This window comes from Streptomyces sp. NPDC006687 (assembly GCF_040636215.1).
Classification (GTDB): domain Bacteria; phylum Actinomycetota; class Actinomycetes; order Streptomycetales; family Streptomycetaceae; genus Streptomyces.
Genome location: NZ_JBEYJJ010000003.1, coordinates 337,090 through 449,820, shown reverse-complemented (window position 1 = coordinate 449,820; position 112,731 = coordinate 337,090). Strand labels below are relative to the sequence as shown.

Below are 112,731 nucleotides of genomic sequence, written 5' to 3'. Positions count from 1 at the left end.
AGGCGTAGGGCCGCAGGACCGTGTGGGCGGGGCCGGCGGTGCGCAGGTGCTCCTCGACGGCGTGGTGCCCGCGGGAGACGGCGACGGGCGAGTCGGCTTCGGCGGCGGGGGCGGAGATCTTGACGATGTGGCCGACGCCGGCGGCTGCGGCGATGTCGACGGCCCGGATTTCGAGTTCGACCTGTGCCGGGCCGTTGGCCATCGCGAGGAAGAGCTGGGTGGCCCCCTCGAAGGCGGCGTGCAGCGACCCGGGGTCGGTGGCGTCGGCGTACCGGACCTCGACGAGCGGGTCGTCGGCGCCGTCGCGTATCCGCTGCGGGGTGCGGGTCAGCGCGCGGGCGGGCACGCCGAGCGTGCGCAGGCTCTGGAGCAGCGCCCTGCCGGTGGCTCCGGTGGCTCCCATGACGGTGATCATCGTGCGTCCTTTCCTCAGGTGTCGGGGGGTGACGGTGCGGGTCAGGCGCGCCAACGGCCGATGGCGGCCCGCCAGCGCAGGGTGACGATGGTGGTGGCGAGGGCGGCGGAGACCGGCAGGTCCAGGCGGAGCCGGTCCAGCCACTTCCCCGCCGGAACGGCGGTGTGGGCGGGCAGCCAGCCCGCGGCGAACCAGCCCAGCAGGGCGGCTGCGGCGGTCGTGGCGGCCGCCAGCAGCCCCGTCAGCACCGGGCGCGGCAGGGTGGTGGTCCAGCGCCGCGGGCGTCCGCCGTGCCGCAGCCAGGCGCCGAGCAGGTACGCCACCACGGCGGAGGTGCCGGCTATGGAGGTGAACGCCGCCAGGACCAGTCCGCTCTGGCCGGTGGCGAATCCGGCCGCGCCGGCCATCAGGGCCGGGGCGGCGTAGGCGGTCAGGACTTCGCGCCACAGCGTGAACGGACGGGCGTCCGCGTCACGGCCGGGGGCGACAGCGTGCCTTGTTGACGTCATGCGGCCTCTCTCTCGACCCGGGGTGGGGATACGAACCCTCCCCTGGGCCAATCTAATTAGGAAGCTAACTACTGGGCGAGAAAACAGGCCCCGCAGAGATGCGGAGCCAGGACGGACGCGGGCCGGGCTACTCGTCGGTGAGGGCGGAACTGCCCCGCACCACACGGGCGAGCAGATCCAGGAAGACCGCGCGCTCCTCGACACTGAGGCCGCCCACCATCTCCTCCAGCCGCCCGAAGTGCTCGGACGCCATCTCGCGCAGGCGCTGCGCACCACGGGCGGTGAGCACGACCACCGCACCGCGCCCGTCCTCGACGGACGCGCGACGAGCGACCAGGCCGTCCCGCTCCAGGCCGTCCACCAGGCCGGTGACCGTGGCCCGGGAGACATCGAGGTCGGCCGCCAGCCGGGACGGCGACTTCTCCCCGCCGCAGTCCTCCAGATCGGCGAGCAGCCGGTAACGCCCGGTCGACAGGCCGAACCGGGAGAAGTGCACCTCGGCCGCCCGGCCGACCCGCGCACCGGCGGAGATCAGCCGCACCGCGACCAGCACCGCCTGCGGGTCGACGTCGAGACCGTAACGCCTGACCTGCTGCCTGGCCTGCTCCAGCGTGGGCGCCTCGCGATCCGTCCGGCCGTTCGTCATGCCCTTAATATGGCACCTAACTATCTCGCCCGTCAAGACGCCGCGGTCGGCAACCGCCGGCCACCCCGACGCGCCGGTCGCGGCGTGCTCTCGGCGCCGCCGCACCCGCCTACCTCACCGAGCCGGGGAAGGTGGCGCCGGGCTGTCGACGGGCAGCGTCAGGCGGAACTCGGTGCGCCCGGGGCGGCTGGTGACCGTGGCGGTGCCGCCGTGCGCCGCGGCGACCGCGTGGACGATCGCGAGGCCGAGACCGGTGCTGCCGGTCGCGCGGGAGCGGGAGTGGTCGGCCCGCACGAAGCGGCCGAAGACCTCGGGCTGAAGGTCGTCGGGGATTCCGGTGCCGTCATCCGTCACGGTCACGATCACGCCCTCCGGTCCGGTGGCGAGGGTGACGGTGACCTCGGTGCCGGGCGGCGTGTGCGTGCGCGCGTTGGCAAGGAGGTTCCCGACCGCCTGCTGCAGGCCGCGCGGGTCACCGGTGACGACGACCGGCTCCTCGGGGAGGTCGAGACGCCAGTGGTGGCCCGGGCCGGCAGCCCGGGCGTCGGCCGTCGCGTCGAGGACCAGCAGGGTGAGGTCGACCGCCACGCGTTCGAGCGGCCGCCCGGCGTCCAGGCGGGCGAGCAGGAGGAGGTCGTCGACGAGTGAGGTCATGCGCTGCGACTCCGCCTCGATGCGTTCCAGGGCGTGCCGGACGTCGCCGGGTACGGGACCTCGGTGGCGCAGGGCGAGTTCGGCGTGGCCGCGGATGTTCGCGACAGGGGTGCGCAGTTCGTGGCTGGCGTCGGCGGCGAAGTGGCGAAGCCGCTCCTCACTGGCGTGGCGGCGGCCCAGGGCGTTTTCCACGTGGCCGAGCATGCGGTTGAGAGCGCTGCCCACCTGGCCTACCTCGGTGCGGGGGTCGGTGTCGGACAGCGGGCTCGGCATGGCCACCTCACCGCTCGCGAGCGGCAGCTCCGCCACCTCCGCGGCCCGGGCGGTGACCCGTCGCAGAGGGCTCAGGGAGATCCGTACCCAGGCGGCGGCCGCGACGCCGGTGAGTGCCAGGGCCGTGCCGAACAGGACGGCCTCGACCGCCTGGACACGGTGGACGGTCTCTTCCAGCGGGTGCAGGGGGAGTCCGGTCACGAGGACGTCGCCGTCGTCGCCCCGCACGGCCGTGACCCGGTATCGGCCGGGGCCGGAGAGGCGGAGGGAGTGTCCGCGGCCGTCAGTGGGGATACGGGCGAGGGTGCGGCGGTCGTCGGGGGTGAGGGCCAGAGGACGGTCGGCCGCGTTGTCGACGACGGCGGCCTGGGTGACGGTGCCGTTCAGCAGGCGCGCCCCGAAGGTCCCGTCGGCCTGGCCGCGGGTGTCGGGCCGGTTGTCGGCGTCGGGTTCGGTCTCGTGCTCCAGGCTGGCGGCGAACCGGCCCTGGGACGCGGTGAGCTGTTCGTCCAGCCGCCCGGTCAGGAAGCTCCGCAGGGCCATGGCGGTGGTGACGCCGACGGCCAGGCAGGCCAGGGCCAGGAGGGCGACCAGCCCGGCGGTGAGCTGACCGCGCAGCGTGCGGGGCGCGAAGCGTTTCACGGGGTGCCGTTCGGCTTCAGCACGTACCCGATGCCGCGGACCGTGTGGATCATCGGGGCTCGGCCCGCGTCGATCTTCTTGCGCAGGTAGCTGATGTACAGCTCGACGACGTGGGCGCGTCCGCCGAAGTCGTAGGCCCACACCCGGTCAAGGATCTGTGCCTTGGACAGCACTCGGCGCGGGTTGCGCATCAGGAAGCGCAGCAGCTCGAACTCGGTCCGCGACAGGCCGATCACCAGCCCGCCCCGGGTGACCTCCCGGGCTTCCTCGTCCATGCTGAGGTCGCCGACGGTCAGCCGGTGTGCCCCGTCCGCGTCGGCGAGTGTCCCGGCCCGCCGCAGCAGGCCGCGCAGCCGGGCCAGGACCTCCTCCAGGCTGTACGGCTTGGTGACGTAGTCGTCGCCGCCCGCGGTGATCCCGGCGATCCGGTCCTCGACGGCGTCCCGGGCGGTCAGGAAGAGCACGCCCACCCGGGGCGCGTCCCGGCGCAGGGCCCGCAGCACCTCCACGCCGTCGAGGTCGGGCAGCATCCGGTCGAGGACCACGGCGTCGGGCCGGAAGTCGAGGCCGGCGGCGACTGCGGCCGCACCGTCCGCCGCGGTGCGGACCTCCCAGCCCTCGGCGGTCAGCGCGGAGGCGAGGACGTCGGTCACATCGGGCTCGTCGTCCACGACGAGGATCCTGACCGGGGCGCCGTCCGGGCGGCGCGGGGGCGATGTCGTACGGGGCTCTTCCATGGCCCCTCCAGCATCTCCCGGCGGGCGGCCCGGCTGCGCACCCCCCACCTTTGAGTTTCCTCTGAATCGCCGCTGGGGGCGTGTGCGGGCCCCGTTTCAGAAGGTACGCAGAGGTTCGGCTGTGAGGCTGACGTCCGGAATCCCCGTCCGCCCTGCCCCCATCCCCCCGAAGGAGCACCATGGGACTCGACCTGGTCAACGGTCTCCCCGCGCACATCCTGCTGGTGCACGTCGTCGTGGTCCTGGCCCCGCTGGCCGCCGTCGCCCTGATCGTGTGCACCTGCTTCCCCCGCGCCGCCCACCGGATCGGCCTCGCGCTGCCGGTCCTCGCCCTTGCGGTCCTCGTCAGCGTTCCGCTGACGACGGAAGCGGGCGAATGGCTGGAGCACCACGTCGAGCGCGATCCGCTGATCCGCCGCCACGCCGAACTCGGCGACGGGCTCCTGCCCTGGGTCCTGGCCCTCTTCGTCCTGGCCACTGCCGTCTGGTGGGTACAGCGCCGGGGCACGGCCACCACCCCGGCCTCGACGGCAGCCCGGTGGACCCCGTCCACACCCGTGCGTGCGGTGGCGATCGTGCTGGCCTTGCTGATCGGTGCGGGCACCACCGTGCAGGTCTACCGGATCGGCGACTCCGGCGCGCGGGCCGCCTGGCACGACGGGTACTCCGCCGCCGCCCACCCGGGCTCGCACCGCTAGGGACCGAGCTCAGCGGCCCGCGTCGCCGGCCACGGGTGCGTTGCACCTCCTCCTGGGATAATCCGAAAGAAAGCGCACAGATCGGACCGACCGAGGGGCGCGACCATGTCCGACGATCCGAATGCCTCCCGCGCTGCGCCGATCAAGGTGTTCCTCCTCGACGACCACGAAGTGGTCCGCCGCGGACTGCGGGACCTACTCGACGCCGAGCCGGACATCACCGTCGTAGGTGAGGCGGGCACGGCCGAACAGGCCCTGGCCCGCGGGCCGGCGCTGCGCCCGGACGTCGCCGTGCTCGACGTGCGGCTGCCCGACAGCGACGGCATCACCGTCTGCCGGGAGCTGCGGTCCCACATGCCGGGCCTGTTCTGCCTGATGCTGACGTCCTTCGACGACGAGGAGGCGCTGCTGGACGCCATCATGGCCGGCGCGTCCGGATACGTGCTGAAGCAGATCAAGGGCTCCGACCTGGTCTCCGCGGTGCGAACGGTCGCCACCGGACAGTCCATGCTGGACCCGGCCACGACCGCGCGTCTGATGCACTCGCTACGCGACCCGGAAGCGGCCAGGGAACCGCAGGACGCCCGCCTGGCCGCTCTGACGGAACGCGAGCGGGCCGTCCTGGAACTCATCGGAGACGGCCTCACCAACCGGCAGATCGCCAAGCAGCTCTACCTGTCCGAGAAGACCGTCAAGAACCACATCTCACGGCTCCTGGGCAAGCTCGGCGTGGAACGACGGGTCCAGGCGGCCGTCATCGCCGCTCAGGTCCACGACCACGGCCAAGGCCACACCGAGCGCTGAACGCCAGCGTCACACGCGGAACCTGGCGGGCGGTGCACGGCCGTGAGCCGTACGTCTACGCGGGGACGAGGGGCACCCTCCACTCCAGGCGGGTGCCGCGCTCCGCCGGCCCCCGCGACGCAACGGTCATCTGCCCGCCCAGTTTCTGCGCCCGTTCGGTGAGGTTGCGCAGTCCGCTGCGGCGACCGCCGTCGGGCAGGCCGGCGCCGTCGTCCGTCACCGCGACGGTGAGGATGCCGTCGGCCGCGGCGATCAGGACGTCCACGTGAGCGGCCCCCGCATGGCGGGCGACGTTGGTCAGTGCTTCGCCGAGGACGGCCAGGGCCTCGTCGGCGACGGCAGGCGGTACGTCGGTGTCGATCAGGCCCTCCATCCGCAGGGCGGGGGCGAAGCCGAGGCCGGCGGCGGCCTGGTCCAGGGTCTGGACGGCACGGGAGCGGAGCTTCGAGCCCCTGCGGGGGGCATCATGGTCGCGCAGTCCGAAAATGGTGGAGCGGATGATCTTGATCGTGGCGTCGAGGTCGTCGACGGCGCGGGCGAGTCGTTCGGACGCCTCGGGGTGGTCGACGAAGCGCTGGGCGCTCTGGAGGGTCATTCCGGTGGCGAAGAGGCGCTGGATGGCCAGGTCGTGCAGGTCGCGGCCGATGCGGTCGTGGTCCTCCAGCAGGCTCATCTGCTCGGCGTCCCGGCGGCGGTCGGCCAGTTCCAGGGCCAGGGCCGCCTGGCCGGCGAAGCCCGGCAGCGCGGCGACCTCCGCAGGGGCGAACACCGGACGGCCCTGCCGACGGGCCAGCATCAGGACGCCGCTGAGCTTCTCCTTGGTACCGACCGTGACGGCGACGGCGGGCCCGAAGCCCTGCCAGCGTTCGGGCTGGACGGTGACACTTGCGTCGGAGGCCACGTCAGTGACGGTGACCAGGCCGTCCCGGGCCAGGGCGGCTTCGGCCAGGGTTCCCGCGGTGCTGGGCAGGACGATGCCGCGGTGCCGCTCCGAACCCTCGCCGAGCGCGAGGGAGCCGCGTAGTTCCCCGCCGGGGCCGAGGAGGTAGAAGACGCCCATGTCGGCGCCCGTGATGTCCTTGGCACGCTCCAGCATGCCGCCGAGTACCTCCTGCTGCGGGGTGCCGGAGAGAAGGGCGCTGGTGATGTCGGAACTGGCGGCCAGCCAGCGCTCGCGCAGCCGTACCTCCTCGAAGAGCCGGGCGTTCTCGATGGCGATGCCGGCGGCCACGGCGAGGGTGGACAACACCGCCTCGTCCTCGGCGTCGAAGTCGACGCCGCCGCGCTTCTCGGTCAGGTAGAGGTTGCCGAACACCTCCTCGCGGACCCGGATGGGGACGCCCAGGAAGGAGCGCATCGGCGGGTGGTGGTCGGGGAAGCCGTACGAGGCGGGGTGCTCGGACAGCTCGGAGAGGCGCAGGGGCTCCGGGTGCCGGATGAGCTCGCCGAGGATGCCGTGGCCGGAGGGCAGGTCGCCGATCTGGGCGCGGATCTCGTCGCTGATGCCGACGGGGAGGAACTCGGCGAGCCGCTTGTCGTCGCCGATCACTCCCAGGGCTCCGTACTCGGCGTCCACGAGGACGACGGCGGCCTCGACGATGCCGCGCAGGACCTGCGGCAGATCCAGTTCCCTGCCGACGGACATGACTGCTTCCAGGAGGCCGTTCAGGCGGTCCCGCGTGCCACGGACCTCGTCGATCCGCACCTGGAGCTCGTCGAGCAGCTCGTCCAGCCGCAACCGTGGCACGCGCGCTCCGGATCCGGCAGATCCGGCGTCCGTGCTCATAGCCCACCTCCGGCCGGTGTCCTCGGTGAGAGGACCACGCCTTCACGGTAGTACCGGCCGGGGGCGGGTGTCCCGTTCAGTAAGGAGGGGTCCCGTCCGCGTGGTGCGGGGCGACGACGAGCTCGGCATGGGAGCCGGAGCGGTATCCGGATCCGCAGGTGTTCATGATCAGGTCTTGGTGTGGGCGGTGGGGCGCGGTGGCGCCACCTCGTTGCGCCCCTACCGGGCGGGTGGGGCCGGTAGGTCTGCCGCGCGGCTGGTCATCGCCGGCTCAGCCGGTGGGGACGGTGACCACCGGGCAGTGGGCCCGGTGCAGGAGGCCATGGGCGACGGAACCCAGGCGCATGCCGGTGTAGCCGCCCCGGCCACGGCGCCCCACCACCAGGGCGAGGGCGTGCTCGGCGGCTCGGGCGAGTTCCTCGACGGGGTGGCCGGTGAGGACCTCGTGGGTGACGTGTACGTCGGGGTACTTGTCCGCCAGACCGGCCGTGGCCTCGCTCAGCAGGAACCTCTGGGCTTTCAGAGCGACCTCCTCGTCGTTGAGCAGGAACAGCGGCGGCTGCCACACGCAGATGACCCGCAGGGCGGCACCGCGCCGGTCGGCCTCGTCGAAAGCGAGGGTCAGGGCGTCGGTGGTGGCCGCGCTGCCGTCGACTCCGACGACGAGGTAGGCGGGCTGCTGGGTGACGTGCTCGGCTTCGCCCACGGCGACGACCGGGCAGGCGGCCTGCGCGGCCACCGGGACCACGGTCGAGCCGGCGCTGAAGAACTCGGCCGCCCGGCCCAGGTGCCGGGAGCCCAGGACGACCAGACGGGCGGACCGGGCCTGTGCCACGAGGACGTGGGCGGGGAAGCCACCGAGCAGGTCCGTGCCGACGGTGACTTCCGGGTGCCGGTCGCGGACCCAGCTCGCGACCTGGTCCAGCCTGTCCGCGCCACCGTGGCGCAGGGCCGCCTGCTGCGGCGTGTCGTCGATGTGCTGCACGTCGTGCTGCGGCGGGACCGCCAGGACCAGGCGCAGCGGCAGCCGGCGCCGATGGGCCTCGTCGGCGGCCCAGGCCACCGCGAGGTGCCAGTCCCGGACCGGGTCGACGCCGACGACGATGTCATGGGCCTGCTCCCATGCGGCGGTCATGTCGTGCTCCCGAAGTCGCTGCCGAGCCTGGGGATGAGCAGGACCGGGCAGTGGGCGTGGTGCAGCAGGCTGTGTGCGGCCATGCCCAGGTTGCGGCCGAGTCCGAGCGGGGTGGGGGGACGGCGACCGCCCATCACCAGCAGGTCGGCGTGGCGGGACGCCTCGACCAGGACTCCGGCCACGGACACGCCCTTCTCCGCGTCGCCGGCGACGGTCAGGTCCGGGAACTCCTCGCGGATCGTGTACGTGACGGTCCGCAAGGGCTCCTCGTGCCGGGCGGCGATCTCGTCCACGCCGTCGAGCATGGGCGCCACCGTGCCGACGGACCGCAGCAGGTTCCACACGTGCAGCAACCGCAGCGAAGCCTTGCGCAGCTCGGCTTCCCGGGCCGCGTAGCGGGCGCACGCCAGGTCGTGCTCGTCGCGGACGGCGACGAGGACGGTGCCGCGCTCTTCTCCCTCTTCAGTGCCACGGACCACGATGACCGGGGTCTTGGCGGTCGCCGCCGTGTCGAGGCCGACGGAGCCGAGCATGAGGGTGTTGAATCCGCCCAGGCCGCGGTTGCCCACGACGACCGTGCCGTGAAGGCCACCGGCCCGGTGGAGGCTGGTGACGGCGTCCGCGCGGCTGAACTCGGTGGTCACATGCAGACCGGGGTACTCGGCGACCACGGCCTTCTCGGTGTCGTCGAGGAGTTCCCGGCCCGCGGCACGAGCCCTCTCGACGGTCTCCGCCGACAAGTACAGCGCCCTGCCGTCCGTGTCGGCACCGTGGACGATGTGCAGGGGGCGGCCTCGGCGCGCGGCCTCTCCCGCGGCCCACAGGGCGGCCTCGCGCGCCTGCGCCGAGCCGTCGACGCCGACGATGACGGAGCTGGTGTCCGGGGTACGGATGGTGCTTTCCACGGTTCCTCCCAACCGAGAAGCCGACGGGTCTCACCACTGACGCTGGCCCCTGCGGAGTGCCCGCGAGAGGGCCGTCAGGGGCCGCCTGGGGGGCCAAAGGTCCCCATCGGGCGGCTCGGTCCCGCCCAGCCGACAGCTGGGTGGCCCTACCGGTCCCCGGACGGGGCCGTTCGGCCCTCGAAGCACCCTTCGCCACGGCGGATGGTGAAGAGCACAGCGGAAACCGGCCACGCCCACCGCCGGCACGGCGGAGCGGGAGGGCCCCATGAACCACATCGAGGTGGCGGACCTCATGACCGACGAGGTCGTCTCCGTTCCCCCCGGAACGGCTGTCAGGATCCCGCTAAGGAGCCCGAAGTCATGAACACGCACGTGATCGTCGGAGTCGACGGCTCCGCCGAGAGCCGGGCGGCCGCCCGGTGGGCCGCGCAGGAGGCCGTCCTGCGCCAGGTGCCGCTGCGTCTGGTCCATGCCGTCGACTGGCTCCTGGACCCGGTGCTCCCCGGCGTCGGACCTCAGGACGCCGAGCGCTGGGCGGACCGGACACTGGCCGAGACCTCCGGAGAACTCCGCAGACGACATCCGCGCCTGGACGTCACCACCAGGGCCCTGTCGGCCCGGCCCGCGGCCGCCCTGGCGGCGGAGGCGGCCGACGCCGACCTGCTGGTACTGGGCTCACGGGGCCTGGGCGGGCTGGTCGGGTTCGTCGTCGGCTCGGTGGCGATGTCCACCCTGGTCGCGACCGCCACACCGGTCGTCCTCGTCCGCACCGCCGACGACCCGGACGGCCCGGGCACCGGCACGACCCGGGAGATCGTCGTGGGTGTCGACATCCACGAAGCCTGCGACCGGGTCCTCGCCTTCGCCTTCGAGGAAGCGGACCGCCGCGACTGCCCGCTGCGGGCCGTCCACGGCTGGAAACTGCCGCCCGTCTACACCTACGCCCCTTTCGCCGATCCCGACGACGAGCGGGACATCGGCAGGAGCGTCACCCACATGCTGGACGACACGCTCCTTCCGTGGCGGCACAAGTTCCCCGACGTCGCCGTCGACCAGACGGTGTTCAGGGGGTCTGCCGCCGAGCGGCTCGTCCCGGCGGGCCAGGGGGCACAGCTGGTCGTCATCGGCCGGCACCTGCGCCGCTCCCCCCTCGGCGTGCACCTGGGCTCGGTCGCCCACGCGGTCCTGCACCACGCGGCCGCCCCCGTCGCCGTCATCGCCCACGAATGACGGCCCCCACCACGTCCACCTCACGGGCACGGGAGGAAGACCCAGCGACGTCGCCGCCGGGCAGTCGATGACGCGACCTCACCCGCCGGGGGTGATCCCCCGTCCCCGCGCCGTGCCTACGCTCGTGGCTGTGTGAGGGGCCCTGACCGTTCCAGGCTTGTGACAGGAGTGGACGACGTGACCACAGAAACCACCGACCCGGCCCGCGAACTGGGCCCCATCGACTACCTGGTGGTCGAGTTCCCCGGCAGCCATCTGACCGGTGAGGGGCTGCCCCTGCTGGTCGACCTGGTCGACCGCGGCATCATCCGGATCCTCGACCTGGCCTTCTTCATGAAGGACGAGGACGGCACGGTGCGCGGTCTGGAACTCGCCGATGTGACGGGCGACGGCCGGCCCGACCTCACCGTCTTCGAAGGGGCCTCCTCGGGGCTGCTCGGCGACGACGAGATCACCGAGGCCGGGTCCCTCCTCCATCCCGGGGATTCCGCCGCCGTGCTCCTCTACGAGAACCTGTGGGCCGCGCCCCTGGCCGCCGCTCTGCGCCGCGCCGACGCCAGGATGATCGCGAGCGGGCGCGTGCCGGTCCAGGACCTGCTCGACGCGCTCGACGCGCTGGAAAAGGCTGGCTGATCCCCTCCCCCGTTCCCCCATCCGCCCCGACCAAGGCAGGCAACCATGCCCGGACTACTCCGCGGCGTCGCACGCACCGCCGTCGTCGCCGGAACGGCCACGGCCGTCTCCAACCGTGTCAGCCGCCGCCAGGCGGGCCGCTGGCAGGCCCAGCAGGCCGAAGCCCAGGACCCCTACGCGCAGGCTCCCGCGGCGCAGCAGCAACCGCCGCCCCCCGCCCCCGCCGCCGTCGGCATAGACGACAAGATCGGCCAGCTCAAGCAGCTCGCGGAGCTCAAGGAGCAGGGCATCCTCACCGATGAGGAGTTCGCCGCGCAGAAGGCGCGCATCCTCAACGGCTGACCGTTCGCGCGGGTACGGTCTTCCGGCCCCTCGGCGCCGGGCTCCCGGCCTGCGGTTCCGGGCAGGAGCGCGGTCCGCCGCGGGCCGGGCCGTGTATCCGGCCTCCGCGGCCACCAGGCCCCCGCCCGTCCGCCGCGGGTGCGGAACACAGCCGATCCCGAGAGGTCCTGGAACGGTGAGGCCATGATCGTTTCGGTGGTGTCGATGCCCGAGGGCTCCGTACGGCGCACCCGGCCCGAGGAGGCCCGTGATCGCCTCGCCGCATCCAGTTTCCTGTTCGTGTACGCCGAGCTGCCCGAGGAGGCGGAACCCGGCGAGCGGCAGGTCGCGGATCTGCTGGGCCTGCAGGGCACGGACCTGCCCTGGCTGGGCCGGCAGGGGCAGACCGCCCGCGCTGAGTTCCTCGGCGACGCCGCCGCCTTCGTGGTGCCCGCCATGGAGGCGGACCGGGTGGTCCACCTGCATGTCGTCGCCACCGAGCGGTACGTGGTCGTGGTGCACCGGGGGCCGGCCGGCATGGTGGAGCGCTGCGTCGCCCGCTTCGCGCACGAGCGGCCCCCCGATGCCGTCTCCACGCTGTTCCTGCTGCTCGGCGAGGCGTTGGAAACCTACCGGCGCTCCGCCGTCCAAGCGCTCCTGGAGGTGGAAGACCTGGAGGACGCGATGTTCCGGCAGCGGGAGGCGGAGCAGCTCTACCGCCTGGCGCGGCTGCGCCGGGCCGCGGCGCTGCTGCACCACTCGCTGCTCCCCTACCACCAGGCGGCGGAGGAGTTCTTGACGCGCAGGATCCTGAACCGCAGCTTCCCGGAGGAGCGCCAGCGGCTCGCCCGCGAGTACCAGCGCACGTCGCGGCTGGTACTCGCAGAGATCGAGGCGCTCCAGGAAGCGGCCCGGCGCGGTTTCGGCACCTATTCCTCCCTGGTGTCGGGTGAGCAGAACGCCGTGATCAACCGGCTGGCTGTCGTTTCGACGATCTTCCTGCCGCTCAGCTTCGTCACCGGGTTCTTCGGCATGAACTTCGCCTACCTGTCCGACGAGTTGGAGAGCCAGGCCATCTTCTGGCTGCTCGCCGTGGGCCTCCAGGCGGTCTTCCTGCTCGGGGCACTCTACGTACTTCACCGCACCCGGATCTGGCGCCGGTTCCGCGACGACGAGGCCATCGACGACGACTAGGCCGTCACAGTCGGCCGACGGCTACCCCCATGGTGTCGTTGGCGCCGACGGTGATGGGGGTAGCCGCGCCGGTCGCGGTGTTGATGGCGAACACCGTCCCCTGGGGTGTCGCCTTGCCGTAGGAGCCGACCACATAGGCGCTCTTCCCGTCGGGGGTGAGGCCCACCTTCGACGGACGGAAGTACCTGCCCGACCCGGTGGACGGCGGGATGTCGCCGATCGGGATGGTCTTGATGACCTTGTTGGTCTTCAGGTTGACCACGGACACCTTGCCCTGAATGATCTTGTTGTTGACCCCGGCCACGTAGGCCCGCTTGCCGTTGGGGCTGATCGCCAGCCCGCCCGTGCCGGCGCCGGTGATGGTGCGGACGATCTTCTGCTTCGCAAGGTTGATGACCGAGACGTCACCGCTGTCGCCGGTCGCGTAGAGGCGCTTGCCGTCGGGGCTGATCGCCATGCCGTTGGCCGCTTCGTTGAGGCGGATGGTGGCGACGAGCTGGTTGTCGGCGGTGTCGATCACGTACAGGCTGCCCTTGCTGTCGGCCACGTAGAGGCGCTTGCCGCCGGGATCGATCGCCACCTGGTCGGGCCTGCTGACCTTGATGGTGGCGGAGGCTTGGTTGGTGGCGGTGTCGATCACCGACACCTTGTCCCCGTCGAAGGGGTTCTGGACGGCCACGTAGACGTGCTTGCCGTCCGGGGCCATCGCTTCCCCGTAGAGGCTGTCGGGGGAGAGCTCGTCCTTGTCGTACAGGATGTCCGTGACGCTCCGCTTGGCGATGTTGATCGCCGACACGTACCTGAAGGCGTTGGTCACGTAGAGACGGGTGTTGTCGGGGGTGATCGCCACCTGGTCGGGGCCGCCGCCGACGGCGGTGGCCCCGATCTCCCGGACCTCGTTGCTACTCGTGTCGATCGGGTACACGTGGCCGTCGAGGCTGCTGATGTAGGCGTATTCCCTCTGCTGCGGCGGCGGCTTCGGGGCAGCCGTGGCAGGCACGGGCACCAGGAGTGCCAGCCCTGACGCGATGGCCACCGCGATGGTTCGCCGTACGACGGATCGCTGAAAGTGCACGTGGGCCTCCGGATCGACGTGATGGTCTCCCGCGCCATCAGATGTACCGGGCCGCGTGTCCGGTTGGCGGCGAACCAGCAGGTCAATCCCCCGGAAGAGTGCCTGCCCGAGCAGCTCACGGCGAGGGTGTCCCCGGTCTTCGGCCAAAAGCCCCTGCCGGGGCCTGACCCTCTACCAGGCCCTGGGCCTTCAGCCCCACGACACCACCTGACGGAGCACTACGCGTGCCGGGCCAGGGCGCAGTAGTCGCGGAGGGTGATGTTCTCCGCGGCCTTGCGGGCGATCTTGGCGGCCATGTCCTTGCCGGGCAGGTACGGCATGACCTTGTAGTAGCGGTTGAGGAGCGTGGCTACGAGGCGGTTTCCGGGGACCATGAGCTTGGCGACGCCGTCGCCCATCTTCTGGCAGCCCGCGGCGTACTCGCGCATCTCCTGCTCGTACCGGCCGAAGGCGACGCGGTGGTCGCCGTGCGCGGCGGCCAATTCGCCCGCCAGGACGTAGGCACCGACCAGGGCGAGCCCCGATCCCATGCCCGACAGCGAGGACGGGCAGTGGGCGGCGTCGCCGATCAGGGCGACCCGGCCGCGGGACCAGGTGTCCATGTGGACCTGTCCGACGGAATCGAAGTAGAAGTCGGGGGCGTAGCGCATGTCGTGCAGGAGCCGGTCGCTCTCCCAGCCGTTGCCCGCGAAGGTCTCGGCCAGGACGGCCTGCTGCCGCGCCACGTCACGGCGGTCCAGGTCCAGTTGCGGGGAGGCGAAGTAGAAGACGGCCTTGGCCTGGGTGTTGTGACGGGCGCTGTACATGGCGACGAGCCGGCCCGCGGTGCGATAGGCGTGCCCGGTGTGGTCGAGTCCGAGATGGTTGGCGGTGGTGAAGATCGCGCAGTTCACGCCGAGGTGTCTGACGAACTGTTCCTCGGGCCCGAACGTCAGGCGGCGGGTGTTGGAGTGCAGCCCGTCGGCTCCGATCACCAGGTCGAACCGGCGCGGGGCGCCGCGTTCGAAGCTCACGTGCACGCCGTGGGCGTCTTCGGTGAGCGAGGTGACGGAGTCGCCGAAGACGTACTCGGTGTGCTCCTTGGTCGCGTCGTAGAGGATCCGGGCCAGGTCGCCGCGGAGCACCTCGATGTCCCCGGCGAACAGGTCAGCGGGCAGCTTGGCCTGCGGCTTGCCCGCGCTGTTGACGTACGACATCGAGCCCGTGCCGGTCCGGGCCCTTTCGAGGTCGGCCAGGATGCCCATGCGGCGCAGGACCGTCAGGTGGGCCTCGCCGCGGAAGTCGACGGCGTAGCCGCCGTCACGGAGGGCGGGGGCGCGCTCCACGATGGTGGCCTGGAAGCCGTGCCGGTGGAGCCAGTAGGCGAGCGCGGGGCCGGCGACGGAGGCGCCGGAGATCAGTACCTTGAGGTTCGTCATGTCCCGGAGCTTGCCGGGGAGCGCTCACCGCGGGCTCACCCCGCGCTCACCGCGGCCTGGCGGCTGCGCCCACCCCGGTGTGAAGACCGCCCTCACCGGCCCGATGCCGCACCCTTGAGGACGGACTCGACGACGTCCTGCGCCAGCCCCAGCATGCGCAGCACCTCCGGTACGGGCGCGCCCGCCGTGTCGGCGGCCTCGGCGGCCTGCCGGTAGCGCCTGCGCGCCTCGGCGTGGTGGTTCCGGGCCGCGGCGACGCGCCCGAGGCCCGAGAGCGCGCGCACCCGGGGCCCCAGGCTCTTGATCCAGTGCGGGTCGGTCTGCTCCAGCGCGTCGGTGTACCGCTGTTCCGCCAGGGCGAGGTCCCCCTGCGCCAGGGCGATGTCGCCGAGGCCGCGCAGGGCCGCCGCGAGGTAGGTGGAGCTGCCGGCGCGGCGGGCGAGCGCGGCGGCCTCGGCGTAGTCGGTACGGGCCGCCACCGGATCGTCCCCGGCGAGGTGGTCGCCCCGGTTGACCAGGAGGTCGGCGCTGTCCTCCAGGGCTCCGAGCCGTCCGGTGAGTACGAGGGCCTCGTCGGTCAGCGCGATCGCGCGCGTCCGGTCGCCGCGCGCGCCCGCCGTGTCGGCGAGCGAGCCCAGGGCCAGAGCGACACCCCAGCGTTCGCCGAGCGAACGGAATCCGTCCAGGGCGCGGCCGAAGGCGTCCTCGGCCGCCTCGGGGTCACCCTTGCCGAGGTGCCCGAATCCCGACACGTAGTGGGCGGCGGCCCGTGCCCAGGGGTCCGGGCAGTCCCGCTGGGAGGAGACGAGCTCGTACGCGCCCTGCGGATCGGGACCCACCGCGTTCCGCATCATCCACAGCAACAGCGTGACCGGGTGGCGGCCCCGCCGGTCGCCGGGCCACGCGGCCGCCAGCGCCTTCCCGGCCGCCGCGCGGTGCCGCTGCCACACCTGTCCCCCGGCGTCGCCCGACGCCGACGCGGCGAGCAGCACGCACGTCGCGTACTCCTCGCCGAGCCCGTCGGGAACCGCCTCGCCCACCGCCGTGAGCAGCTCGGTCGCCATCGGTGCGACGGACGCGGACGCGCCCCGGATCCACAGGTAGGTGAACGCCGTGGCGAGCAGCTCGAAGGCCGTCTTCACCTCCGGCTCGCGCACCGCCCAGCGCAGCGCTGCCAGCAGGTCACCGTGCTCGGCCGCGACGACGGGCAGCCACTCCAGTTGCTCGGCCCGCCGCAGATGCGGATCGGCCGTGCGCACCAGCTCCAGGAGGTGCCGGGCGTGGGCGCGCCGTAGGGAGTCGTGTTCGCCCGCCTCCTCGAGCCGTTCGGCGCCGTAGGCCCGGATCGTCTCCAGCATCCGGTAGCGGCCGCCCGCGGCGTCGAGCAGCGACTTGTCGGCCAGCGACTCCAGTGTCTCGCCGTCGATGCCGCACACCCGCGCCGCGGACTCGGCCGTCGCGCCGCCGACGAAGACCGTGAACCGCTGTGCGGCCCGTTGCTCGGACTCGGACAGCAGGTCCCAGCTCCACGCGACCACCGAGCGCAGTGTGCGGTGCCGCTCGTCGGCCGTCCGGTTGCCGCGGGCGACACCGAGCAGGTCGTCGAGCCGTTCCGCGAGGTCGTCGACGTCCAGGGTGCGCGACCGCGCCGCCGCGAGCTCGATGGCCAACGGCAGGTCGTCGAGCGCCGCGCAGATCCGCCGTACGGTCCCGGGGGCGGCGGTGAAGCCGCGCCGTACGGCCGCGGCGCGCTCGGTGAACAGCCGTACGGCCGCGTCGGCGTCGAGCGGCCGTACCGGGAAGAGGCTCTCGCCGATGATGCCGAGCGGCTCCCGGCTCGTCGCGAGCACGCGCAGCCGCGGGCAGGTCGCCAGCAGTCGCGCCGCGAGGCCGGCGACGTCGTCGACGAGGTGCTCGCAGTTGTCCAGGACGAGCAGCAGCACCTGATCGGACAGCGCCGCGATCAGGCGGTCGACGGGCGTGGTCGCGCCGCCGTCCATCTGGAGGCCGTTCTGGCGCAGGCCGAGGGCGGCCAGCAGGGCCTGCGGCAGCCCGGCACCGTCGCGCAACGGGGCCAGCTCCACGAAGCACACCTGGTCCGCGGCGCCGCCCGCGGCACCCCCGGCGCCCACGAGACCTGCGGCCTCGACCGACAGCCGGGTCTTGCCGACGCCTCCGGGCCCGGTCAGGGTGACCAGCCGGGCCACCCGCAGCATCTCCGCGACCTCGGCGACCTCGTCGGCGCGGCCCACGAAGCTCGTCAGCTGCGCGGGCGGCGCGGCGGGCGTCGGCTCCGGGTCGGCGCTCAGCAGCTCCCGGTGCAGCGCGGTCAACTCGGCCGAGGGGTCGGCGCCCAGCTCTTCGGCCAGGTGCCGCCGGGTCTCCTCGAACATCACCAGTGCCTCGGCCTGCCCGCCCTCCGCGGACAGCGCCCGCATCAGCAGCCCCGCCAGCCGTTCCCGGAGCGGATGGCGCGCGACCAGTTCGCGCAGCTCCGGTACGGCCGCCCGGTGCTCGCCGAGCCGGAGGCCGGCCTCGATGCGGTCTTCGAGCGCCCCGAGCCGGTGTTCCTCCAGCCGTACGGCGGCGGCCTGGGCCGTCTCGCTCTCGGGCAGGTCGGCCAACGCCGGTCCCCGCCACAGCTCCAGGGCCTCGCTCAGCAGCACGGCCGCCCGCCCGGCATCGCCGTCCGCCAGCGCCGAACGGCCCTCCCCGGCCAGCCGCTCGAACCGGGAGGCGTCCACGTCCTGCGGATCGACGAGGATCCGGTAGCCCGCTCCGGCCCGTTCGATCGCCGCCCCGTCCCCCAGTGCGGCCCGGAGCCTGGACACCTGGGACTGGAGCGAATGCGCCGACCGTGTCCCGGCGGGGTCGATCTCCTCGGCCAGCCGGTCCGCCGAGACGACCTCCCCGGGGCGCACGAGCAGCAGGGCGAGCAGCGCCCGCCGTGCCGGACCGCCCAGCGGGACCTCGCCGCCGCCGTGCCATGCCCGGGTCTCACCAAGTATGCCGAACCTCATGGCGGTTGATTATTCACGGCACGGCGCCAGGGCGGTGGTCAGGGGGCGCGGCGGACCGTCACGGGGCGCGGTCACCGGATGCGGCGGGCTCTCATGCGGGCGGAGGCGGCCACGGGGGGCGGAGGCGGTCACGGGGGGGAGGCGGAAGCGGTCACGGGGGCGGAGGCGGAGGCGGTCACGGGGTGATCGGGCCGAGGAACGTTCCGCCCGACACGTCGACGGTCTGGCCGGTCACCCAGCGGCCCTGCGGGCCGGCCAGGAACCCGACGACGTCCGCGACGTCCTCCGGCTCGCCCAGCCGCCCCAGCGCCGTGATCGACTCCAGCCCGGCGACGACCTCGGGGATGGAGGTGTAGCCCGCCGTCATGTCGGTGCGCACCGCACCGGGCGCGACCGTGTTCACCGTGATGCCGCGACGGCCGAGCTCGTTGGCCAGCGACGGTGCCATGGACTCCAGCGCCGCCTTCGTGATCGTGTAGCCGATCTGGGTCGATACCGCGAACCTGCTGGCCGTGGAGCCCATGTTGATGATGCGGCCGCCGTCGTTCAGCAGCGCCATCGCGCGCTGGATCACGAAGAACGGAGTGGTGACGTTGATCTCCAGCAGCCTGCCGAACTCCTCCGGGGTGACCTGCGAGATCGGGTTGCCGGAGCTGATGCCCGCGTTGTTCACGAGGACGTCCAGCCCGGCCCCGGCCGGCCCGGCGGCCGCCAGCCCCGCGGCCAGCTCCTCGAACAGCCGGTCCAGCGCGCCGTCCTCGCCGAACCTCGCCCGGATCGCGAACGCCCGCCCGCCCGCCTCCTCGATCCGGGCCACGGTCTCCTTGGCCGCCTCGTCATTGCCTCCGTAGTGGACGGCGACCAGCGCGCCCTCGGCCGCCAGCCGCAGCGCGACCGCGCGGCCGATGCCCCGCGAGCCGCCGGTCACCAGTGCCGTCTTGCCGGTCAGATCGTTCATCGTCGCTCCCTGTTCGATGGCCGGTCCGCGGCGGATCCGGCGATGACCCAACCGTCGCGGCGACCGCTCACCGCACGCTCACCACGGACTCACCGGGATACCTCGGCACACGTACTCGGAGCCCTCGACGCCGCCGTTCAGCCGGGCCGGCGCGGGACCTGAGAGGGGCTCCGTGGCGGGGGCCCTGGGTGCGGGCGTGACGCCGAGCGCTACCGTCGTGGTCCGAGGAGGGAGCCACATGCCCCGCACGTTCAGTGTTTGCGACACCATCGTCGTCGCGGCCGACCCGTCGACGGTCTACCAGCACGTTTCCGACCCCGCTCTCATGGGCCGCTGGAGCCCGGAGAACCTGGGCGCGACCCCCGCCGAGGGACCCGGCACCGCGACTCGGGTCGGCATGGTCTTCGACGGTCGCAACAAGCGCGGCGCGTTCCGCTGGACGACCCGCTGCACGGTGACCGCCGCCGAACCGGACGAGGTCTTCCGGTTCAAGGTCCACGCCATCGGGCTGCGCCGCCCGTGGCTGCGCGGCCCGATCGCCACCTGGGAGTACCGTTTCACCGCCGTACCCGGGGGCACCGAGGTGACGGAGACGTGGACCGACGACCGGACCGGCTGGCCCGACCCGGTGGCCAACACGTTCGACAGGATCGCGACGCGCGGGCACACCTTCGCCGAGTTCCAGCGCAAGAACATCCGAGCCACCCTGCGCAACCTGAAGTCGGTGCTGGAGGCACACCCCGCCGCCCCCTGGTGACCTGAGTCAGAGATCCGGTGGCAGTAGGCGGCGGCCTTGTCGAGGATCTCGTCGGCTGTCTTCGCCCAGTGGGCTTCGCTCCTGCGGGGCCCGGCCCTCTTGGGGCCGGGTCAGCGGAGGGCCGCCGTCTGCCGACGGCGCACGTACACCACCGCACCGCCGATCGCCGCCAGCGCCGCGGCCGCGGCGACGGAGATCGGCTGCCACGACCCCTCGGCCGCCGGTGTCCCGGACGCGGCGGCGACCGGTTCCGGCTGTGCCTCCACGAGGCCGGCGTACCCGCCGGCCAGGCCCTTGCGGTCGTACTCCGAGCCGGGCATCTTGTCGCCGTAGCGGCTGGTGACCAGCTTCTGGTAGGCGGCGAGGGTGACGCCGCGCTTTCCGCCGAGGCCGGTGGTCGCCTCCTCGTTGAGCGGCTCGACCATACCGTCGGCGGTGAGCCGGTACCAGGCGTGGATCTGCGGCTCGGTGAAGGTACGGGCCTGTGCGGTGCCGCGCTCGGCGAAGCCGACCTCGGCGTCCCCGTCCCGGATGCCGGCCAGCTGCCAGCCCTCGGCACCGACGTTCTGCGGGCCGCTTCCCGTCGTAGCGGCAGCCCCCTTGGGTGCGAGCAGTACGGCGGCGTTCCTGCCGTCGGAGGCGGTCACGCGGGAGGCCAGGTAGGAGAGCCGGATCGCGGTCTGCGGGGTCGCCTGGGTCTTGCCGGTCACGAACTCGGGGCTGATCTCGAACATCGGCACCGGGTCCTTCAGAGCGAACCCGGGCGGCGCGGCGACCGCGGCGGGTGCGTTGCCGGGGGTGCCGACGGTGCCGCCGTCCGCGCCGGTGCCGTGCTGCCGGGCCGAGACCAGGAAGCGGGAGACCGTGTCGCGGAGTTGGTCGCTGCGGACGGCCTGCTGGGCGGACGGGTAGCCCGCGATGCCGTCGCCCTCCGCAGCCTGTGCGGGAACGATTCCGCTCAGGGCCGCGGCGAGTGCGGCCGTGGCGAGGACAGCGGCCCGGACTGCCGTGTGCTTGATGTGTCGGGTGGTCTGCATGGTCGGTCCTCTCCTCAGCCCTGGATCCCGATGCGGGAGTGGGTCCACTGGAACGAGTTGTTGTTCACGTAAGTGGCGTGGTTCCACCAGGTGTAGGTCTGGGTGGTCTGCCACGGGTCCCCGACCGCGACCATGTTGGTGGCGCTGTCGTAGCCGTAGACGACGTTCATGTGACCACCGCCGGTGCGCCAGCCGATCCGGACGGCGAACGGCCGGCCTGCGGCTATCTCGGCTGCCGACTCGCTGAACGAGGCGTTGCGATACAGGCTGCGGCCGCTGTTGCCCAGCCCCAGTCGGGCCAGGCCGTTGGCCATGTCTTCCAGCGTCGCGGGCTGGTTGTTGCAGTCCACCCAGGAGCCCTGGGCGGCGAGTTGGCAGAACTGCTGCTGGCTGACGGAGCGGCCCCAGTACTTGGCGATGGTCACTCCGGAGGCGTCCCAGCACCACTGGGTCCTGACCTGCTTCTGCATGTCGATGCTGAGCGTCTTCGCGGTCGTGGGGGTGGGTTTCGGGTTCGGCGTCGAACCGCAGACCGGCAGGGCCGTGGTGTTCTCGTTGATGAAGGCGTCAGCGATGTAGTACGAGCCGGTGTAGATCCACCGCGGGTTGTTCTCCACGGTGTCGCCGGTGGTCCGGCAGGACATCTGGATCCTGTCGCCCACCTTCGAGGAACCGTTCACCTGGGCCGAGAGGGACGGCTTGGCCCGGTGGTTGACGGTCGTGTAGTTGCCCTGCCCGCCGATGACCGTGCCGCTCACCACATCGGCTTGGGCGAGCGCACCGAAGCCGAACAGCAGACCGCCGGAGAGTGCGGCGGTGACCGTGGCTGTCAGCGCCTTCTTGCGGCGGGACACGCGACGTTTGTGCATCATGCTCCTTGATCTGAAAATGCCACCGCGGTAGTGCGGTGGAGGCGTGGTGCTCGATCAGCCGTGCACCGCAGTGCGGGCGGTTGCCCACGTGGTCGGCGCGCAGTCCGCGGCCGTCACGCAGCGGATGTGCCGGATGCCGCCTGTCTCCTGCGCGCTCGCCGCATGGAGAATCGACCGGCCGGGCGTGCGTCGGCGTTCGCCTTTCTCTCGACGGTGGCCGTCATGCGCACCTCAAATCCTGGTACGGAGGAGTGGGTGCACGGAAGCCTGCCAGAGGGGCGCGGCGGAGAATTCGGACAAACGGGAATGGCGTTCGAGATATCTGACCGTTACCTTGCTGACTGAATCTGATGATCCATCAAGTAGCTTGAGAACAAAGCGAGTTGCATCTACAGACGCGTATAGGTCCAGGCCATTTCGGCGATGTCGTTATGGAATCGAGATAACCAGGTGAGGCTTGCTGACGGAAGTTCAGTCAGCGATTCACCTAATTACTACCGGACGAATTTCCCCTGTTACGAGCGGTAAGGAATCCCTCGCTCCGCCCGAGGGCGGCAACTCGGCGACGCGACGGGCTTCGATGCGCGACGGGGCCGGCCGCCGGCGGATCGCACGGCCTGGAGCCGAACTGACCTTCATCCGGACGACGGAACGCGACGGCGCGGGTCTCGCAGCCCGGTCGAACGCCTGCGCACCTCCAGGCTCCGCGCCGGCCACGCCTACCTCCCGGACCTGCCCCGGCTCTCCCTCATCGGCCCGGCGGCGGGACCGTGCCCCATATGGCCAATATGTGCATAAATTGGGAGAATCACTCCATTCATGGGATGGCGCGCGTATCCACCGGCCATCACCGTCACAGGACAGGCAGGCCACGTTATGGCGAAGAAGCCGGAGTCGTCCCAGCCGTCACACGGCAAGGGGCCGAGCAGGCACCAGGGCAAGCACCAGCACGGCTGGGCACCGGACGTGGACGAGACGCGCCAGCAGGACAACCCGAGCGCGCACCGTTCGTTCCATCCGGACGAGTACGCCCCTGAGAAGGGCCCGGGCCGGAAGACCTCCCGGGAGGAGAAGAAGCCGGTCCCGGGTGACACCGTCGAGAGCGTCAGCGACCGGGGGGAGGACCACGCCATGGCGAACGACGAGAAGGGCATGCTCGACCGGGGACGCAAGGGCCGCTCCCAGCGCCCCAGCGGCAGCAAGGACGCCTCCGCCTTCACGGGCGTGGACCCGCAGGACCCGCCCGACAAGCACAAGCGGGGTTAGAACAGCCCGGTCCGCGCCGCCGCGCCACCGCGGCGGCGCGGCGGCGCGGTCAGGCGGCGGTCAGGCGGCGGTCAGCAGATCCGGGGCAGCTGCTCCCCCACCGGCAGGTCGACCACGCGTGTGCCCCCGAGGCCCGTGCGGGCCACCACCATGCCGGGGTGTGCTTCCACGGCCTCACCGATCACCGTCGCCGCCGCGCCCAGGGGGTGCGCGCGCATCGCTTCCAGAACCGCGTCCGCGTGCGCGCGGGGGACGAACGCGACCAGCTTGCCCTCGTTGGCCACGTACAGCGGATCCAGGCCCAGGATGGCGCAGGCATTGGCCACGGTCGGCGGGACCGGGACACTGCGTTCCTGGATGACCACACCGGTGCCGGAAGCAGCCGCGATCTCGTTGAGCGCGGCGGCCAGGCCGCCGCGGGTGGGGTCCCGCAGGACGTGCAGGTCCGTGGTGACCGCCAGCATGGCCTCGACGAGCCCGCCGAGGGCCGCGCAGTCGCTCTCGATCTCGACGCCGAACTCCAGGCCCTCGCGCACACTCATGATCGTCACGCCGTGGACCCCGATGTCACCGCTGACGATCACCACGTCGCCCGGGACGACACGCTGCGGCCTCAGGTCGACCCCTGCCGGGATGAGGCCGATCCCGGAGGTGTTGATGTAGATGCCGTCCCCGTGACCGGATTCCACGACCTTGGTGTCGCCGGTCGCGATTTCCACCCCCGCCGCTCGCGCGGCCGCCCCCATGGCCTCGGCCACGCGCCCCACCAGGGCGACCTCTACGCCCTCCTCCAAGATGAACCCGCAGGACAGGTACGCGGCCCGGGCGCCGCTCATGGCCAGGTCGTTGACGGTGCCGTTGACGGCGAGGTCGCCGATGCTCCCGCCGGGAAAGAACAGCGGCCGCACGACGAAGGAGTCGGTGGAGAAGGCCAGTCGGGCTCCGCCGAGCGACACGGCGGCGGAGTCGCCCAGCTGGGCCAGGACCGCTCCGCCGAAGGCCGGCGCGAAGATGTGCTGCACCAGTTCGGCGGAGAGTGCACCGCCGCCCCCGTGGCCCATCACCACACGGGGATGGTCGCGCAGCGGAGCCGGACAGGTCCATGCGGTGAGGTCCGGCACACGGAGCTCGGTGATGTCAGGCAACGGGGCTCGCCTCCCGGGGTGCGGTGGTGGCGTCGAGACGCCGGTAGAGGTAGTACGCGGCACACGCCCCCTCGCTGGAGACCATGGTGGCCCCCAGCGGGCTGCGGGGGGTGCAGGTGGTACCGAACGCCTCGCACTCGTTCGGCTTCAGCAAGCCTTGCAGCACCTCGCCGCTACGACACTCGGCCGGCTCCCGGGTGTGGATGCCGGTCACCGAGAAGCGGTACTCGGCGTCGTAGTCCCGGTAGCGGGGGGACAGCCGCCAGCCGCTGTCCGGGATCACTCCGATGCCGCGCCAGGCCCGGTCGGTGACCTCGAACACGTCCTCCAGCATGGCCAGGGCAGAGGGGTTCCCTTCGGGCCGGACCGCACGCGAGTAGGCGTTCTCGACCGTGTGCTCGCCGCGCTCCAGCTGCCGTACGGTCCGGCGTACGCCTTCCAGGATGTCCAGCGGCTCGAATCCGGTGACCACGATGGGGACGCGGTACCGGTCGGCCAGCGCGGGGTACTCACCGACGCCCATGACGCTGCAGACGTGTCCGGCCGCGAGGAATGCCTGGACCCGGCAGTCCGGGGACTGCATGATCGCCTCGATCGCCGGGGGGACCCGCACGTGGGACACCAGCAGGCTGAAGTTCCGGATGCCCAGCCGGCGCGCCTGGTGGACCGTCATGGCGTTGGGCGGCGCGGTGGTTTCGAAACCGATGCCGAAGAACACCACCTCGCGGTCCGGGTTCTCCCTGGCGATCCGCAAGGCGTCGAGCGGGGAGTACACCACCCGTACGTCGCCTCCCTCACCGCGGACCTGGAACAGGTCGCGGCCGGTGCCGGGCACGCGGAGCATGTCCCCGAAGGAACAGAAGATCACCTCGGGTCGGGAGGCGATCTCCAGCGCCTTGTCGATGACCTCCAGCGGAGTGACACACACGGGGCAGCCCGGCCCGTGGATCAACTCCACCAGATCGGGGAGAAGCTGGTCGATGCCGTGCCGGATGATCGTGTGCGTCTGGCCCCCGCACACCTCCATCAGGGCCCATGGTCTGGTCACCGTGGAACGGATGTCGTCGAGCAGGCGCTGGGCCAGGTCGGGGTTCTGGAACTCGTCGATGTACTTCACTTCTGGGCCTCCTGCGGCGCTTCACTTCCATCGGGCCACTGGGCTCCCCCCGCCTCCGCGGCCAGCTCCCACGGGTCCGCGAACTCCTCCTGGAGCATCCCGAGAGTCGCGAAGAGGTCGAGCGTCTGCCTCGCCGACTGCTCGTCCAGGCGCTGGAGGGCGAACCCGACGTGCACGATGGCGTACTCGCCGACCTGGAGGTCCGGCAGGTATTCCAGGCACACCTCCTTCACGACGCCGCCGAAGTCGACGGTGGCCATACGAGTGCCGTCACGAACCTCGATGTCCATCACTTTCCCGGGTACCGCCAGGCACATGGGGCTTTCTCCTCGCTGTGGTGGTCCGTGCCCCCGCCTTGCGGGTGGGGCGTCAGTCGGCGGTTCTGTGTCCGGCGATCACCAGCTGGCCGAGCGCCAGGCCCCCGTCGTTCGGGGGCACCTGGTGGTGGCGCAGCACCGTGAAACCGTCCTTCCGCAACGCCTCGGCGCACGCCGAGGAGAGCAGAACGTTGGCGAACACCCCACCGGTCAGGGCGACGGTGTCCAGCCCGTGCCGCTCGCGTGCCACGACGCAGGTGCGGTGGACGAGGGCGGCGACCGCACGGTGGAAGCGTGCCGCGACGAGTGCCGGGGGGACACCGGCGCGTACGTCGTCCACGATCGCCGCCACGACGGGCGCGGGGTCGGCGGTCCACGTGGCCCCGACAGCCCTCTCAGGGGGCCGGAGGGCGAACGCGTAGCCGGTACGGCCGTCCGCGGCGCTCTCGGCGGTGAGCGCCGCGGCCTCCAGTTCGACGGCGGCCTGCGCCTCGTATCCGGCCCGGTGGCACACCCCCGCGAGCGAGGAGACGGCGTCGAACAGCCGGCCCATGCTGGAGGTGGGTGCGCAGTTCAGGTTCCGCTTCATCTGGGCTTCCAGTACCCGCCTCTCGTCGGGCGGGCAGACCACTACGCAGGGCAGGTCGTCCGTCCAGTCGATGCCGGCCGCGCGCAGATGGGCCAGTGCCATGCGGTAGGGCCGGTGCACGGCGGCGTCGCCGCCGGGCAGTGGGACATAGGCGAGATGGGCGAACCGGGTGAAGCCGTCGTAGTCGGCGAGCAGGAACTCCCCGCCCCACACTGCCCCGTCGTCGCCGTATCCGGTGCCGTCGAAGGCGACGCCGATCACCTGGTGGGTGCCGTCCAGCCCGTGTTCGGCCATCGCCGCCGCGACGTGGGCGTGATGGTGCTGCACGCGGACGAGCGGCCGGCCGGCCGCGTGCCGCTCGGCCCACCGGCCGGAGCGGTAGCCGGGGTGCCGGTCGGCGGCCAGCGCCAGGGGCTCCACCCCCGTGATCGACTCCAGCTGCCGCTCGGCGCGCTCGAAGGCGTACTGCGTGGCGAGGTCGTCCATGTCCCCGATGTGGGCGGACAGCCAGGCCCGGCGCCCGTCGGCCAGGCCGAAGGCGTTCTTCAGGTCTCCCCCGACCGCGAGGGTCGGCCTGACGGGCACCGGAAGGGTGATCGGCAGGGGGGCGTATCCGCGTGAGCGGCGCAGGATCATGAGTTCTCCGTCGCACACCCGCACCAGGGAGTCGTCGCACGGCACCTGGATCGGGCGGTCGTGCGTGAGCCAGGCGTCGGCCAGGTGAGCCAGCCGCTCCAGTGCCTCGGCGTCGTCGGTGACGATGGGTTCGCCGGCCGTGTTCCCGCTGGTCATGACGAGCAGGCGGGGCCCGGCGGGGTCTGTGGGCAGGCCGAGCAGCAGGTGGTGCAGGGGTGTATAGGGGAGCATGACACCCAGGTCCGGGCTGCCGGGCGCGACCGCGTCCGCCACTTCGGGAGCCCCTGCCCTCGGTGGCGGCGCCGCCCGGCGCCGCAAGAGGACGATGGGCCGCACCCCGCCGGTCAGCAGTACGCGCTCCGCGGGGCCGATGTGCACGAGGTGCTCGATATCGGCGGTGTCGCGGGCCATGAGGGCGAAAGGCTTGTCGCCGCGGGCCTTACGACGGCGCAGCAGGGCCACGGCTTCGGCATGGGAGGCGTCGCATGCCAGGTGGTAGCCGCCGAGGCCCTTGACGGCGAGGACGGCGCCGTCGGCCAGGAGCCTGCGGGCCTCCGCGACGGGGTCCGCGGCGGGCACCTCACTCGGGGTGCCACCCCCGGCGGTGCGCAGCAGACGCAGGCGGGGCCCGCAGTCGGAACAGGCGACGGGCTGCGCGTGGAACCGACGGTCGGCCGGATCGGCGTACTCGCGGGCGCAGTCGGGACACATCGGGAAGCCGGCCATGGTGGTGTGGGACCGGTCGTACGGCAGGCCGGTGACGATGGTGAAGCGCGGGCCGCAGTGCGTGCAGGTGATGAACGGGTGGCGGTGGCGCCGGTCGGCCGGATCGCCCAGCTCAGCGAGGCACGCGGCGCAGGTGGCCACGTCCGGCGAAACCAGCGTGCGCCCCCGTCCCTCGGACCGGGAGGCGATGATGGTGAACCCCGCACCGCCGGAGGCAGGAACGTCCCGGTGTTCGACGGACTCCACCACGGCCAGCGGGGGCGCCTCCGAGGCGATCCGGTCGCAGAACAGTGCCACGGCGGACGGCGCCCCCTCGACCTCCGCCACCACGCCTTCCGGGGTGTTGCTCACGTGGCCGGACAGCTCCATGGCCGTGGCCAGGCCGTACAGGAACGGTCGGAAGCCCACGCCTTGTACGACGCCCCGGACCATGACCCGGCGGCGCTGTGGTGCGGGGACGTCGACGGTGCCCGGCTGCGGTGCGCTCACGCCCGGGGCTGGGCGGCAAGGCCGGCGGACGCCGCGTGGGCGGACTGCCCTGGATCATCCGCATGGTCGTGGGGGTGGGGATGGGTGTGCGAACCGTTCATCTGCCGGGAGCCGTCCCCGTGGTGGTGGTGACCGCGGTTCTGCCGGCCCATCACCGGTTCGTGTGCCGGCTCTCCGTCCGCCACCGCCATCGCCCGGTCGAGCAGCACGCCCACCCCTTCGCCCCGGCGGGCGGAGGTCAGGACCACCTCCACCCCGGGGTTGACCTGCTCGACGTGGGCGCGGAACGCCGGCTCGTCGAACCCGACGGCATCGGCGATGTCGGTCTTGGTGACCACCACGAGCTGGGCGAGCCCGAAGGCGGTGGGGTACTTCAACGGCTTGTCCTCGCCTTCGGTGACCGAAGCGAGTACGACCCGCAATGCCTCACCGAGGTCGTAGGAGGCGGGGCAGACCAGGTTCCCGACGTTCTCCACGAACACCAGCCGGGTGGTTTCCGGCAGCCATCCCTCGAGATGCCGGCCCAGCATGTCCGCCTCGAGGTGGCACAGTCCGTCGGTGAGGACCTGCTTGACCGGTACGCCGGAGCGGGCCAGGCGCCTGGCGTCGTTCTCCGTGGCGAGATCGGCGGTCAGCGCGGCGACCGGCACTCCCCGCTCACGTGCGAGGAGGAGTTCGCGTTCCAGCAGGGCCGTCTTCCCGCTGCCGGGGCTGGACAGCAAGTTGATCACGGTGGTGCCCCGGGCTGCCAGTCCGGTGCGCAGCGCATCGGCGGCAACCTCGTTCTTGGCGAGGACCGCCTGTTGCAGGTCGACGACTCGGCACATGGTTCAGCGCTCCTCGGAGACGGGTTCTCGGGTGCGGTCACGGGCCGGACCGTCTTCCCACTGCACACCGGCGATCTGCAGCTCACGGCCGGAGAGAAGCTCGGCTGCCGCCTGACCGCACGCCGGGCAGCACAGTTGCGGAGGCGCACCGACCGCCCATTCGTCCACGCACGTCGCGCAGCGGGCGCGGCCGGGCACGGATTCGGCGATCAGTTCGGCGCCCTCCAGGACGGTCCCCGCGCAGGCGAGCTCGAAGCAGAAGGCCAGTGCGTCCGGGACGACCCCGGCCAGCTCACCCACCTGGAGCCGCACGGACGTGACGGCGGTGACGCCGCCGGCTTTGGCTGCCGCCTCCTCCACCTGGTCGACGACGGCCAGCGCGATGGACATCTCGTGCATCGGTCTCCGTCCTGGCGGAGGCCGGTAGGGGTGTGGCCGGTCCGCTGGGCACCATTACACGGCGGCTTGCGGGGACGGGCTCCGTGACTCACCGATGCCGCGCCCCGCGTGCCCCCGTTCGGTGCAGCGGCCGCGTCACATCCTGCGGATGCGCAGGTAGCGCCTGACGTCGGGCAGGACTTGCCTGACCAGGGCGAGGAAGACGATGGCGGCGACGGCGCTGCCGATCACGGACTTCTTCATGGTGTGCTCCTCATGTCCCGGCCGGTCGGGCCCCGGCACTGTGCGCGGGCGCTTCATGGGTGCTCTGGCGTACGAGGTCGAGGACGCATCGAACGGCCTCGGGTACGGCGGCGGCCACCTCGGGGCTGAGGCCGATCCCCTCCTCGACGGACGCGGGTTCGCATCCCACCACCAGCGTGCACCGCGGCGGCGTCGCACCGGTTCCGGCACACAGGGTGTCCAGCACGGCCAGGACCGCGTCGGGCGACATGTGGTGCCCGTCGAGCACGGCACCCTCGGGCTCGATGCCGCCCGCCGACGCGGCTTCGATGAGGTACACGGTCCCCGGGGCGCCGCCGCGCGCCGTGGCGTCGACGAGGATGAGCGTGTCGTATCCGTCGAGCAGCTGGTACGCGAGGTGCACGCCCCGTACTCCGATGTCCACGACTTCGACGTGGTCGGGGAGCTGGTGCCCGGCCAGCGCGCGCACCGTCTCCACGCCGAAGCCGTCGTCACCGACGAAGATGTTGCCGACTCCGGCGACCAGGGTCCGGCCGTTGCCGGGCGGGGCGGGGTTCACGCGTCCTCCAGGAGTGCTACTTCGTCGGGCTGGAAGTACAGGAACCGTCCCTGTTCGCGGCGGATGTCCGCGCCGGGATCACCTTCGACGGTCACGGCGAGGTGCACTCCCCCGTCCACGTCGTGGAGTACGGCCTCGACCCGGGCGCTGCGCCCGTGCAGGAACAGGTCCTGCGCGTCGGTGCGGCGCAGGCCGGGACGCAGCAGCACGCGGCTGCCGGCGGCGACCGGGCGGCCGTCGACCAGGACCTGGTCGGTGGCCGGGTCGAGACCGGCGTCGCCCGCGGGATCCCACCAGGGCGTGTCGGGACGGGAGACACCAGGCGTGTCGAACGGGTCGGGCGGGATGGGCGGCCCCGTACCGGAGAGACCGGACGGGCCTGGTTCGGTGATCTCGCGCAGGGCGCGGACCGCTCCGTGGAGGCGTTCGAGGACCTCGGGCGGCATGGAGTCGGCCAGGTCGATCACGGCGGCGGCCTTCGCGTCGGTCCCGCGGGCCTCGCGCTTCTCCTGATCGGTCAGGGCCGCGGTGCGCAGGGCGAGGATCTCGTCGATCTCGGTCGCGTCGTAGAGCGCCCCCGGGCTTTCCGGGGCGATGGCGGGGTGGTCCTCCAGAATGATCGGGGAGGACAGCACCAGGTCGGCGCGGCCTGGCTCACCGGCCAGCACCGGCCAGGTGTTCCGGTTCCGGCAGGACGCCACCGCGCCCTTGGCCCACTCCGGCGGGTCCGTCATCGAGACGAACGAGCCGGTGTCGAGGCAGAGCAGGAGGTGCGTGGAGACGAGCGAATGAGGCAGTGCGGCGTCGCGGTCGCCGCTCCCGTCGGCCGGAACCCACGTGCTGGTGTTCTCCACCACGGCCGTCAGCCGCATCACCCGGTAGGGACCGTCGAGTTCGCTCGCGGACAGGCGTACGACGCCGACGGCCTCGTCGTACCGGCGGACCAACCGGCCCACCAGCGCGCCGTCCGTGTCGTGAACCGGTTCGGTGTCTTCACCGGCGGGCCGGGTGAAGGGGACGACGATCCCGTCTCCGGTCAGCTCGGCCACGGTCGCGACGATCTCGACGCGTTCTTCGGTGCCTTCGTCCCAGGGGACCAGGACGCGGTCGTGGAGGTGCAGTTCAGGCACCGTTTCGAACGTGCCGCCCGGCCGGGCCTCCTGGACGGTGCGCCGCTGGGCGCGCAGGAACCGCACCTCGGCCGCCAGCGTGGCGCCCGCTCTGGGTTCCATCAGGCATTCGGTGCGCTGGAAGGCGTGTTCCTCACGGTCGGCGCCCCATGCGGGCGGTACGAGCACTCCGAACTGCCAGCGCAGCCGGTTCTTGGCCGCCGAGGCCCGGTAGGGATAGAGCACGTAGCCTTCGAAGAGGACGGCATCGGCCACCTGCCGCGCGGTGGCGAAACGGGACTCCACCTCGGGGCTGAACACGGCCGTCGTGGTCATGTCGCCGTCCTCTCGGTGACGCGCGGCAGTACGGCACCGGAACGGGGCAGGCTACGGGCCGGTGTCCGGGGAGCCGCCGGGGCGGCCTCGTCCAGGAGTGCCCGGAGGGTGGCCTCCCACGAGGGCAGCGCCCGGTGCGAGCGGAACGCGAGAAGGGCGTCCATGGTGTCGCGGGGCAGACGGATCCAGCCGCAGCCGGGAAAATGCTGTTCGAGCATCTCCCGCCATACCTCCAGGGGCATCCGGTAGGTCGCTTCGCGGTCCCAGGGCACCGGCTCGACGCGGAACCCGCCGGCACCGGTGAAGGCCGTTCCCGAGAAGAGCATGAGCAGCGGCACCTCGCCACCCGAGAGGGCCTCGGCGTACCTGGTCGCGGCGATGTCCATGTCGTAGGTGCAGGGCACGACGAGGTCGATGTCCGTCTCCCCGGTGAAGCTGGGAGACATGAGGGAGACCTGCGCGAACTGCACCGGCTGGAGTGTGGTGCCCCAGCGTGAGCGCTCGCCGAACAGGTCGGCCAGCTTGTCCGCCTCCGGCTCCTCGTAACGGCGGCGGGCCGGTTCGATGCGGATCTGGCAGCGGAGCGCGAGGGCGTGCACCCGGGTCTCGTCCGACGCGGTGACGTGCAGCCGGAAGACCAGGGTGGGGCCGGCGGCGTAGGGGTCGGCGCGGACCCCGGTGCAGGTGAAGGAGAGCTCGGTCACGGCCTGCTTCCTTCTGTGAGCGCCCGGGCCCGCTGTCCGACCTGCGCGAAGAACACCTGCAGAGCGGCCCGTGCCTCGGCTCCGCCATCGAACCCCTGCCACAGCAGGCGCATTCGGCCCACCAGTTCGTAACAGATGTCGATCGGCACCAGGTAGCACTCCGTGCGGCCTTCCGTGCGGCGCAGCAGCAGCGCCTCCACATCCGGTTCGAGCATGCCGGCCAGCCGGCTGGTGCCGAGTACGGTCTGCCAGGTCGCCGGGTCGAGTTCGCTTTCCGTGGCACCGGCCGGGCTGGGGTAGAGCGCGACCAGCCGGTCCAGTGCGGCGTTGCGGAAGAAGAAGGCGACGCCGACCGGGATCTGCAGGAGGTCCCAGGCGGCGGCGTCGAAGGCGTGGCCCGGGTCGGCCAGATAGCGGTCCGGGACCGTGCGGTAGCGGCCGCTGCCGGCGCCGGGCTGTGCGAAGAGCAGGGAGCACGGGGTGCAGGCACAGGCCAGGGAGCGCCTCTCGGTGTCCACGAGGTGGCGGTGGTTGTCGTCCGGGACGACCACTCCGCACAGTTCGCACCGTTCCTGCTGCGGCGCACGCGGTCCCGCGAACCGGCGCAGGCCCCGCGTCCGCGCGCCGGGTGCCGGGGGCTGCGGCCGGCCCTGCGGCGCACTCACGGCGCCGTCGCCGGAGCCGACCGGCCCGCCGCGCCCGTGGGCGGACGCGTGCCGATCTGGAGCAGGGCCGGCTCGTGGGAGGACGGGGCCTCTTCCAGTTCCACGCGGCTCACCTCCGGGGCGAAGCAGGCCAGGGCATCCTCCACGGCCTGCCGGGCCGACGAACCCGTGCTGGAGCAGCCGCAGCCCGAACCGCCGCCGGACGGGCTGGTCGTGCGCAGCCGCAGGGTGCCGGTCGCTTCGTCGAATGCGAGGAGCTCGAACTCCACACCATGTCCCTGAACGCTCTTGAGAGCGCGGGAGATCCGCGCCGAGGTGTTCTCGGGGTGGACGTCGTGCAGGACAAGGAGACTGGCGACCAGTTCGTCGCCGAGCAGCCCGCTGAGCGGGCCGCCCTGCGCTGCGCGCGCCGCGGGGGCCTGCAGCAGTGTGACGATCCGGGCGAGGCCCGCGGCGTAGAAGTCCATCAGGACCCGGACCAGTTCTTCGGCCGCCGCAGCCGTCGCGGGGTCTGCGGCAGCGGTCAGCCGGTCAAGGATCTCCTCGACCCGCCGCCCGGCCTCCTCCGCGCTCGGAGACCGCGGAGTCTCGGTCGCGCTCATCCGGCCAGGCCGCTCAGGCCGGTCGGCATGTGCATCTTCTGCACGGTCTTGCCGCCGCCCACGTACATGTGGACGCCGCAGGGCAGGCAGGGGTCGAAGCTGCGGACGGCGCGCATGATGTCGATGCCCTTGAAGTTCTCCGGCGGGTTCTCCTCGAAGATGGGCGTGTTCTGCACGGCGTCCTCGTAGGGCCCGGGGGTTCCATAGGTGTCGCGGGTGCTGGCGTTCCACGGGGTCGGCGGGTAGGGGTGGTAGTTGGCGATCTTGCCGTCGCGGATCACCATGTGGTGCGAGAGGACACCGCGTACCGCCTCGGTGAAGCCGACGCCCAGGCCCTCGTCCGGTACCTCGAACTTCTCCCAGGTCTGGGTGCGTCCGGCGCGCACCTCCGCCAGACCCTGCTCCGCGCAGTGCAACGCGATGGCCGCGGCGTATGCCTGGAAGTACGTGCGGGCACGGTTGCGTTCCAGCGCGTTGCTCCACTTCGGGCTCTTCCACTCGAAGCGGGTCTCGGGCTTGGTCATGGTGCGGGGCAGGGTGATGACGACGCTGTGCCCGGTGGCCTTGACGTAGCCCACGTCGACGAGGCCCGACAGGGCGGTCGACCACAAGCGGGCGATGGGGCCGCCTCCGGTGTCGAGAGCGAGGTAGTCCTTGCCGTCGAACCAGCGCGGCGACATCACCCAGCTGTAGTTGCCGTTGAAGTCCCGCTTCTGGGGGGCCGGGATCGTGTGCTGGTTCCACGGGTGGCGCGGGTCGACGGGATTGCCGAGCGGGTCGTGCGTGACGAACTGCTCCTTCCCGGCCCAGTCCTCGTAGTACGAGCTGCCCAGGAGGATGCGGATGCCGAGGTTGATCTCGGTGAGGTCGTTGGTGACCAGCTTGCCGTCCACCACGATGCCCGGGGTGACGAACATCTTCCGTCCCCAGTCGGTCATGTTGGCGTACGTGAAGTCGCAGTACTCGGGGTCGTTGAGGGCGCCCCAGCAGCCGAGCATCACGCGCCGGCGGCCGACCTCCTCGTACCCGGGAAGGGCTTCGTAGAAGAAGTCGAAGAGGTCGTCGTGGAGCGGGACGACGCGCTTCATGAACTCGACGTAACGCATGAGGCGGCTGAGGTAGTCAGTGAAGAGCTGGACGGACGCGATGGTGCCCACGCCGCCCGGGTAGAGGGTGGAGGGGTGCACGTGGCGGCCCTCCATCAGGCAGAACATCTCCCGCGTGTACCGGCTGACTTGCAGCGCTTCGCGGTAGAACTCGCCCTCGATGGGGTTGAGGGACCGCATGATGTCGGCGATGGTCCGGTAGCCGTGGTCGCCGGCGTGCGGGGCCTCGGTGCGCTCGGCCAGTTCCAGGACCCCCGGGTTGGTCTCGCGGACCATCTTCTCGCAGTAGTCGACCCCGACCAGGTTCTCCTGGAAGATGTTGTGGTCGAACATGTACTCGGCGGACTCACCGAGATTGATGATCCACTCGGCGAGATGCGGGGGCTTGACGCCGTAGGCCATGTTCTGCGCGTACACCGAGCAGGTGGCGTGGTTGTCGCCGCAGATGCCGCAGATGCGGCTGGTGATGAAGTGCGCGTCGCGGGGGTCCTTGCCGCGCATGAAGACGCTGTAGCCGCGGAAGACCGACGAGGTGCTGTAGCACTCCGCCACCCGCTTCTGCTTGAAGTCGATCTTCGTGTGGATGCCGAGACTGCCCACGATCCGGGTGATCGGATCCCAGGCCATCTCCACCAGGCCACTGCCGTCGTCGCCGGCCTTCGTCGTCGGTGCCATCGTCTGCGCAGCGCCCTTCTTCAAGACTTCGTTACGGGAGGGGGTCGGATCAGGACGGGATGATCAGCCGGGGCCGGCCGGGGCCGCAGCCGAGGCGGGGCCGGGGTGGTGCCGTGCGCGTCGCACGTCCGGGGCCGGTCACCAGGGCGGCCGGTATCCGGTCGTCAGCTCGTCTCTCGCGTGACGCCACTTCGGCTCCTTGTCCACGGTCTTGGCGGTGATGGAGCGGAGTTTGCGGACGACGGCTCCGTACGCACCGCTGGCCGCGCTGGAGACCTTGCCGCCGGGCGGCTCGTCCATGAACGGCATGAACTTGTCGGGGAAACCCGGCATGGTGCAGGCGATGCAGATGCCGCCGACGTTGGGGCAGCCGCCGATGCCGTTCATCCACCCGCGCTTGGGCACGTTGCACTTGACGACGGGCCCCCAGCAGCCCAGCTTGACGAGGCACTTGGGCGAGTCGTACGTGGTGGCGAACTGGCCCTGCTCGTAGTAGCCGGCCCGGTCGCACCCCTCGTGCACCGTGGCCCCGAACAGCCACGTCGGACGCAGCTTGTCGTCCAGCGGAATCATCGGGGCGGATCCCGCGGCCTGGTAGAGGAGGTAGGTGAGGGTCTCGGAGAAGTTGTCGGGCTGGATCGGGCAGCCCGGTACGCACACGATCGGGATGCCGGCCTTCGACTTCCAGTCCCAGCCCAGGTAGTCGGGTACTCCCATGGCGCCGGTCGGGTTGCCGGCCATCGCGTGGATGCCACCGTACGTGGCACAGGTTCCGATGGCGACGACCGCCAGCGCCTTGGGCGCCAGGCGGTCGATCCACTCGCTGGTGGTGATCGGCTGGCCGGTCTCCGGGTTGTCGCCGAACCCGCACCAGTACCCCTCCGGCTTGATCGACTCATTGGGAATGGATCCCTCGATGACCAGCACGAACGGGTCGATCTCACCGCGCTCGCCTTTGAAGAACCACTCGATGAACGTGTCCGCCCCACCCACCGGTCCGCACTCGAAGTCGACAAGCGGCCAGTGGACCGCGATCTTCGGCAGGCCGGGCAGCACTCCGAGCACGATCTCCTCGATGCTCGGCTGCATCGCGGCCGTCAGGGCTACCGAATCGCCATCACAACTCAGCCCCGCGTTGATCCAGAGGATGTGGATCGGGGACTCGTCCCCATCGGGTGCGCCGGGGACGGTCTCGGACGGGGCCGGGGTCGGCGTTGCTGCATCCATGGGGCCAAGCCTCCTAGGGGAGGAATACGACGAAGCGGTTCATATTCCCTTCACGTTTCTTGATAGCAGGCAGCCGGTCACCCCGCGACAGCGCCGGGGGCGGATCCGGTACCGCCTCAGCGTGAGGACGCCGGGGGCGCCGCCCTCCTCCCGGGGAGCGCCACGCCGATGTGGGGCGGTGTCCGGGCCGCGGGGTGCTTGCGCACGAAGGCCCTGCGCAGCGCGTGGTAAGGGGCGTCCGGGTCCGAGAAGGTACGGAGCATGTGGACCAGTTCCTCCTCCCGGTAGGAGGCCAGCGGCTTGGCCGCCTCGTGCCGCTCCCGTTGGGCCTTCTTGGCTGCGATACGCGCCTGCGTCGCGGATGAGGACGCGAGCCGCGCGGCGAGGCGGCCGGTCTCGGCGGCGAAGTCCTGTGGCCCGCATTCGACCGTACGGTCCACCAGGCCGAGCCCCAGTCCGGCTGCGGCGCTCACCGGGAGGGCCTCCCGCATGAGCCTGTCGGCCACCCCTGGGCCCACCCGGCCGGGCAGCGTGTACGTCCAGTACTCGGAGCCGTACAGGCCCATCAGGCGGTAGTGCGGGTTCAGCACCGCGCCCCTCCTGCACCACACCTCATCCGCAGCCAGGGCCAGCATCACCCCGCCTGCGGCCGCGTTGCCGCCCACCGCGGACACCACCAGCCGGTCCGTGGTCGTCAGAACGGCCTCCACCAGGTCGTCCATGGCGTTGATGTTGGCCCAGGACTCCGCGCCGGGGTCGTCGGCAGCCTCGATCACGTTCAGATGGATCCCATTGGAAAAGAAGTCCCGGCTGCCACCGAGGACCAGCACGGAGGTGGGACGGGAGCAGGCCGTCCGGTAGGCGCGGAGCAGACGGTGGCAGTGCGAGGTGCTCATGGCGCCGCCGGGGAAGGAGAAGGAGAGGAAGCCGACGGGGCCGTCCTCCCGGTAGCGGATGTCGGCCCAGGTTCGGAGGGAGGCGTCCGCGTCCGGCGCGGCGGGGTGTTCGCGCAGCTTGGGCAGGCTGTCGCCCAGGGCCAGAACGGCGGGGAGCTTGAACGTGGCCGGCCCCCCGGGTACGCGCCGGGGGCGCAGCTCGGGGATCCACACGGCGCCGTCGACGGTGGCCCGGCAGATCGCCCCCGACCTGGTGGCCAGTAGCTCCCCCGGGCGGCCGCGCAGTCCGTACTCCGGGTGACCGCCGTGCAGATACCACTCCTTGCCCAGCAGTTCGTCCAGCACACCGGGGAACGAGTCGGCCGCGCGCAGTGTGCGGACCACGGTCTCGGTGGTGTCCGACTCCCAGCGGATGCGGCGCAGACCCTGGTCGAAGTAGGCCCGAGTGCGAGCTGCCCCCTCTTCGCCTCCGCCGGTCTGAGGCTGAGGCTGAGGCTGAGGCTGAGGCTGAGGCGAGAACGTACCCGAGGCGAAGCGTTCGACGGCCAGGAGGATCGCAGCCAGCGCGGCGTCGGACACCTCGTTGCGGTACAGGTCCCCCTTGCCCACGGGCGGCACCGGGCAGGCGACCGACGCCCAGACGTCGCCTGCGTCCATTTCGGCATTGGCCTGCAGGACGGTCACGCCCCACCGGCTCACCTTCTCGTGGATGGCCCAGTCGAGGGAGGACGGTCCGCGGTCACCGACGGGGCCCGGGTGAACGATGAGGCAGGTGTACGCCTCCCATACCTCTGGCGGGATGGCACTCTTCAACATGGGCGCCACGACGAGGTCGGGCTGGTGGCGGGAGACGGCGTCCCACAGGGGCACGTCCCGGAGGGCCAGCTCCACGGTCACGCTGTGCCCGTGGTCGCGCAGTTCCGCATGAGCCCGTTGCGTCAGGCTGTTGAACGCGCTCGCGATGAGCAGGATGTGCATCGGCAGGCTCCCCGTGACCGGCGGTTCCACGGCCAGGACGAGACCGGACCTGCTGGTGATGCTCAAGCACGCACGACGCGGCGACGGCGAAGCCGGACCGGGGGGTCACCCGGAAGTGGGCACCCTGGCGGCCAGTCGCAGGCTTCGCGGGGGTCACCGAAGCCAGTTCCGCCCGCTACAGGGACATACAGGTCAGGGCATCCGACCGCGGGTTTTGCAAGGGGGGCCGGCGGAAGTGGGGGGGCAGGGATCGGCGAGCCGTCATAGCCCTTTACCTCGCCGAAGCGGGTTCCGTTCATCCAGGTCAACAGGGGCCTCGGATCGCTGACGGTCAGCAAACCGTCAGCACCGGAATCCGAGAAGGCCACAACAGTGACGAGATGGGATGACATGGGCACTGTCGGTCAGGTCGTAGACGGCTGCGCACAGAGGGTCGTGGGCGTCCTCTTCTCCCGTGCGCTCGGGCCAGTCCACAGCGCGACGATCACGGCTGCGTCGTCCGGCTCGGGAACACACCCGCGTACGTAGTACGGCCTGGCGATGGGGGTGTCCGTGTAGTGCCGGAGGGCTGCGACAACGGCACTCTGGGCGCGGGCGGGGCAGCCCTCTGAGCAGTTCAGTTGACCCATGAGGGGCATTTCTGCATCCCGCGGCAATAGGCCGTGACGACTCCGGCCTTCCCCTTCGCTCCCGGCGCTTCGTACCTGCCGTCCTCGGTGGTCTCGGCGTAGCGGACCTTGACCACGAAGTCGACTTGGCGGCCGTCCTTGATGGCCGAGCCCCAGTATTCGGGGTTGCCCTGCTGGTCGGACAGCTTGTCGGGCTTGCCGTTGAGGGCGGCGAACAGACCCAGGCGGCATCAGCAGCGTATCGAAGTCGCGGGCCTGACTGCACCTGCACCAGCCGGAAGACGAGTGGGGGCACTCAGCGCGGGGTGGCTGGGCTTCCCCAACCAGCTGTTTCGGTGAGCGCCTCGAACGAGTGGCAAGCGGACGGTTTTCCCTCGCGCTTCCCCTGGCGCACCTGTCGGTAGCCCTCAAGCGACAGGCTGCCGACCCGATGCGCGCCGAATGTCGGAGTTCAGCGCTGCGTAGTCAGCACCGGCCCGCTGAAACGGGCCGAATTCTGCACATCCGACACGATACGGAGGGGCTTCCTCCGGGGGTGGAAATGAGCCAGTGGTGGTCGTGTGGTGATGCGGCACACAACCTGGCCTGTGATTGTGATGGTCCGCCACATATGCCGCTGATCTGCGGACTTCTACGTTGTGGCGACACCCGACGTCCCCGCAGACCCCCTGGAAGTGGTGCACATGGTCTCCCCCGCAGCGAGCAGAACGAGCCCGTCAGGCATACGGAGGATCGTCGCCGCGAGTCTGATCGGGACCACCATCGAGTGGTACGACTTCTTCCTCTACGGATCCGCCGCCGCTCTCGTGTTCAACACGCTGTTCTTCCCCGCCAGCGACCCCCTCGTCGGGACCCTGCTGGCGTTCCTCACCTATGCCGTCGGGTTCGCCGCGCGGCCGCTCGGCGGGGTGGTGTTCGGGCACTTCGGGGACCGGATCGGGCGGAAGCGGCTGTTGGTGGTGAGTCTGCTCATGATGGGCGGGGCCACCTTCGCCATCGGGCTGCTGCCCACCCATGCGAGCGTCGGCTGGGTCGCGCCCGTGCTGCTGACCGTGCTGCGGCTGGTGCAGGGCTTCGCGCTGGGCGGGGAGTGGGGCGGGGCCGTACTGCTCGTCGCCGAGCACGGGGACGACCGCAGCCGGGGGTTCTGGGCCTCGTGGCCGCAGGCCGGGGCGCCCGGCGGGAACCTGCTGGCCACCGGGGTGCTGGCGCTGCTGGCCGCCGTGCAGTCGGACGAGGCGTTCCTCGCGTGGGGGTGGCGGGTTCCGTTCCTGCTGTCCGGGGTGCTGGTGGTGGTCGGGCTGTGGATACGGATCTCGGTGTCGGAGTCGCCGGCGTTCCTGGAAGCGCGGGCCCGGGCCGAGGCCGAGGAGGCGGCGGGGGCGCGGCAGCGGCCGCCGGTGGTCGAGGTGTTCCGGGCGCACGGGCGTGAGGTGGTGACCGCCATCGGGGTGCGGCTGGGGGAGAACGTCTCGTACTACGTCCTCACCGCCTTCCTGCTGGTGTACGTCACCGTCCACCTGCATCTGCCCAAGTCGGACGCCCTCGACGCCGTACTGATCGGCTCGGCCGTGCACTTCGTGACCATCCCGCTGTGGGGGGCGCTGTCGGACCGGATCGGGCGGCGGGCGGTGACGCTGGTGGGGTCGGCCGGGATGGCCGTGTGGGCGTTCGCGTTCTTCGCGCTGCTCGACACGCGGTCCTTCGCGGTGATCGCCCTCGCGGTCACGGCGGGGCTGCTGCTGCACGGGGCGATGTACGGGCCGCAGGCGGCCTTCATCTCGGAGATGTTCGACACCCGGGTGCGGTACTCGGGCGCCTCGATGGGGTCCCAGCTGGCCTCCCTGCTCGGCGGGGCGCTCGCGCCGATCGTGGCCGTCGAGCTGCTGAAGGACTATGGCTCCTCCGTCCCGGTGTCCGTGTACCTGTGCGCGGCGGCGCTGGTGACCACGGTGGCCGCGCTCGCCGCCCGGGAGACCAGGGGCCGCAGCCTCACCGGGTCCCGCGCGGCCGCCCCGGCCACGGCGGGCTCCCCCAGCGGGCGTTGAGGGGCCGGCCCGTATGCTCGGCGGCGTGACCGACGCGAGGCTGCGGGAACTGCTCGGGCTGCTGGCCCAGGGCGCGCCGGCCGAGGAGTTCGCCCGGCCGGCCGCCTCCGCACGGGCTGAGGGGGCCTCCCCCGCCGAGCTGGCCGCCCTGGAGGAGGCCACCGCGGTGGCCCTGGAGATCCACCGGACCCTGGCCCAGCACCGTACCCGCGAGGCCGAGCTGACCGCCCTGTTCGACACCGCGGGGGACCTGGCCGCACTGCGGGACCTGGACTCGGTGCTGCGGGCCATCACCCACCGGGCCAAGCAGCTGCTGCACACCGACGTCACCTATCTCTCCCTCAACGACGAGGCCGCCGGGGACACCTTCATGCGGGTCACCGACGGTTCGGTGTCGGCGGCGTTCCAGCAGTTGCGGCTCGGTATGGGCGAGGGGCTGGGCGGGCTGGTCGCGCAGACCGCCCGCCCGTACGCCACCGGCGACTACCAGCGCGACCCCCGTTTCCGGCACACCGCGCCCATCGACAGCGCGGTCGGCGAGGAGGACCTGCACGCCATCCTGGGCGTGCCGCTGCGCGTGGGGGCGCGGGTCATCGGGGTGCTGTTCGCCGCCGACCGCAGCCCGCGCGAGTTCAGCCCGCGCGAGGTGGCGCTGCTGTCCTCGCTCGCCGACCACGCGGCCATCGCCATCGACGGGGCCCGGCTGCTGGAGGAGACCCGCCGGGCGCTGGCGGAACTGGGCGTGGCCTCGCGCATCATCCAGGAGAACAGCGACGCGCTGCGCCGGGCGGAGGAGGCGCACGACAGGCTGACGGGCCTGGTCCTGCGTGGCGGTGACCTGGCCGAGGTGGCGGCGGCGATCGGCGCGCTCCTCGACGGGGGCACCCTCGTGCACGACGCCGACGGGACGGAGCTGGCCCGTGCGCGGACCCGGCCGCTGGCCCCGCCCGCTCGGGCCGTGGCGGCCTCGCGGACCAGCGGCCGGGCGGTCGCCGCGGAGGGTACCTGGGTGTGCGCGGTCCTGGCCGGGCCCGAACTGCTGGGCAGCGTCACCCTGACCGGGCGGCCCGGACTGGACGAGGCCGGGCGGCGGTTGTTCGAACGGGCCGCCATGGTCACGGCCCTGCTGCTGCTCCTGCGGCGCTCGGTCGCGCAGACCGAGGACCGGATCCGGGGCGAGCTGCTCGGCGACCTGCTCGGCCCGTCCGGGGATCCGGCGGGGCTGGCCGAACGCGCCCGGCGGCTGGGGGTGGACCTGGGCCGCCCGCACGCCCTGTTCGTCCTGCACAGCGACGCCGCCCCGCGGCCGCGGCTGCTGGCGGCCGCCGCGCACCAGGCCCGGGAACGCCGGGGCCTGGCCGGGGTCCACCATGACCACGCCGTGCTGCTGGCCCCCTCGTCGGCTCCGGGTGCGGACGCCGCCGGGCTGGCCGTGGCGCTGGGCCGGGCGGTGGGCGCCCCGGTGACGGTCGGCGCGGCGGGGGCGGTGGGGGGTCCGGCGGCGCTGCCCGCCGCGCACGCGGAGGCCCTGCGCTGTCTGAGCACCCTGTGCGCGCTGGGCCGGGCCGGGGACGGATGCACGCTCGCGGAACTCGGGTTCCTGGGCGTGCTGCTGGGCGACGGACCCGACCTCGCGGGGTACGTCCGGGCGACGCTCGGCCCGGTCCTGGACTACGACGCCCGGCGCGGCAGCGACCTGCTCCACACCCTGCGCGTCTACTTCGCCTCGGGCATGAGCCAGGCCCGGGCGAAGGAGGTGCTGCACGTCCACGTGAACACCGTGGTGCAGCGCCTGGAGCGCATCGGCCGCCTCCTCGGCCCCGACTGGCAGTCCCCCGACCGCGCGCTGGAGCTCCAGCTCGCCCTGCGGCTGCACCAGGTGTCCGCACCACCCGACGCGGCGCCCGCGGGCGGCTGACAGGACCGTTGGTGATTGACAGGGCCGGACCCTGCCCCCATGATTCCACTAGTTCCCTAGTGGATTCACGGAAAGGGGGAGCCGTGCGCGATACGACCGCATCCGCCGCGACGGGTACCCGCTGGGCTCTGGAGGCACGCGGGCTGGGCAGGAGGTACCGGCGCGGATGGGCGCTGGAGGAGGTGTCCTTCCGGATCCCCGCCGGCCGGATCTCCGCCCTGGTGGGGCCCAACGGGGCCGGCAAGAGCACCCTGCTGTCCCTCGCGGCCGGCCTGCTGGAGCCTTCGGCCGGTGAGGTGCGGGTCTTCGGCTCGCCCGTCACCGACCCGGACACCATGGCCCGGTGGGCCTATCTCGGCCAGGACAAACCCCTGTTCAAGCGGTTCACCGTGGCAGAACACCTGCGGCTGGGACGCGAGCTCAACCCGGGCTGGGACCAGGAGGCGGCCGAGCGGATCGTCCACTCGGGGCGGATTCCGCTCCAGGCGCGCGCCGGCGACCTGTCCGGGGGCCAGCGGACCCGGGTGGCGTTCGCGCTCGTCTTCGGGAAGCGGCCCGAACTGCTGCTGCTGGACGAGCCGATGGCCGACCTCGACCCGGTGGCGCGGGACGAGATGGGGGCGCTGCTGCTGTCGGAGGCCGCCGAGCACGGGACGACCGTGCTGATCTCCTCCCACCTGCTGAACGAGATTGAGGACATGTGCGACTACGTCCTCGTCCTCGACGGCGGCCGTCTGCGCATGGCGGGCGAGACCGACGAGCTGGTGCCGATGCACACCCTCGTCAGCGGGGTGACACAGGGGGACGGGCCTCCCGCCGCCCTGCACACCCACACCGTCGTCGAAGTACGCACCTCCGGGCGCCACTTCTCCGCGCTCGTACGCCGTGAGGGCCCCCTGGACCCGGCGTGGCAGTTGTCGGAGCCGAGCACGGAGGAGGTGCTGCTCGCCTACCTCCGCTCCCCCGGCGCGCCCCCGCTGCTCTCCCCCACCGCCGTCCCCTGCCACCGGAAGGAAGCCACGCCATGACCGCTCCCGCCCCGGCGCCGGCCCGCCCGGCCGCCGCGTCCGCCCGCCCGCGCCGGCTGCGCGGACTGGCCTGGCTCCTGGTCCGCCAGCACCGCGCGGCGCTGATCCTATGCGCCGCCGTGACCGTCCTCGGCTCGGCCTGGATGCTCTACCAGCGGGCCGCGGTGCTGGACACCCTGCACTCCGCCGGGTGGCCCGCCCGGTCCCCCGACTCCGTCGCCCCGGAGGCCGTCAACCGGGTGCGCGAGGACCTCGACTCCTTCGGCCGGAACCTGGGCTTCCTGCCGCTGCTGCTGGGCGTCTTCCTCGGCGCCCCGCTCCTCGCCGCCGACCGGGAGCAGGGCACCGCGCGGCTGGTGACGACCCAGTCCGTCCCCCGGGGCCGCTGGCTGCGATGGAAGCTGTGCTTCGCGCTGGCTCTGGCGATGCTGACGACCGGGATCCTGGGCCTGCTGTACGGGTGGTGGTGGCGGGCGGCCGGCCCGCTGGCGCCCGTCGACTGGCTCAGCGGCGCCCTCTTCGACGCCGGCGGCCCCGTCCTCGCGGCGACGGCCCTGTTCACCACCTCCCTGGGCATCGCCGTCGGCGTGGTGGCCCGCCGGGCCACCACGGCCATGACCGTCACCTTCCTGCTCTCGGGCGCCGCCCTCTTCGTGGGTGACGTCTACAAGGGCGACCTCGGCACCCCGCGCCGGCTCGCCTTCCCGCTGGGCAGCCCCGAGCCGCCGGCGCTGGAGCAGGTAGTGCAGGTGGACCAGTGGGTGGGGACCGCCTCGGGGCGGCTCTACGGGTGGGGCACCTGCGTGCAGGACGCCTCGCCGGAGGGCTGCCGGGCGGCGCGCGGGATCGTCAACTCGGTCTGGGACTACTTCGACGCGGACCAGATGGCGGGCATGCAGGCCGGCGCCGCCGGGGTGCTGCTGGGGCTGAGCGCCGTCCTCGTGGGGTCGGTCCTGTGGTGGACGCGGCGGAGCACCCTCTGAGCAGGGCCGTCGATCCGGGGTCACGGCCCGCGGACACCCCCTAGGCTGGACCGGGCTTTTCGGATGATCTTCAGATGGTCTTCGGTGATCAAGGAGGCGTGCGCCATGGTCGTGTTCCGCATCGAGCGCCGCAGCGGCCTGCCCGCCTATCTCCAGATCGTCCAGCAGGTGGAGCAGGCGCTCCGTATGGGTGCGCTGGCCGAGGGGGACAAGCTGCCGACGGCGGCGCAGGTCGCCGCCAGCACGAAGGTCAACCCGAACACCACCCTCAAGGCGTACCGGGAGCTGGAGCGATCCGGCCTGGTCGAGGTGCGCCAGGGTGCGGGCACGTTCATCACCCGCTCCCTCGCCACCCCGCAGACGGCCCCGGAGTCCCCGCTGCGGGCCCGGCTCGGGGAGTGGATGCGGGAGGCGTGCGAGCAGGGCCTGTCCGCGGCGGACGTGAGCACGCTGTTCGCCACGGTGCTCGCCGAGCAGTACCCGGCCGCGGCGACGCCGCCGCCGGTCCGGTAGCGGGTCCTGCCGGGTCAGGCCGCCAGGGACGTGGTGACCACCAGCGGGGGCTGTTCGCGTTCGGCCGTCCAGGGACGGCTGCCGGCCAGATCCGGATCGGCGACGTCCTGCGCCTCCTCGACCGTGGGGCGTTCCTGGACCACGTCACGGAAACCGGCCCGCTCCAGGAGCGCCGGCAGCAGGGTGACGGGCCAGGCGTGGTTGCGCACCTCCTGCCAGGATCCGTCGGTGCGCAGCAGCCGTACGGTCAGGGGCTCACCGGGCGCGTGGGCGGTGCCCGGACCGCCGATCCGCAGGGAGGCGTAGGCCCGGCCGCCGCAGTCGGGGTCGGTGGACAGCAGGACGAACGGGCCGCCGGGGCGCAGCAGCCGGCGGACCTCCGTGAACACCGACAGCACCGCCTCCTCGTCCGGCAGCGAGGCGAGCACGTGGCTGCACATCACCGCGTCCGCGCAGCCGTCGGCGAGGCCGGCCGTCCGCCCGTCCTCGACCAGGTGGAACTCCGCCACGGCGGTCTCCGGGGCGCGGGCCAGGGCGAGCATTTCGGGCGAGGTGTCCACCCCGATCACCCGCGCCCCCAGCACCCGGGCGGCGTGGTCGGCCACCGTGCCGGGCCCGCAGCCGTAGTCGACGAGGACGGCGCCGGGCCGGATCCGGCGGGACAGGGCCCGCAGCACGAAGGGGTAGCCCAGCAGCCAGTCCGTGGCCGCCTCCACGGCGGCGAAGGCCCGCGCTCCCTCACTCCCGGACCATGCGGTGCCCCCGGTGGGGCCCGCCGCCGGGGGCCGCCGCGTCCCGTCGTCGCTCACAGCTCCACTATCGGGCCGCCCCGGGCACCCGGCACGGTGAGAGCGCCGGCCGTCGCCTCACAGGGCCTCAGGCGCCGGGGCGGGGCGGAGGGCGGGTGCGGCCAGGGCGGCGAAGGCGCAGCAGGCCACGGGCAGCAGCAGCGCCGGGCCGAGCGGTACGAGGCGGGTGAGCGGGCCGATCACGGCCGGGCCGGCCAGCATGCCCAGGTAGCCGAGGCCCGCGACGCGCGAGACGTTGGCCCCGGCGGCGTCCGGGTCGGCGTGGCCGGCGGCGCTGAACAGCTGCGGGACGCAGCCGGAGAGGCCCGCGCCGAAGAGGGTCCAGCCGGCCAGGGCCACCGGTACGGCGGGCGCGGCGACGGCCAGCGCGAGGCCGGCCCCGGCGAGCACGGCACCGTACCGCAGGACGGCGACGGGGCCGGTGCGCGCGGCGAGCCGGTCGGTGAGGAGCCGGCCGGCGGTCATGGCCGTCGCGAAGGCGCCGTAGGCGAGCGCGGCGGTGGAGGCGGGGGCGTCGAAGGAGTCCCGCAGGTGGAGCACGCTCCAGTCGTTGGCCACGCCCTCGCAGAGCATCAGGAGGAAGGCCAGGGCGGCGAGCATCCGGATGCGCGGCGGTGTCGGGCGGCGGCCCGGGACGGCCTCGGGCGCGGTCGCCGCGCGGGCGGGTTCCCTGGGCAGGAGGGCGGGCGGGAGCAGGAGCGCGAGGAGGAGCCCGCCGAGGGCGGTGGCGCCCAGGGTGGCCACGGGCGGCCGGCCGGCGCCGAGCGCGAGGGCGCCGGCCAGGGCGGCGAGTACGCCGCCGATGGAGAACACGGCGTGGAAGGCCGACATCACGGGGCGCCCGTAGCCGCGTTCCACCTGGACGGCGTGGGTGTTCATGGCCACGTCCAGGCAGCCGTTGCCGAAGCCGAGCAGCAGCAGGGCCCCGCCCAGGGCGACGGCGTCGCCCGCCAGCGCGGGCAGCACCACCGCGGCACTGCACAGCCCCGCGCCGGCGGGGACGACGAGGCGGGCGCCGAAGCGGTCGGTCAGCGGGCCGGCGAACCGCATCCCGGCGAAGGCCCCGGCACCCAGGAGGAGCAGGAGCCAGCCGAGGACGGCGTGGCTCACACCGGTGCGCTGTTCCACCGAGGGGATGTGCACGATCCACATGCCCATGACGAATCCGTTGAGGGCGAAGCAGCCGGTGGTGGCCGCCCGCGCCTTCCTGAGGGTGGCCGTGACGTCGGGTGCGGCAGGGGGTGCGGCTTTCGCCGAGGTGTCCGTCTCCATGGAGCGAACATAACAAACACCAGAGATGTTCGGAACTTGCGTTTCGAACACCAACATTGTTCAATCTGAGCATGAGTGCAGACCGCCTGAGGCAGATCACCGAGACCGTGCGCGCCCGGGGCAGCAGCAGTGTCGCCGAGCTCGCGGGGCTCACCGGCGCCTCCGAGATGACGATCCGCCGCGACCTGGAGGCCCTGGCCGAGCAGGGGGTGCTGGAGCGCTACCGGGGCGGGGCCCGCAGCCTGCTGCTCCGCGGGGAGGAGGCCCCCTTCCCGCTGCGGGCCCGCGACGGGGTGGAGGTCAAGCGGCGCCTCGCCGCCGAGGTCGCCGCCCTGCTGACGGAGGGGGAGTCGGTGGTCCTGGACAGCGGGACCACCTGCCTGGAGGTGGCCCGGGCGCTGCACCACCGCAGGCTGACGGTCATGCCGCTGTCCCTGCACGCCGCCAACGTCCTCGCCGACGCGCCGCAGCTGACGCTGCTGCTGCCGGGCGGGGCGCCCCGCCGCGGGGAGCTCTCGCTGACCGGGCCGCTGACCGAGGCGTCGCTGGCCGCCCTGCGCTTCGACACCGCCGTCATCGGCTGCTGCGGCCTGACGGCGGCCGACGGACTGACGGCCTACGACCTGGCGGACGCCGCCGTCAAGCGGGCGGCCATCGCCTCGGCCCGCCGGGTCATCGCCGTCACCGAGTCGCAGAAGCTCACGCGTACGGCCCTCGCCCATGTCCTGCCCGCCTCCGCGCTGCACGCCGTCGTCACCGACGCGGCGGCCCCGCAGGACGCGGCCGACGCGCTGGCCGCGGCGGGCGTCACCGTACGGACGGTATGACCGGACGCCCGTCCCCGGGGCCGGCCGGGGGTAGCGGTCAAGGGGCGGCGGCGGTGAGGAGTTCGGGGCCGTTGTTGCGGACGCTGTTCACCGCCGTGGTGACCGGGCGGACCTCCAGGCGGCCGCCGGCCGGGGTGGCGAGCAGGGCACGGAGGGCGCCGGGGTCCTCCTGGGCGGGATCGAGCCAGGCGTCGAAGTCGGCCGGGGCGAGGGCCAGGGGCATCCGGGGGTGGACGCGGCCGGCGGCGTCGGTGGCCTCGGTGGTGATGACGGTGCAGGTGGACCACCAGGCGGCCGGGTCGTCGGGGTCGGTGACGGCGGGGTCGCGCCAGAACTCGTACAGGCCCGCCATCGCCATCACCGAGCCGTCCTGCGGGGTGATGAAGTACGGCTGCTTGTACGCCTTGGCGGTGGGGGTCGCCGCCACGGCCTGCCACTCGTAGAACCCGTCGGCGGGCAGCAGGCAGCGGCGCTTGGCGAAGGCGCGGCGGTAGGCGGGCTTCTCCCCCACCGTCTCGACCCTGGCGTTGATCATCCTGGCGCCGCCGTCCGCGCTCTTGGACCAGGACGGCACCAGCCCCCAGCGCAGGGGCCGCAGCTGCCGCTCCAGCTCCCCGCTCTCCCGGTCGGCGCGCTCCAGCACGGCCCAGACGGGGTCGGTGGAGGCGACGTTCCAGCTCGGCGGGAGGACCAGACCGGGGTCCGGCGGGACGGCGTCGAAGAGGCCCGTCAGGTCCTCGGGGGCACGGGTGGAGACGTAACGGCCGCACATGGCTCCAGCCTGCCACGCGCGGCCCCGGACGGGGGTGCACGGATGCGGGGCGCGCAGGGTGGGGCCAGGGTGGAGGGATGGAGCACGCGCCGATCGTCGTACACCGCGTCTCGCCCTCGGGCGGCCGCCGGGTGAGCCTGCGCGCCGAGGGGGGTGAGACGGTCCTGGGCGTCGCGCACTCGGATCCCGACGTCATCGAGTTCCTGCGCCGCGCCGAGGTGCCGGACCCCGACGAGGTGGTCCTCGGCGGTGCGGTCCCGCTGATCGAGTGGCAGGGCGACGCCCCGCACGTCTACGAGGCCGAACCGGTGGACACCGATCTGCCCTGACCGCGGCCGCCCCCGCCCGGCGGCCGCCACGATCCGGCCAATATTGACACGCGCATGACATCGCTCGGGATTTCTCGCGAGCCCTGTGGCACGCTCCCTGACGCACTCGGTACCGCCCTCGCACCACACCCCCACAAGGACGTGTCACAGAGGAGCGACATGATGCACCGCGCGAAACTCGCCATAGCGGTCATGGCCCTCGCGGCCACCGTCGGCAGTGTCACGAGCGCCGCCGCCCTCGGCCCCACCGCGGGCCAGCAGGTCGATGGCGTCATCGTGGTCTCGGGCAACACCTGTACCTGGACCAACGCCCGTACCAGCGCCAATCCCCCCACCGCCCTCACCGTGGACCGTACGAGCATCAACAAGCCCGGCGGGAACCTCGCCTGCAGCGGCGGGATCACCGCCTCCCTCAACAACGACCCGGCCTTCACGTTCGACGACGCGACGGCCACCGCCCGGACGGACCTGATCGACATCACCGGGCAGCAGAGCTTCGTCTCCTGCCGCTACAAGGCCACGAACATCGTGTGGGACCGCGACGGGACCACCCGCAAGTACGTCAACCGTGCCTTCACCGCCACCAAGTCCTCGGGCAGCTTCCTGTGCCCGGGCTCCGTCACCACGGCGGCCGGGGGCGCCTCCATGCTCTTCCACTGACGCCCCTGCGCCCGATCTCCCTTCCCCTGACCGGCCCGGCCCGCCGGGGTGCCGCACGATGCGGCGCCCCGGTCCCGCCCGCCACGGAGCCCCGCCGGCGCCCCCTCCGCCCCTATGGCCCCCGCCGGGTCGCCGGGCCAGGAGCGGGGCGCCAGCATGGAAGGAGCTCCGTCCGGGTGAGGAGGCCGGTGATGGCCGATGCGCAGCCCGCTCCGCCGGCCGACGGCCCCGGGGAGGAACCTCCTGCGCCCCCGCCCGCCGGTTCTCCCTCGGCGGGCGGTCTCCTCGACGTCCTCGGAGTGGCCGCGGTGGTGCTGGACGCCGAAGGGCGGATCCGGCTGTGGAGCCCGCAGGCCGCCACCCTGTTCGGCTACTCCGCCGAGGAGGCGCTCGGCCGGTTCGCGGTGACCCTGCTCGTGGAGGAGGAGAACCGGGAGGAGGTCCTCGGCCTGTTCGCCCGGGTGATGGCCGGCGAGGGCGCCTGGGCCGGCTCCTTCCCCGTCCGCCACCGCGACGGCCACACCGTGCTCGTCGAGTTCCGCAACATGCGCCTCCAGGCCGACCACGGGGGCATGTTCGCCCTCGGGCTCGCCTCCGAGCAGGCCACCCTGCGCCGGGTCGAACGCGATCTGGCCCTCTCCCTGCGGATGGTCGACCAGTCCCCCATCGGGCTCGCCGTCCTCGACACCGACCTGCGCTACGTCCTGGTCAACCCGGCGCTGGAGCGGATCAACGGGGTGCCGTCCGAGCGCCACCTCGGACAGCGGATCGGCGACATACTGCCCTTCCTGGACGCGCCCGCCGTCGAGGAGCGGATGTGCGAGGTCATGGAGACCGGCGTTCCGGTCCTGGACAACTTCACCACCGGCCGGATCTCCGACGACGCCAAGGAGCGCGCCTGGCTGGTGTCGATCTACCGGCTGGAGGACCAGTCCGCGCGGGTGATCGGCGTCGCCGTGTCGGTGGTGGACGTGACCGAGCAGCACCGGGCCGCCGTCTCCGCCGCGCACGCCCGGCGCCGTCTGTCGCTGATCGCGGACGCCTCGGTGCGCATCGGCACCACCCTCGACCTGGACATCACCGCCCGGGAGCTGGCCGACGTCGCCGTGCCGGAGATCGCCGACATCGCCGCCGTCGACGTCCTCGACACCGTGCTGACCGGCGGCCGGCCGGGCGACGGCGCGGACGAGCTGACCGTACGGTTCCGGGCGCTGGCGGTGAAGGCCGGCTACCGCACGCCCGCCGAGGACGCGGCCGACCCCGTGGGGGACGTGGCCCTGTACCGCGCCGACCGGCTGGTGGCCCGCTGCGCCCGCACCGCCCGGCCCGTCCTCGTCCCGCACGTCACCCCGGAGGACCTGCCGCGCATCGCCCGCGACGAGGAGGCCGCCCGGCTGCTGGCCGAGGCGGGGGTGCACTCGTACCTGGCGGTGCCGCTGATCGCCCGCAGCCAGGTCCTGGGCACGCTGGACCTGAAACGGGCCCGCAACCAGGCACCGTTCAGCCAGGACGACGTCCTGCTCGCCTCCGAACTGGCCGCCCACGCCGCCGTGTCCATCGACAACGCCCGCTGGTACCAGCGCCAGCGCCATGCCGCCCTGGCCCTCCAGCGCCATCTGCTGCCGCAGCACCCGCCGGCCGCGCCCGGGCTGGACATCGCCTACCGTTACCAGCCGGCCGGGGCGGCGGACGAGACCGGCGGCGACTGGTTCGACGTCATCGCGCTCACCGGCGACCGGACCGCGCTGGTCGTCGGCGACGTCATGGGGAGCGGTATCAACGCCGCCGCGACCATGGGCCAGCTGCGCGCCACGGCCCGGGCGCTGGGCCGTCTCGGCCTGGACCCGGCGACGGTCCTCACCCACCTCGACGCCGCCACCGCCGACCTGGGCGAGGCCATGGCCACCTGCGTCTACGCCGTCTACGACCCCCACTCACGGCTGTGCCACATCGCCACGGCCGGCCACCTGCCGCCGGTGCACCTGCGCAGCGGGCGCCATCCGAGGCTGCTCCAGCTGACGACGGGCGTACCCCTGGGCGTCGGCGGCGTGCCCTTCCACACCAGCGCCTTCACCCTCGGCGAGGGAGACGAGCTGATCCTCTACACGGACGGCCTGGTCGAGACCCGGGACCAGGACATCGACACCCGGCTGCTGACCCTGACCGACCTGCTGGCGGGCCCGCACCGCCCCATCGAGGAGACCTGCGACCTGCTGCTGTCGGCCCTGCGCCGGCCCGACACGCACGACGACGTCGCCCTGCTCATCGCCCGCGCCCAGGCGTAGGGCCGCTGCTCAGCGGTGCCGGCCGGTCACCTGGGCGGGGTCAGGTGGTCCCGGAGGAAGGTGTGGACGAGGGCCTCGTTGAAGGCGGTCTGCTGGTGGTCGGTGGCTCCCGCGTGGCCGCCGCCGAGGTGTTCGTGGAAGAGCACCGGGTGTCCGAGTTCCCGCAGCCGGGCCGCCATCTTGCGGGCGTGGCCGGGGTGGACGCGGTCGTCGCGGGTGGAGGTGAGCAGGAGCAGCGGCGGGTACGGGGGGCCGTCGGCGCGGATCCGGTGGTAGGGGGAGAGGGCTTCGAGGTGGGGCCGGTCCGCGGGGTCCTCCGGGTCGCCGTACTCGGCGGTCCAGCTGGCCCCGGCGAGGAGCTTGTGGAAGCGGAGCATGTCGAGGAGCGGTACGTGGGCGACGACCGCCCCGAACAGTTCGGGCTCGCGGGTGAGCATCGCGCCCATGAGGAGGCCGCCGTTGCTGCCGCCCTCGATGCCGAGCTGGGCGGGGGTGGTGATGCCCCGGGCGGTGAGGTCGCGGGCGACGGCGGCGAAGTCCTCGAAGGCGCGGACCCGGTTCGCGCCGAGGGCGGCCTGGTGCCAGGCGGGCCCGTACTCGCGTCCGCCCCGGATGCCGGCGACGACGTACGTCCCCCCGTGCGCGAGCCAGGCCCGGCCGGTGACGGCGCTGTAGTACGGGACCATGGAGACCTCGAAGCCGCCGTAGCCGTAGAGCAGGGCGGGGCCGGGGCCGGGCCGGTCCTCGGGGCCGATGACGAAGTAGGGCACCCGGGTGCCGTCGGGCGAGGCGGCGAAGTGCTGGCTGACGGTGAGCCCGGCGGTGTCGAAGAGGGCGGGGGCCTGCTTGAGGATCTCGACGCCGTCGGTGCCGGCTTCGCCCCGGTAGAGGGTGGAGGGCTGGAGGTAGCCGGTGACGTCGAGGAGGTACTCGTCGCTCTCGTCGGGGTCGGTGCAGGTCACCGTGGCCGTGGACAGGGGCGGGACGCCGGCCAGGGGGGCGCGGCTCCAGCCGTCCGGGCCGGGGGTGAGCAGTTCCAGGCGGGAGGAGACGTCCGCGCGGGTGCGCAGGATGAGGTGGTTGCGCGTCCAGTGGTGGCTCGCGAGGGCGGTGCGCTCGTCCGGGGTGAACAGGACCCTCGGGGTGCGGTCCCCCGCCCGGTAGGCGTCGAAGCCGAAGGCGAGGAGGCTGCCCGCGGGGTGCCCGAGCCAGGGCGAGCGGGGGTTGACCAGGAGCCATGCGCGGTGGACGGAGGTGACGGCGTCGTCCGGGACGTCGATCTTCTCCGGCGGGGCGGCGCCGTCCTCGGGGAGGAGGAACAGCTCCTGGTTCCAGAAGTCGATGCTGCGGACGGCGAAGTCCCGTTCGTAGCCGGGGGTGTGGTCGCGCCAGCCGGAGGCGGACAGGTCCGCGGGGCGGCCCTCGTAGACGAGTTCGGCCTCGCCGAGGGGGGTGCCGCGGCGCCAGCGGCGGACCTGAAGGGGGTATCCGGACGGGGACATGCTGCCGGGGCCGAAGTCGGTGCCGATCCACAGGTGGTCGGCGTCGATCCAGGAGACGCGGGTCTTGGCCTCCCCGACGGTGAAGCCCTCGTCGACGAAGGCCAGGGTCTCCAGGTCGAACTCGCGGACCACGCAGGCGTCGGCGCCGTCCCGCGAGAGCATGACCAGGGCGTGGCGGTGCCCGGGGGCCAGGACGCTGCTGCCGGCCCAGGCCCATTTCTCGCCCTCCGCCTCGGCGAGCGCGTCCAGGTCGAGGACGGTCTCCCAGGCGGGCCGCTCGGTGCGGTACTCCTCCAGGGTGGTGCGGCGCCAGATGCCGCGCAGGCGGTCGGCGTCCTGCCAGAAGTTGTAGAGGTGGCGGCCGCGCCGGACCACGTACGGGATGCGGCCGTCGTCGTCGAGGACCTCGCGGACCTCGCGCTCCAGGACCTTGAAGGCGGGGGCGGTGGTCAGGGCGGCGACGGTCTCCGCGTTGCGCTCCCGCACCCAGGCGAGGGCGTCCTCGCCGCTCACGTCCTCCAGCCAGAGGTAGGGGTCGTCTTCGGGGGAACGGGGCGCGGGGTCGCGGGGGGCTTCATCGCTCATCCGCCGATTGTGCCGGACGCCGCCGCGCGGGGCGGCGTCCGCGGGGGCCGTCAGGGAGCGGTGTGGTGGAGGGCGTCGAGGCGGGCGAGCTCGTCCTCGCTCAGGCGCAGGGCGCCGGCGGCCACGTTGGCGTCGAGGTGGGCGGGGTTGCCGGTGCCCGGGATGGCCAGGACGTGGGGTCCGCGGTGCAGGGTCCAGGCGAGGCGGACCTGTGCGGGGCTCGCGCCGTGGGCCCGGGCGACATCCAGCAGCTCCGCGCTCTCGGAGCCGCTCGTTCCGCCCTCGCGTCCGGAGGCGGCGATCGAGTAGAACGGCACGAAGGCGATGCCTTCCTGCCCGCAGAAGCGGACGAACTCGTCCTGCTCGGGGCGGACTCCGATGCCGTACATGTTCTGCACGCAGACCACCGGCGCGATGGTGCGGGCCTCCGCCAGCTGCTCGGGGGTGACGTTGGAGACGCCGAGGTGACGGATGAGCCCGGCGGCGCGGAGTTCGGCGAGGGCGCCGAAGCGGTCGGCGAGGGAGTGGTTGCCGAGGACGCGCAGGTTGACCAGGTCGAGGTGGTCGCGGCCGAGCTGGCGGAGGTTCTCCTCGACCTGGCCGCGCAGTTCGCCCGGCGTCAGGGCGTGGTCGGCCCACTCCCCCGCCGCGTCGCGGCGGGGGCCGACCTTGGTGGCGATGACCAGGTCCTCGGGGTAGGGGCCGCCCAGGGCGCTGTTGATCAGCTCGTTGGCGGAGCGCAGCGGGGAGAAGTAGAAGGCGGCGGTGTCGATGTGGTTCACGCCGAGTTCGACGGCGCGGCGCAGGACGGCTATCACCCGGGCGCGGTCGCTGGGAACGGCGTCGGGCTGGAGGGCGGGGCCGTCCTGCGGGAGGCGCATGGCACCGAAGCCGATGCGGTGGACCTCCCTGTCGCCGAGGGTCCAGGTGCCCGATGCCGCCGCGGTGATCGTTTCAGTGGTCATCCGGGGATGATCTCCCGCGCGAGGGCTCCGGCACCAGAGTCTTCGGGGCCGGCCCGGCGTGGGGCCGGGCCGGACCCTGGTGGGGGGTGGTCAGGGACTGGCGCGGCCGGTGAGGGTGATCTCGGCGGCGCTGGTCCAGGGACCTCGCCCGCCGGCCTCCGTCAGGGCCCGTAGCCGCAGGTAGCGGCCCGTACGGGGGGCGAAGGTGACGGATGAGGCCGCGGCGGTGTCGGGCAGGGTGCCTGTGGCGGCCGGGCTGCCCCAGTCGGTGGTGGAGTCGGAGACGTAGACCTCGTAGCCGCCGATCCGGCCGTTGACCCCGCCGTCCTGGCGGGGCAGGTGGCCGAGGCCGTCGACGGCGTAGCGGGCGCCGAGGTCGATCTGGATCTCGTGCGGCAGGGCGGCCGGCGTGCCCGTGGACCAGGCGGTGTGCCAGAGGGTGGCGGGGTTGCCGTCGAAGGCGTTGACGGCGGCACCGTTCTCGGCGGCGGTCTCCTGGCTGTCGGCGGAGACCAGGGTCCAGGCCGAGGACGGGATCGGGGAGGAGGGGGCCGGGATGGCACTGGCGGCGGGGACCGAGGTGCCGGTGGCGGTGACGCTGAACGCGCCCGTCTTCGTTCCGGTCTTGACCCACAGGACGCCGCCCCGGTCGGCGGGGTCGAAGAACCAGCCGGTGGTGGCGGAGTCGTAGGCGCTCTTGCCGGCGAGGCGGGGCAGCGGTGCGCCGTCCAGGGTGAGGGCGGTGGGGGCGGTGGCCACGTGGAGGGTGAGCTCGTAGCCGCGCCCGGCGGGCTGTCCGGCGTAGCTGCCGCTGGGGGCGCCGACGGAGACGGTGACCGTGCCGGAGCCGCTCGCCGGGGCGGTGACGTCGACGCGCTGGCGGGCGTAGGCGCCGGAGGCGTAGGCACGGGTGCGGCCGTCGTCCTCGTACAGGCTGAAGGAGGAGCTGCCGCGGGGGTGGATGTCGTAGGTGAGGGTGGAGACGGGCTTCTCCCCCGAGTAGTTCATCTGTGGCCACATCGGCACGATGGCCCCGCCCTTGACGAAGAGGGGCAGCGTGTCGAGGGGTGCCTGGTAGCCGTTCAGCCAGCCGGGTCCGGCGTACGTCCTGCCCGTCCAGTAGTCGGTCCAGGTCCCGGCCGGCAGGTAGATGCCGTCGCGGACGGAGGTGTCGGAGACGACGGGTGCGACGAGGAAGGAGTCACCGGCCATGAACTGGCCGCTGGTGAGGTTGCCGCGGGCCACCGGGTCGTCGGGGTACTCCAGGACCATCGCCCGGGTGCTGGGGACACCGCTCTCGTGGGCGACGCGGCTCATCGTGTAGAGGTAGGGCATCAGCCGCATCTTGAGCTGGAGGTACTTGCGGTTGATGGACAGGTAGGGCTCGGCGAAGCGCCAGGGCTGCTTGTCCTGGTAGCCGGCCGAGGGGTTGACGGCGCCCCAGCCCGACATGGTCATGAAGGCGGGGGTGAACGCCTTCCACTGGAGGTCGCGGGCGTACGTCTTGGGGCTGCCGCCGAAGATCCCGTCGATGTCGCCGGAGGCGTAGTTGAGGCCGGACAGGCCCGCGCCGGCGATGGCGGGGACGTGCCAGCGCATGTCGTCCCAGGTGCCGTACGTGTCCCCGGTCCAGACGACGGCGTTGCGCTGGGTGCCGGCCCAGCCGTCGACGGTCCAGACGTAGCGGCGGGCGTCGGAGTTCTTCTCGATGCCGTCGACGGCCTGCTGGACGCCCTGGAAGGCGCTCTTGTAGCCGCCGCCGATCCAGGCCACATCGGTCTTGACCCCGCGGGTGCCGGCCGTGCCCACCTCGGTGGCGATGTCGGTGAGCCCGGTCGAGGTCCACAGGCCCGTCTGGAAGCCCTTGGCCTTCAGGGCGTCGACGGTGGACTTCAGCGGGGCGGTGTAGCCGCAGCCGTAGCCGTCGTTGGGCAGGAACCAGCCCGAGGGCATGTCGGCGGCCCGGGCGTCGGCGGCGTATCCGGCCACGTCGGGGGTGGTCTGGTGGCGGAGCCGGTTGTGGTCGCCCTGGTAGGCCGGGTTCGAGGCGTTGAAGCAGTCGGCGTTGCCGAGTTCCAGGCCCCAGAGGGGAGCGAGGAAGGGCTTTCCGCTGACGTCCGTGTAGGCGTCGAGGACGGACTTCAGGGAGTCGCCGGTGAAGTACCAGGCGTCGAAGCGGTTCTCGTTGTGGGTGAGGGTGGTGGGGGCGTTGAAGGCGTACGAACCGGGCGCCCAGGTGTTGCGCATGACGCCGTAGTCGTGGGTGGACATGTAGAAGGGGGCGGGGCTGGCGTTGTTGTTCTCGCGCCACTTGTTGTCGACGGCCACGGGGACGGTCTTGTCGCGCAGGGCCCATTCGCCGAGGCGCAGGCCGGTGCCGTAGAACTGCTCGTCGGCGCCCCGGGCGAGGTACTGGGTGGTCTTGCCGCCGCCCCACTTGGTGGGCTGGGTCTCCTGCCACACAGGGGTGGTGTCGTCGGCCCGGTAGAGGGAGAACATCAGGGGCGACTTGTTGACGTGGAGGGAGAGGGAGCCGGTGGTGATCCGGTAGTACGGGCCCGCGTCGGTGGAGCGGGCCGTGACGGGGCCGAAGTCGGTGGTGGGGGCGAGGTCGGTGCCGGCCGGGTCGTCGGTGAAGGAACCGTCCGGGGAGAGCCAGAGCCGGAAGATGTCGGCCCGGGCGATGGTCACCCGGGCCTTGGCCCCGCTGGTGGTGCTCACGGTGAAGGTGCCGCCCGACTGGGACAGCCCTGTCACCGACCCGGCGGTGGAGGCGGCCGCCGCCGGGCCGGACGCGGCAGCGCGGGCCGTGGCGGGCCCGGCGGCCGCGAGCCCGGCGGCGGCGAGCACCCCGGCGAGCAGCGCCGCGAGGCGGCTGCGGGCCCGGTGGCGGGGGCGGTGGTGCCTCGTGGTCGGCCTCGTCGTACTCGGCGGACGCGTCTGACTCATGGGGCAGCTCCTCGTGCGGTCCGGACAGCGGACAACCGATGTGGCATGCACACGGAAAGATAGCGACCCGGGCCGGGTTCTTGAAGGAACTTGCTCGAAGTAACCGGAGAACGCGCAGATTTGAGCAAGCCGGCCGCGAGGCCGACGCGGTGCGGGTGCGGGGTGCAGCGCGGGCGCGTGCAGGGTTCGGCGACGAGGATGCCTGGCTCGACCGGTTCGAGGACGGTCATGGCCCCGGGTCACATCAGAAAACGGCGGTCTGGGGTTGTTGAATGATGACCTTGATTTGCTTGCGGGGTCCGGGCAGCCTCGCGCGGCGATCTTCAGGCTGCTGCTGCGCGCCTTCGGCTCTGGGGAGGTTGGCCGTGCGACGGTCGTAGCGCGGCTGTGTTCCGTCAGCGCCAGGCGGCTGCGGACAGCAACACCTCGGTACCCCGGATGCGGTGAATGGGCAGGTGACGGCATGGCAGATGCGGCGACGACGGGGGCACGGCGGGTGCTCGCCCCGCTGGCGCTGGCGCAGTTCATCTGTAGCTTCGCCGGCTCCAACATGAACGTGATGATCAATGACATCAGTGAGGACCTCGACACCACGGTGCAGGGTGTGCAGGTGGCGATCACGATCTTCCTGCTGGTGATGGCCGCGCTGATGATCCCGGGCGGGAAGCTGACCGACAAGTGGGGACGCAAGCGCTGCCTGCTGGTGGGGCTCGTGGTCTACGGGGTGGGGGCGCTGCTCAGCGCGGTGGCACCCGGCCTGGGGGTGCTGATCGTCGGGAACTCGATCCTGGAGGGTGTGGGCACGGCGTTGCTGATTCCGCCGGTCTACATCCTGACGACGCTGTTGTTCACCGACACGGCGTCGAGGGCGCGGGCGTTCGGCGCGATCATGGCGATGGGTGGGATCGGCGCGGCCGCGGGTCCGCTGATCGGCGGCCTGATCACGAGCGCGATCAGCTGGCGGGCGGCGTTCGTGTTCCAGGCGCTGGTGATCGTGGTGATCGTGGTGCTGAGCCGCCATCTCGACGATCCGCTGCCGCCCGATCCCGCCCGGCCCTTCGACACCGTCGGGGCGGTGCTGTCGGCGGCGGGCCTGGTGCTGCTGGTCACCGGCATCCTCGCCGTCGACAACAACGGCTGGTTGTCGCTCGGCCTGCTGCTGGCCGGCGCAGCGGTGCTGGCCGGGTTCTTCGCCTGGGTGCGTGGCCGCGAACGCAAGGGCCGAGAGGCGCTGCTGTCGACCAGCCTGTTCCGCAACCGCACCTCGAACCTGGGTCTGGTCACCCAGAACACACAGTGGCTGATGCTGATGGGCGTCTCCTTCACCGTCGCCGCCTACCTGCAGGTCGTCCGCGGCTACGACGCGATCGAGACCGGAGTGATCTTCACCGCCGCGACCCTGGGCATCCTCACCTCTTCGCTGGCCGCCGAGAAGCTGGCCCGGCGCCGCGCGCAGCGCACCCTCATCATGGCCGGCTTCCTCGTGGCGGTCGCCGGTATCGCGGTGCTCATCGCCCTGGTCGCCTGGACACCCAGCGCGTGGGCGTTCACCCCCGGCCTGCTGCTGATCGGGCTGGGGCTGGGGGTGATGCTCACCCCGTCGGTGAACGTGGTCCAGTCGTGCTTCCCCGAGACGCAGCAGGGCGAGATCTCCGGCCTGTCGCGCAGCGTCTCCAACCTCGGCTCCTCGCTCGGCACCGCCATCGCGGGCACGATCTTGGTGTCCGGGCTCAGCAAGGGCGCGTACGCGGCTGCGACAGCGACGCTCGCGGTCGTCGGCCTGGGCGGGCTGACCGCCGCGGCCCTGCTGCCGCGCGTCGGCCCTCCTTCGGCCGGTGGAGCCGGGACGGCGACACCGCCAGGGGCGCCGCGGCCGTGACCCTGACGCGGCACGGGCGTCGGCTGCCCGGCGGCGGTTCGCCCGGTCAGCCGGTCCGGCCTTCGGCGCGGTCGAGTTCCTCGTCCAGCAGGTATGGACACGTCGGCCATGGCTCCAGAGTCACGGCCGGAATCCCGGGCCGCGCTCAGGCGGTGTCCCATCGGGGTCAGTGACCCACGTGCCCGGTGGATCCCCACCAGCCCCGTCGGACTTGCCACCCGGACCTTCGCCGGGGGGAACGCGGTGCGTGCGGGTCTGCGCAGCGGGCAGGTCGCCGAGGCGGCCAGGGTGAAATCCAGACCCTGCGCTATTACGAGCGGCGCGCGGCCTGCTGGCCGAACCGGACCGCAGCAAGGGCGGCCACTGCCTGTAAGACGAGGACGCGGGTTCGCCCACCGCGCGTGCCGGGCGGGGGCACGTGCAGCGCGGGGGCGGGTGATGCGGGTGCGGGTGCCGGTGCCGGTGCGGTGACCACGCGGTGCAGTCGGGTGCCGGTGCGGTCCGATGTGGTGTGGTGCGGCACGGTTCCGTGCACGTGTGGTGCGGTACGGCGACGGAACTCCTCGCGCGGCACCTGGTGTCCGGAGCGGCGGAGTATGACCGAACGGTCACAGCCGATCGGACACGGAACGCGCAGGCCAGGCCGCGCATCTAGGTGATCAGCGGGCCGGAGACGGCGGCCGCACCGACGTAGCGGCGAGACCGGCGGAGCCGGGAGCGAACAGCAAGGTGGCGTGGATGAAGGCGGAATCGGTGGCAAACGGCGAAGAACCCCTTGCCCTGGCCGGGAGCGAACGGGCCGACACCGACGGACCGGCCGGCGGCAACTCCTCGTCCGGGCCCCAGCCGAAGCCGGGCCCGGGCACCAACCCCACCGCAAAGCCGGACCCCCGTATGCCCAGCGCCGGCCAGCCGGCCGCCGAGCCGAAGCCGGGCGCCACCGCCCCCACCGGGAACTCGGCCACCGAGCACCGCTCCAGCAGCCAACCGCCCACGGCCGACCGCCTCCCCGGCACGCAGCCGGGTCCCGACGCCGACGCCGACCCCGCCAGGAAGCCGGACGCCGACGACCACCCGGCCCCCGCCGACAAGCCGGCCCAAGCCGACACCCAGCCGGACACCGACGCCGACCCCGCCGAGAAGCCCGACGCCGACGGCAACCCCGCCGAGAAGCCGGACGCCGACGACCACCCGGCCCCCGCCGACAAGCCGGCCCAAGCCGAAGCCCAGCCGGACGCCGACGCCGACCCCGCCGGGAAGGCGGACAGCGACGGCACCCCGGGCAGCCAACCGGTCGGCAGCGACGGGCCCGGCGCTCAGCAGCCGGCCGAGGCCGACGCCCAGGCGGACGCCGGTGAGCGCGCCGGGGAGCCGGACACCGACGACCCGGCCGAGGCGGGACCCGCCGACCCGGATGCCGTCAAGACGGACGCTCAGGCCGACACGTCAGGCCCGGAAGCCCCGGCCGAGCCGGAAGCCCCTGGCGTCGACGCCTCCCCGCGGGCGGGCAGCGCCCCTGAGGACGAAGCCGCGGGCCGGGCCCTCCCCGGGGACGGGGCTGCCGCCGGGACCGGGTCCCCGAAGGGCGAAGCCCCCGTACGCCGTCCCTCGTGGGCCGGTCGGGACGGCGAAGCCGGGACGGAATCCGGCCCGCCGGCCGCCGGGGAACCGCTCGCGGACGACGACGCGGCGTCAACCCTCACCCTGCGCAAGGAGCAGCCTGCCGCACCGGTGCGGCGTCCCTCCTGGGCGAAGGACAAGGACGAGCGGAACCAGAACGAGGAAGACCTGGACGGAGACGGCGGCACCGCCGGGCGCCAGTCCGGCGTACCCGCGCCCGCGAAGGGGGCGAGGGCAGGGGCGACGACCGCCGGCGCGGACGGCGGAACCGGCGACCGTCCTCGGACCGAGCCCGCCTCCCCGCCGTCCCAAGTCGAGGCGGCGGACGCACCGAAGGCAGCCGCCCGGACTTCGGCGCACGCACCCGCCCGCCGGGACCCCGTCGGCGTGGCCGGGCCCGGGCCGGTCGTGCTGGAGCGCACCCGGGAGACCCCCCGGCCGCCCCTCGAACTGCTCGCCGAGCTGACCAACTCCCCGCCCCCCGCCGAGACTCTGCGCCGCACCCTCGTACGCCGGGTCACGGTGTGGGCGGCGGTCGGCCTGGTGCTCGGGGGCGTCGCCGTGGGGGCGCAGATGCTGCGGCCGCTGCCCGAGCCGCGGCTCGTGGCGTCCCAGGACTCGTTCACCCTCGACGGCACCACCACCCTCCCCTGGCCGGCGCAGGGCCAGGCGGCCGTCCGCATCCCCGGCTCCGGCGACATCGGTACGTTCGGCGAGCAGAAGCCGGTGCCGACGGCCAGCGTGGGCAAGGTGATGACGGCGTACGTCATCCTCAAGAACCACCCGCTGCGCAAGGGCGACCCGGGTCCCCGCATCGAGGTCGACCCGGAGGCGGCCGCCGGGGGCCGGTCCGAGAACGAGTCGCGGATCCAGACCCTCACCGTCGGGCAGAAGTTCAGCGAGCAGGACATGCTCAAGATGATGATGATCCCCTCCGCCAACAACGTCGCCCGTCTGCTGGCGCGTTGGGACAGCGGCAGCGAGGCGGCCTTCCTCGCGAAGATGAACGCCGCCGCGCAGGAGCTCGGGATGCGGGACACCCGGTACACGGACCCGAGCGGCCTGGACTCCGGCACCGTCAGCACCGCCGTCGACCAGCTCAGGCTCGCGGAGGCGGTGATGCGGGACGAGGTGTTCCGGGCGATCGTGGCGACGCCCGGCGCCACGATCGAGGGACTGCCCGAATCGCTCGTCAACAACAACAGCCTGCTGTCGGTGCGCGGCCTGAGCAACGTGGGCATCAAGACGGGGTCGAGCACGCCCGCCGGCGGCACCCTGATGTGGGCCGCGTACAAGACGGTAGGCGGCGAGACCCCGCTGATCCTCGGCACGATGATGGACCAGCACGTCAAGGGCCCGGATCCGGACGCCCGGAACAGCCTCGCCCTGGTGCTGGACAACAGCCGCAAGGTCATCGAGGCGGTCCGTGCGGCCCTCGCCGCCGCTCCGGTGATCCACAAGGGGCAGACGGTCGGCTACGTCTCGGACGGACTCGGCGGCCGGACCCCGCTCGTGGCGACGAAGGACCTGACGGTGATCGGCGTACCGGGCCAGCGGCTGCGGGCCTCCCTCGGCACGGCCGGCGGCAAGCCCGTGCCGCACGAGGCCGGGGCGGGCACCGAGGTGGGGGTGCTCACGGTGGGCGAGGGCGCCGGGGCGAGGACCGTCCCGGTGGCGGTGGGCACGCGGCTCACCGGACCGTCGTTCGGGACCCGGGTGACCCGGCTCTCCTGAGAGTCAGCCCCCAGCCCCTGCCTAGGGGTTCGCGATGACCAGCAGGGCGCGGGCCGGGCCCGCCCCTGCGGCCAGGGCGCAGCGGTGGGGGACCTCGCCGCGGTGGTGGGCGCTCTGGCCCGCCCGCAGGGGCAGCGGGGGCTCGTCGCGCAGTTCCAGGACGATCTCGCCCTCCAGGACGTAGAGGAAGTCCTCGCCCGGGTGCTCGAACCAGCCCCGCTCGCCCTGTCCGGGCTCGAAGTGGTGCTCGTACGCCTCCATCAGGCCGCTGCGGCCGCCCGGGATGAGGACCTGGGCGACCTGGCCCGCGGCCTCGGAGACCCGGATGACCTGGGGGTCGCTCTGGTGGCTGATGACGCCGGGGCGTTCGGGGGGCCGCAGGAAGGTGCCGGGGGCCACGTCGAGGGCCTCGGCTATGCGGTAGATCGAGCTGAGGCTCGGCGTGGCCAGGCCGCGTTCGAGCTGGCTGAGGAAGGGCTGGGACAGCCCTGAGCGGGAGGCCAGTACGGCCATGGAGACGCGGCGCGCCGTACGGCAGTCGCGGATCGCCTGGCCGACCTCGATCGCCTCGGGCGTGGGTTCGGTTCGGGGTCGGGACACCTCGTGAACGTACCCCATCGGATCAAGGGGCCTGGGAGGGCGCCGGAGGTTTCGTACTGCTGCAACAAGCCGTTCATAAGCGTGGTCAATTATTGATCTCACTTATGAACGACGCCGAGGAGTACTGCCGTGCAAGCCACCCCCTCCCCCGCCGGACGGGCCCTACCCGCCCTGGGCGCGGCCGGCGCCGTGCTCGCGCTCTGGTCACTGGCCGCCTGGTCCGGCGCGGTGGCGCCGGGGCTGCTGCCCGGGCCGGCCGCCACGGCGGCGGCGCTGGCCGAGAGCGCCCGTAGCGGCGTCCTGGCCGCCGACCTCGGCGCGAGCCTGGCCCGCGCCGGCCAGGGCTTCGCCCTGGGGGCGGCCGTCGGTGGCGCGCTCGGGTTCGCCACCGGGTACCTGCCGCGGCTGTCGGCGGCCGTCACCCCGGTCGTCTCCTTCCTCCGCCCCATCCCGGCCATCGCCCTCGTGCCGCTGGCGACGGCCTGGTTCGGGATCGGCGAGAGCGCCAAGCGGCTGCTGATCGCGTACGCCGTCGCCCTCGCGGTCTGGCTCTACGTCCATGACGGCGTCTCGCGGGTGCCGGTCTCGCACCTGCGGGCGGCCCGGACGCTGGGGGCACCGCTGCACCGGCGGTTCACCGAGGTGCTGCTGCCCGCCGCCGCTCCGGCCGTGCTGGCCGCCCTGCGCTACGGCGCCTCGGTGGCGCTGCTGGCGCTGGTCGCCGCCGAACTGGGCGGCGCGGACAGCGGGCTGGCGTACCGGCTCCAGGTGGACGGCCAGTTCCTGCGGGTGGACCGGATGTTCGCGGGGCTGATCGTCCTCGGACTGCTCGGGGTGGCCGCCGACCTGGTGCTGGCCGCCCTCGGGCGCCGGTTCGCGCACTGGGGGGCGTCATGAGCCTCGAAGTGCGGCTGGAGGGTGTGGCGTTGGGGTACGGGGGCGGCGGCGCGCCGGTACTGGAGCCGACGGATCTGGTGCTGCCGGCGGGATCGTTCACCGCCCTGCTGGGGCCCAGCGGCTGCGGGAAGTCCACGCTGCTGGGCGCGGTGGCCGGATTCGTACGGCCGACGGCGGGACGGGTGACGGCCGGCTCGCTGCCGGTGCGCGGCCCGGGGCCCGAGCGCGGGGTGGTCTTCCAGCACTACGCGCTCTTCCCGTGGCGAACGGCCCTGGGCAACGTCGAGTTCGCGCTGAAGCGGCTCGGACTGCCGCGCCCGGAGCGGCGCGAGCGGGCCCTGGCCGCACTGGAGGAGGTCGGGCTGGCGGACGGCGCGCGCAAGTACCCGGCCGAGCTGTCGGGCGGGATGCAGCAGCGGGTGGCGCTGGCCCGGGCGCTCGCGGCGGAGCCGGAAGTCCTGCTGATGGACGAGCCGTTCGGGGCGCTGGACGCGCTGACGCGCTGCCGGATGCAGGAGTTGCTGCGGGAGCTGTGGCGGCGCCGGGGCACGACGGTGCTGTTCGTGACGCACGACATCGACGAGGCCCTCACGCTGGCCGGGCGGGTGGTGGTCCTGGGCGGCTCCCCGGGCCGCGTCCTGGCCGACCACCCGGTCCCGCCGGGCCCCCCGGACCCGTCCCTGCGCCTCCTGATCGCCGGCCACCTGTCCGCCCCGTGACCCGCCCCGGCCTCCGACCCACCCCGCCGGAACGGCAACCGGCCGGCCCGGAACGCCCGCCGACCCCGGCCCCGCCCGGAACGGCAGCCGACCCGACGCGCCCAACACGCCCGGCCCCCGGCACCGCCGGAAAGCCGTCGGCCCACCCGGCCCATCCGACCCACCCGGCCCACCCGGCCCACCCGCCTGACGAAAGGCCCCCCATGCCCAGACCCCGCGCGGCCCTCGCCGTGCTGATCGCCACCCTGCTCTCCCTGTCCGCCACCGCCTGCGCGGGCGGCAGCGGCCGGAGTGCCGCCGGAGGCCACCGAGTCACCATCGCCGGGAGCGATCAGCTCGGCGGCGCGCCCGTGTACCTCGCACAGGAGCGGGGACTGTGGTCCGCCGACGGGGTCGAGGCCACCGTGACCACCCTGCCGACCGGGCGGGACGCGCTGAACGCCGTGCTCGGCGGGCAGGCCGGGTTCGGGGTCGTCGGGGACCTGCCCGCCGTCACGGCGGCGCTCGGCGGCCGGGACGTGCGGATCCTCGCCGAGCTGTCGCGGTTCTCCGACTGGCGGCTGCTCACCCGCACCGACCGCCAGATCACCGGTTTCCCCGCGCTGAAGGGGCACAAGGTCGGCGTCCCGCAGGGCACCAACGTCGAGTACGCCCTGAGCCGGATGCTCGCCTCCGCGCAGCTGACGCCCGCCGACGTGACGGTGGTCAACCTGGCCCCGAACCAGGTCACCGCCGCCCTGGCCCGCGGTGACATCGACGCCGGGGTGACCTTCCCCAGCTTCTACGAGGCCGCCCGCACCGCTCTGGGCGAGCGTTACGCCGAACTCCCCTTCGCCGGCTACACCGCCCGCACCCTCCTCGTCGCCGGGCCAGGCGCCGACGACGCGACCGCCACCGCCGTGCTGCGTACGGTGCTGCGGGCGCGGCAGGCGGCCGAGGCCGACCCGGCCGCCGCCCGCAAGGCGGTCGTCGCACAGGCGAAGGGAGCCCTGGAGCCCGGCTACGTCGAGACGTTCCAGCCCCGCTACACCTACGGCCCGAGCCTGAGCCCCGAGCTCCTGGCGCAGCTGGCCGACGAGGCCGCCTGGGCCAAGGCGGCCCAGAACCTCCCCGGCCCCGCCGACCCGCAGGCCCTGCGCGCCCGGCTGCACCCCGGCCCGCTCCGGACCGCCGACCCGGCCGCCGTCACCCTCACCGACTGACCACCACGACCCGAAGCCACCCGAGCGACCGACAAGAAAGAGACACCCCCATGAGCGTCGACCAGAACACCCTTCGCCGCCGCGGTACGGGCCTGCGCGCCCACGACCCCGGCCGCAGCTACGGCGGCTACACCCTCTACACCCCGATCGCCGGCGACGGCACCATCCGCCTCGTGGACATCGAGGGCCGGCCCGCCCACACCTGGAGCTCCCCGCACCCGCCCGGCCGCCAGGCGCAGCTGCTCCCGAACGGCAACCTCTTCTACGCCGCCAAGGACACCACCAGCCCGACCCTCTTCCCGATCTGGGACGTCTACCACGGCGGCATCTTCCAGGAACTGGCCCCGGACTCCACGGTCCTGCGCGAGGTGCGCCACCCCTTCCACCACCACGACGCCACCGTCCTGCGCAACGGCAACCTGCTGATCACCACGGTCGAGCCCCTCACCCCCGCCGACGCCGCCCGGATCCGCGGCGGCGTTCCCGGCTCCGAGGCGCCGGGCGGGGTGATCTACGGGGACGTGGTGTACGAGCTGACCTGGGAGGGGGAGACCGTCTGGCGCTGGGCGGCGATCGAGCACCTGGACCCCGAAGAGGTCCCGCTGAACCGGCACTTCGCCCGCGAGCACTGGCCGATGGCCAACACCGTCAACGAACTCGCCGACGGCGGCGTCGTGGTGGGCTTCCGCAGCGCCTCCACGACCGTGGCCGTGGACCGCGCCACCGGATCGGTGCGCTGGCGGATCGGCCCCGACGTCCTGGCCCAGCAGCACTACCCGCACGAACTGCCGGGCGGCACCATCCTCGTGTTCGACAACGGCACGTACCGGGACACGACCTCGGTGCCGTACTCGCGGGTGCTGGAGCTGGATCCGGCGACCGGAAAGGAGGTCTGGTCGTACGAGGACAACCCGCCGCAGAACTTCTACAGCCCGTACATGTCCAGCGCGCAGCGGCTGCCCAACGGGAACACCTTCATCGCGGAGGGCTCCTTCGGCCGGCTCTTCGAGGTGACCCCGCAGGGGGACGTGGTGTGGGAGTTCGTCGTACCGGAGTTCGGCTCCTTCCGCGAGGGCACGGGCCTGGAGTCCTCGCGCGGCGCGCAGAACTCGGTGTTCCGCGCCTACCGTTACGCGGCGGACCAGATCCCCTGGCTGTGACGGTCCGGCGGCGGCCGGACGTGGTGACGGGGCGCGGTGGCCGGAAGCAGACCAAGCAGGGTGAACCACACCTTACGGGCTGGTAACTTGCGCGAGTTGATCAAGGTCGGAGCGGACTCCCTCCCGGGGTCCCTCCGGTCCGAACCACCCCCCTCTCCAAGGAACCACATTGGCACGCACCGTCCGCACGACGGCCCTCTCCCTCGCGCTCTCCTTCGCCCTGCTGCCCGCCGCCCCCGCCTTCGCCGACTCCCCCACCCCGCACCTGGACGCCGTCGAACAGGCCGTGCGCCAGTCCTCGCCGGGGCTGGAGGGGTCGGTCTGGGAGCGCACCTCGGGCAACCGCCTCGGCACCTCCGCCCCGGGCGGATCCACCGCGGGCGGCTCCGGCGGGCTGCTCCAGACGCCCGGCTGCTGGGGCGACCCCTCCTGCACGGACCGTCCGGGCTCCCGCCGGCTGCTGGACACGATGCGCGAGGACATCGCCAAGGCCAGGCAGAGCGTGGACATCTCCACGCTGGCCCCCTTCCCGAACGGGGCCTTCCAGGACGCGATCGTGGCGGGCCTCAAGGAGTCGGTGCGCCAGGGCAACCGCCTCCAGGTACGCGTACTCGTCGGGGCCGCACCGGTCTACCACGCCAACGTGATCCCGTCCTCCTACCGTGACGAACTGATCGCGAAGCTGGGCCCGGCGGCGGCGGACGTCACCCTGAACGTGGCCTCCATGACCACCTCCAAGACCGGCTTCTCCTGGAACCACTCGAAGCTGGTGGTGGTGGACGGCGCCACGGTGATCACCGGGGGCGTCAACAGCTGGAAGGACGACTACCTCGACACGGCCCACCCCGTGAACGACGTCGACCTGGCCCTGTCGGGCCCGGCGGCGGGCTCCGCCGGCCGCTACCTCGACACCCTGTGGGACTGGACCTGCCGCAACAGGAGCAGCTGGGCCAGCGTCTGGTTCGCCTCCTCCAACGGCGCGGACTGCCTGCCCACCCTGCCCCGGCCGGCCGCACCGGCCGACGGGGGCGATGTCCCGGCCCTCGCGGTCGGCGGGCTCGGCGTGGGCATCCGCGAGAAGGACCTCACCTCGGCCTTCAGCCCCGTCCTGCCGACGGCGCCCGACACCCGGTGCGGTATCGGGGTGCACGACTACACCAACGCCGACCGGGACTACGACACCGTCAACCCGGAGGAGAGCGCCCTGCGCGCCCTCGTCGCCAGCGCCCGCGACCATGTGGAGATCTCGCAGCAGGACCTCCACGCGACCTGCCCGCCGCTGCCCCGCTACGACGTCCGCCTCTACGACATCCTCGCGGCGAAGCTGAAGGCCGGGGTCAAGGTGCGCATCGTCGTCAGCGATCCGGCCAACCGGGGCGCGGTCGGCAGCGGCGGCTACTCCCAGATCAAGTCCCTGACGGAGATGGGAGACGCGCTGCGCGGCCGGCTGACCGTGCTGACCGGCGACGAGCGCGCGTCCAGGGCCGCGATGTGCCAGAACCTCCAGCTCGCATCCTTCCGCGCCTCCGACCGGCCGACGTGGGCGGACGGCAAGCCGTACGCCCAGCACCACAAGCTGGTCTCGGTGGACGACTCGGCCTTCTACATCGGCTCGAAGAACCTGTACCCGTCCTGGCTCCAGGACTTCGGCTACGTCGTGGAGAGCCCTTCCGCCGCGCGCCGGCTGGCGGACTCGCTCCTGACGCCGCAGTGGACGTACTCCCGGGCGACCGCGGCGTACGACTACACGCGCGGCCTCTGCCAGAGCTGACGGCCCGGGGCCGCCGAGGCCCCTCGTCCCGGGTCAGCGCCTGCGCCGGCCCGGGACCTCGCAGAGCACCAGAGCCTCGGAGACCAGGCGCGCGCCCCGGGAGAGCCGGCCGAGCTGCTCCAGCTCCAGGGCGTACATCCGGATGGTGTTCTCGATGACCGACTCGGCGACACCCAGGGTCGGCAGCTCGGCGCGGCTGGTGTGCAGGGCCACGCGGACCGCGCGCATCTCGTGCTGGAGCTGGAGCTGGACGTGCCGCCCCAGGAGGGCGTGGTGACGGGTGAGCGTCAGGTAGCTGCCGTAGCGGGCCGGGAGGAGGTCCCGCAGCCAGCGGGTGGCGCTGCGTTCCCAGTCGTGCGTGCCGGGGGCCTTGACCTGGAGGGGCCAGTCCGGGCTGCGCGTGAGGGTGGCCGTCTGGGGCATCTCGTCACTTCCGAGGGGTGTGGACTCTGACCGAGAGACTGCTGTGGGTGGGCGGCCTCGGCCCAGGGGTTGGCCGAGGCCGCCGGGGCGCTCCTCCGGGGATCCGTAGGCCCTGACCCGACACCCGGTTCCGCCGTGAGGAGGTCCGGCGTACTGGGTGTCCGTTCGAGGTGGACGAGGGGACGTCCGCCTTGGCGTCTGAGGGATCCGGAGCGCCTGCGTCAGTAAACATATATACCGTCGAGTAAGCAAGGGTATGAAAAATTTCATGCACCCCCGGACAGTGAATATCTGCAGAACAAACGGGGTCGAAGACCGCCCCTAGAGGAAGAAACCGTGCTGGTCGGCGGCCTGCTCGTACTGTTCGAGCCGGGCCTGGGTGCGCTCGGGGTCCGCGTCCGCCATCGCCTGGAGCAGGGCCGCCGAGAGCATCCCGGGGGCCGCGTAGGAGTCGAAGACCAGCCGTGATCCGGTGCCGGCGGTCAGCACCACATCGGCCTCCTCCACCAGCGGGCCCACCGTGGGGTCCGTGATCAGGACCACGCTCAGCCCGGTGCTGCGGGCCGCCCGCAGCGCGGCCAGGGTCTCGTTGGCGTGCCGGGGCATCGCGAAGGCCAGCACCCAGCTGCCGCCCGCCGCCCGGGACTGCAGGAGGGCGTCGTAGGCCACGCTGCCGCCCCGGGTCACCAGGCGGACGTCGGGGTGGATGCGGCGGGCCGCGTACGCGAAGTACTCGGCGAGGGAGACGGAGATCCGCAGCCCCAGCACGGTCAGCGGGACCGAGCGCGCCAGCTCGCGGCCGATGCCGAGCACCCGGTTGGTGTCGGCGAGCAGCCGCCGGACGCTCTCCAGGTTCTCGATCTCGGCGTCGACGGCGGCCTGGAGCTCGTTGTGGCGGATCTGCTCCCGGGTGTCCTGGGTGCCGCCCGCCACCGCGCTCAGCGCCATCGGCTGGAGCACCTCGCGCAGGGCGGGGTAGCCGCTGAAGCCGAGCGAGGCGGCGAAGCGGGTGACGGAGGGCTGGCTGACCCCGACCCGCTCCGCGAGTTCGGTGATCGACAGGAACGCCGCCTCGGTGAGGTGGTCGATCAGGTACTGGGCGATGCGCCGCTGGCCCGGAGAGAGCCGGTGGCCGTCGAAGAGCGCCAGCAGCCGGTCCGCCGCCGGCTTCTCCCGCTCCGCGGGCGGGCTCTGGCTGGGCGTGATCGCGGCCGCCTGCGCGCGTGCCTGCTGCCCGGATGACACCGGCGGCCTCCTTCTCACGTCACTCTTCCCCCAACATAGCCCACGCTCCGTGGCCGGATGATCGTCCCGCACGGTACGGGGCACCCGCGCGGGCGCGCCGCACCGGCAGCGGGTACCGGTGCGGCGGCCGGTCAGCCCTGCGACCGGGACGGGCGGCCGGAACCCCTGGTCAGGCAGTACCCGTAGAGGCCGGCCAGGGCCGCGAGCACCCCGCCCGCGGCGGTCCACAGCCAGCGGTCGGACCACCAGCCCCCGGACCAGCCGCCCTCCGGCGCGCGTGCCTCGCGCTGCTGCTCCGAGGCGCCGGTGATGCCCGGGACCAGCGGCTCGCCGAGGGCGGCGTCCACCGCCTGGGCCCCGCCGGTGTCCTTCACCTCGGCCTCGACCTGCGCCTTCACGGGCAGTCCGTGGTCGTCCTCGGGAACGCCGACGACGGTCAGGCGGACGTAGTAGCTGCCCGGCAGCGGGTCGTCGGACCAGGGCTCGGCCCCGGAGCGGACGGTGCGCAGGGTGCAGGACAGCTCCACGGTGGCGTCCTCCTTGGCCGCCGCCACGTGCTGGTTGCCGTAGGTGCAGGGCTGCCTGCGACGCAGGCCGTCGTACAGGTCGAGCTGCCAGGTCTGGCCGCCGTGCCGGGCGGCGGACGCGGGCAGGGTCACCGTGGCCCGTACGGTGAGCCGCTGGCCCGTGTCGGCGGGCACCGCCCAGTACAGGTAGTCGCCGGTGGAGGCCGTGGCGGTGGCCTTCTGGCCCGGCCGGAAGAGGGCCGCGGTGCGGAATCCGGTGCCGGCGTCGGTCGGGGCGCTGCCGTCCTTGCCGGTGCCCTTGCCCGGGCTGGGCACGGGGCTCGGGGCCGCGAAGGCGGTGGCCGCCGGGGCGATCAGGGCGGCGCCCGCGAGGAGGGCGGCGGCCAGGGTGCGTACGGTACGCATCAGTTGGTCCTCCAGACGGAGATGCGCCAGCGCGAGATCCAGCCCCAGACCAGGCCGGCCAGCAGGCCGGTGAGGACGAGCAGGCCGATCAGCCACCAGCCGCGGCCGAGGCCGAAGGAGGCGATGTCGGAGCCGTCGTCGGGCCCGTCGACCACGTCGATGGTCAGTTCGAGGGGCATACCGGGGGCGGTCTTGACGGCCGGTCCGGCGGAGAAAGAGTTGCTGACCTGGAGGCAGACCGTCTCGGGCCGGTCGGCCTGGTCGCCGTCGGCCGCGCCCTTCGGGTAGCGCAGGCCGGTGGAGATCACGTCGGTGCGGCCGTCACCGGCCTCCGAGCCGCGGACGATCTCCCGGCCGTGGGCGGTGGTCGCCCGCAGCAGGATGCCGTAGTCGTTGTTGACGGCCCGGTCGGCGCCGATGCTGGCCGAGGCACGCAGTTCCTGGCCGGGGCGGACCTCGACCTTGTACCAGCGGTGCTCGCCGAAGGTCTCGCGGTCGCTGTAGAGGCCGGCCTTGAGCACCGGGGCGTTCTCGCAGCTCTTGGTGCCCTCGGTGGCCACCGGGGTGGCGACGGGGTCGGCGGCCCGGTCGACGAGCTGTCTGACCCGGCCGGAGAGTTCGGCGGTGTGCGCCACGGAGGTGTAGGTGCCTCCGGTGGCCTCCGCGATGCAGGTCAGCTGGGCGCGGGTCTTGGCGTCGGGGACGAGGCCGAGGGTGTCCACGACGAGGTGGATGCCCTTGGCCGCGATCTCACGGGCCACTTCGCAGGGGTCGAGCGGGGCGCAGGTGTCCTCGCCGTCGGTGATGAGCACGATCCGGCGGGTGGCGTTGCCCCCGTCGAGGTCCTGGGCGGCGGCCTGGAGGGCGGGGCCGATGGGGGTCCAGCCGGTGGGGGCGAGGGTGGCGACGGCGGTCTTGGCCTCGGTGCGGTCGACCGTGCCGACGGGGTAGAGCTGCTTGGTGTCCTTGCAGCCCAGCGCCCGGTCCTCGCCCGGGTAGGTGGCGCCCAGGGTCCGTATGCCGAGCCGCACTTCGGCGGGTACCGCGTCCAGGACCTCGTTGAACGCCTGCTTGGCCGCGGCCATGCGGGACTGGCCGTCGATGTCGTTGGCGCGCATGGAGCCGCTGACGTCCAGGACGAGTTCGACCTTGGGCGGTTCCTTCGCGGGCCCGTCGGCAGCGGTGGCGGTCTGCGGGAAGAGTCCCGCGGTCAAGGCGGCGAACAGGCCGAAGGCCCCGGCCGCCAGCCGTTTTCTTGTGATCATCGCCGGATCGTAGTGAGGATCGGCTGGGCAGTCCAAACCGTGTGCGGGTGACCGCCGGTCTCCGCCCCGGCCGGGCGGGTCGGCCGGGCGGGGCGGGGTCCTGACGGGGGGTTACCAGCGCACCGGGAGGCGGCTCACTCCGTGCATCAGGGGGCCGGGGAGCCATTCGAGGGGGCCGCCGTCCGGGTCCAGGGCCAGGTCCGGGAAGCGTTCCAGCAGGCCGCGGACGGCGATGCGGCCCTCCATCCGGGCCAGGGGGGCTCCGATACAGAAGTGCAGGCCGTGACCGAAGGCGAGGTGGCCGCCCGCGGGGCGGCGGATGTCGAACACGTCCGGCTCGGGGAAGCGTTCGCCGTCGCGGTCGGCGCCGGACAGGGAGATCAGTACGGCCTGGCCGGCGGGGATGACCACGCCGCCGATCTCCACCTCCTCGCCGGTGTAGCGGTAGGTGGTGTTCTGCACGGGCCCGTCGTAGCGGAGCATCTCCTCCACGGCGCCGCCGAGCAGCCCGTCGTAGTCGGCGCGCAGGGCGGCCAGCTGGTCGGGGTGGGCGAGGAGGGCCTGTACGCCGTTGGAGATGAGGTTGACGGTGGTCTCGTGCCCGGCGACCAGCAGCAGGAAGGCCATGCCGATCAGTTCGTCGGGGGACAGCGAGTCGCCGTCCTCGTCGCGGGTGCGGATGAGCGCGCTGAGCAGGTCCTCGCCCGGGGACTGGGCCTTGGTCTTGACGAGCTCCGTCAGGTAGGCGCTGAGCTGCTGGTGGGCGGTGTTGTCCAGGGCGCCGGGCCTGGGGGCGACGACCTCCTGGGACCACTCGCGGAAGCGTTCGCGCTCCAGGTCGGGGACGCCGAGCAGTTCGCAGATGACCGTCATGGGCAGCGGGAAGGCCAGGTCCCGGATCAGGTCGCCGGCCCGTTCGGGGCGGGCGGCCATGGCGTCCAGCAGCTCGTCGGTGACCTGCTGGACGCGCGGCCGCATCGCCTCCACCCGGCGGGCGGTGAATTCCCGGGCGACCAGGCGGCGCAGCCGGGTGTGGTGGGGCGGGTCGGATTCGAGCATGTTCAGGTTGGCGGCGGTGGGCTCGATCCCCGGGAAGAGGTCCGTGGCGTGCCAGTCCTTGCGCAGGCCCGGGTGCGTCAGTGCGGCGCGGGCCTCCTCGTAGCGGACGACGAGCCAGTACGGCTCGTTCAGGCGGGTGTTGGCGCCGCCGTCGATCCGGTGCACCGGTCCGGCCTCGCGCAGCCGCGCGAAGAAGGAGTGCGGGTCGGCGTCGAAGTCCGGACTGAGGGGGATGATGTCAGGTACAGGCATCTCGCCACAGTACGACGGCCAACTCACCTGCCGCCCAAGGAAATCCGGCCACTCGCGGGGGCGAGTGGCCGGTCCTCGACGGTCAGGCCGCGTGCTCCGCGAGTCCGGCCGGGAGCGGGCCGGTGTGGACGACGGACAGGTGCTGGGTGGCGCGGGTGAGGGCGACGTAGAGGTCGCTGGGCGGGAACCGGTCCGGCTCGGCCACGATCACCGTGTCGAACTCCAGCCCCTTGGCCTGGCGGGGGTCCAGCAGGACGACGGGCCGGGTGAGGTCCGGCTCCTCCCCAGCCCGCACCCCGGGCAGCGCGGCCGCCAGCCGCGGGTGCAGCGCGCGCGGGGCGATCACCGCGAGCCTGCCCTCGGCGGGTGCGGCCGTGCGCACGGCCTCGGCGACGGCCGCCGCGAGGTCCCCGGTCGCGCGCAGCTCGGGGCGTGCGCCGGTGGAGCGCACCGAGCGCGGCGGCTCGAAGCCGGGATGGCGGGCGCGCAGCACGGCGGCGGCCACCTCCATGATCTCGGCGGGCGTACGGTAGTTGACGCCGAGCCGGACCCGCTCGAAGCGGTCGCCCACGTACGGTTCGAGGATCCGCTCCCAGGAGCCGATGCCCGCTTCGTCCCCGGTCTGCGCCGGGTCGCCGACGAGGGTCATGGAGCGGGTGGGGCAGCGGCGCATCAGCAGCCGCCAGGCCATCTCGGACAGCTCCTGCGCCTCGTCGACGATGACGTGCCCGAAGGCCCACGTCCGGTCGGCGGCGGCGCGTTCGGCGGTGGTGCGGTGGTCGGCCTCCTCGTGCCGCTCGGCCATCCGCTCGGCGTCGATGACGTCGTGGGCGGCGAGGTACTCCTTCTCCATGTCCTCGAACTCGAAGGACTCCGAGCCCAGGGAGAGGTCGAGGACGCCCTGGGCGTAGGCGACGCGCTCCAGCCGGTCGCGTTCGGCGGCGGCCTTCTCGGCGCTGTCGTCGACGCCGAGGAGTTCGGCGGCCTCGTCCAGCAGCGGGACGTCGGCGGGGGTCCACTCCCCGGCCGCGCCGGGGGGCCGGCGGATCAGCGCGGCGTCCTCCTCGCCGAGGTGGGTGGGATCGGCCAGGAACTCGGAGACCAGCTGCTCGGGGGTCAGGGGCGGCCAGAGGGTGTCGATGGCGGCGTGCACCCGGCTGCTGGTGGCGATCTCCTTGCCGAGCTGGGCGATGTCGTCCGGCCCGAGGAGGTTGGGGCCGCCGTAGGGGTCGGCGCCCAGCCGGTCGGCGAGCTGCTCGGTGAGGGCGTCGATGACGGAGAAGGCGAAGTACGGGCGGGCCAGGTTGTGGGGCAGGCCGGTGGCGCGGGCCCGGTCGCGGGCGGCGTGGGCCATGGTGCGGTCCAGCAGGAGGGTTCCGTAGTCGTCGTGGTCGATCTCCAGGGCGGGCTCGGGGACGAGGTCGTTGTCCTCCCCGCTGCCGGCGGGCACCCCCTCGGGGAGGGTCTGGCGGTCGGCGACGACCCGGGCGAGCACTTCGGCCATGGCGGCGCGCCCCTTGACCGCGGCGGCGCCGGGGCGGTCGGTTCCGGTGGCGCGCAGGCCCGGGAAGAGGTCGCCGGGCGCCGCCAGCAGCACCCCTGTCTCGCCGAGGGAGGGCAGCACCTCGCCGATGTAGCCGAGGAACGCGGGGTTGGGGCCGACGATCAGCACGCCGCGCTTGCCGAGGAGCTCGCGCTGGGCGTAGAGGAGGTAGGCGGCGCGGTGCAGGGCGACGGCGGTCTTTCCGGTGCCGGGGCCGCCCTCGACGACGAGGACGCCCTGGTGGGGGGAGCGGATGACGCGGTCCTGCTCGGCCTGGATGGTCTGCACGATGTCGTGCATCCGACCGGTGCGGGCCGCGTCGAGGGCGGCGAGCAGCACCGCGTCGGCGTCGGTGCCCTCGTAGCCGGTGCGCTCGGTGTCGGTGAGGTCGAGGATCTCGTCGTGCAGGGCGGTGACCTCGCGGCCCCGGGTGGTGATGTGGCGCCGGCGGCGCAGGCCCATCGGGACGTGCCCGGTGGCGAGGTAGAAGGGGCGGGCGGCGTCGGCGCGCCAGTCGAGGACGAGCGGTGTGCGTTCGGCGTCGTCCCGCCGGATTCCGATGCGGCCGATGTGGTGGTCGCGGCCGTCGGAGAACTCCAGTCGGCCGAAACACAGACCTTGTTCCGCGGCGTCCAGAGCGGAAAGCAGCCCGGATTGTTCGGCGACGATCACATCGCGTTCCAGCCGCGCCTGGAATCCGCTCGCGCGTGCCGACAGGGCGCCCTGAACGGCGCGTTCGGCCTTGCCCCGCAGGTCTTCGAGGTGCGTGTAGAGCGTGTCGATGAATTGCTGCTCGCTCTGGAATTCCTTGTTTGACAATGTCGCTCCCTGCGCGATACGATGTCCCTGCAAAGCTTCGCCACGCCCTCTTTAAAATCTCGGCGTGAATTACCGAATATACGCAGATGCACGCCCCGGACGTCAATTCGCCCGGGGCGTTTTCCGTATGTGCGCGGGGTCTCGCCCGCGCGAGTCCGTACGCGCCCACACGTGGCTGAGGGTTCGCGCCTTGTGAGGCGATTTGTACGTGATCTTCTAGCATGGCGACCCATGTCCCGCACCGCATCCCGGTCCGCCGCCCTGTCGGCGGCGCTGGCCGCCGCCCTGGCCGCGAGCGCCTTCCTCTCCGCGCCGCCCGCCCGGGCCCATGACACCGGATCAGGCACCGGCTCCGGCGCCGGCCACGGGCACGCCGAGGCGGAGGCCGCCGTCATCGGCGCCGACCACGCCCGCGCCCACGCCGAGCGGCGCGGCGCCGCCGCCGACGCCGCCCGCTACACGCAGGCCACCCGCACCGCGAGCCTGGACGCGCTGGCGAAGTCCCAGGCGGCCGCCAACAAGGCCCACGCCGCGGCCCGCGACGGCCGCTTCGCGGAGTACTTCCCCTCCCCCGACTTCGGCGTCCACGTCGCCCAGCTGCCCACCGGCAAGGTGCTGCTCTTCTCCTTCGAGCGGGTGGAGACCGACCCCACCAAGGAGACCGGCCCCACCGACCGCATCGGCCGGACCAACGCCGGCCGCGCCTTCCTCTGGGACCCGGCCAAGGGCACGGGGGCGCGGGCCTTCAAGGAGGTCCGGCCGCCCACCGTGCTGATGCCGGACGGCACCTTCGTCCCGCGCCCCGCGCCGTTCTTCTGCGCCGGGCACGCCTTCCTGCCCAACGGGATGCTGGCGGTCTTCGGCGGCAACGCCGGCGGCAAGGGCGGCAGCGGGGCGAAGCTCTCGTTCGTGTTCGACCCGTGGACCGAGACCTGGTTCCGCAACCGGGACATGTCCGTGGGCCGCTGGTACCCCTCGGTGGTCACCGGCGCCGACGGCCGCCAGACCATCGTCTCCGGACAGTCCGAGCGCGGTACGGGCACCCCCACGCCGGTGGTGGAACGCTTCCCGGCGAAGGGCCTGCCCGTGCCCTGGCGGCCGTACGACATCCCGGCGGGTCTGCCCGTCGAGCGGTTCCGGGCCGACGCCCCCTTCCGCAACGACTACCCGCACCTGTTCTCGCTGCGCGACGGCCAGATCTACGGGCTGGGCCGCGACGCCGACCAGCAGTGGCGGTTCGACCCCGTCGCCGAGACCCGCACCGGGCTGCCCCGGCGCCCGGCGGACTTCCGCGGCTACGGGTCGGCCGTCCCGCTCCCGGCCGGGCTGCGCGGCCCGGACTCCGTCCTGGTCCTCGGCGGCGACCCGCACGACCCGAACACCTACCGGCTCGCCCAGGGCCGGTGGAGCACCGAGGAGCCCCGTGCCTTCGGCCGCACCCAGGACGACACCCTGATCCTCCCCGACGCCACCCTGCTCACCGTCAACGGCTCCCTGGACACCCGCGACTACGGCCACGGCCCCTTCAACCCGCGGGCCGACCTCAAGTACCGGCAGACCGAACTGCGCGACGCGGACGGCCACTGGCGGCTCGGCCCGGCCCAGCGGCTGCCGCGCGGCTACCACTCCAACGCCCTGGTGATGCCGGACGGGCGGGTGATGGTGACCGGCGACGAGCTCCAGCAGATCGCCAACGACCCCGACATCGGGGACCGGATGGACGGCAGCATCGAGATCTACGAACCCGCCTACCTCCACCAGGGCGACACCCGCCCGGCCCTGGACCGCGTCCCCGGCAGCGAGCTCGCCTACGACGCCCCCTTCGAGGTCCGCAGCCGCACCGCCTCCGCCGTCCGGCGGGCCGTCCTGCTGGCGCCGACGACGGTCACCCACGCGGTGAACACCAGCCAGCGGCACCTGGAACTGGCCGTCACGGCGGTACGGGCGGACGCCCTCACCCTGCGCACCCCGCCGGGCGCGGCGGACGCCCCGCCCGGGTACTACATGCTCTTCCTGCTGGACGGGCGCGGGGTGCCCAGCACCGCCAAGTGGGTGAAGCTGGGCCGCCGGTAGTCCGGCGCCGACGGTTTCCGGGGTGTGTCGCCCGGACGGCTGTGGACAACGGCCTTCCGGCGCGACACGCCCACGGACGGCCCCGTAGCGTCGTCAGCGCCGGACCCCGAGGTCCGGCGGGCCCGCCGTCGGGCGACGACGGGCCCCGGGGGGAGACCTCCTGCCGGAAGGCCGTGAGCCGTGACGACCATGCGAAGCGAAGAGGCCGTATCCAGCCTGTTGCGGGTCCACCGGGGCGCCGCCGGGCCCGAGGAACTGGCGGCGATCACCGTCGTGGTCGCCTGCCTGGCGGGCCACGCCGGCGGGCCCCCGGCCCACCCGGCACGTGCCGGCGCGCACGCCAGAAGGCACCGCCGCCCGCATCCGCGGCCCGGGGGCCACGGATGCTGGGCGGGGTGCTGGGCCTGCCGCTGAACCGGAAGACCCCCGAGCCCTAGGCGCGCCGCAGCACCCGCTTCAGCGCGTCCTGGAGCGCCCCGCGCGGATCGGCCGCGGGACCCTCCGCCCGCCAGGCGACGAACCCGTCCGGGCGGACGAGGACCGCTCCGCCGGGCGGCAGTTCGTGGAGCTCCTCCCAGTCGGCCCCCTCGGGCTGGACCAGGTCGGCTTCCGGGGCGGAGCCGACGGTGTAGGCGTCCAGGCGGGCACCCAGCTCCCGCGCGACCTGGCCGGCGGCCTCCTTCCAGGGCGTGCCCGGGCTGCTGAGCAGCGTGAAGGAGGTCTCGTACAGGTCGAGCAGGGAGATCCGCTGCCCGGCCCGCGTCAGCCACATGTGGGGGGCGCGGGTGCCGACGTCCCCCTTGAGGCGCATGGTCTCGGGGATGACCGGCCGGCCGGGGTCGCCGCCGACGACGGCTCCCTTGGGGTAGCAGTAGCCCATGGCGGTGGTGAGGACCCCGCTGCCGGGGCCGCCGCCCATGGTGGGGGGCGGCACGTAGCCGGGGTGGCTGTGCTCGGCCGAACGGGCGGATGCCCGCTCGCTGGTGGCGAGGGCGACGGGGAGCCGCTCGTCCTCGTAGGTGTGCAGCAGGGCGGGCCCGGCGGAGCCGTTCAGTACCGCGGCGATCTTCCAGGCCAGGTTGTGGGCGTCCTGGATGCCGGTGTTGGAGCCGAAGGCGCCGGTCGGGGACATCTCGTGCGCCGCGTCGCCGACGACGAACACCCGGCCGACGGAGTACTGCTGGGCGACGCGCTCGGCCGCGTGCCAGGGGGCCTTCCCGCCGATCTCCACGTCCAGGTCGGGCACGCCGATGGCGCCCCGGATCTGGGCGATGCAGCGCTCCTCGGTGAAGTCCTCCAGCGTCTCGCCCGTCTCCGGGTGCCAGGGTGCGTGGAAGACCCACTGGGTCTCGTTGTCCACCGGCAGCAGGGCCCCGTCGGCGCCGGGGCGCATCAGGTAGCAGACGATGAAGCGCAGGTCGCCCAGGAGGCCGGCGAGGCGTTCGGAGCGGAAGACGATGCTGACGTTGTGGAACAGCTCGCCGTTGCCCGCCTGCCGGATGCCCAGGGCTTCGCGGACGGGGCTGCGCGGGCCGTCGGCGGCGATCAGGTAGTCGGCGCGGACGGTGAGGTGCTCACCGGTGTCCCGGTCCTTGACCAGGGCGGTGACCCCGTCGCCGTCCTGGTCGAAGTTCATGAGCTCGGTGGAGAAGCGCACGTCGGCGCCCTGGGCGCGGCTCTGGGCGGCCAGGACGGGCTCGATGTTGTTCTGGCTGCACAGGCACCAGCCGGTGGGGCTGAAGCGGGCCAGCGCCCCGGTCGGGTCGACGGCCTTGATGAGCCACTTGTGCTCACCTCCGATGAGGGCCTGCGTCTGCAGGATGCCCTGGTTGGCCTCCAGGGCGGACGCCTCCCTGCGGATAGCGGGTTCGACCCCCGCCGTCCGGAACAGCTCCATCGTGCGGGCGTTGATGCCCCGGCCGCGCGGGTGGACGGAGGTTCCGGCGTGCTTCTCGACCACCATGTGCCTGATGCCGTGGCGGCTCAGGAACAGCGAGGTCGAGAGGCCCACGAGGGAACCGCCCACGACGAGGACCGGTACGCGGACATCGGCTTGCTCTTCCATCGGCTGCGGGCTCCTGTTTCGTGTGGGGGCAGTGGAGTGGCAGTGGACGGCTTATGCCCCCGATCAGCCTTCTTGTCCGGGCGCGTCGCGTCTTGTCACCCGCTTGATCCGGAGATGTCGCGATCCTTACCCGGCCGGATGACGATGAGCGACAGCGGCGGCCCCTCCCGTCCGGACCGTCCGCGTCCGCCGACCACGGGCCACGGGGCCCGTCGTCACCGGGCAGTTGCCGGGAAACCGCCTCCGGATGACGCAGAGGAGCGCGTACGCGCCGGCGTCCGTGCCCTCACGAAGGAGTGAGCAGATGACAACCACCCTGTCCGAACGGGTGTCGCAGTCCGCGTTCGACGGCTCCATGCTCCGGGTCGTCCTGCTGATGGACCTCCACGAGGGTGCCCAGCAGCGGTTCTTCGATGCCTACGAGCGGCTGCGGCACGACATCGCCTCGGTGCCCGGGCACCTGGGCGACCAGCTCTGCCAGTCCTTCGAGAACCCCTCGCAGTGGCTGATCACCAGCGAGTGGGAGAGCGCGCCGCAGTACCTCGCCTGGGTCAACAGCGAGGCGCACGCCGAGCAGGTCAAGCCGCTGGGCGCCTGTGCCCGCTCGATGCGCCCGCTGAAGTTCACGGTGCTGCGCGAGACCGGCCGCCGCTACGACGCCCCGCGCGGGGCCGCCGTCGGCGCGCGGCTCCAGGACGCTCCCCGGCTCGGCGAGGGGATCGTCCGGCACGCGCTGACCTTCACGGTCAAGCCGGGCAGCGAGGGGAAGGTCGCGGAGATCCTCTCCTCGTACTCCTCCCCGGCCGCCCGGGTCGACGACCACACCCGCCTGCTGCGCACCTCCCTGTTCATGCACGGCAACCGGGTGGTGCGGGCGGTGGAGGTGCAGGGCGACCTGACCGCCGCGCTGCGGCACGTGTCGGAGCAGCCCGAGGTGCGGGCGGTGGAGCAGGCCATCAACCCGTACCTGGAGCAGGACCGCGACCTGGCCGACCCGGAGTCCGCCCGGATGTTCTTCATGCGCGCGGGCCTCCCGGCCGTCCACCACGTCGAGGCGCACGGCCCGCAGCCGGACCGGGTGACGCGGCACGCGCTGTTCTACCCGGCCAAGCCGGGCTGCGGCCCGCTGGTCGCCCGGTTCCTCGCCCGGCAGGACGAGGCGGCCGCGAAGATCCCGACCAGTCCCGTGCTGAGCAGCAGCATCTTCCAGCGCGACGACGTCGTGGTCCGGCTGCTCGACGTCACCGGGCCGGCCGACGGCCGCTTCGCGGGCGGGTTCGGCGTCGGGAGCCCGCGCAAGGCGGCGGTGCTGGACCGGCTGCTGGCCGGCGCCCCCGAGGCCCCGTACCCCATGGAGCTGATCACCGACCGCCGGGCTCCCGCCGAAGCCTGACCCGCGCCCGCCCGCGGTGCCCGCCCGGGCCCGTACCACCCCCCCATACCTACCGGCAGCCCGTCACCGGGCTCCCGTCCGCCAGGAGGAAGTCCGCATGACCAGACATCACCCGCGCATCGTCGACCTCAGCGAGACCCAGCCCAACCGCAGGCGCGGAGGCGATCTGCGGGCCGTCCTCACCCCGACCTCGGTGGGCTCGACCAGCGGTTTCATGGGGCTGGCGGTGATGGCCCCGGGCGAGTCGATCGCCGAGCACTACCACCCGTACTCCGAGGAGTTCGTGTACGTCGTCGCCGGCACGCTGGAGGTCGACCTCGACGGGGAGACCCACCCGCTGCGCACCGACCAGGGGCTCCTGGTCCCGCTGAACGTGCGCCACCGCTTCCGCAACGTCGGCGGCACCGAGGCCCGGATGGTCTTCCACCTCGGTCCCCTCGCCCCCGATCCGAAGCTCGGGCACGTGGACACCGAGGAGGCCCCGAACCCGGACGCCACCGCCTGGGCGGAGCGTCCTCCGGAGCGTACGGGGGCCGTCTCGTGACCGGCCGGCGGGTGGCCGTCACGGGGGTGGGGGTGGTCGCCCCCGGCGGCATCGGCGCCCCCGCCTTCTGGGACCTGCTGTCCAACGGCCGTACGGCGACCAGGGGCATCACCCTCTTCGACCCGGACGGCTTCCGCTCCCGGATAGCCGCCGAGGTCGACTTCGACCCCTCCGAGCACGGTTTCACCGAGGACGAGGCGGCCCGCGCGGACCGGTACATCCAGTTCGCCCTGGTCGCGGCCCGTGAGGCGGTGGCCGACGCCGGTCTGAAGCTCGACGGGGAGAGCGCCTGGCGCACCGGCGTCTCCCTGGGCACGGCCGTCGGCGGCACCACCCGGCTGGAGCACGACTACGTGGACGTCAGCCAGCGCGGCGCGTGGTGGGACGTGGACCACCGCCTCGCCTCTCCCTTCCTGCACCGTGCCTTCACTCCCGCCACCCTCGCCTCGGCGGTGGCCGAGCAGGCGGGGGCGCGCGGTCCCGTACAGACGGTGTCCACCGGCTGCACGTCCGGGCTGGACGCGGTCGGGTACGCGGTGCACTCCATCCAGGAGGGCCGGATGGACGTGTGCATCGCGGGCGCCTCCGACTCCCCCGTCTCCCCCATCACCGTGGCCTGCTTCGACGCCATCAAGGCGACCTCGGCGAACAACGAGGACCCGGCACACGCCTCCCGGCCCTTCGACGCCGACCGGGACGGTTTCGTCCTCGGCGAAGGCGGAGCCGTACTGGTCCTGGAGGAACTGGAGCGGGCCCGGGCCCGGGGCGCGCGGATCTACTGCGAGATCGGCGGGTACGCCACCTTCGGCAACGCCCACCACATGACCGGGCTGACCACCGAGGGCCTGGAGATGGCCCGGGCGATCGAGACGGCCCTGGCCCAGGCCCGGGTGGACGCCCGGGAGATCGACTACGTCAACGCGCACGGCTCCGGCACCAAGCAGAACGACCGCCACGAGACGGCGGCCGTGAAGCGGGTGCTCGGGGACCATGCCTACAAGACGCCGATGACCTCCATCAAGTCCATGGTGGGGCACTCGCTCGGTGCCATCGGGGCGATCGAACTCGCGGCCTGCGTCCTGGCGATGACCCACCACGTGGTGCCGCCGACCGCGAACTACGAGACCCCCGACCCGGAATGCGATCTGGACTACGTACCGCGCACCGCGCGCGAGCACATCCTGCGCAACGTGCTGTCGGTGGGGAGCGGTTTCGGCGGCTTCCAGTCGGCCGTGGTCCTGACCCAGCCCAAGGAGGTACGCGCGTGAAGAGCCGTACTGCCGGCCCCGCGGCGGCCATCACCGGTATCGGGGTGGTCGCGCCGAACGGGATCGGCGCGGACGCCTTCTGGAAGGCGACCCAGGCGGGTGACAGCGTCCTGGACCGGGTCACCCGGCAGGGCTGCGAGCACCTGCCGGTGCGGGTGGCGGGCGAGGTGCGCGGGTTCGACCCGGGCTCGCTGGTGGAGGAGCGGTTCCTCGTCCAGACGGACCGGTTCAGCCACTACGCGCTGGCCGCGGCCGACCTCGCGCTGGAGCACGCCCGGCTGGGCCGCGCCGACTACGAGGACGACCCGTACGCGGTCGGCGTGGTGACGGCGGCCGGCTCGGGCGGCGGCGAGTTCGGGCAGCGCGAGCTCCAGCGGCTGTGGGGGCAGGGCCCCCGCTACGTCGGCCCGTACCAGTCGATCGCCTGGTTCTACGCGGCCAGCACCGGCCAGATCTCCATCCGGCGCGGGTTCAAGGGCCCCTGCGGGGTGGTGGCGAGCGACGAGGCGGGCGGGCTGGACGCCTTCGCGTACGCCGCCCGGGCGATCCGCCACGGCAGCCGGGCGATGCTCGTCGGCGCCACGGAGGCACCGCTGGCCCCCTACTCGGTGGTCTGCCAGGTCGGCTACGAGGGGCTGAGCACCGCGGACGACCCGGAGCGCGCCTACCGGCCCTTCACGGCGAAGGCGTGCGGGTTCGTCCCGGCCGAGGGCGGCGCGATGTTCACCGTCGAGGACGCGGCCGAGGCCGCGCGGCGGGGCGCGCCGGTGCGGGCCCTGGTGGCCGGGCACTGCGCCACCTTCACCCCGCCGGGCCGGCCGCAGGACTCCGAGGGCCTGGCGCACGCCGTGCGCGGCGCCCTGCGCGAGGCGGGCTGCGCCCCCGAGGAGGTGGACGTGGTCTTCGCGGACGCCCTGGGCACGCCCGAGGCGGACGCGGCCGAGGCCGCGGCGCTGCGGGCGGCGCTCGGCGCGTACGGGTCGAAGGTGCCGGTGACGGCGCCCAAGACCGGTACCGGGCGGGCGTACTGCGCGGCCGGAACCCTCGACGCGGCCGCCGCCGTCCTGGCGCTGGAGCACGGGGTGGTGCCGCCCACACCGAACGTCTTCGACGTCTGCCATGACCTGGACGTGGTCACCGGCAGCGCCCGCGTCACCCCCCTGCGGACCGCGCTCGTCCTGAGCCGCGGCCGGATGGGGTCGAACGCGGCACTCGTCCTGCGCAAGGGACCCCAGTCCGGCGCGTAGGGATCCGTACCCCGTCCGCCGGGGCCGCGCGGGCGACCGGCGGGCACGGCGGAGCAGGAGAGAGAGAAGGCACGATGTCCGACCGACTGACCATGGAAGAGCTGGCGACCCTGATGAAGGGCGCGGGCATCACCGTCGACCCCGCCGAGCTGACGAGCAGTCCGGACGCGCGGTTCGACGACTACGGCCTCGACTCGCTGGGGCTGCTCGGCATCGTGGGCGAGCTGGAGAACCGGCGCGGCCGGTCGCTGCCCGCGGACGCCGACCGTTGCAAGAGCCCGCGCGAGTTCGTCGACCTCGTCAACAACAGCCTGATGACAGGAGCCTGATATGCCCGGCCACACCGACAACGAGATCACCGTCAAGGCGCCCGTGGACCTCGTCTGGGACGTCACCAACGACCTGCCGAACTGGCCCGACCTGTTCAGCGAGTACGCCTCGGTCGAGATCCTGGAACAGGCCGGGAACACCACCCGGTTCCGCCTGGCCATGCACCCGGACGAGAACGGCGTGGTGTGGAGCTGGGTCTCAGAGCGGACGCTGGACCGCGCGGGGCTCACGGTCAAGGCGCGCCGGGTGGAGACCGGGCCGTTCGCGCACATGAACATCCACTGGGAGTACGGCGAGGTGCCGGGCGGCACCCGGATGCGGTGGGTCCAGGACTTCGCCATGAAGCCGGACGCGCCGATCGACGACGCGGGGATGACCGACCGCATCAACCACAACTCCCGGATCCAGATGGAGCTGATCCGGGACAAGATCGAACGCGCGCACCGGGCGAAGGCCCCGTCACCGGCGGCCCTGCGCTGAAGGCCCCTCCGCGTCCCCGGCGGGTCCGCGCCGACGGTCCCGCCCCTCCCCCCGCTGAAAGGCGGTCCTCGATGCACCAAGCCCTCATCGTGGCCCGGATGGCACCCGGTTCCGCGCCCGACATCGCCGGCCTGTTCGCCGCCTCGGACGCCGGCGAGCTGCCGCACCTGGTCGGGGTCCGGCGCCGCAGCCTCTTCCAGTTCGGGGAGGTGTACATGCACCTGGTCGAGTGCGACAGCGATCCCGGTCCGGCCATCGCCAAGGTGGTCTCGCACCCGGAGTTCCGCGACCTGAGCGACAAGCTCCAGGCGTATGTCAGCCCGCACGACCCGCAGACGTGGCGCGGGCCGAAGGACGCGATGGCCCAGCGGTTCTACCTCTGGGAGCGGGACGCCCGGTAGTCCGTACGGGTGCCCAAGCCGGCGCCGCACCTGCCGGGCGGCCTGGGCACCCACGGCCAGTGACGGGGGGAATTCGGCAGGTAGTTTTTGAATGAATACCTGACTGAATTCCCGTCAACAGCGTTCTGCCTCTTATCTCGATTTGATAACGAACTCCCTTTGTTGGCCTGGACCTTTATCGCGCGACGCGCGTAACTGCCCTGCATTTCAAGCGAATTGACGGTTCATCAAATCAGGCCCGAAGGTAACGGATAGATTTCCCGGGCCCCGCTCCCGTTTGTCCGAATTTTCCACGGCGCTCGTCTGGCACGCTTCTGCGCACCCACTCCCCTGAAACAGGACTTGAGGTGCGCATGACAGCGAGACCCCAGGGCCGGCGCCGCCGGGCCGACCAACGCCGCACACCGCGGAAGCTGATACTCCTGACCGCCGCGGCCGCGTCGGCGGCGCTGCTCGCGGGCGGTCTGGCCTACTCCAGCCTCGCCCCCGACGCCGGGGCGACGACACCCGCACTGGCCGGTGCGCCGGCCGCCGCCGCGGAACCGGCCGCCGCACCGGCCCGCGACCAGGAGCCGGCCCCGCTCGCGAAGAAGCCCGCGAACGACGACGACAAGGGCATGGTCTTCGACGGCCTCGACGCCGCCCCCCGGGGCGACCGCTGCGCCGGCGTCTACCGCACCGAGGCCGGCCTCTGCACCCACGGCCCCGACGCCCCGCCCAAGGGCGTCGACGTCAAGGCCGACGTCCCGCCCGTGGTCAAGGCCAAGGCGGCCGCGGCCGATCCCGCCTCCCCCGCCTCCGCCGACCCGGCCGCCACGGAAGGCGGCGGGCGTCCTCAGGACGCGCCCGCCGCCGACGCCCGCAGCCTCGCCCCGAGCGCCAAGGCCCCGGCGCCGCCCTCCGGCGGCCAGGCGGTCGCCGCCGGCCCGGCCGGGCAGACCGTCCAGTGCGACGGCGACGGCAGCACCGGCAACCGTATCCAGGTGGTGTACGTCCACGGCCCCGGCCGCGACCGGTACGCGGAGTACGCGGCCTCGTTCCGCAAGTGGGCGGTCGACGCCGACCTGATCTACGCGGCCAGCGCCAAGGAGACCGGCGGCATCCGCCACATCCGCTACGTGACGGCCGCCGACTGCACCCCGTCGGTGCTGAACATCGAGCTCCCGGACTCCGCGCTCGCGGAGTTCAGCGCCACCAACAACGCGCTGGCCGGCAAGGGCCTGAACCGCCGCGACCGCAAGTACATGATCTTCGCGGACACCCAGGTGTACTGCGGCATCGGCACCTTCAACGGCGACGAGCGCCACGGCCAGGACAACCTGAGCAACTTCGGCCCCTCCTACGGCCGTACCGACTCGGGCTGCTGGGGCGGGCACACCGCCGCCCACGAACTGGGCCACAACCTGGGCGCGGTCAACAACAGCGCGCCCAACACCAGCCGGGGAGCGCACTGCACGGACGAGTACGACGTCATGTGCTACTCGGACACGCCGTACTACCCGCAGATGCGCTACGTCTGCAACAACCAGGCGAAGGAGAACATCCTCGACTGCAACCACGACGACTACTTCCACACCAGTCCGCAGCCCGGCAGCTACCTGGCCACCCACTGGAACATCGCCGACAACCAGTTCCTGATGCGTACGGAGGGCGGCGGCACCGACCCCAACCCGGGACCCTCCCCGAAGCCCACGCCGACACCCACCACGAAGCCCTCGGGCGGCCCGGCGGTGACGGCCGGTCAGATCCAGCCCGACTCGGTGGTGCTGAGCTGGCCCGCAGTGCAGGGCGCCGCCTGGTACCAGGTCCTGCTGAACGACAAGCACCTGACCTGGGTCCAGTCCACGTCCGTGCGCGTCTACAACCTGCGCCCGGGCACCGCCTACACGGCCGCCGTCTCGGTCCGCGACACCTCCGGCCGTGACAGCGGCCCCGGCAAGGCCGCGTCCTTCCGTACGGCCGACTCCGGCGGCGGCGCCACGACCACCCCGGGCACCCGCTACACGCTCGGCAACGGCAGCAGCGGCATGGCCGCCGAACTGTGGGGCGGCCGCACCGCCGACGGGACGGTCCTCGTCGGCGGCCGGTCCAACGGCTACGCGCAGCAGCAGTGGTACTTCGACGACGCCGGCAGCGGCCTGGTGCGGATCCGCTCGGCGGTCTCGGGCAAGTGCCTGCAGCCCGGCGGCGCCCCGGCAGCGGGCATGTGGATCGCCCAGCAGCCCTGCGCGGGCGGCTCGGCCGCCCAGCGGTGGAAGGTCTCCTCGCGCGACGGCGCGGTGACCGTGTCCGACCCGAGCGGGGGCTTCGCCCTCGCGGTGAGCAACCGCCCCTACTACGGGGACTGGCTGCTCGAACTCCAGCGCGCGGACGGCCGTCCGGCGCAGGTCTGGACGGCCCGCAAGGCCGCCTGACCCCCCGATGACCGGCGGGCGGCCCACCTCCCCTAGGGCCGCCCGCCCCTTCGTATCCCCCGTTCCGCACTCCGCCTCATCTGGAGCCCCGTGAGCACTCCGAGCACCGCGACGCCCTCCCGCGTCCGACGCACCGTCCTGCCGCCCCTGGCCGCACTGGCCCTCACCGTCCTGGGCACCGCCCTGGCCGGGCCCGCCCACGCCCACGGCGACACCCTGAACGTGGTGATCACCGGCGAGCGGGCCGGGCACGTCACCGCCGATGTCACCTGGGAGAACGACGGGGACGCCGTCGAGGAGGCCGTGGCCGCCACCGTGAACGCCGTCAGCGCAGACGGCGCCCGTACGCAGGGCCCGTGGAAGCTGGTGCGCGACCCCGGCCGCGCGGCGGGCTGGACCACCGCCGAGACGCTGCCGGCCGGGACCTGGACGGTGACCGTCGAGGCGGGCTTCCCCTCGCTCGGACGGGCCAGCAAGGAGATCGGCGTCCCGGTGACGGACCCGGCCCCGGCCCCGTCGGGCGCGCCCTCGTCGGCCCCGCCGGCCTCTCCCCCCTCCTCCGCCCCTCCCGCTCCTTCCGCCTCCTCCGCCCCTCCCGCCCCCTCCGCCTCCCCCGCACCGGAGGACCCCGCCCCGGCGGGCTCCGGCACCGGCTGGTGGACCGCCGCCGGTGTGGCCGCCATCGCCCTGCTGGGCGCGGCCGGCGGAATCCTCCTGCGCCGCGCCCGCCGCCGCTGACGGAGTGTCGCCCCGCCCGGCCGGGCGGGGCCTTGCATGGTGGTTCCCGGCAGCGGCTACGAACTAGGGCTTGGGGACACCAGATGAAGGCCACGGAGGTACTCGCGGACGGCTTCGGGCGGATCCGGGAGGCGGTCCACGAGGCGGCCGGCGGGCTCTCCGCCGAGCAGCTCAACGCCCGGCCGGACGCGGAGGCCAACTCGATCGCCTGGCTGGTCTGGCACCTGACCCGGATCCAGGACGACCACGTGGCCGGGGTCGCCGGGCAGGAGCAGGTCTGGCGGTCCGCCGGCTGGGCCGACCGCTTCGCCCTGCCGCTGCCCGTCGGGGACCACGGCTACGGGCACACGGCGCGGCAGGCAGGATCGGTCCGCGTCGACTCGGCGGACCTCCTGCTGGGCTACTACGACGCCGTCCACGAAGCCTCCCTGCGCTACCTCCGCGGCCTGGCCGCGGCTGACCTGGAACGGATCGTCGACGAACGCTGGGACCCGCCGGTCACCCTCGGCGTCCGCCTCGTCAGCGTGCTGGCCGACGACCTCCAGCACGCGGGCCAGGCGGCCTACGTCCGGGGGCTGCTGGAGCGGCGGTGACCAGCGCTCAGGGCCTCCCGTAGCCCGCGGTGGCGTGGCCGGCGTCCGCTTCCAGGTCCAGGGTGCGGGTGGCGGCGGGGTCGCGCAGGGCGTCGTCGGCCTCGCAGCGGCCGGCTCCCGCCCGGCAGGTGACGCGGTAGCGGGTGGCGGCGGGGACGGTCACCTCCAGGCGGCCGGAGCCCACGGCGGCCGTGACCCGGTCCGGCGGGGCCGCGAAGGCGACCTTCGCGTGGCCGGCGCCGGCGCGGACATCGGCCTGGGGGCCGGTGAGGCCCGTGGCGTCCAGGGTGCCCGAGCCGACACGGGCCCGCAGGGGCCCGCGCAGATCGGCCAGGACGAGGCGGCCCGATCCCATGTCGGCGTCGACGGTGCCGGCGAGCCCGCTGACGGTGACGCGGCCGGAGCCGCCGGAGACCCTGACCGGCATCCCGGCGGGCACGGTCACCGCGAGCCGGACCGAGCAGGCGATGCCGGTGCTCATCCCCAGGTCCTCACCGGGGCAGTGGGGGGTCAGCTTCAGGGTGTCGCCGAGCCAGCTCTCCTCGACGTCCGGCTTCCTGAAGGACCAGCTCAGGTCGGCCCGGTAGCCGACCGTCCGGTCCCCGCGCGGGGTGATCACCACCTCCGCCTCGCCGCCGGCGACCTCCAGGGCGGTCACGGTCCGCCCGCCGCTGTCGCGGGTCACGGTGGCGGTGCGCGCGCCGACGTTGCCCCGTACCTGCCAGCCGGCCGCCGTCACCACGAGGACGGCGCTCAGCGCGGCCGCCGTGTACCAGGCGAGGCGCTCGCCGCGCGGGCCCGACGGCGCGGCCGGGGTGCCCGGACTGCTCACGAGGCGCCGTCCAGGAACCTCAGGACGGCCAGGACGCGCCGGTGGGCCTCGGCGGCCGGGGGCAGGTCGAGCTTGGTGAAGATGTTGTTGATGTGCTTGGCCACCGCGCTCTCGCTCACCACGAGTCCCTCCGCGATCCCCGCGTTGGAGCGGCCCTCCGCCATCAGCGCGAGGACCTCGCGCTCACGCGGGGTGAGGCGCTCCAGCGGGTCCGGTCCGCCGCGGCGCAGCAGCAGCTGCGCGACGACCTGCGGGTCGAGGGCGGTGCCACCGGAGGCCACGCGGCGCAGGGCGTCGATGAACTCCTCCACATCGGCGACGCGCTGCTTGAGCAGGTAGCCGATGCCCGCGCCGTTCTGGGAGGACAGCAGGTCGGCGGCGTAACGCTCCTCCACGTACTGGGAGAGCAGCAGCACGGCGGTGCCGGGGCTCTGACTGCGGATCATCAGTGCGGCCCGGACGCCCTCGTCGGTGAATCCGGGGGGCATCCGGACGTCGACGAGGGCCAGGTCGGGCCGGTGCTCCTCGACGGCGGCGAGGAGCCCCTCGGCGTCGCCGGTCTCGGCGGCCACCTCGAATCCGGCCATTTCCAGGACTTTGACAAGACCTATGCGCAGGAGGACGGAGTCCTCCGCGATCACAGCCCGCACGGCAGCTCCACGGTGACGACGGTCGGGCCCCCTCGGGGGCTGTTGATCAGGATGGTTCCGTCGACCGACCCTACGCGTTTGCGCAGGCCGGTCAGTCCGGTGCCGCCGGCCGGGTCGGCGCCGCCCACGCCGTCGTCGGTGACGACGACGCGCAGCGACTCGCCCCGGCGTCCGCCGGGGACACGGGCGACGTGGACCGAACAGCGCTGGGCGCGGGCGTGTTTGGCCACGTTGGCCAGGGCCTCGGAGACGACGAAGTAGGCGACGGCCTCGACGGTGGGGCCGGGCCGTTCGGCGAGGTCCACGGTGAGTTCGACGGGCAGCGGGGCGCGGGCGGCGATCCCGGAGAGCGCGGCGTCGAGGCCGCGGTCCTCCAGGACGGCCGGGTGCAGTCCCCGTACCAGGCTGCTGAGTTCCTCGATGGCCTCCTTCGCCTCGCGGTGGGCCTCGTCGATGACGGCCCTGGCCTCGGGTGGGAGGCCGGTGAGGGTGGCGCGGGCGATGCCGAGGTTCATGGCGAGGGAGACCAGGCGCTGCTGCGCGCCGTCGTGCAGGTCGCGTTCGATGCGGCGGCGTTCGATGTCGGCGGCGTCCAGCACCCCGGCGCGGCTCTCGGCGAGGTCTTCGACGCGCCGCTGGAGCTCGCGGGCCCGGTTGGGGCCGAGAAGGGAGGCGGCTGCGAGCGAGTCGAGCCGGGTCAGGGCCGCGGCGATCCAGGGAGCGACGAGCAGCATGAGGGCGCCGACGACGGTGAGGAGGTCGGCCTGGCGGGTCCAGCCGAAGCCGGGGAGTCCGACGTCACCGAGCCCGCCGTCGCCAGGGAGTCCGACGTCGCCGGGGAGTCCGATGTCGCCGGGCCCGCCGTCGCCGGGGAGCAGCCAGAGCCAGCCGTAGACGGTGGCGGCGGCGAGGCCGCCGGCCCAGGTGAGCACGAGCACGACGGCCCCGAGGGCGGCGAGCGGGCTGACGGCCAGGTGGTAGGCGTACTGGCGGCGGGTCGCCTCGGAGCGCAGCCGCTCGGCCAGCCCGCGTACGGAGCGCCAGGGGTGGGCGTGCGGGACGGGCGGGACGTCGAGGCCGAGGAGGGCCCGGAAGCGGCTGCGCTGAAGCACCGTCAGCAGGGGGCCGAGCAGCAGGACGAGCAGGAACGGGTAGCCGCTGCGCGTGGGGCCGGCGGTCAGCAGGAGGAACGCGGTGGCCAGCGGCAGCGCGGGCGGGAGGGCGGCGACGGCGAACGCCGTGTTGCGCCAGGCCCAGGCCGACCACGGGGTGTGCCCCCGGATCCAGGTGTACGGACGCTTCAGCGCGCCCCGAGTTGCCATAGCCGTACGGTAATCGCACAGGTCAGGGTGGCCGCCACCCCCCTGGTACCCGGTGCGGGGTGTACCTGGTGCCACCCCCGGTTCGGACGGTGGGGCTACTGATCGCGGCCGGGCGGGCGGACAGAGTGGGGATGTGCCCGGCGGACCGGCCGGCGGGCCGGAAGGAGACCCGCCGCCATGGCCCTCGCCGCCCCGCAGTTCCAGGCCCGCAGCAGCCGCCCGGCCGCCCTGCGCACGCAGGGCGGTGGCACGCGCCTCGCGGCGGCCGTGTTCGCCGGGTGCGGGATGGCTCTGCTGCCGTGGATGGCGGTGCTGGCCCTGACCATGCCGCAGACGGCCGAGGTGTCGCACTGGTCGGCCGCCTGGACGGGCTTCGACGCGATGCTCGCCGTCGGGCTGACCGGCACGGGGCTGCTGCTGCGCAGGGGGGATCCGCGCGTCGCCCCGGTGGCGGCGGCCACGGCGGCGCTGCTGGCGACGGACGCCTGGTTCGACGTCACCACCTCGCTCGGAACCGGCGGCCAGGGGCAGGCGCTGCTGCTGGCGGCTGTGGCGGAGCTGCCGCTGGCGGTGGCCTGCGCGGTGGTGGCCGCGCGGCGCACCGCCTGAGCGGCAGGGCGGGGGCGGCTACTCGATGACGAGCTCGACGGGGATGTTGCCGCGGGTGGCCTTGGAGTACGGGCACACCTCGTGCGCCTGCTTGACGAGCAGCGCGCCGGTCTCCCCCTCCAGGGACTCGGGCAGCTCGATGCGCAGGGTCACGGCGAGGCCGAAGCCGGTCGCGTCCTGGCCGATGGAGGTCTCGGCGGTGACGGAGATGTCGCCGGTGTCCACCTTGGCCTGGCGGCCGACCAGGCCCAGGGCGCTGGCGAAGCAGGCGGCGTAGCCGGCGGCGAAGAGCTGCTCGGGGTTGGTGCCCTGACCGTTGCCGCCGAGCGCCGGGGGCATGGCGAGCGCGAGGTCGATCTGGCCGTCGGAGCTGACGGCGCGGCCCTCACGGCCGTTGGCGGTGGCGACAGCGGTGTACAGCGCGTCCATCGGGAGGTCCTTTCAGCGGGGCGGGGCGGCCGGTGGGCCGGCCCTCGACATAAATAGAGCACACAATTAAGTTGTGCACAACTCAATCGCCGACAACTCTGCCCGGGTAGACTGGCCCCATGACCGAGCAGCCCGGCGACACCCTCCGCGACGAGGACTTCCTGCGCCTCGACGGACAGATCTGCTTCGCCCTGGGCGCCGCGAACCGCGCCTTCGGCGGCCTCTACCGGGTCATCCTCAGGGACCTGGAGCTGACGTATCCCCAGTACCTCGTGATGCTGGTGCTCTGGGAGCACGGGACGATGCCGGTCAAGCAGCTCGGCCGGCACCTGCGGCTCGACTCGGGCACCCTCTCCCCGCTGCTCAAGCGCCTGGAGGCGGCCGGGCTGGTGCGCCGCGAGCGCAGCACGCAGGACGAGCGGTCGGTGCACGCGGTGCTCACGCCGGAAGGCGCCGCCCTGCGGGAGCGGGCGGTGGAGGTGCCGCGCCGGATCGCCCGGGCCACCGGGTTCGAGCTGACCGAGATCCGCGAGCTCCAGGAACGCCTGGGCCGCCTGACGGCCGCCCTGGACGCGGCCGTGGACTCCGTCGACCAGGACTGACGGAAGCCGCACGCCGCACCCGGGCCGGACAGCCGGGCAGGCCGGCCGGCTCACGCCTCCGGCGGCGGGCCCGGCCGCGCGCTCACGCCTCCGGCCGTCGCTCCATGGCCGGGCGGAGGCGTTCCAGCAGGGCGTAGAGGGTCGCACCCTCCGCCTCGTCCAGCGCGTCGAGCGCCCCGTGCGTGGCCTGCATCTCCTCGCGCACCCGCCGTATGGTCTCGCGGCCCGCCTCCGTCGCCACGACGTTCTTCACCCGGCGGTCCCGCGGCTCGGGCTCGCGCCGGACCAGCCCGCGCGCCTCCAGCCGGTCCACGATCCCGGTGACGTTCGAGGCGTCGCAGGCCAGCAGGGAGGCCAGGCCGCGCATGGGCACCGGGCCCTCCAGCTGGGCGAGGACCTTGGCCTGGGTGGAGGTCAGCCCGTACCGGGCGGCCGCGGCGGCGAAGTCCCGCCACTGGGCGGTGCCGATGGCGGCCAGCAGCTCCAGCAGCTGGAGCTTGGCGGGGCGGGGCGCGGCGGTGGTGCTCATGGCTCGGACCTTACTGGAGGATCGTTGACATTATCAACCTTTTACTTGACCACCTTAAGTATCTCTGGCTACCTTCGGGGAAGTACTTGATGACATGAAACATCTGCGTCCTCAAACACCGCGACGCAGGACTCCGAAGCAACGAAGCACTGAGAAGGTCCCCGCAGCCATGAGCTCCGCCGCATCCGCCCCCGCAGAAGGCAGGAAAGGGAACGAGACGGTCATCGTCTTCGCCCTGAGCCTCGCCGCCATGGTCGTGTCGATGATGCAGACCCTGCCCGTCCCGATCCTCGGCCTGATCCGCAACGACCTGGGCACCTCCACCGCCAACGTCAGCTGGGTGACCACCGCCACCCTGCTCTCCGCCGCGGTCTTCACCCCGCTGCTCGGCCGCTTCGGCGACCAGCACGGCAAGAAGCCCACCCTGGTGGCCGTCCTCGGCGTCATGGTCGTGGGATCCGTGGTCGCGGCGCTCGCGAGCTCGCTGCCGCTGCTGATCCTGGGCCGGGTGCTCCAGGGCTCCGCCACGGCGATCTTCCCACTGGCCCTCTCCGTCCTGCGCGAGGAGGTCCGCCCGCAGAAGCTCCCCGGCGCGATGGCGCTCGTCAGCGGCACCCTCGCGTTCGGCAGCGGGCTGGCGCTGGTCGCCACCGGTCTGCTGACCTCCGGTGAGGGCGCCGACTACCGCAACGCCTTCTGGATGGCCACGGGCTTCGCCACCCTGGCCCTGCTCGCCGTCGCCTTCCTGGTCCCGGCGACCCGGCACAAGACCGGCGGCCGTACCGACTTCCTCGGCGCGCTGACCCTGGGCATCGCCCTGCTGCTGCTCCTGCTGCCCATCTCGCAGGGCCACGAGTGGGGCTGGGCCTCCGCCCGCACCCTGGGCAGCTTCGCCGGCGCCGCCGTCATGACGGCCGTGTGGGTGCTGGTCGAGCGCAAGGTCGCCGAACCGCTCGTGGACATGAAGATGTTCGTGCACCGCCCGGTGCTGATGGCCAACCTGGCCGGCATCCTCGTCGGGTTCGGCATGTTCGCCAACTTCCTCGGCGTCTCCTACCTCGTCCAGATGCCGCAGAAGCTCACCGGCTACGGCTTCGACGCCTCCATCCTGCGCGCCTCGGTGCAGTTCCTGCTGCCCGGAGCCATCGTCTCCCTGCTCGCCTCCCCCGTCGGCGGCCAGCTGGTGCGCCACCGCGGACCGCGCCTGGCCCTGGCAGTCGCCGCCGCGCTGGGCGCCGTCGGCTTCGGCTGGCTGGCTCTGGACCACGGTCACACCGCCTCGGTCATCGGCGCGGGCGTCGTCGTCGGCGCGGCTGTCAGCTTCGGCTACGCGGCCATGCCCGCCGTGATCATGTCCAGCGTCCCGCACCACCAGAGCGGCATCGCCAACGGCATCAACTCGATCTCCCGCTCCACCGGCAGCGCGATCGGCAGCGCCATCGTCACCACGATCCTGGCCTCGCAGACGATCGAGCACCTCCCCGCGGGCGTGCCGCCCCTGCCGGCCGAATCGGGATTCACCCTCACCTTCTGGATCGGGGCCGCCGCCTTCGCGCTGGTCGCCCTGATCAGCTGGCTGGGCCTGCGCTCCGGCCACGGCCCCCGCGTCGTCCAGACCACGACCCCGGCCCCCGGGAAGACCCCCGTCCCCGCCGCGGCCCACTGATCCCCGCACCACCCCGCCGCTGCCCCCGGTCCCGCGACCGGGGGCAGCGGTGTTTCCCGGGCCGCCTCCTGGGTGTAGGCCGTTCGGCTTGCGGAGCCCTGGGGGGTTGGGCTGACAATGGGCGCTAACAGCGTGAAATCTGGATGCAATTGCATAAACCCCAACAGGATCCGGGTTTCGCCTTCCTGGCCCGACCGGTGGGAGGGGAATGTGAGTTCCGAACCACTGTCAGAGCGTCCCACCGGCCCACCGTCCGGCCCCCTGTCGGGCCGCCCGACCGGTGACCAGGCGGGTCCCCCGCCGTCGCCCCCGCCACCGGGCGGCGGCGGCCCGCCGTCCGGCCCCGGCGGCCCCGGTCCCGGAGGGGGGAAGACACCGCCCGGCGGGGGCGGGCACCGCCCCTGGTGGCGGTCAGTGCCGCGGATCGCGGCGATCACCGCCGCCGTCGTCATCGCCGTGGTCCTGGCCGTCGTCCTCGGCCGCCCGGGCGGCCAGACGGCCTCAGCGGGCGAGGTCATCCTCCAGCCGACGGACGACACGGGACTGGACCCCTACACCCCTTCGACGGCGAACACCACCTCGTCCCTCCCGGCGGCCGCGCCCGGTACGGCTCCCCCTTCGAAGGAGGCCCTCTCCAGCGTGACGGGGTCGGAGCCGGGCCTCTACGGCGGCACCCGCAACACCGCCAGCTGCGATGTGGAGAAGCAGATCCGCTACCTGTCGGCCGACCGCGCCAGGAACCGGGCCTTCGCCTCGGTCGTGGGGGTCCAGGAGTCGGCCGTCCCGGGCTACCTGCGGTCGCTGACCCCGGTACAGCTGCGTTCGGACACCCGCGTCACCAACCACGGCTACCGCGACGGCGCCGCCACCAGCTACCAGTCCGTGCTCCAGGCGGGCACGGCGGTACTGGTGGACAAGTACGGGGAGCCCAAGGTGCGCTGCGCCTGCGGCAACCCGCTGAGCCGGGTGGTTCCGCAGCAGGGGACACCGCGGCAGAAGGGGGCCGGCTGGCCCGGGTACCAGCCGCAGAACGTCGTGGTCGTCAACCGCGCGCCCAAGCCGGTCCACGTCTTCGTCCTCTACGACCACAAGGACAAGCAGTGGGTCCACCGGTACACGGGTGACCAGGTCCGCCACGACCGCCCGGCCCCGCCGCCGCCCCGGCACTGGCCGACGACCCCGCCGCCGCCCCCGCCGACGACGCGGCCCCCGTGGTCGAACACGCCCGGGACACAGCCGCCCGGGACACAGCCGCCCGGGACGCGGACCCCGGGCGAGAAGCCCCCGTCCACCGAACCGACGAAGCCGACCCCGGGCGAGAAGCCCCCGTCGACCGAACCGACGAAGCCGACCCCGGGCGAGAAGCCCCCGTCGACCGAACCGACGAAGCCGACCCCGGGCGAGAAGCCGCCCTCGACCGAACCGACGAAGCCGACCCCCGGCGTGAAGCCCCCGTCGACCGAACCGACGAAGCCGACCCCGGGCGAGAAGCCCCCGTCCACCGAACCGACGAAGCCGACCCCGGGCGAGAAGCCCCCGTCCACCGAACCGACGAAGCCCCCCTCGCCGCCGAAGGACAACCCGGCCCTCGTCCCCACCCCCACCACTCCCCCGACCACCCCGGCGAAGCCCCCGGTCCCGCCCGTGGTGCCCACGGTCCCGAGCGAGACCCCGACCAGCCAGCGGACGGCCCCCCAGCCCCCGACCAAGGTGCCGCCGGCCGTTCCGCCGCCGCCCACGCAGGCCCCGCCCACCAAGGCCCCACCCACCCAGCCGCCCCAGACCGAGCAGCCCACCGAACCCCCCGACCACGACCAGAACCAGCAGAACCAGAACCAGAACCAGAACCAGAACGAGAACCAGCAGAACCAGCAGAACCAGAACAACGAGAACCAGAACAACCAGAACAACAACCAGAACCAGCAGTCCGGGGGGTGACCCGGCCGTCAGACCTCCCGCAGGGGCACCGGCTCCGGCGGGAGGTCTCTGACGAAGAGCAGCCCGTCGCTCGCGGCCAGGTGCGCCGGGTCGAGCGGGCCGTAGCCGAACCAGGGGGAGACGCGCGGCGCGGGCGGCGTATCGCCGAGGGCGGCCGCCATCCGGCGGGGGTCGGCAAGGAAGCGGTCCTCCCGCAGGGCGTACAGGAGCCCCTCGACGCTGTCCGGCGGCGGAACGTCCACCCCTCGGTGCCGGATGGTGCCGAGGGCCGTGGCCACGAAGGCGTAGTCCCCGCCGAGACGGGCGCTCACCAGCGCACCGGCACTCCACCACTCCAGCGGCGCCCCGCCCATGCGCATCGAGCTCCGCTCCCGCTGGAGGTGGGCGTTGTGCGCGAAGACCAGGACGGGGCCGCGCTCCGCGAGAGCGAGGAGGTTGTCGGCCATCATCCGGTCGCGCACCCCCACCAGCCGGGTCATCCGGGCCGGGGACCCGTCGGCCATCCAGTGGTGGTAGCGCAGCAGGCCGGTCGCGGTGCGGGCGTACAGGCGGGCCCGGTCCCACGCCTCCCGGGAGGTCGCCGTGATCAGCTGCGGGGTCTGCTCGGCGAGCAGTTCCGCCAGGTCGTCGGCGAGGAGCCGCAGCTCCCGGGCCTCCTCCGACCGTCCGACGGAGAGCGCCGGGTCCCACATCACGCCCTCGTCGGTCCACGGCTCGTCGGGGCCCAGGAGGCGGTCGAGCGCGTCGCCCGTGCAGGGCAGCAGCGACGGGTCCACCGACGCGGCGAGGTAGCCGTGGAGGGCGGTGAGGGCCTGCCGGGGGCCGGCGGCCCCGGTGATCTCCAGGGGGCCGTCGAAGCCGGCGAAGCGGAGCCGGTCGGCGGGCGGGCGGCCTTCGTTGTACTGCCGCATCCAGCGTACGAGGGCGCGGTTAGCGGCGGACGCCCCGAACCCGTGGCTGAATCCGCGTTCCATGACCTCGTCGAGGGTGCCCGTGCCGGAGAGGAGGTGGTCGTCCACGGCCAGGCCCTTCAGGCAGTCGCTCTCGATCGCGACCGTCCGGTAGCCCTCCTCCTCCACGAGCTGCCGGAAGAGCGTGTTGCGCAGGTCGAGCAGGGAGTCCTCGCCGTGGGTGGGCTCGCCCAGGGCGAGGATCCGGGGCCGGGTGCCGAGCAGTTCCATGAGGGCGGCGGCCTCGACCGCGTGGAGGGTGTCCTTGATGCCGTTTGTCATGGCTTCAACGCTATCGTTGAAGATTCGGTGGAGGCTTTTGCGCTTCCGGGCCCCGCTACTGTGGGCTGCGTGGGAGAAAACCTTCAAATGGGCAGGAAGCTCAGGCCGGTCGATCTGGCCCGGGCGCACGGGCTGTCCACCCAGGCCGTTCGGAACTACGAGGAGGCCGGCATCCTGCCCGCCGCCGACCGCAGTCCGCACGGCTACCGCGCCTACACCCCGCGCCACGCCCTGGCTCTGGCGGCGTTCCTGGCGCTGGTGCCCGGGCACGGCCATGCGACGGCGACGGCCGTGATGCGGGCGGTGAACCGGGACGCCACCGACGAGGCGCTGCGTCTGATCGACCAGAGCCACGCCCAGCTGCTGGAGGACCGGCGGACCCTCGAAGCCGTGGAACGGGCCCTGCGCGACCTGGCCCCCGCCCGGGAGGCGCCGTCGCCCGAGGAGGGTGCCGGCGGCGGGCGGTTCATCGGGCCGCTGGCCCGGGAGCTGGGGGTCCGGCCCGCGACGCTGCGCACCTGGGAGGCCGCCGGACTGCTGCGCCCGCACCGCGACCCGCTGACCGGCTACCGGGTCTACGACGCGGCCGCCGTACGGGACGCCCGGCTCGCGCACCAGCTGCGGCGGGGCGGCTACCCGATGGAACGGATCGCCCCGCTGCTGGAGCAGGTACGGGCGGCGGGCGGACTGGAGCCGCTGGAGGCCGCGCTGGGCGACTGGCGCGCCCGGCTGACGGTCCGTGGGCGGGCCCTGCTGGCGGGGGCGGCGGAGTTGGACGCGTACCTGCGGGCGTCTGTCAAGTGACGAACAGCCGGGGCTGGGGCCCCGGCCCTCCCCCGGGCACGGTGGAAGGCCACCGCTGCCGCACCCACGGGTGCGGGAGCACCCGTCCGGACCGGAGGCATCATGTTCCGTCGTACGGGGGGCGGCCTGACCCGCCGTCCCCGACTCGTCGTCCGCGCAGCGGTGTTCGGTGCGGGAGCCAGGGGTACGCCGACCCGCACGCGGAGTCCAGCCGCGCGGCCCAGGCCCTGGCCGGACACCCGGCCGCCGCCCTCCACCCGGTCCTCGCCGCCCGGGCCCGTACCGGCTCCGACGCCCTGGCCCCCGGCTCCGGCGCGCCCCGGTCTTCCGCCTCCCGCGCGCCCGCCACCGCCGCCCCCGCCCCGGCCGGCCGGCGCGTGCCCGGCCCGGGCCCGGCTGCCCGCCCCTCCGGCGCCGGCCACCGCCTGACCTCCACTCCACCGCGCCCCGTCACCACGACACGGAAGACCGAAGGAAGACGTCATGACCGACATCGCCATCACCGGACTCGACTGCCGCTTTCCGGGCGCCCCCGACGCCCGCGCCTCCTGGAAGCTCCTGGTGCGCGCAGAGCGCCGGTTCTCCTCCGCCCTGGCCGGGCGCTGGAACCACGAGGTCTTCCACGAGCCGGACGACCGCTCGGCCGCCCACGCCTCCTACACCGGCCAGGTCGCCCTCCTCCCCGCGGTGGACCGCTTCGACGCCCTCCACTACGGGGTGCCGCCCGCACGCGCCCGGGCCATGGACCCGCGGCACCGGCTGGTGCCCGGCCTCACCCACGAGGCCCTCGACGACGCGGGGCCGGGCAGCCGCGGCTTCCACGGCGAGCACACCGGGGTCCTCTTCGGCCTCTCGGTCTCCGGCTACGAGGACCTGCGGTCCCGGCGGTCCGCCGCCGTCCAGGGCCTCACCCTGCCCGGAAGCGTGTGCGACATGGCCTGCGCAACGGTGAGCCGGTGCGGCGGCCTGGGCGGCCCCGGTTTCGCCGTCGACGCCGCCTGCTCGGGCTCGCTGGTCGCCCTGGACCGGGCGATCGCCCAGCTGGAGCGGGGTACCTGCCGGATCGCCGTCGTCCGCCTCAGCCTGACGCCCGGCAGCCTGGTCCGCTCCTCCCGGCTGCGCGCCCTGTGCGCCGCCAGGTTGTGCCGCCCCTTCGACGAGGAGGCCGACGGCTTCGTCCTCGGCGAGGACGCCGGGACGGTCGTCCTGCGGCCCCTCGCGGACGCCCTCGCCGCCGGGGACCGCGTCTACGCCGTGATCAAGGGCACCGGCTGCGCCCACGACGGCGGCGCCTCCCCCGCGCCCCTGGTCCCCACCCCCGAGGGCCGGCTGCGCGCCATGCGCCGGGCCTGCGAGGATGCCGGGCTGCCTCCGTCCACGGCGGGCTTCCCGGAGGCCCACGGCACCGCCACCGCCGCCGGACTCCGCTTCGCCGGCAGCGCCCGGCCGTGGACGGCGGGGAACGACGGGCACGCCCCGCGGCGGGCCGCCGTCAGCTCCTTCGGCTCCGGTGGGACCGACGTCCACGCGGTACCGGAGGAACGGCCCCGGCGGACTCCGCCGGTACGCGGTGGCGGGTCCGCGGTACGGGCGCCGCAGCTCCTGCTGCTCTCGGCGGGGAGCCTCCCGCTGCTGGACGAACACATCGGCGACGTACTCGACACTCTCGACGCCCTCGACCCCGCGGACCGGCCCCCGGTCGGGGCGCTGGCCCACACGCTGGGCGCGCGGGCACCGCTGAAGGCCCGGCTCGCGATCGTGGCCGCCTCGACGGAGGAGTTCGCCGAGCGGCTGCGCCGGGCCCGCCGTCAGCTGGCGGACGGCGACCTCGGCGACCTCGGCGGCGACGCCTTCGCCGCCGGAGCCCCGCTGCCGGCCGCCCAACGCCGGATCGCCCTGCTCTACCCCGGGCAGGGCGGCCCGCGGCCGGGCATGACGCGTGAGCTGTACGAGGGGTACGCCGGATTCCGTGCGGCCGTCGACACCTTGGGGGCGGTGGCCGGACCGGACACCGCCGCCCTGCTGTCCGGGAACCCCGGAGACGGGGAAGCGGAGCCCGGGCGGCGGCTCGCCGCCACCGAGGCGTGCCGGCCGCTGCCGGGGACCGTCCAGATCGCCACGACCCGTCTCCTCGCCGACTGCGGCATCACCCCGGACCTGGCCCTCGGCCACGGCGTGGGCGAGTTCGCGGCGGCCGCCGCGGCCGGGGCGCTGACCGGGGAGGACACCGTACGCCTGCTGGCCGCGCGGGGTGCGGCCCTGCGGGTGGCCGTGGAGAGCGGCCCGCCGGGCGGGATGCTCGCCGTGCAGACGGACGAGGCGACCTGCCGGCGACTGGCCGAGGGCATCGACGGCGTGTGGGCCGCCTGCTTCAACGAGCAGCGGCAGGTCGTGGTCAGCGGCACCGCCGAAGGGCTCGCCGCCCTGCGGCGCGTCTGCACGCGGGCGGGGGTGGTCACGGCGGCGCTGGAGGCGTCGGGGGCCTTCCACTCCCCGCTGATGGCCCCGGCGGAGGGGGAGGTGCGCGCGCTCCTGGCCGGCCTGCGGATCGCGGATCCGGTACGCCCGGTGATCTCGTCGGTGGACGCGGAGCCGTACACGGACTCCGCCCGGCTGCGTGAGCTGTGGGCCCGGCACGCGTCCGCGCCGGTCCGCTTCGGTGACGCCGTCCGCACCGCCTACGCCCAGGGGGCGCGGGTGTTCCTCCAGGTCAGCGGGGGCGGCACACTGCTCACCCCGGTCCGCCGCACCCTCTACCACCACGACGACGTACACCTCCTCGCCGCCGACGGGGCGGTGCGCGACGACGGCCGTGGCTTCGCCCGGGCCCTGGCCCGGCTCGCGGTCCTCGGTACCCCGGCAGACCCGCGGGGCCTGGTCCCCGCCGAGGACCGCCGCCTGCTGGACCTGCCCCCGGCGCGCCTGGACGGTCCCCCGTACTGGGCGGACACCGAGCCCCCCGCCCCGGCCCCGACGACCCCGGTCTCCCCCTCCGGCGGGACTCCGACGGTGGAGACCCCGTACGAGCTCCTCCGCCTGATCCGCCACCAGACGGCCCTGCTCACCCACCTCGCCGCCGCCCTCCCCACCCCGCCCGCCACCGCACCTCGGGCCGCGCCCGCGACCACACGCCCGAGCCGATCCGCCGGACCGTGACCCCACCGCGCGGGAACTCCGCCGACTGGACACCGCCGACGACACCGAGGCCGACCGCAGCGGGGTCTCCGGCACGGCACCGCGCCTGATCCCCCTGCTGGGGCTGCGGCCGCCCCGGCTCGGCGGACCGCGCCGGGCGATGGCCCGGCAGGCCGGGGACGCGGTCGTGGCCCTGGTCCTCGCCCGCTCGCGCGGCGGTGACGCGGCGCAGGCAAGCGGCACTGCGTTGGTGCTCCCCGCCCCGCCGGATCATCCTTGTCAGTGGAGCACCCTGGCAGGACGAGCGAGGGCGAGATGAGCGGCGATGGCGCAACTTCCCACCTTTCCCGGTGACCGGCCGCAGCGGACGGACACCTCGGGCGGGGCGGCGTACACCGCCACGGCCACGATCGGCGAGGACGGCACCGTGACCGACTGGGGTGACGGCGCCTGCCGGCTCCTCGGGTACGCGCCGGCGGAGATCGTGGGCCGGCCCGCCGCCCGGCTGCTGGCCGAGAGCGGCCCGCCCGGGCAGCAGATCAGCCCGGGGCAGGAGCGGTGGAGCGGCACGGTGGCCCTGCGCCACCGGGACGGCGGGCGCGTCGAGGTACCGGTGCTGGCGCACCGCTGGACGTCCACGAGCGGGGCCGTGAAGTGGACCGTGGTGTCCGCCGTGCCCGGCCCTGCCGCCCCCGCCTGGGACGCGGACCTGGACGAGTGGGCGTTCACCCAGTCCCCCTGCTTCCTCGCGGTGTTCGACAGGGAGCTGCGGCTGCTGCGGGCGAACACCGGAATGCAGCGCACGCTCTCCCTCCCGGAGGCGCAGATGCGGGGGCTGCGGCTGCCGGAGATCGCCCCCGACCCCGTCAGCGACGAGACGGAGCGCAGGATGCGCCTGGTCGTGGAGACGGGTGAGCCGCAGCGGCTGACCGCCTTCGTCCCCCGGACGGGCGAAGGCCCCGGGCCGGGATGGGAGACCTCCCTGGCCCCGCTGCGCGACCGGGACGGCCGGGTGCAGGCCGTGTGCCTGGTGGCGCACGACCGCGGCACGACCGACACCACGCACCCGGAGCGGCTGAGGCTGGCCGAGGAGCTCACGGCCCGGCCGGCCGAGGAGGCCGCGGCGGCGCACGGGCCCGGCCGGGAGCCCCGCGAGCACACCACCACCATGACGCTCCAGCGCAGCCTGCTCCCGCACACCCTGCCCCAGCAGGGGGCGCTGGAGATCGCATCCCGGTACCTGCCGGCCGGCGGCGAGGCGGGGGTGGGCGGCGACTGGTTCGACGTGATCCCGCTGTCGGGGGCGCGCGTGGCCCTGGTCGTGGGGGACGTCGTCGGCCACGGCATCCGCGCCACCGCGACCATGGGGCGGCTGCGGACGGCCGTGCGGACCCTGGCGGACGTGGACCTGCCGCCCGACGAGCTGCTCACCCACCTCGACGACCTGATCATCCACCTGTCCGCCGACGAGGCCGACCCGGACGTGTCCGAGGAGTCCGCCGGGGGCATCGGCGCGACCTGCCTCTACGTGGTCTACGACCCCGTCACCCGCGGGTGCACGGTGGCCCGGGCCGGGCACCCGCCGCCCGCGGTGGTGTCCCCGGAGGGCTCGGTGTACCTGCTCGACGTGCCGGCCGGCCCGCCGCTGGGCCTGGGGGGCCTGCCGTTCGAGACCGCCGACGTGGAGCTCCCCGAGGGGAGCCTGCTCGCCCTGTACACCGACGGGCTGCTCCAGCCGCGCGAGCGCGACCTCGACGAGGCCCTGGATTCGCTCTTCTCCGCCCTCACCCGGCCCACGTCCAACCTGGACACGGTCTGCGACCGGGTGCTGGCGGCCCTGCTGACCCACCGCCCCGAGGACGACGTGGCGCTGCTGGTGGCGCGGACCCGGGCCCTGCACGCCGACAAGGTGGTGGTGTGGGACCTGCCGTCCGACCCGTCGGTCGTCGCGGACGCCCGCCGGTACACGACCGACCAGCTGACGGCGTGGGGCCTGGACGAGGCAGCGTTCGTGGCGGAGCTCGTGGTCAGCGAGCTGGTCACCAACGCCATCCGCTACGGTGCGCCGCCCATCCAGCTGCGGCTGATCCATGAGAACGACACGCTGATCAGCGAGGTCTCCGACGCGAGCAGTACCGCCCCGCACATGCGGCGCGCGCGGACCTTCGACGAGGGAGGGCGGGGCCTGCTGCTGGTGGCCCAGCTGGCCCAGCGCTGGGGCACCCGGCACGCCCCCACGGGCAAGACGATCTGGGCCGAACAGTCCCTCGTGGAGTTCTGAGGGACGGGCCCGCGCGGGGCCGGGTTGCGGGTTCCGGTTCCCTGTGACGCGCCTGTGACAGTCGACGGACAACTCCATGAAGTGGCGAGCCCAAGCTCTTTAACAGGGACATAAAGCGACATTCCGATATATGTCCCCCTGCTTCCAAGGGTGTGAGCAGCAGCGATGACCGAGCCGACACGGCGGAGGAAATCCCATGAGCCTCACCCTCGTCATGGAGCACGTCGAAGCCCCCTCGACCTCTACCTCTCTGGCCCCGCGTGAGCAGGAGGCGCTGCGCTACATCGCCGCCGGGTGCACCTACGCCCAGACCGCCCGCAGCATGGGTCTCTCCAAGCACACGGTCGACGCCTACCTCCGCCGCATCCGCGCCAAGCACGGCGTCAACACCACCGCGGAGCTGACCCGCCTCGCCATCTCGATGGGACTGTGACGCGAAGGCCCCCCCCAGCCCCGCACCCCGGCCCTACGGCCCGTACGGCACCCCGCCGTGCGGGCCGTCGTCGTGCGCGGTGCGGAACACCGGCAGGGCCCAGGCTGGGGGATCCTGCGGGGGCTCGGGGATCAGCGAGACCTCGGTGGGCGGGTGGTCGCCGCCGGGTGCGGGGCCGGTGCTCCGGCGGGAGATCCCGGTGGTGCCGGTGGCGGCGCGCAGGGCGGCGACGAACTCCAGGCAGGTGTCGTAGCGGTCCTCGGGGGCCTTGGCCAGCCCCTTGGCGAGCACCGCGTCGACGGCGGGCGCGATGTCCGGCCGCTTGTCGACGAGCGGCGGCGGCGGTTGGTACTGGTGCGCCCACAGGAGCGCGGCCGGATCGGCGTCGCGCCCGAAGGGGGGTCCGCCCGCGAGGGACTCGTAGACCACGCAGGCGAGGCTGTAGAGGTCGCACCGGCTGTCGACCGGGCGCCCGGTGATCTGCTCGGGCGCCATGTAGTCCACCGTGCCGACGAACTCCCCGGCGGTGGTGAAGTTGTTGGGTGACAGCGCCTTCTTGGTGAGGCCGAAGTCCGTGAGGTAGATGTGCTCGGGATGGTCGCTGTCGGTGCCGGGGGCGACCAGGACGTTGCCGGGCTTGACGTCCCGGTGGACGAGGTCGCGGCCGTGGGCCGCGTCGAGCGCCGAAGCCACCTGCCCGGAGATGCGCAGGGCGGTGGCGACGGGGAGCGGCCCCTCCCGGTCCAGCAGCGCCCGCATGTCCAGGCCGGCGACGTAGCGCATGGCGATGTACAGGACGCCTTCGGTCTCTCCGGCTTCGAAGACCGGCACGATGTGGGGGTGGTCGAGGGAGGCGGCCATCCGTGACTCATGGGCGAAGCGGCGCCGGAAGGTCTCGTCACGGGCGCGTTCGGGGGCGATCAGCTTGAGCGCGACGGCGCGGTCCAGCCGCAGGTCCCTGGCCAGGTAGACGACGGCCATCCCGCCGCGGCCGATCAGGCGCTCGACCCGGTAGCCCGCGATCCGCCGGCCGATGAGGCCGGAGGCCCGGCCCGCGTAGAGGTGCAGATTGGATGCCGTGCCCATCAGGCGCCGCCCTCACCCGGCCGCCGCGCACGCGCAGGGGCGCGGCGGGCCGCCGTTCTGTCATCGAAAGTCTATCCAGTGATCCACAGGGCCGCCCCTTCCCCCGGCGGCGCCGGGGAGCCGGGGAGCCGGGGAGCCGGACACACGGAACGTCCTCCGGGGCGGGTGCTCCGGAGGACGTTCCGTGGGGTGGGGCGGCGGGTTTCAGTCGGAGTCGGAGCCGCCGTCGCCGCCGCGGCCGCCGGTTCCGCTGGTCTCGCAGCCGACGCCGACGCAGATGCCGCCGCTGCCGCCGTTGCCGCCGTCACCGCCGTCGCCGCCGGGCGGGGCCGCCCCGCCGTTGCCGCCGTTGCCGCCGTTGGCGCTGCCCTTGCAGACACCGGCGCAGATACCGCCCTTGCCGCCGTTGGTGCCGTTGCCGCCGGTCGTGCCGTCGGTGCCGTTGCCGCCGTTGGCGCTGCCGTTGCACAGGCCGGCGCAGACGCCGCCGTTGCTGCCGTTGGTGCCGTTGACGGTTCCGTTGCAGCGGCCGGCGCAGACGTTGTCACCGACGCGGACGCTGCCGTGACCGATCTTGACCTTGCCGGCGCTGAAGCCCGGTCCGCTGCCGCCGCTGTTGCCGCCGAGGAGCTTTCCGAGCCCGATGCCGGAGCCGGAGCCGTGTTCGGCGAGAACCTGTGCCGCATGGCCTGCCGGGGCGGCCGGGGCGGCGGAGGCGACCGGGGCGAGGGCGCCGCCGCCGAGGAGAGCCGTCGAGACGACGAGCCCGAGACGCAGTTTCCAGGAATGTACGCGCATGGTTTTTCTTCCTTGCCGGGAATTCGTTTCCACTACGGTCGGGATATCAGCGGCGTTGTCGTCGCCGCCTCGCGGGATCAGCTGGGGGAGCTGTTCATCAGGGCGAACCAGTCACCCTCGAGGTACTGCTTCTTCCAGGTGTCGATCTGCGCGGGGGTGATCTTGTACTTGGCGGCGATCTTGTCCTTCATCTCCTTGGAGTCGTCGGCGATCACCGTGAGCGCGATCCGCGCCTTGTCCACCACCGTCAGCTCCGACTTGGGCTTGTCGGGCAGGTCGTCGAAGCCGAGGCACGCCGTCCCCCCGGGCTTGCCGGGCTCGCCCGGCTGACCGGGCTGACCGCCCTGGCCGCCCTTGCCGCCTTCACCGCCTGCACCGCCCGCGCCGCCCAGCGTGCAGTCGGTGGCCTTGAGGGCCGGGGCCGAAGCGCTGGTGGCCGCCGGGGTGTGGGACACCGCCGCCTGCGCCGCACAGGCCGTACCGGAGACGAGGGCCAGGGAGGCCGCCGCCAGGAGGAGCGGACGCTGGAAGGGGATCGTGAACATGGGGGTTGCTCCGTTCGGGAACGTTCGTGTGAGAGGAGTGGGGGTCGATCCCGGGGGGGCGATCCGGGGGTGGAGCGGGGTGGAGCTTGGGGGGTGGGGCGGAGGCCCGAGGGCCTCCGCCCCGTCACGCCGGGTTACGGTCAGAAGATGCTGCCGCCGCCGGAGCCGCCGTTGCCGCCGAGGCCGCCGATGAGGCCGAAGCCGCCCTTGCCGCCCTTGCCGCCGTCGCCGCCCTGGAAGAGGCCGAACCCGCCGCCGCCGCCGTTACCGCCGGCGCCGCCCTTGAGGCGTCCGTCCCCACCGTTGCCGGCGGAGCCGCCGGAGCCGCCGAAGAGGCCGCTGCCGCCCTTGCCGCCGTCGCCACCCTTGCCGCCGATGAGGCCCTCACCGCCGCCGCCACCGCCGCCACCGCCACCGCCGGCGAGCAGGCCGTCCCCGCCGGCGCCGCCCTTACCGCCGTCGCCGCCGGTACCGAGGACGCTTCCACCGCCGGAGCCGCCGGAGCCACCGCCGCCGCCGATCAGACCGCCACCGCCCGCACCTCCGTCTCCGCCCTTGCCGCCTCCGTTGGGGAGGGCCGTGACCACGTGGGACGGAGCAGGAGCCGCCATGGCCGCCGAGGCCGGGAGGACGACGCCTCCGGTGACGATGGCCGCCGCGGCCGCCAGAGTGGCGAGGCGGAGGGTGCGGCGCTGCGGACGGGCGGTGGTCTCAAACTTGCGGTTCATGAGTTTCTCCTGACTATGCCTGCTATGGACTGGGACAACCCGGAATTCCGGGAGGGTGCGGTCGGGGTCCGGACCGGTAATCGATCGAGAATTCCTCGGTGAGGTTTTCCCTTTCGTTTTCCGTTTCCCGTTTCCCTTCCGCTCCTCTAGTAAGCCCCAGCGGGCACAGGGGGGACACGTTCCGTGAAGTCGGGACTTGACAGGACGGCGAGCGGCGTCTAATACGCGTACGCGCGCTTGATGAAGTAGCGACGCACGGCACCCGCCCCGGTGTCCCGGACGGATTCGAGAAGGCCGCCGTTGGCCTCGATCGTCCTCACCGAGGCGACGTTTCCGGCCTCGCAGACCACGAGCACCTCGTCCAGGCCGAGCCCCCACGCCTCGCCGAGCATGCGGCCCAGCGCCCAGGTGGCCAGTCCGCGCCCGCGCGAGGACGGCCGGATGCCGTAGCCGATGTGGCCGTACGCCGGCACGTGGTCGTGGCCGCCGTGCCGCAGCGCGATCCCGCCCTGCACCTGGCCGCCCTCGACGATCCACCGGTACGTACACGCGCGGCCCGCCTCGGCCGCTTCCGGGCCCGCCGCCTCGGCCAGCCGTGCCACCCAGGCCGCGAACCCCGCCGGCGAGGCGACCTCGTCGGAGGGCTCCAGCCCGAAGCCGTCTTCGTGGAGGCCGGGGCCCCATTCGTGATGGGCGTCGAGCCAGGCGGCGTGCAAGTGGGCGTGAGGTGTGATGAGTTCGGGCATACGCGGACCCTAGCGATACAGGAAGCCGCGCCTTCGCCGGGGCGGTGCGGGGTTGGTTGTCCGGTTATGGGTAGTCTTCCCGGGTCGGTGTGCCGGACCTTCGGGGCGGGGTGGTTGTCATGGGTCGTCAGACACGCGGGTGCGCCGGGGTGGTGGCCGCCGTGCTGCTGCTCGGCGTGGGCGGATGCGGCGGGTCCGGGGGCTCGGGGGACGGCAAGACCCCGGGCCGGACGGCGACGAGCACCGGCACCGCGCCCTCCGCCGCGCCCGGGGGCGGCGCGGCCAAGCCCGCCCCGGGGGACGTGCTGCCCGGCATGGTCGGCGCGGCCGTCGCGCGGACGCAGCTGGCGGCGCTGACCACCGGCAAGCCCGGCACGATGGCCGGCTACAGCCGCGACAAGTTCACGCACTGGGCCGAGCAGGGCGACAAGTGCGACACCCGCGAGGTGGTCCTCAAGCGCGACGGCAGGAACGTCACCCGGGACTCCGAGTGCCGGGCGGTGTCGGGCAGCTGGACGAGCCTGTACGACGGCGTCACCGTCAACGACGCCTCGAAGCTGGACATCGACCACATGGTCCCGCTCGCCGAAGCCTGGCGCTCCGGCGCCGCCCAGTGGGACGCCGCGAAGCGCAAGTCCTTCGCCAACGACCTGACCCGCCCGCAGCTGCTGGCGGTGTCGGCCGCGACCAACCGGGCCAAGGGCGACCAGAGCCCCGACCTGTGGCAGCCGCCGGACAAGTCGAGCTGGTGCCAGTACGGGCGCGCCTGGACCACCGTCAAGTCCCACTACGGGCTGACCGTCACCGAAGCCGAGAGGACCATGCTCACCACCATGATCGACACCTGCGCCGCATGACCGGCTCCCGGAAGTCCCAGTGGCAGGACGAGGTCCTCGCCGGCCCCGGCGGGGCCATGACCGACGAGGTCGGCGTCATCACCGGCCCGCTGACCCTGCGCACCACCGGCGGACCGGACGGGACGGTCCGTTTCGCGGTGCAGTACACCGACGCGGACGAGTGGTACACCCTCACCGGCAGCCCGGTGGAGGGCGGCGACCCGTACGCGCTGCACCTCGCGGCCCTGCGTGCGATCCGCGCGGGCGGCGCCGCCGAGGCACCCGCCGCACCGCGCTGAGCTGCCGCTTCGGGCGGATCGTTGGGCCGCCCGGGTGACTGGCGATAACCCCTCGCGCCCGGGGCAGTTGATCCAGTCGTCCCGCCGGGGACAGCTCATGCGACAGAAGGATCTCCACGATGCTCAAGAAGTTCATGGCCACCGCCGCGGTCACCGCCTCC

General features: G+C 73.3%; 100 protein-coding genes and 1 pseudogene (2 of these 101 cut by a window edge). 47 read left to right on the top strand and 54 right to left on the bottom strand.

Going from position 1 to position 112,731, the window contains the following annotated elements; genetic code table 11:
* The 5 genes from ABZ716_RS06465 to ABZ716_RS06445 form a co-directional block, all read right to left on the bottom strand.
* A protein-coding gene (locus ABZ716_RS06465) for an NmrA family NAD(P)-binding protein (protein WP_358957052.1) crosses the window boundary here: on the bottom strand, positions 1–415 show its beginning. 446 nt of this gene lie to the left of the window's left edge; the window shows 415 of its 861 coding nt (coding positions 1–415); the start codon lies at positions 413–415; the stop codon falls past the left edge of the window.
* A gap of 41 nt (positions 416–456) precedes the next feature.
* Positions 457–924, bottom strand: a complete 468-nt coding sequence (locus tag ABZ716_RS06460) for a hypothetical protein (RefSeq protein ID WP_358957049.1) — start codon at positions 922–924, stop codon at positions 457–459.
* Between the two features lie 127 nt (positions 925–1,051).
* Complete coding sequence (locus ABZ716_RS06455) at positions 1,052–1,570, bottom strand: MarR family transcriptional regulator (RefSeq protein ID WP_358957047.1); 519 nt, start codon at positions 1,568–1,570, stop codon at positions 1,052–1,054.
* A 114-nt stretch (positions 1,571–1,684) separates the two neighbouring features.
* Positions 1,685–3,139 (bottom strand): HAMP domain-containing sensor histidine kinase, encoded by a 1,455-nt coding sequence (locus ABZ716_RS06450; RefSeq protein ID WP_358957045.1) that lies wholly within the window; start codon positions 3,137–3,139, stop codon positions 1,685–1,687.
* A complete protein-coding gene (locus ABZ716_RS06445; RefSeq protein WP_358812567.1) occupies positions 3,136–3,876 on the bottom strand; it encodes a response regulator transcription factor in 741 nt (246 codons plus the stop codon). The genes ABZ716_RS06450 and ABZ716_RS06445 overlap by 4 nt, the downstream gene beginning before the upstream one ends.
* Before the next feature lie 179 nt (positions 3,877–4,055).
* Between ABZ716_RS06445 and ABZ716_RS06440 the strand changes: the two genes are divergently transcribed.
* Together ABZ716_RS06440 and ABZ716_RS06435 are read left to right on the top strand one after the other, a co-directional pair.
* Entirely contained in the window at positions 4,056–4,574 is a 519-nt protein-coding gene (locus tag ABZ716_RS06440; protein ID WP_358957043.1) for a DUF2231 domain-containing protein, read from the top strand.
* A 105-nt stretch (positions 4,575–4,679) separates the two neighbouring features.
* Entirely contained in the window at positions 4,680–5,378 is a 699-nt protein-coding gene (locus ABZ716_RS06435) for a response regulator transcription factor (protein ID WP_358957041.1), read from the top strand.
* Positions 5,379–5,433: 55 nt separating this feature from the next.
* Here ABZ716_RS06435 and ABZ716_RS06430 read toward each other — a convergent pair whose 3' ends face one another.
* The 3 genes from ABZ716_RS06430 to ABZ716_RS06420 form a co-directional block, all read right to left on the bottom strand.
* Entirely contained in the window at positions 5,434–7,164 is a 1,731-nt protein-coding gene (locus ABZ716_RS06430) for a GAF domain-containing protein (RefSeq protein ID WP_358957038.1), read from the bottom strand.
* Positions 7,165–7,435: 271 nt separating this feature from the next.
* A complete protein-coding gene (locus tag ABZ716_RS06425; RefSeq protein WP_358957036.1) occupies positions 7,436–8,299 on the bottom strand; it encodes a universal stress protein in 864 nt (287 codons plus the stop codon).
* Complete coding sequence (locus ABZ716_RS06420; RefSeq protein WP_358957034.1) at positions 8,296–9,204, bottom strand: universal stress protein; 909 nt, start codon at positions 9,202–9,204, stop codon at positions 8,296–8,298. The genes ABZ716_RS06425 and ABZ716_RS06420 overlap by 4 nt, the downstream gene beginning before the upstream one ends.
* A 360-nt stretch (positions 9,205–9,564) precedes the next feature.
* Here ABZ716_RS06420 and ABZ716_RS06415 point away from each other — a divergent pair, with 360 nt between their 5' ends.
* The 4 genes from ABZ716_RS06415 to ABZ716_RS06400 all read left to right on the top strand — a co-directional run bounded on the left by ABZ716_RS06415 (position 9,565) and on the right by ABZ716_RS06400 (position 12,582).
* A complete protein-coding gene (locus tag ABZ716_RS06415) occupies positions 9,565–10,434 on the top strand; it encodes a universal stress protein (protein ID WP_358957031.1) in 870 nt (289 codons plus the stop codon).
* Between the two features lie 177 nt (positions 10,435–10,611).
* The gene (locus ABZ716_RS06410) at positions 10,612–11,067 is read left to right on the top strand and encodes a DUF6325 family protein (protein ID WP_358812574.1); all 456 of its coding nucleotides are present in this window, start codon (positions 10,612–10,614) and stop codon (positions 11,065–11,067) included.
* A gap of 45 nt (positions 11,068–11,112) precedes the next feature.
* On the top strand, positions 11,113–11,409 hold the full coding sequence (locus ABZ716_RS06405) for an SHOCT domain-containing protein (RefSeq protein ID WP_358812575.1): 297 nt from the start codon (positions 11,113–11,115) through the stop codon (positions 11,407–11,409).
* A 183-nt stretch (positions 11,410–11,592) separates the two neighbouring features.
* Entirely contained in the window at positions 11,593–12,582 is a 990-nt protein-coding gene (locus ABZ716_RS06400; RefSeq protein ID WP_358957028.1) for a CorA family divalent cation transporter, read from the top strand.
* A gap of 4 nt (positions 12,583–12,586) precedes the next feature.
* Here the strand turns inward: ABZ716_RS06400 and ABZ716_RS06395 are convergent, their stop codons facing one another.
* The 4 genes from ABZ716_RS06395 to ABZ716_RS06380 all read right to left on the bottom strand — a co-directional run bounded on the left by ABZ716_RS06395 (position 12,587) and on the right by ABZ716_RS06380 (position 19,053).
* Positions 12,587–13,657: a YncE family protein gene (locus ABZ716_RS06395; RefSeq protein ID WP_358957025.1), complete on the bottom strand. Its 1,071-nt coding sequence runs from the start codon at positions 13,655–13,657 to the stop codon at positions 12,587–12,589.
* A gap of 218 nt (positions 13,658–13,875) precedes the next feature.
* Positions 13,876–15,075 (bottom strand): FAD-dependent monooxygenase, encoded by a 1,200-nt coding sequence (locus ABZ716_RS06390; protein WP_358957023.1) that lies wholly within the window; start codon positions 15,073–15,075, stop codon positions 13,876–13,878.
* Positions 15,076–15,167: 92 nt separating this feature from the next.
* Positions 15,168–18,095, bottom strand: coding sequence for a BTAD domain-containing putative transcriptional regulator (locus tag ABZ716_RS06385; RefSeq protein WP_358957020.1), 2,928 nt, complete (start codon positions 18,093–18,095; stop codon positions 15,168–15,170).
* A 175-nt stretch (positions 18,096–18,270) separates the two neighbouring features.
* On the bottom strand, positions 18,271–19,053 hold the full coding sequence (locus ABZ716_RS06380) for an SDR family oxidoreductase (protein WP_358957017.1): 783 nt from the start codon (positions 19,051–19,053) through the stop codon (positions 18,271–18,273).
* A 238-nt stretch (positions 19,054–19,291) separates the two neighbouring features.
* Between ABZ716_RS06380 and ABZ716_RS06375 the strand changes: the two genes are divergently transcribed.
* Positions 19,292–19,810 (top strand): SRPBCC family protein, encoded by a 519-nt coding sequence (locus ABZ716_RS06375; protein ID WP_358812581.1) that lies wholly within the window; start codon positions 19,292–19,294, stop codon positions 19,808–19,810.
* Positions 19,811–19,920: 110 nt separating this feature from the next.
* Here the strand turns inward: ABZ716_RS06375 and ABZ716_RS06370 are convergent, their stop codons facing one another.
* Positions 19,921–20,847, bottom strand: coding sequence for a hypothetical protein (locus ABZ716_RS06370; protein WP_358957015.1), 927 nt, complete (start codon positions 20,845–20,847; stop codon positions 19,921–19,923).
* A gap of 14 nt (positions 20,848–20,861) precedes the next feature.
* Positions 20,862–21,719 carry a papain-like cysteine protease family protein gene (locus ABZ716_RS06365; RefSeq protein WP_358957013.1) on the bottom strand — a complete coding sequence of 286 codons (858 nt, stop codon included), beginning with the start codon at positions 21,717–21,719 and terminating at the stop codon, positions 20,862–20,864.
* Between the two features lie 876 nt (positions 21,720–22,595).
* On the opposite strand from ABZ716_RS06365, the gene ABZ716_RS06360 reads away from it, so the two are divergent.
* On the top strand, positions 22,596–22,985 hold the full coding sequence (locus ABZ716_RS06360) for a hypothetical protein (protein ID WP_358957010.1): 390 nt from the start codon (positions 22,596–22,598) through the stop codon (positions 22,983–22,985).
* A gap of 71 nt (positions 22,986–23,056) precedes the next feature.
* Here ABZ716_RS06360 and hypE read toward each other — a convergent pair whose 3' ends face one another.
* From hypE to ABZ716_RS06285, 15 genes and pseudogenes are all read right to left on the bottom strand, one after another.
* Entirely contained in the window at positions 23,057–24,130 is a 1,074-nt protein-coding gene (hypE, locus tag ABZ716_RS06355) for a hydrogenase expression/formation protein HypE (RefSeq protein WP_358957007.1), read from the bottom strand.
* Positions 24,123–25,247, bottom strand: coding sequence for a hydrogenase formation protein HypD (hypD, locus tag ABZ716_RS06350; protein WP_358957005.1), 1,125 nt, complete (start codon positions 25,245–25,247; stop codon positions 24,123–24,125). Before hypD ends, hypE begins: the two co-directional genes overlap by 8 nt.
* Positions 25,244–25,564, bottom strand: coding sequence for a HypC/HybG/HupF family hydrogenase formation chaperone (locus ABZ716_RS06345; protein ID WP_358812587.1), 321 nt, complete (start codon positions 25,562–25,564; stop codon positions 25,244–25,246). The genes hypD and ABZ716_RS06345 overlap by 4 nt, the downstream gene beginning before the upstream one ends.
* Positions 25,565–25,616: 52 nt before the next feature.
* On the bottom strand, positions 25,617–27,947 hold the full coding sequence (gene hypF, locus ABZ716_RS06340) for a carbamoyltransferase HypF (protein WP_358957096.1): 2,331 nt from the start codon (positions 27,945–27,947) through the stop codon (positions 25,617–25,619).
* Between the two features lie 53 nt (positions 27,948–28,000).
* Positions 28,001–28,831 carry a hydrogenase nickel incorporation protein HypB gene (hypB, locus tag ABZ716_RS06335; protein ID WP_358957002.1) on the bottom strand — a complete coding sequence of 277 codons (831 nt, stop codon included), beginning with the start codon at positions 28,829–28,831 and terminating at the stop codon, positions 28,001–28,003.
* A 3-nt stretch (positions 28,832–28,834) separates the two neighbouring features.
* Positions 28,835–29,230 (bottom strand): hydrogenase maturation nickel metallochaperone HypA, encoded by a 396-nt coding sequence (gene hypA, locus ABZ716_RS06330; RefSeq protein WP_358956999.1) that lies wholly within the window; start codon positions 29,228–29,230, stop codon positions 28,835–28,837.
* 253 nt (positions 29,231–29,483) lie between these two features.
* Positions 29,484–30,032: a hydrogenase maturation protease gene (locus ABZ716_RS06325; protein ID WP_358956996.1), complete on the bottom strand. Its 549-nt coding sequence runs from the start codon at positions 30,030–30,032 to the stop codon at positions 29,484–29,486.
* Entirely contained in the window at positions 30,029–31,477 is a 1,449-nt protein-coding gene (locus tag ABZ716_RS06320) for a hypothetical protein (protein ID WP_358956993.1), read from the bottom strand. The genes ABZ716_RS06325 and ABZ716_RS06320 overlap by 4 nt, the downstream gene beginning before the upstream one ends.
* Complete coding sequence (locus ABZ716_RS06315; protein ID WP_358812592.1) at positions 31,474–32,181, bottom strand: DUF6084 family protein; 708 nt, start codon at positions 32,179–32,181, stop codon at positions 31,474–31,476. The genes ABZ716_RS06320 and ABZ716_RS06315 overlap by 4 nt, the downstream gene beginning before the upstream one ends.
* On the bottom strand, positions 32,178–32,846 hold the full coding sequence (locus ABZ716_RS06310; RefSeq protein WP_358956990.1) for a DUF5947 family protein: 669 nt from the start codon (positions 32,844–32,846) through the stop codon (positions 32,178–32,180). Before ABZ716_RS06310 ends, ABZ716_RS06315 begins: the two co-directional genes overlap by 4 nt.
* Positions 32,843–33,448, bottom strand: coding sequence for a hypothetical protein (locus ABZ716_RS06305; protein ID WP_358956988.1), 606 nt, complete (start codon positions 33,446–33,448; stop codon positions 32,843–32,845). The genes ABZ716_RS06310 and ABZ716_RS06305 overlap by 4 nt, the downstream gene beginning before the upstream one ends.
* Positions 33,445–35,229, bottom strand: coding sequence for a nickel-dependent hydrogenase large subunit (locus ABZ716_RS06300; RefSeq protein WP_358956986.1), 1,785 nt, complete (start codon positions 35,227–35,229; stop codon positions 33,445–33,447). Before ABZ716_RS06300 ends, ABZ716_RS06305 begins: the two co-directional genes overlap by 4 nt.
* A gap of 138 nt (positions 35,230–35,367) precedes the next feature.
* Positions 35,368–36,456 (bottom strand): hydrogenase expression protein HypE, encoded by a 1,089-nt coding sequence (locus ABZ716_RS06295; protein WP_351886258.1) that lies wholly within the window; start codon positions 36,454–36,456, stop codon positions 35,368–35,370.
* Between the two features lie 116 nt (positions 36,457–36,572).
* Positions 36,573–38,330, bottom strand: a complete 1,758-nt coding sequence (locus ABZ716_RS06290) for a hydrogenase maturation protein (protein WP_358957094.1) — start codon at positions 38,328–38,330, stop codon at positions 36,573–36,575.
* Between the two features lie 209 nt (positions 38,331–38,539).
* Positions 38,540–38,632 (bottom strand): annotated as a pseudogene (locus ABZ716_RS06285) (pirin); the annotation flags it as partial.
* A gap of 1,010 nt (positions 38,633–39,642) precedes the next feature.
* On the opposite strand from ABZ716_RS06285, the gene ABZ716_RS06280 reads away from it, so the two are divergent.
* From ABZ716_RS06280 to ABZ716_RS06260, 5 genes are all read left to right on the top strand, one after another.
* Complete coding sequence (locus ABZ716_RS06280; protein ID WP_358812680.1) at positions 39,643–41,007, top strand: MFS transporter; 1,365 nt, start codon at positions 39,643–39,645, stop codon at positions 41,005–41,007.
* 13 nt (positions 41,008–41,020) lie between these two features.
* Complete coding sequence (locus ABZ716_RS06275) at positions 41,021–42,925, top strand: GAF domain-containing protein (protein WP_358956983.1); 1,905 nt, start codon at positions 41,021–41,023, stop codon at positions 42,923–42,925.
* Positions 42,926–43,008: 83 nt separating this feature from the next.
* Entirely contained in the window at positions 43,009–43,953 is a 945-nt protein-coding gene (locus tag ABZ716_RS06270; RefSeq protein WP_358956980.1) for an ABC transporter ATP-binding protein, read from the top strand.
* On the top strand, positions 43,950–44,936 hold the full coding sequence (locus tag ABZ716_RS06265) for an ABC transporter permease (RefSeq protein WP_358956978.1): 987 nt from the start codon (positions 43,950–43,952) through the stop codon (positions 44,934–44,936). Before ABZ716_RS06270 ends, ABZ716_RS06265 begins: the two co-directional genes overlap by 4 nt.
* 105 nt (positions 44,937–45,041) lie before the next feature.
* Entirely contained in the window at positions 45,042–45,449 is a 408-nt protein-coding gene (locus ABZ716_RS06260; protein WP_358812599.1) for a GntR family transcriptional regulator, read from the top strand.
* 14 nt (positions 45,450–45,463) lie between these two features.
* Here ABZ716_RS06260 and ABZ716_RS06255 read toward each other — a convergent pair whose 3' ends face one another.
* Together ABZ716_RS06255 and ABZ716_RS06250 are read right to left on the bottom strand one after the other, a co-directional pair.
* A complete protein-coding gene (locus tag ABZ716_RS06255) occupies positions 45,464–46,258 on the bottom strand; it encodes a class I SAM-dependent methyltransferase (RefSeq protein ID WP_358956975.1) in 795 nt (264 codons plus the stop codon).
* Positions 46,259–46,315: 57 nt separating this feature from the next.
* Complete coding sequence (locus ABZ716_RS06250; RefSeq protein WP_358956973.1) at positions 46,316–47,530, bottom strand: MFS transporter; 1,215 nt, start codon at positions 47,528–47,530, stop codon at positions 46,316–46,318.
* 71 nt (positions 47,531–47,601) lie between these two features.
* Here ABZ716_RS06250 and ABZ716_RS06245 point away from each other — a divergent pair, with 71 nt between their 5' ends.
* The gene (locus ABZ716_RS06245) at positions 47,602–48,357 is read left to right on the top strand and encodes a DeoR/GlpR family DNA-binding transcription regulator (RefSeq protein WP_358956971.1); all 756 of its coding nucleotides are present in this window, start codon (positions 47,602–47,604) and stop codon (positions 48,355–48,357) included.
* Between the two features lie 37 nt (positions 48,358–48,394).
* Here ABZ716_RS06245 and ABZ716_RS06240 read toward each other — a convergent pair whose 3' ends face one another.
* Positions 48,395–49,129 carry an SOS response-associated peptidase gene (locus tag ABZ716_RS06240; protein ID WP_358956969.1) on the bottom strand — a complete coding sequence of 245 codons (735 nt, stop codon included), beginning with the start codon at positions 49,127–49,129 and terminating at the stop codon, positions 48,395–48,397.
* Between the two features lie 77 nt (positions 49,130–49,206).
* Here ABZ716_RS06240 and ABZ716_RS06235 point away from each other — a divergent pair, with 77 nt between their 5' ends.
* The 3 genes from ABZ716_RS06235 (at position 49,207) to ABZ716_RS06225 (ending at position 52,403) form a co-directional block, all read left to right on the top strand.
* Positions 49,207–49,458 (top strand): hypothetical protein, encoded by a 252-nt coding sequence (locus tag ABZ716_RS06235; protein WP_351886220.1) that lies wholly within the window; start codon positions 49,207–49,209, stop codon positions 49,456–49,458.
* A gap of 162 nt (positions 49,459–49,620) precedes the next feature.
* Positions 49,621–50,118: a hypothetical protein gene (locus ABZ716_RS06230; RefSeq protein WP_358956967.1), complete on the top strand. Its 498-nt coding sequence runs from the start codon at positions 49,621–49,623 to the stop codon at positions 50,116–50,118.
* Between the two features lie 191 nt (positions 50,119–50,309).
* The gene (locus ABZ716_RS06225) at positions 50,310–52,403 is read left to right on the top strand and encodes a SpoIIE family protein phosphatase (RefSeq protein WP_358956964.1); all 2,094 of its coding nucleotides are present in this window, start codon (positions 50,310–50,312) and stop codon (positions 52,401–52,403) included.
* Positions 52,404–52,429: 26 nt separating this feature from the next.
* Here the strand turns inward: ABZ716_RS06225 and ABZ716_RS06220 are convergent, their stop codons facing one another.
* From ABZ716_RS06220 to ABZ716_RS06210, 3 genes are all read right to left on the bottom strand, one after another.
* Positions 52,430–54,490, bottom strand: a complete 2,061-nt coding sequence (locus tag ABZ716_RS06220) for a prolyl oligopeptidase family serine peptidase (RefSeq protein WP_358956962.1) — start codon at positions 54,488–54,490, stop codon at positions 52,430–52,432.
* Positions 54,491–54,540: 50 nt separating this feature from the next.
* Entirely contained in the window at positions 54,541–55,455 is a 915-nt protein-coding gene (locus tag ABZ716_RS06215; protein WP_358956960.1) for an oxidoreductase, read from the bottom strand.
* A 90-nt stretch (positions 55,456–55,545) separates the two neighbouring features.
* Positions 55,546–58,404, bottom strand: coding sequence for a TIM-barrel domain-containing protein (locus ABZ716_RS06210; protein ID WP_358956958.1), 2,859 nt, complete (start codon positions 58,402–58,404; stop codon positions 55,546–55,548).
* Between the two features lie 463 nt (positions 58,405–58,867).
* Between ABZ716_RS06210 and ABZ716_RS06205 the strand changes: the two genes are divergently transcribed.
* Positions 58,868–60,283 carry an MFS transporter gene (locus ABZ716_RS06205; protein ID WP_358956956.1) on the top strand — a complete coding sequence of 472 codons (1,416 nt, stop codon included), beginning with the start codon at positions 58,868–58,870 and terminating at the stop codon, positions 60,281–60,283.
* Positions 60,284–61,036: 753 nt separating this feature from the next.
* A complete protein-coding gene (locus tag ABZ716_RS06200; RefSeq protein WP_358956954.1) occupies positions 61,037–63,637 on the top strand; it encodes a serine hydrolase in 2,601 nt (866 codons plus the stop codon).
* 21 nt (positions 63,638–63,658) lie between these two features.
* Here ABZ716_RS06200 and ABZ716_RS06195 read toward each other — a convergent pair whose 3' ends face one another.
* Entirely contained in the window at positions 63,659–64,237 is a 579-nt protein-coding gene (locus ABZ716_RS06195; protein WP_351886195.1) for an XRE family transcriptional regulator, read from the bottom strand.
* Positions 64,238–64,366: 129 nt separating this feature from the next.
* Here ABZ716_RS06195 and ABZ716_RS06190 point away from each other — a divergent pair, with 129 nt between their 5' ends.
* From ABZ716_RS06190 to ABZ716_RS06170, 5 genes are all read left to right on the top strand, one after another.
* A complete protein-coding gene (locus tag ABZ716_RS06190; RefSeq protein ID WP_358812610.1) occupies positions 64,367–65,134 on the top strand; it encodes an ABC transporter permease subunit in 768 nt (255 codons plus the stop codon).
* A complete protein-coding gene (locus tag ABZ716_RS06185; protein WP_358956951.1) occupies positions 65,131–65,853 on the top strand; it encodes an ABC transporter ATP-binding protein in 723 nt (240 codons plus the stop codon). Before ABZ716_RS06190 ends, ABZ716_RS06185 begins: the two co-directional genes overlap by 4 nt.
* A 203-nt stretch (positions 65,854–66,056) precedes the next feature.
* Positions 66,057–67,055 carry an NrtA/SsuA/CpmA family ABC transporter substrate-binding protein gene (locus tag ABZ716_RS06180; protein ID WP_358956949.1) on the top strand — a complete coding sequence of 333 codons (999 nt, stop codon included), beginning with the start codon at positions 66,057–66,059 and terminating at the stop codon, positions 67,053–67,055.
* 50 nt (positions 67,056–67,105) lie between these two features.
* Complete coding sequence (locus tag ABZ716_RS06175) at positions 67,106–68,215, top strand: aryl-sulfate sulfotransferase (protein WP_358956946.1); 1,110 nt, start codon at positions 67,106–67,108, stop codon at positions 68,213–68,215.
* 169 nt (positions 68,216–68,384) lie between these two features.
* Entirely contained in the window at positions 68,385–69,986 is a 1,602-nt protein-coding gene (locus ABZ716_RS06170; RefSeq protein ID WP_358956944.1) for a phospholipase, read from the top strand.
* 33 nt (positions 69,987–70,019) lie between these two features.
* Here the strand turns inward: ABZ716_RS06170 and ABZ716_RS06165 are convergent, their stop codons facing one another.
* From ABZ716_RS06165 to ABZ716_RS06140, 6 genes are all read right to left on the bottom strand, one after another.
* A complete protein-coding gene (locus ABZ716_RS06165) occupies positions 70,020–70,409 on the bottom strand; it encodes a hypothetical protein (RefSeq protein ID WP_351886178.1) in 390 nt (129 codons plus the stop codon).
* A 321-nt stretch (positions 70,410–70,730) separates the two neighbouring features.
* A complete protein-coding gene (locus ABZ716_RS06160; RefSeq protein WP_358812615.1) occupies positions 70,731–71,654 on the bottom strand; it encodes a MurR/RpiR family transcriptional regulator in 924 nt (307 codons plus the stop codon).
* Between the two features lie 131 nt (positions 71,655–71,785).
* Positions 71,786–72,586 (bottom strand): hypothetical protein, encoded by an 801-nt coding sequence (locus tag ABZ716_RS06155; protein ID WP_358956942.1) that lies wholly within the window; start codon positions 72,584–72,586, stop codon positions 71,786–71,788.
* Positions 72,586–73,851 carry a VWA domain-containing protein gene (locus tag ABZ716_RS06150; protein WP_358956940.1) on the bottom strand — a complete coding sequence of 422 codons (1,266 nt, stop codon included), beginning with the start codon at positions 73,849–73,851 and terminating at the stop codon, positions 72,586–72,588. Before ABZ716_RS06150 ends, ABZ716_RS06155 begins: the two co-directional genes overlap by 1 nt.
* A gap of 111 nt (positions 73,852–73,962) precedes the next feature.
* A complete protein-coding gene (locus ABZ716_RS06145) occupies positions 73,963–75,162 on the bottom strand; it encodes a cytochrome P450 (RefSeq protein WP_358812618.1) in 1,200 nt (399 codons plus the stop codon).
* Between the two features lie 82 nt (positions 75,163–75,244).
* On the bottom strand, positions 75,245–77,524 hold the full coding sequence (locus ABZ716_RS06140) for an ATP-binding domain-containing protein (protein WP_358956938.1): 2,280 nt from the start codon (positions 77,522–77,524) through the stop codon (positions 75,245–75,247).
* 231 nt (positions 77,525–77,755) lie between these two features.
* Here ABZ716_RS06140 and ABZ716_RS06135 point away from each other — a divergent pair, with 231 nt between their 5' ends.
* Together ABZ716_RS06135 and ABZ716_RS06130 are read left to right on the top strand one after the other, a co-directional pair.
* Positions 77,756–79,597, top strand: coding sequence for a galactose oxidase early set domain-containing protein (locus ABZ716_RS06135; RefSeq protein WP_358956935.1), 1,842 nt, complete (start codon positions 77,756–77,758; stop codon positions 79,595–79,597).
* Positions 79,598–79,786: 189 nt separating this feature from the next.
* Entirely contained in the window at positions 79,787–80,011 is a 225-nt protein-coding gene (locus tag ABZ716_RS06130; RefSeq protein ID WP_358812682.1) for an acyl-CoA carboxylase subunit epsilon, read from the top strand.
* 19 nt (positions 80,012–80,030) lie between these two features.
* Here the strand turns inward: ABZ716_RS06130 and ABZ716_RS06125 are convergent, their stop codons facing one another.
* Positions 80,031–81,662, bottom strand: coding sequence for an FAD-dependent monooxygenase (locus ABZ716_RS06125; protein ID WP_358956932.1), 1,632 nt, complete (start codon positions 81,660–81,662; stop codon positions 80,031–80,033).
* A gap of 304 nt (positions 81,663–81,966) precedes the next feature.
* Here ABZ716_RS06125 and ABZ716_RS06120 point away from each other — a divergent pair, with 304 nt between their 5' ends.
* The 10 genes from ABZ716_RS06120 to ABZ716_RS06075 all read left to right on the top strand — a co-directional run bounded on the left by ABZ716_RS06120 (position 81,967) and on the right by ABZ716_RS06075 (position 91,070).
* Positions 81,967–83,055, top strand: a complete 1,089-nt coding sequence (locus ABZ716_RS06120; protein ID WP_358812622.1) for a SchA/CurD-like domain-containing protein — start codon at positions 81,967–81,969, stop codon at positions 83,053–83,055.
* Between the two features lie 97 nt (positions 83,056–83,152).
* On the top strand, positions 83,153–83,599 hold the full coding sequence (locus ABZ716_RS06115) for a cupin domain-containing protein (RefSeq protein WP_351886152.1): 447 nt from the start codon (positions 83,153–83,155) through the stop codon (positions 83,597–83,599).
* Complete coding sequence (locus ABZ716_RS06110) at positions 83,596–84,867, top strand: beta-ketoacyl-[acyl-carrier-protein] synthase family protein (RefSeq protein WP_358956930.1); 1,272 nt, start codon at positions 83,596–83,598, stop codon at positions 84,865–84,867. Before ABZ716_RS06115 ends, ABZ716_RS06110 begins: the two co-directional genes overlap by 4 nt.
* Positions 84,864–86,114, top strand: coding sequence for a beta-ketoacyl synthase N-terminal-like domain-containing protein (locus ABZ716_RS06105; RefSeq protein ID WP_358812624.1), 1,251 nt, complete (start codon positions 84,864–84,866; stop codon positions 86,112–86,114). The genes ABZ716_RS06110 and ABZ716_RS06105 overlap by 4 nt, the downstream gene beginning before the upstream one ends.
* A 74-nt stretch (positions 86,115–86,188) precedes the next feature.
* Positions 86,189–86,443: an acyl carrier protein gene (locus ABZ716_RS06100; protein WP_358812625.1), complete on the top strand. Its 255-nt coding sequence runs from the start codon at positions 86,189–86,191 to the stop codon at positions 86,441–86,443.
* 1 nt (position 86,444) lies between these two features.
* Complete coding sequence (locus tag ABZ716_RS06095) at positions 86,445–86,924, top strand: SRPBCC family protein (RefSeq protein ID WP_351886141.1); 480 nt, start codon at positions 86,445–86,447, stop codon at positions 86,922–86,924.
* A gap of 71 nt (positions 86,925–86,995) precedes the next feature.
* A complete protein-coding gene (locus ABZ716_RS06090) occupies positions 86,996–87,325 on the top strand; it encodes a TcmI family type II polyketide cyclase (RefSeq protein ID WP_351886138.1) in 330 nt (109 codons plus the stop codon).
* 353 nt (positions 87,326–87,678) lie between these two features.
* A complete protein-coding gene (locus ABZ716_RS06085) occupies positions 87,679–89,739 on the top strand; it encodes an RICIN domain-containing protein (protein ID WP_358956927.1) in 2,061 nt (686 codons plus the stop codon).
* A 90-nt stretch (positions 89,740–89,829) separates the two neighbouring features.
* Positions 89,830–90,477, top strand: coding sequence for a hypothetical protein (locus tag ABZ716_RS06080; RefSeq protein ID WP_358956925.1), 648 nt, complete (start codon positions 89,830–89,832; stop codon positions 90,475–90,477).
* Between the two features lie 83 nt (positions 90,478–90,560).
* Positions 90,561–91,070 carry a DinB family protein gene (locus ABZ716_RS06075; RefSeq protein ID WP_358956923.1) on the top strand — a complete coding sequence of 170 codons (510 nt, stop codon included), beginning with the start codon at positions 90,561–90,563 and terminating at the stop codon, positions 91,068–91,070.
* Between the two features lie 7 nt (positions 91,071–91,077).
* Here ABZ716_RS06075 and ABZ716_RS06070 read toward each other — a convergent pair whose 3' ends face one another.
* Genes ABZ716_RS06070 through ABZ716_RS06060 form a run of 3 tightly spaced genes read right to left on the bottom strand, consistent with a single transcriptional unit; the run spans position 91,078 to position 93,874 of the window.
* The gene (locus ABZ716_RS06070; protein ID WP_358956921.1) at positions 91,078–91,902 is read right to left on the bottom strand and encodes a hypothetical protein; all 825 of its coding nucleotides are present in this window, start codon (positions 91,900–91,902) and stop codon (positions 91,078–91,080) included.
* The gene (locus tag ABZ716_RS06065; protein ID WP_351886123.1) at positions 91,899–92,552 is read right to left on the bottom strand and encodes a response regulator transcription factor; all 654 of its coding nucleotides are present in this window, start codon (positions 92,550–92,552) and stop codon (positions 91,899–91,901) included. Before ABZ716_RS06065 ends, ABZ716_RS06070 begins: the two co-directional genes overlap by 4 nt.
* A complete protein-coding gene (locus ABZ716_RS06060) occupies positions 92,540–93,874 on the bottom strand; it encodes a sensor domain-containing protein (protein ID WP_358956919.1) in 1,335 nt (444 codons plus the stop codon). The genes ABZ716_RS06065 and ABZ716_RS06060 overlap by 13 nt, the downstream gene beginning before the upstream one ends.
* 177 nt (positions 93,875–94,051) lie before the next feature.
* Between ABZ716_RS06060 and ABZ716_RS06055 the strand changes: the two genes are divergently transcribed.
* Complete coding sequence (locus ABZ716_RS06055; RefSeq protein WP_358956917.1) at positions 94,052–94,483, top strand: hypothetical protein; 432 nt, start codon at positions 94,052–94,054, stop codon at positions 94,481–94,483.
* Positions 94,484–94,501: 18 nt separating this feature from the next.
* On the opposite strand, the gene ABZ716_RS06050 is transcribed toward ABZ716_RS06055, so the two are convergent.
* Positions 94,502–94,912 (bottom strand): organic hydroperoxide resistance protein, encoded by a 411-nt coding sequence (locus ABZ716_RS06050; RefSeq protein WP_045951177.1) that lies wholly within the window; start codon positions 94,910–94,912, stop codon positions 94,502–94,504.
* Positions 94,913–95,031: 119 nt separating this feature from the next.
* On the opposite strand from ABZ716_RS06050, the gene ABZ716_RS06045 reads away from it, so the two are divergent.
* Positions 95,032–95,514, top strand: a complete 483-nt coding sequence (locus ABZ716_RS06045; protein WP_358956915.1) for a MarR family transcriptional regulator — start codon at positions 95,032–95,034, stop codon at positions 95,512–95,514.
* Positions 95,515–95,596: 82 nt separating this feature from the next.
* Here ABZ716_RS06045 and ABZ716_RS06040 read toward each other — a convergent pair whose 3' ends face one another.
* Positions 95,597–96,043: a MarR family transcriptional regulator gene (locus ABZ716_RS06040; protein WP_355966332.1), complete on the bottom strand. Its 447-nt coding sequence runs from the start codon at positions 96,041–96,043 to the stop codon at positions 95,597–95,599.
* A gap of 169 nt (positions 96,044–96,212) precedes the next feature.
* Between ABZ716_RS06040 and ABZ716_RS06035 the strand changes: the two genes are divergently transcribed.
* Positions 96,213–97,709 carry an MFS transporter gene (locus ABZ716_RS06035; protein WP_358956912.1) on the top strand — a complete coding sequence of 499 codons (1,497 nt, stop codon included), beginning with the start codon at positions 96,213–96,215 and terminating at the stop codon, positions 97,707–97,709.
* A gap of 414 nt (positions 97,710–98,123) precedes the next feature.
* A complete protein-coding gene (locus ABZ716_RS06030) occupies positions 98,124–99,647 on the top strand; it encodes a DUF6777 domain-containing protein (protein ID WP_358956910.1) in 1,524 nt (507 codons plus the stop codon).
* An 8-nt stretch (positions 99,648–99,655) separates the two neighbouring features.
* Here ABZ716_RS06030 and ABZ716_RS06025 read toward each other — a convergent pair whose 3' ends face one another.
* Positions 99,656–100,879: an erythromycin esterase family protein gene (locus ABZ716_RS06025; RefSeq protein ID WP_358956908.1), complete on the bottom strand. Its 1,224-nt coding sequence runs from the start codon at positions 100,877–100,879 to the stop codon at positions 99,656–99,658.
* A 69-nt stretch (positions 100,880–100,948) separates the two neighbouring features.
* On the opposite strand from ABZ716_RS06025, the gene ABZ716_RS06020 reads away from it, so the two are divergent.
* From ABZ716_RS06020 to ABZ716_RS06005, 4 genes are all read left to right on the top strand, one after another.
* Positions 100,949–101,683, top strand: coding sequence for a TioE family transcriptional regulator (locus tag ABZ716_RS06020; protein ID WP_358956906.1), 735 nt, complete (start codon positions 100,949–100,951; stop codon positions 101,681–101,683).
* 483 nt (positions 101,684–102,166) lie between these two features.
* Complete coding sequence (locus ABZ716_RS06015) at positions 102,167–104,839, top strand: type I polyketide synthase (protein WP_358956904.1); 2,673 nt, start codon at positions 102,167–102,169, stop codon at positions 104,837–104,839.
* Between the two features lie 304 nt (positions 104,840–105,143).
* Positions 105,144–107,099: a SpoIIE family protein phosphatase gene (locus tag ABZ716_RS06010; protein ID WP_358956902.1), complete on the top strand. Its 1,956-nt coding sequence runs from the start codon at positions 105,144–105,146 to the stop codon at positions 107,097–107,099.
* A 196-nt stretch (positions 107,100–107,295) separates the two neighbouring features.
* Complete coding sequence (locus ABZ716_RS06005; protein ID WP_351886090.1) at positions 107,296–107,532, top strand: helix-turn-helix transcriptional regulator; 237 nt, start codon at positions 107,296–107,298, stop codon at positions 107,530–107,532.
* A 33-nt stretch (positions 107,533–107,565) separates the two neighbouring features.
* Here the strand turns inward: ABZ716_RS06005 and ABZ716_RS06000 are convergent, their stop codons facing one another.
* The 5 genes from ABZ716_RS06000 to ABZ716_RS05980 all read right to left on the bottom strand — a co-directional run bounded on the left by ABZ716_RS06000 (position 107,566) and on the right by ABZ716_RS05980 (position 111,435).
* On the bottom strand, positions 107,566–108,618 hold the full coding sequence (locus ABZ716_RS06000; protein WP_358812640.1) for a serine/threonine-protein kinase: 1,053 nt from the start codon (positions 108,616–108,618) through the stop codon (positions 107,566–107,568).
* 204 nt (positions 108,619–108,822) lie between these two features.
* Positions 108,823–109,416 (bottom strand): hypothetical protein, encoded by a 594-nt coding sequence (locus ABZ716_RS05995; protein ID WP_358956900.1) that lies wholly within the window; start codon positions 109,414–109,416, stop codon positions 108,823–108,825.
* Positions 109,417–109,493: 77 nt separating this feature from the next.
* The gene (locus ABZ716_RS05990; RefSeq protein WP_358956898.1) at positions 109,494–109,961 is read right to left on the bottom strand and encodes a hypothetical protein; all 468 of its coding nucleotides are present in this window, start codon (positions 109,959–109,961) and stop codon (positions 109,494–109,496) included.
* 140 nt (positions 109,962–110,101) lie between these two features.
* Positions 110,102–110,689 (bottom strand): hypothetical protein, encoded by a 588-nt coding sequence (locus ABZ716_RS05985; RefSeq protein WP_358812643.1) that lies wholly within the window; start codon positions 110,687–110,689, stop codon positions 110,102–110,104.
* A gap of 218 nt (positions 110,690–110,907) precedes the next feature.
* On the bottom strand, positions 110,908–111,435 hold the full coding sequence (locus ABZ716_RS05980; RefSeq protein WP_358812644.1) for a GNAT family N-acetyltransferase: 528 nt from the start codon (positions 111,433–111,435) through the stop codon (positions 110,908–110,910).
* A gap of 119 nt (positions 111,436–111,554) precedes the next feature.
* Here ABZ716_RS05980 and ABZ716_RS05975 point away from each other — a divergent pair, with 119 nt between their 5' ends.
* From ABZ716_RS05975 to ABZ716_RS05965, 3 genes are all read left to right on the top strand, one after another.
* Positions 111,555–112,292 carry an HNH endonuclease family protein gene (locus ABZ716_RS05975; protein ID WP_358812645.1) on the top strand — a complete coding sequence of 246 codons (738 nt, stop codon included), beginning with the start codon at positions 111,555–111,557 and terminating at the stop codon, positions 112,290–112,292.
* The gene (locus ABZ716_RS05970; RefSeq protein WP_358812646.1) at positions 112,289–112,570 is read left to right on the top strand and encodes a hypothetical protein; all 282 of its coding nucleotides are present in this window, start codon (positions 112,289–112,291) and stop codon (positions 112,568–112,570) included. Before ABZ716_RS05975 ends, ABZ716_RS05970 begins: the two co-directional genes overlap by 4 nt.
* A gap of 119 nt (positions 112,571–112,689) precedes the next feature.
* Positions 112,690–112,731, top strand: the start of a protein-coding gene (locus ABZ716_RS05965; protein ID WP_358812647.1) for a rodlin. 369 nt of this gene lie beyond the right edge of the window; the window shows 42 of its 411 coding nt (coding positions 1–42); its start codon is at positions 112,690–112,692; the stop codon falls past the right edge of the window.

Excerpts from the sequence above, each read along its gene's own strand:
- ABZ716_RS06460 (WP_358957049.1), bottom strand. The coding sequence starts at position 924 with ATGACGTCAACAAGGCACGCTGTCGCCCCCGGCCGTGACGCGGACGCC.
- ABZ716_RS06455 (WP_358957047.1), bottom strand. The coding sequence starts at position 1,570 with ATGACGAACGGCCGGACGGATCGCGAGGCGCCCACGCTGGAGCAGGCC.
- ABZ716_RS06445 (WP_358812567.1), bottom strand. The coding sequence starts at position 3,876 with ATGGAAGAGCCCCGTACGACATCGCCCCCGCGCCGCCCGGACGGCGCC.
- ABZ716_RS06440 (WP_358957043.1), top strand. The coding sequence starts at position 4,056 with ATGGGACTCGACCTGGTCAACGGTCTCCCCGCGCACATCCTGCTGGTG.
- ABZ716_RS06435 (WP_358957041.1), top strand. The coding sequence starts at position 4,680 with ATGTCCGACGATCCGAATGCCTCCCGCGCTGCGCCGATCAAGGTGTTC.
- ABZ716_RS06430 (WP_358957038.1), bottom strand. The coding sequence starts at position 7,164 with ATGAGCACGGACGCCGGATCTGCCGGATCCGGAGCGCGCGTGCCACGG.
- ABZ716_RS06425 (WP_358957036.1), bottom strand. The coding sequence starts at position 8,299 with ATGACCGCCGCATGGGAGCAGGCCCATGACATCGTCGTCGGCGTCGAC.
- ABZ716_RS06415 (WP_358957031.1), top strand. The coding sequence starts at position 9,565 with ATGAACACGCACGTGATCGTCGGAGTCGACGGCTCCGCCGAGAGCCGG.
- ABZ716_RS06405 (WP_358812575.1), top strand. The coding sequence starts at position 11,113 with ATGCCCGGACTACTCCGCGGCGTCGCACGCACCGCCGTCGTCGCCGGA.
- ABZ716_RS06400 (WP_358957028.1), top strand. The coding sequence starts at position 11,593 with ATGATCGTTTCGGTGGTGTCGATGCCCGAGGGCTCCGTACGGCGCACC.
- ABZ716_RS06390 (WP_358957023.1), bottom strand. The coding sequence starts at position 15,075 with ATGACGAACCTCAAGGTACTGATCTCCGGCGCCTCCGTCGCCGGCCCC.
- ABZ716_RS06385 (WP_358957020.1), bottom strand. The coding sequence starts at position 18,095 with ATGAGGTTCGGCATACTTGGTGAGACCCGGGCATGGCACGGCGGCGGC.
- ABZ716_RS06380 (WP_358957017.1), bottom strand. The coding sequence starts at position 19,053 with ATGAACGATCTGACCGGCAAGACGGCACTGGTGACCGGCGGCTCGCGG.
- ABZ716_RS06375 (WP_358812581.1), top strand. The coding sequence starts at position 19,292 with ATGCCCCGCACGTTCAGTGTTTGCGACACCATCGTCGTCGCGGCCGAC.
- ABZ716_RS06370 (WP_358957015.1), bottom strand. The coding sequence starts at position 20,847 with ATGCAGACCACCCGACACATCAAGCACACGGCAGTCCGGGCCGCTGTC.
- ABZ716_RS06365 (WP_358957013.1), bottom strand. The coding sequence starts at position 21,719 with ATGATGCACAAACGTCGCGTGTCCCGCCGCAAGAAGGCGCTGACAGCC.
- ABZ716_RS06360 (WP_358957010.1), top strand. The coding sequence starts at position 22,596 with ATGGCGAAGAAGCCGGAGTCGTCCCAGCCGTCACACGGCAAGGGGCCG.
- ABZ716_RS06345 (WP_358812587.1), bottom strand. The coding sequence starts at position 25,564 with ATGTGCCTGGCGGTACCCGGGAAAGTGATGGACATCGAGGTTCGTGAC.
- hypF (WP_358957096.1), bottom strand. The coding sequence starts at position 27,947 with ATGGTCCGGGGCGTCGTACAAGGCGTGGGCTTCCGACCGTTCCTGTAC.
- hypB (WP_358957002.1), bottom strand. The coding sequence starts at position 28,831 with ATGTGCCGAGTCGTCGACCTGCAACAGGCGGTCCTCGCCAAGAACGAG.
- hypA (WP_358956999.1), bottom strand. The coding sequence starts at position 29,230 with ATGCACGAGATGTCCATCGCGCTGGCCGTCGTCGACCAGGTGGAGGAG.
- ABZ716_RS06320 (WP_358956993.1), bottom strand. The coding sequence starts at position 31,477 with ATGACCACGACGGCCGTGTTCAGCCCCGAGGTGGAGTCCCGTTTCGCC.
- ABZ716_RS06305 (WP_358956988.1), bottom strand. The coding sequence starts at position 33,448 with ATGAGCGCGACCGAGACTCCGCGGTCTCCGAGCGCGGAGGAGGCCGGG.
- ABZ716_RS06300 (WP_358956986.1), bottom strand. The coding sequence starts at position 35,229 with ATGGCACCGACGACGAAGGCCGGCGACGACGGCAGTGGCCTGGTGGAG.
- ABZ716_RS06295 (WP_351886258.1), bottom strand. The coding sequence starts at position 36,456 with ATGGATGCAGCAACGCCGACCCCGGCCCCGTCCGAGACCGTCCCCGGC.
- ABZ716_RS06290 (WP_358957094.1), bottom strand. The coding sequence starts at position 38,330 with ATGCACATCCTGCTCATCGCGAGCGCGTTCAACAGCCTGACGCAACGG.
- ABZ716_RS06280 (WP_358812680.1), top strand. The coding sequence starts at position 39,643 with ATGGTCTCCCCCGCAGCGAGCAGAACGAGCCCGTCAGGCATACGGAGG.
- ABZ716_RS06275 (WP_358956983.1), top strand. The coding sequence starts at position 41,021 with ATGCTCGGCGGCGTGACCGACGCGAGGCTGCGGGAACTGCTCGGGCTG.
- ABZ716_RS06265 (WP_358956978.1), top strand. The coding sequence starts at position 43,950 with ATGACCGCTCCCGCCCCGGCGCCGGCCCGCCCGGCCGCCGCGTCCGCC.
- ABZ716_RS06260 (WP_358812599.1), top strand. The coding sequence starts at position 45,042 with ATGGTCGTGTTCCGCATCGAGCGCCGCAGCGGCCTGCCCGCCTATCTC.
- ABZ716_RS06250 (WP_358956973.1), bottom strand. The coding sequence starts at position 47,530 with ATGGAGACGGACACCTCGGCGAAAGCCGCACCCCCTGCCGCACCCGAC.
- ABZ716_RS06245 (WP_358956971.1), top strand. The coding sequence starts at position 47,602 with ATGAGTGCAGACCGCCTGAGGCAGATCACCGAGACCGTGCGCGCCCGG.
- ABZ716_RS06240 (WP_358956969.1), bottom strand. The coding sequence starts at position 49,129 with ATGTGCGGCCGTTACGTCTCCACCCGTGCCCCCGAGGACCTGACGGGC.
- ABZ716_RS06235 (WP_351886220.1), top strand. The coding sequence starts at position 49,207 with ATGGAGCACGCGCCGATCGTCGTACACCGCGTCTCGCCCTCGGGCGGC.
- ABZ716_RS06230 (WP_358956967.1), top strand. The coding sequence starts at position 49,621 with ATGCACCGCGCGAAACTCGCCATAGCGGTCATGGCCCTCGCGGCCACC.
- ABZ716_RS06225 (WP_358956964.1), top strand. The coding sequence starts at position 50,310 with ATGGCCGATGCGCAGCCCGCTCCGCCGGCCGACGGCCCCGGGGAGGAA.
- ABZ716_RS06220 (WP_358956962.1), bottom strand. The coding sequence starts at position 54,490 with ATGAGCGATGAAGCCCCCCGCGACCCCGCGCCCCGTTCCCCCGAAGAC.
- ABZ716_RS06215 (WP_358956960.1), bottom strand. The coding sequence starts at position 55,455 with ATGACCACTGAAACGATCACCGCGGCGGCATCGGGCACCTGGACCCTC.
- ABZ716_RS06210 (WP_358956958.1), bottom strand. The coding sequence starts at position 58,404 with ATGAGTCAGACGCGTCCGCCGAGTACGACGAGGCCGACCACGAGGCAC.
- ABZ716_RS06205 (WP_358956956.1), top strand. The coding sequence starts at position 58,868 with ATGGCAGATGCGGCGACGACGGGGGCACGGCGGGTGCTCGCCCCGCTG.
- ABZ716_RS06185 (WP_358956951.1), top strand. The coding sequence starts at position 65,131 with ATGAGCCTCGAAGTGCGGCTGGAGGGTGTGGCGTTGGGGTACGGGGGC.
- ABZ716_RS06180 (WP_358956949.1), top strand. The coding sequence starts at position 66,057 with ATGCCCAGACCCCGCGCGGCCCTCGCCGTGCTGATCGCCACCCTGCTC.
- ABZ716_RS06175 (WP_358956946.1), top strand. The coding sequence starts at position 67,106 with ATGAGCGTCGACCAGAACACCCTTCGCCGCCGCGGTACGGGCCTGCGC.
- ABZ716_RS06165 (WP_351886178.1), bottom strand. The coding sequence starts at position 70,409 with ATGCCCCAGACGGCCACCCTCACGCGCAGCCCGGACTGGCCCCTCCAG.
- ABZ716_RS06155 (WP_358956942.1), bottom strand. The coding sequence starts at position 72,586 with ATGCGTACCGTACGCACCCTGGCCGCCGCCCTCCTCGCGGGCGCCGCC.
- ABZ716_RS06150 (WP_358956940.1), bottom strand. The coding sequence starts at position 73,851 with ATGATCACAAGAAAACGGCTGGCGGCCGGGGCCTTCGGCCTGTTCGCC.
- ABZ716_RS06145 (WP_358812618.1), bottom strand. The coding sequence starts at position 75,162 with ATGCCTGTACCTGACATCATCCCCCTCAGTCCGGACTTCGACGCCGAC.
- ABZ716_RS06135 (WP_358956935.1), top strand. The coding sequence starts at position 77,756 with ATGTCCCGCACCGCATCCCGGTCCGCCGCCCTGTCGGCGGCGCTGGCC.
- ABZ716_RS06130 (WP_358812682.1), top strand. The coding sequence starts at position 79,787 with ATGCGAAGCGAAGAGGCCGTATCCAGCCTGTTGCGGGTCCACCGGGGC.
- ABZ716_RS06125 (WP_358956932.1), bottom strand. The coding sequence starts at position 81,662 with ATGGAAGAGCAAGCCGATGTCCGCGTACCGGTCCTCGTCGTGGGCGGT.
- ABZ716_RS06120 (WP_358812622.1), top strand. The coding sequence starts at position 81,967 with ATGACAACCACCCTGTCCGAACGGGTGTCGCAGTCCGCGTTCGACGGC.
- ABZ716_RS06115 (WP_351886152.1), top strand. The coding sequence starts at position 83,153 with ATGACCAGACATCACCCGCGCATCGTCGACCTCAGCGAGACCCAGCCC.
- ABZ716_RS06100 (WP_358812625.1), top strand. The coding sequence starts at position 86,189 with ATGTCCGACCGACTGACCATGGAAGAGCTGGCGACCCTGATGAAGGGC.
- ABZ716_RS06095 (WP_351886141.1), top strand. The coding sequence starts at position 86,445 with ATGCCCGGCCACACCGACAACGAGATCACCGTCAAGGCGCCCGTGGAC.
- ABZ716_RS06090 (WP_351886138.1), top strand. The coding sequence starts at position 86,996 with ATGCACCAAGCCCTCATCGTGGCCCGGATGGCACCCGGTTCCGCGCCC.
- ABZ716_RS06085 (WP_358956927.1), top strand. The coding sequence starts at position 87,679 with ATGACAGCGAGACCCCAGGGCCGGCGCCGCCGGGCCGACCAACGCCGC.
- ABZ716_RS06075 (WP_358956923.1), top strand. The coding sequence starts at position 90,561 with ATGAAGGCCACGGAGGTACTCGCGGACGGCTTCGGGCGGATCCGGGAG.
- ABZ716_RS06060 (WP_358956919.1), bottom strand. The coding sequence starts at position 93,874 with ATGGCAACTCGGGGCGCGCTGAAGCGTCCGTACACCTGGATCCGGGGG.
- ABZ716_RS06055 (WP_358956917.1), top strand. The coding sequence starts at position 94,052 with ATGGCCCTCGCCGCCCCGCAGTTCCAGGCCCGCAGCAGCCGCCCGGCC.
- ABZ716_RS06050 (WP_045951177.1), bottom strand. The coding sequence starts at position 94,912 with ATGGACGCGCTGTACACCGCTGTCGCCACCGCCAACGGCCGTGAGGGC.
- ABZ716_RS06045 (WP_358956915.1), top strand. The coding sequence starts at position 95,032 with ATGACCGAGCAGCCCGGCGACACCCTCCGCGACGAGGACTTCCTGCGC.
- ABZ716_RS06040 (WP_355966332.1), bottom strand. The coding sequence starts at position 96,043 with ATGAGCACCACCGCCGCGCCCCGCCCCGCCAAGCTCCAGCTGCTGGAG.
- ABZ716_RS06035 (WP_358956912.1), top strand. The coding sequence starts at position 96,213 with ATGAGCTCCGCCGCATCCGCCCCCGCAGAAGGCAGGAAAGGGAACGAG.
- ABZ716_RS06025 (WP_358956908.1), bottom strand. The coding sequence starts at position 100,879 with ATGACAAACGGCATCAAGGACACCCTCCACGCGGTCGAGGCCGCCGCC.
- ABZ716_RS06015 (WP_358956904.1), top strand. The coding sequence starts at position 102,167 with ATGACCGACATCGCCATCACCGGACTCGACTGCCGCTTTCCGGGCGCC.
- ABZ716_RS06010 (WP_358956902.1), top strand. The coding sequence starts at position 105,144 with ATGGCGCAACTTCCCACCTTTCCCGGTGACCGGCCGCAGCGGACGGAC.
- ABZ716_RS06005 (WP_351886090.1), top strand. The coding sequence starts at position 107,296 with ATGAGCCTCACCCTCGTCATGGAGCACGTCGAAGCCCCCTCGACCTCT.
- ABZ716_RS06000 (WP_358812640.1), bottom strand. The coding sequence starts at position 108,618 with ATGGGCACGGCATCCAATCTGCACCTCTACGCGGGCCGGGCCTCCGGC.
- ABZ716_RS05995 (WP_358956900.1), bottom strand. The coding sequence starts at position 109,416 with ATGCGCGTACATTCCTGGAAACTGCGTCTCGGGCTCGTCGTCTCGACG.
- ABZ716_RS05990 (WP_358956898.1), bottom strand. The coding sequence starts at position 109,961 with ATGTTCACGATCCCCTTCCAGCGTCCGCTCCTCCTGGCGGCGGCCTCC.
- ABZ716_RS05985 (WP_358812643.1), bottom strand. The coding sequence starts at position 110,689 with ATGAACCGCAAGTTTGAGACCACCGCCCGTCCGCAGCGCCGCACCCTC.
- ABZ716_RS05980 (WP_358812644.1), bottom strand. The coding sequence starts at position 111,435 with ATGCCCGAACTCATCACACCTCACGCCCACTTGCACGCCGCCTGGCTC.
- ABZ716_RS05975 (WP_358812645.1), top strand. The coding sequence starts at position 111,555 with ATGGGTCGTCAGACACGCGGGTGCGCCGGGGTGGTGGCCGCCGTGCTG.
- ABZ716_RS05970 (WP_358812646.1), top strand. The coding sequence starts at position 112,289 with ATGACCGGCTCCCGGAAGTCCCAGTGGCAGGACGAGGTCCTCGCCGGC.